We start from the raw sequence: 115,343 nt of genomic DNA, 5'->3' as shown, positions 1-115,343 counted from the left end.
GAAACGCTGGAAAGCCCGCTTTTCTCGTTGCGCAGATTAACCACGGAACCGGCCACGACACTCTCCGGCCCCACGACGGCTAGCGTATCGGTCGCAGCACTGCCCAGAACCGGCGCAACATCGAAACCGCCACGGACGGCGAGATAACAGCGCATGCCCGCAGAAGGATTTCCAAACGTCACGACATCACCACGCTCCAGAGAAATCGGCGCATAGGGTTTTGCCTCGAAGCTGTAGGCTGCCGATTTGACAGCAATGACGCAGGACGCGCCCGCCACGCCGATCACGGCACGGCTGGAACTTCTGAAGGAAAAGCCGCCCAGCGTCAGTTCCAGACAAGGGGTATTGACCGGGTTGCCGACGATACGGTTTGCCGTATTGAAAGCGGAGCGGTCCAGTGCGCCGGAGGCGGAAACGCCCTGCCCCGTCTGCCCGAAACGGCCAAGGTCCTGAAACACCGCGGGCATGGGCGCTGCCAGCACCTCGAAATGAGCAGCGTCACTGTTTGCGACGACTTTCGGAGCAGCAGGTTTTGCGGGCGAAGCCTCGATGCTGCGTCCGGCCTTGTCCATGTCGAAAAATCGGACACGGTAGCCTGGCTGGAAAAGTGCACCGGGTTCGCGGTCGATATCCCACATTTTCAAAGGCGTGGTGCCAAGGATCTGCCAGCCGCCAGGACTGTTTTGCGGATAGACGCCGCTAAAGGCACCGGCAAGTGCGACCGATCCGGCTGGAATGCGGGTGCGTGGGCTTTGACGGCGCGGCACATGCAGTGCGGGATCGCCCCCCACCAGATATCCGAAACCGGGCGCAAAACCGCAGAAGGCAACGGTGAACTCGCTTTCCGTGTGACGGCGAATGACGTCTTCGACGCTGAGGCCCGTCAACTCGGCAACATCGGCCAGATCCTCGCCATCATAACGAACCGGAATTTCGACCAACTTGTCGGATGGCGCGATCTTCGCGGAGAGATCACGCGTGGCGATTTCGGCAGCCAGCGCTTCCGCCTTGATCGCTTCCGGCCGGAAGCGGATCATCAGCGTGCGGGCCGCCGGAACCGTCTCCTCGATACCGTCGATAGGATCGGCCTCAAGCGATGCGAAGAGCGCGAGCGTCTGATCAAGATCAGCAAGTTCAACCAGAATGGTCGTGAGGCTGACGGGTAAAAAACGCATCTTGTCCTCACGCATGATAGGCAGAATCGGGAATGTCGGTGATGAACATATGGCCGGGGGAATGGGTGATCGCGAACGGCACGCCCGATGCCATGACAGCCGCCTGTGGCGTTACTCCGCACGCCCAGAAGACCGGCACTTCGCCGGGCTCGATCCGCACCGCATCCCCGAAATCAGGCTTGGCAAGATCGGCAATGCCGATTTCTGCTGGCGAACCGACATGGACAGGCGACCCGTGAACCGCCGGAAAGCGCCCGGAAATCGTCGCCGCATCTGCCACGCGTGAGGCAGGGATGGGCCGCATGGAAACGACCATATTGCCCTTCAACCGACCTGCCGGACGGCAGGGCTGGTTGGTCAGATACATCGGCACATTGCACTTGTCCGTCATGTGACGGATTTCGATGCCCGCTTCCACCATCGGCGTCTCAAACGTGAAGCTGCATCCGATGAGGAAGGCGACGAGATCGTCTCGCTCGGCCCATGCACTTGTGGCATCCGCCGTTTCCTCGACCAGCTTTCCATCCCGCCAGATGCGGTAGAGCGGCAGATCGGTGCGAAGATCGGCACCGGGGGCAAGCAACGTTGTCGGCACGCCGGGGTCGGACACATCCAGCACCGGGCAAGGCTTCGGGTTACGCTGGGCAAAGAGCAGAAAATCAAAGGCCCAGTCGCGCGGCAGAACGATCATATTGGCCTGTGTGAAACCGGGGGCGATGCCGGATGTGGGCGCGACCAGACCGTTGCGGTAATCGGCGCGCGCCTTACGGGCGGCGGTCGCGTCCGTGTGGTTGAGGTAGGATGTGGGGATCGTCATGGACGCTCCTTATGTGCTGGACGCAAAAGAACGGATATCGATGCCTTCGGCTTCGAACCGTAGACGAATCTGCTGTGCGATAGCGACCGCACCGGGGCTGTCGCCATGGACGCAGATGGATTGCGCCTCGATCTTGATGATGCTGCCATCGATGGCTTCGAGAGTGCCTTCACGGGCAAGCTGAACCATGCGGTCAGCAATTTTTTCCGCATCGTGCAGCACGGCACCGGCCTCACGGCGGGACACGAGCTGGCCTTGCGGGGTGTAGGCCCGGTCGGCGAAGGCTTCCGCCACCACCGAGAGACCAGATTTGCGGGCAAGATCGAGGATCGGCGCGTTGGCAAGTCCCATCAGAACCAGCGACGGGTCGATGGCCTTGATGCCATCGATCACCGCCTGACCCTGCTTCGCATCATTTGCGATGCGGTTATACAGCGCGCCATGCGGCTTAACGTAACGCACCGAGGTTCCGGCAGCGGCGGCAATGCCTTGCAACGCTCCGATCTGATAGATGACATCGGCCATCAGTTCTTCCGACGTGACATCCATGTCGCGCCGACCGAAGCCGACGCGGTCCGGGTAGGAGACATGGGCTCCGACGACGACACCGTTTTCGGCGGCGGCTTTGACCGTGCGGTAAATGCCCGCCGGGTCGCCTGCATGAAAACCGCAGGCGATGTTGGCGCTGGAAACGATTGACAGCATCGCGCCGTCGTCTCCCATGCCCCATGCACCGTAGCTTTCGCCAAGATCGCTGTTCAGATCGATGGATGCCATGTCTCTCTCCCTGTCTTTAGTAGCCGAGCAATGCGAAGATCGCACCGGCCGATTTGTAGGCCATATACCATGTCAGGCAGCAGGTCAGCGCGCCCAACACCAGCAACCAGCGCGGATAGTGGTAACCGTGCATGAGATCGGAACGCTTCCACGCTGCATAAAGCAGAATGGACAGGCCGATGGGCAGGACGAGACCGTTCAGACCACCGACGAAGACCAGCATGGCGGCAGGCGGTGTTGTGATGAGGATATAGGCGATTAACGAGATGCCGATAAAGGCGACCGTAGACAGGTTGCGCTGACGTTCCGTCATCTCGGGCTTGAAAGCCGTGAGGAACGAGACGGAGGTATAGGCTGCGCCAATGATGCTGGTCATGGCCGAGGCCAGGAACACCGCACCGAACAGGCGGAAGCCGATGTCACCGGCTGCGGCATGGAAGGCTTGAGCTGCAGGGTTCGCGCTCTTGCCCGAGAGATCAATCACCGTGCCGCCAGCAACGACGCCGAGGATGGCGAGAAACAGCACGTAACGAAGGACACCTGTGATCGCGATGCCACTCAAGGCCGCACGGTTGACGGCGCGGATGTTTTCGACACCCACCGTTCCGCGGTCAAGCAAACGGTGTGCGCCCGCATAGGTGATGTAACCGCCGACGGTTCCGCCAACGATGGTGGTGATGGTCAGGAAGTCGATCGTGTCAGGCAGAAATGTCTGCTTGAACGCATTGGCAACCGGCGGGCCGGAGACGATGGCCGCGTAGACGATCAACGCAAGTTTGACGAAGGCCGCCACGAAAACCACGCGGTCCATGGCGATGCCTGCACGTCGCGATAAAAAGATGCCGATGGCAACGACTGCGCCGATGATGCCGCCGATCTTCGGGTCGAGGTCGATCATCGCGTTGAAGCCGAGCCCGGCGCCCCCGATGTTGCCGACATTGAAGAACAGACCACCAATGATGACGAGGACGGCCAGAAGATAGCCGGAGCCGGGAATGGCAGCATTGGCGATGGCGGGTGCACGCATGCGGGTGATGGTAACGATGCGCCAGATATTGGCCTGAACCACGAAATCGATCAGGATGGAAATAAGAATGGCAAAGGCGAAGGCCGCGCCGAGCTTGACGGTGAAGGTCGCCGTCTGGGTGATGAAGCCGGGACCCACCGCCGACATCGACATCAGGAACATGGCGGACAGAAGCGCATAACGCTGCTTCTTTGATTTTTGCGCAGCCGTCTCCACGCTCGCCACCTGTGGCTCACTCTCATTCATGGATTTTCTCCTTGTCGCTCCGCCCCTCGCGGATGCTTTGACAGGATCTTGGCTGCATCTACAAAATTGTCAATATTGTTGAACAATTAAATTTTATCGTTCTTTCATTCTGCGCAATATTTGGGATCGTTGCGCTGAAAATAAGCAGGATTTTTGCGTATGCTGCTCATTATTTGTGGTATCCAACCGGCATTCACCCTGCCATCGAACCTGTTTTGCCACTGATGACAAAGAGAACGACATGACTGAACCCCTGCCGCTTGCGGATCGCGTGGCCAAAGACATCCGTGATCTCCTGATCATCGGCGCACTGACGCCAGGGCAAAGACTGTCTGAAACTGCGTTCAGCGAGCGTCTGGACGTGTCGCGCAACTCTTTGCGCGAGGCGTTTCGGCTTTTGACGAAGGATGGCCTGTTGCGGCATGAGGCCAATCGCGGTGTTTTCGTCTCTGTGCCGAGCACGGAGCAGATCATCGATATCTATCGTGTCCGGCGCATGCTGGAATGTGCAGCGCTGCGTCAGGCCTGGTCCAAGCACTCGGCTGTCGGCATCATGCGTGCGGCGGTGGAACACGCCAAAATGCGCCGCGACGAAGGTGACTGGCGTGAAGTGGGCAGCGCCAATATGCGCTTCCACGCTGCCGTGGTCGATCTTTCAGACAGCAGCCGACTGAGCGATTTTTACGCGCGCGTCGCCGCTGAGCTTCGCCTCAGCTTCGGGCTCTTGAACGACCCGGAACAACTGCACTCGCCCTTCGTCGATATGAACGATCAAATCCTGTCGCTGGTGGAAAAGGGTGAGGTGGTCGAGGCTGCCGTGCAGATGGAGCACTACCTGAACCTTTCTGAACGTACCGTGCTCAAGGCATTGGAACGGGCAGCTAAATAGCGGCGCCACATAGCAGTGGAAAGCAGCGCGCCAATATGCCATGAGGGATCGACCACGAAAACGGTTGCTTTCGATCCAAAGTCGCGCCATCGCCAAGCTGAACGAGTACGCCATGCAGGATAACACCAACGGCTCCGTCATCGTTATTTCCAGCCACGTCATGCGCGGCTCCGTCGGCAACCGAGCCGCCGTTTTTGGACTTGAGACACTTGGCTTTCCGGTGTGGGCCGTGCCGACAATCGTCATGCCATGGCATCCCGGCCACGGCCCTTCGACCAGATTGCGCTTCGACAATGGCGAATTCGACAAGACGATGCAGGATCTGGCCGGGTCGAAATGGGCGGGTGAAGTTCGCGCTATCCTGACCGGTTATTTTGGCAGCGCCGATCAGGTGCGCTCCGTGGCAAAGCTCATTCAAACCATGAAAGAGCGCAACCCCGATCTCATCTACCTCTGCGACCCCGTCATGGGTGACAAGGGTGGTCTTTATGTGCCGATCGAAACGGCTCAGGCCATCCGCGATGAACTTGTGCCTCTGGCAACCGTCTGTACGCCGAACCGCTATGAACTGGCGTGGATGAGTGGTGCGGAGCTTGAAACCAACAACGAGATCATGGATGCAGCGCTCGCGCTTGGACCGCCAAAAATGCTGGTGACGTCAGCCGTACCGATGATGGTGGGTGGTATTGGCAATCTGTTCCTCAGCGGTCGCCATGCACTTTTGGCCGAGCATCGCTCGATCGAGAACGTGCCAAACGGGCTCGGTGATCTTCTCGCCGCCCTTTTTCTGGCGCGGATACTACAATGCATGGATGACGAAAAAGCCTTGCAACTGGCCACTGCCAGTGTTTTTGAGGTCCTGGCAAGAACCATGAAACGGGGCATTAACGAGTTGACACTGGAAACGGATGCCTCAAGTCTGTCCACACCCATGGCCATGGTTCAGATGCGTCATCTCTTGCATCCGTCGCGCAGCAAGCGCACATAGCGGAGCGAAAAAAGGCTTTTCAACACGCCACCGTCATTTTACGATGTTGGCCCAAGCATAATGGTCCCGTGATATCATGAAAGATTTCCCCGACTACCTTCTCACTGGCTACAAGAACTTCATGGCCGGTCGTTATACCGACGAGCGCGAGCGCTATCGCGCCCTGGCAGACACTGGCCAGAAGCCACAGACCCTCATTATCGCCTGTTGTGACTCCCGTTCAGCACCGGAAACCATTTTCGACTGTGGACCGGGCGAGCTTTTCGTGATGCGAAACGTCGCCAATATGGTGCCGCCCTTCGAGCCCGATGGTCAGTACCACGCGACGTCTGCGGCGATCGAGTATGCCGTTCAGGTTTTGAAAGTCAAAGATATCGTCGTCATGGGCCACGGTCGCTGCGGCGGCATTCAGGCCGCGCTCGATCCGAATCTGGAGCCCCTATCCCCAGGTGATTTCATCGGCAAATGGATGAATATGGTCAAATCCGCCGCCGAGCAAATCCAAAGCAATGATGTCATGACAGCGTCCGAACGTCAGACCGCTTTGGAGCGCGTATCCATCCGCAACTCGATCAGCAACCTGCGCGCCTTCCCCTTCGTCAAGGCACAGGAAACCGCCGGTAAGGTCAAGCTGCATGGCGCATGGTTCGATATTTCGACTGGCGAATTGTGGGTCATGGATGGCAAAACGGGCGACTTTCGCCGCCCGGATGTGTGATCGATCTTGAATGATGGCGGCCAGTTCTACTGGCCGTCGATGGCCTTGCCGATATAGGCGATGGCCTGCTGGTAAACGCTGGCGGCGTTCCAGCCTTGAATAGCAGAGAAGTTCGTCTGACCCTGCTGATATCCCGCACCGCGCTGCCAGCCATGGCCGACCAGGAAGTTGGCGGTTGATGCCAGAGCGTCCGCACGCGAACCGACCAGGTCGATGCGGCCGTTGCGGTCGAAGTCGACGCCGTAGCGAACGACGTTGAGCGGCAGGAACTGTGTCTGGCCGATTTCGCCGTGCGCAGCGCCCTTGGCGGTCACGCTCAAGTTGCCGCTTGCGACCAGTTTCAACGCCGCATACAACTGCTCGGTGAAGTAGTCAGAGCGACGGCAGTCATAGGACAGTGTAGCGACGGCAGACAATGTGTGCTGGTTGCCCATGAAACCGCCAAAGCCGGTTTCCATGCCCCAGATCGCCAGAAGCGGACCGGCCGGAACGCCGTAAGCGCGCTCGATATTGGCAAACAGGGCGGCATTGTTCTTCTTCATGGCCTTGCCACGAGAAATGATCGCCTGACCGCCACGCTTTTGCATGAACTGGTCGAAGGACAGCTTGAAGCTGTGCTGGCCGCGGTCCGCGCTGATGGTTGGCCGATTGTAGGAAACGTTCGAAAAAGCACGGTCCAGAACGGACGCGCTAACGCCGCGACCTGCGGCCTCCTGCTTGAACGCGCCGACCCAGGCATCAAAGCCCGCCGAGGTATTGCCGCATTGCGCAGCCACCACCGGCGTCGCCGCCAACGCCGAAACAATCACCACGCCAACGGAAAAAGCTTTCATTGCCCGCATCAGAATCTGCCTTCAATATTTTTGGGATTATACCCAGCCCTGTGGCCACGTCACAGAGAATGTGTTGATTTCAAAGTGCCTGCCAACATCATAACCGGCAAATAAACTGCCCGTGATAAGCAACAAACCTGAAAACCCGCCCATTCTCACAGTGGAGTGGACGGGTTATAGTTAATATTTATTAAAAAACCGTATCAAGCGGCGGCCTTGCGCGGCTTAATCAATCCACGATTGACCAAAAGCTCGGCAATCTGAATGGCGTTAAGGGCGGCACCCTTGCGAAGGTTGTCGGAAACGACCCAGATGTTGAGACCATTTTCGACGGTTGCGTCCTCACGAATGCGCGAAATATAGGTTGCGTCTTCACCGGCGCACTCGACCGGCGTGATGTAACCACCGTTTTCGTGCTTATCGATGACGAGGCAACCCGGTGCTTCGCGCAGGATATCGCGGGCCTGATCGGCCGTGATTTCGTTTTCGAATTCGATGTTGACCGATTCCGAATGACCGATGAACACGGGCACGCGTACGGCTGTGCAGGTCACCTTGATCTTCGGATCGAGCATCTTCTTGGTTTCGGCCAGAACTTTCCACTCTTCCTTCGTGTAACCGTCTTCCATGAACACATCGATATGCGGGATGACGTTGAAAGCGATGCGCTTGGTGAACTTCTTGACTTCAATCGAATCGGCCACGAAGACGGCACGGGTCTGCTGGAACAGTTCGTCCATGCCTTCCTTCCCGGCACCGGATACGGACTGGTAGGTCGATACGACGATACGCTTGATCTTGGCAAAGTCATGCAGCGGCTTCAGGGCGACGACCAGCTGCGCCGTAGAGCAATTCGGGTTGGCAATGATGTTGCGCTTCTTGAAACCTTCGATAGCGTCGGCATTCACTTCCGGCACGATCAGCGGAACGTCCTGGTCATAACGCCAGGCGGACGAGTTATCGATAACGACGCAGCCTTGCGCACCGATCTTCGGCGACCACTTCTTGGACACATCGCCACCGGCCGACATCAGGCAGATATCCGTATCGGAGAAATCGTAGTTCTCCAGATTGGAAACCTTCAGCGTGCGATCGCCGTAGGATACTTCCGTGCCCTGGGAACGGGCAGAGGCCAAGGGAACGACTTCGTCGACCGGAAAACCACGCTCGGCGAGGATATTGAGCATTTCACGACCGACATTGCCGGTAGCACCTGCGATTGCAACTTTGAAACCCATGATAAAGCTCTCTTTCTGCCTCTCCTCTTTTTGGTGAGGGGAACCCGCCAAGCGGCGACTTCCTTCTTCCCCGACCAAACCGGGGAGAGAGCGGTGGGCCAGAGACGTCAGACGGTTTTAATCGTCGTTTTGGCCGTAATTCGGATGAAATGAGAAAAGCACGATGGATCACCGGCAAGAACTGCCGGATGCTGCAAGACAACCATGTCGTTGACATGTCTGATCAAGATCGTGCTCCTATTCGTGGCAAAGCTATTATGGTGTTTCCATTGTCTGTCAAGCGCAAACGCCTGGCATTTTCGTTCTGTGACACCTCAATTCCAATATCCGCAGCAACATCTCCAAGGTGCAGCCTTAGACTAAAGTCATAAGCCAAAAGCATCGCTCTTCCTTTTGTTAATTTTCTGTCACTCTCTTCCCAGTGCATCGCGCGCAAAGGGCAGCCTGGGGGAGAAACAGGCTGCCGCGATGTGTCATTTCATTCTGTGGAGGACGTACAATGGCGAATGTAGCAACCGCGACTGCGGAGAAAGCCCGTCCGATGACGGGGGAAGAGAAGAAGGTGATTTTCGCCTCTTCTCTGGGAACAGTGTTCGAGTGGTACGATTTTTATCTCTATGGCTCCCTGGCCATCTATATCGGCGCGAACTTCTTCAGCCAGTATCCAGAAACGACCCGTAACATCTTCGCTCTGCTGGCCTTTGCCGCAGGCTTTCTTGTTCGCCCCTTCGGTGCGCTGGTGTTCGGACGGCTGGGCGATCTCGTGGGCCGCAAATACACCTTTCTCGTGACCATCCTGATCATGGGCTTTTCGACCTTCCTGGTCGGCGTGCTGCCCAACGCATCCCAGATCGGTATTGCTGCTCCTATCATCCTCATCGTGCTTCGCATGGCACAAGGCCTGGCGCTTGGCGGCGAATATGGCGGTGCGGCGACATATGTTGCTGAACACGCGCCCAACGGTCGTCGCGGTTACTACACCTCGTGGATCCAGACGACCGCAACGCTCGGTCTTTTCCTGTCTCTCGTCGTCATTCTCGGCGTGCAGTTTGCCGTTGGCCGTGAGGCTTTTGCCGATTGGGGATGGCGCATTCCGTTCCTGCTCTCCGTCATTCTGCTGGGTGTGTCCGTCTGGATCCGCCTGAAGATGAGCGAATCCCCTGCCTTCAAGAAGATGAAGGAAGAGGGCACGACCTCCAAGGCACCGCTGACCGAAGCCTTTGGCCAGTGGAAAAACGCCAAGATCGCCATCATCGCTTTGGTCGGCGCCGTCATCGGACAGGCCGTTGTCTGGTACACCGGCCAGTTCTACGCCCTCTTCTTCCTGCAAAGCATTCTGAAGGTGGACGGACAGTCGGCCAACATCATGGTCGCATGCGCGCTCCTCCTTGGGACCGGCTTCTTCGTGCTGTTCGGCTGGTTGTCCGACAAGATCGGCCGCAAGCCGATCATCATGGCGGGCCTCATTCTTGCGATGGTGACCTACTTCCCGCTGTTCAAAGCGCTGACATGGGCGGGCAACCCTGCTCTTGCACAGGCGCAGGAATCGGTTCGCGCAACGGTAACGGCTGCTCCTGGCGATTGCCGCTTCCAGTTCAACCCGACGGGTACCGCGAAATTCACCACATCCTGCGATATCGCCACCTCGTTTCTAACCAGAAACTCAGTGCCTTATGACGTGGTGGATGGGCCAGCAGGTCAGCCAGCATCCGTCAAAATTGGCAATGCGACGATTGTCAGCTATGACGCAGTCGCCGCCGGTGCAAACGCTGCCGCAAACGACCGCACCTTCCAAAAGCAGGTCAACATCGCGCTTCACGACAGCGGATACCCCTTGGTTCGTGGTGCCGCACAGGTTCCTGCTGCCAAGCTCGATGCCTTTGTGGCCGCAAATCCGGAACTCGGCCTCAATGCCGATGCGGTTCGTGCAACACCCGCAAAAACCGTGCCCGCCGACAAATTGGTGGCGGACAAGCTGCTGACACCTACGGAAATCAACGGCGTGACCGAAATGGCCGTCTACACGGTCGCCGGCGGCGGGACATTCACCATGTTTGCCGATCCTGCTGCGGTCAACTGGATCGCCATCATCGCCGTTCTGACCGTTTTGGTCATCTATGTGACGATGGTCTACGGGCCGATTGCAGCATTGTTGGTCGAACTCTTCCCGACCCGCATTCGCTACACCGGTATGTCCCTGCCCTATCATATCGGCAATGGCTGGTTCGGCGGTCTTCTACCTGCGACCGCATTCGCCATGAGCGCTGCCAAGGGCGATATCTACTACGGCCTCTGGTATCCAATCATCTTCGCAGGCATCACAGTGGTCGTCGGCCTGCTGTTCCTGCCAGAGACGAAAGATCGCGATATCCACAAGATGGAATAGTCGGCGCTAGAACAGGAAAACCCGGCGATGTATCGCCGGGTTTTTTTGAAATCATTGCCGACATTCACCGGTTCAAAGGTGCCGGTAGGCCCGTTTAAAATAGATCAAGGCCTCTTCGCCAGTGTTGACGACCGTATCGAGCACATCGCAAATCAGGATGTCGTGGGTGCCGCCGTCATGAACCGTTCTGATACGGCAATCGAATGAACACAGTGCACCTGTGAGCACGGGCGCACCGGTCTCGAGCTTACTCCATTCGCCAGCCGCAAAGCGTTCATCGACGGGTGTTTTGCCACCGAACAGGCTGCTCAATTGCTCCTGATCGGCAGCCAGCGTGTTGATGCAGACCACACCGTTCCCGACCACAGACTTGTAGGCGGAAGAGTTGCGATTGAGGCAAACGAGCAATGTCGGCGGACTATCCGAAACACTGCACACTGCGGTGGCTGCGAAACCGGCCCGACCAGCCGATCCATCCGTCGTGACGATGTTGACCGCACCGGCCAGCTGCGACATGGCGTTGCGGTAGCCCAAGCTGCGCTCTTCGGCAGTCTTCGTCTCCATTGCGGCATCCTTTTTGAGAGACAATGTCTGCATCTAACAGAACCCTTCTAACGAGTCATCAAGCTGGCACTCAGGCCAGCACACAGGCGTCTTCGAACGACAAGCGCGGCGAACGGCCAAACAGCTTGGATGGATCGCCATAACCGAGATTGATCAGGAAATTGGATTTCCAGGTCGTGTCGGCAAAAAACGCCTCATCCACTTTCGCCTTGTCGAAACCGGACATCGCACCCGTATCCAGCCCCAGCGACCGTGCCGCCAGAATGAGATAACCGGCCTGAAGTGTGGCATTACGAAACGCGGTTTCTTCGGCCACCGCCGGGCTGGAGGTGAACCAGGATTTGGCATCCGCATGTGGAAACAGGGTCGGCAACTTTTCGTAAAACTCGCTGTCGATGGCGGCGATAACCGTAACCGGTGCCGTCATGGTCTTTTCGAGGTTGCCGGATGACAGAGATGGCTTCAGCTTTTCCTTGGCCTCAGGCGAGCGCACGAAAACGAAACGCGCCGGGCAGCAATTGGCCGATGTCGGTCCCATTTTCGTCAGATCGTACACCTCACGCAGCAGCGCATCGCTCACCGGCTTGTCCAACCAGCCATTATGGGTGCGTGCTTCCGTAAACAAAGTGGCAAGCGCCTGATGATCTAATGTCATAGTAAAATCCTTACTTTATATCGATGCCGGGGAGAGCAGAAATTTCTCCAGCCCCGTGTTAAAACCAGCAACGTCGGTGATATTCACCGCGTGCGCGCCTTCATCGAACACGAAGAGCTGCGCATTTGGCAAGCCCTCCGCAAGCCGCAGCGAGCGTGTATAGGGCACCAGAAGATCGTCTTTTGCGGCGATGACGAGTGTCCTGTTGTTTATCTCGCCTAGCCGCCCGTCCACATCGAAAGCCCTCAGTGCCGCAATCCGGCGCAGCACATTGTCCCTGCCCTGAAAATGCACGACGCCATGCGCATCGTCCTTGGCCAAGCGCTCGGCATTGTCCGACATCCAGACCGCGGGATAGAGAAACAGCGGTTGCGCTTTCACAAAAGCTTCCACGCCAGAGTTTTCCAGAAGCGAGATGCGTGTGTCAAAGCAGCGGCCGGAATGGGCATCCGCTTTGCTCCACGCATTGATGAGAACGAGACGGTCGATCAGGTCGGGCTGGCGAAGCGCAATATCGAGACCGATGAGGCCACCCAGAGCATGGCCCATGAAGTGGAATTTCTGGAGTTTCAGTTCGTTTGCGATCTCCAGCACATCATCCGCCATCGCGGAGATGCCACCATCTTGCGGCACCTCGCCACCCGTTCGGCCCGTGCCGCGATGGTCGTAGGTAACGACGCGAAAATGCGTTTGCAGCATCTCCATCTGCGGCGTCCAATAGGCGCCTGATCCACCGAGACCGGACGACAAAAGGATGGTTTGCGCGTCCGGTTCGCTACGGCCTTCAACTTCGAAATACATTGTCACTGACCAACATGGGCAACGGTTGCGATCTCAATTAGCGCGTCCGGCTTCACCAGTCCGCACTGGATGCAGTAACGCGCCGGTTTGTCACCGGGAAAATACTCCGCATAGACTGCGTTGACGGCCTGATAATTCGCCCAATCCGTGATGAAGATGTGGTTCATGGTGACATCCTCCATCGTCCCGCCAGCGGTCTCGATGACGGACTTAATGGTCTCCAGCACATGCCGCGTCTGCGCAGCCGCGTCACCCACATGCACAACATCGTTGTTCTTATCGAAGGGCAGCGTACCCGACACATAAACGACACCATCGGCAAGCGTGCCAGGCGAAAACGGTGCAATAGGCTTCGATGTGCCTTCGGGGACAATAATTTTTTTCGGCATGGTCAGTTCTCCTCTTTTATCGCGATAGATCAGTCTTCGATCGGGGCGGCCTGCGAGATAACGGCGCAGAAATCATTGACCGTCGCCACCCAGCCAAAAAACTTCTCGACGTTGTAGACCGTCGCCTGCTGGATAAAATCCGGGCCCAGATGGTGGGTCGCATCCTCCAGCATCACCCCGAAATATTCGAGGTGAAAGGCGTCGCGCAGCGAGCTTTCCACACAGACATTGGTGGCGATGCCGACAAAGACGAGGTTTCGAATGCCCCTGGCCCGCAGCACGCTGTCCATATTGGTGTTGAAAAAGCCGCTGTAACGGGTCTTCGGCACCAGAATATCGCCCGGCTGCGGCTGGAGCTCATCGACGATGGCGTAGTCCCAGGTGCCCTTGGCCAGTAGTTTCCCTTGCAGTTCCGGCCGGGCTCGCATGGTCTTCAATGCGTTGGACTTGTGCCAATTGGGAGAGCCAGGACCGCCAGCCTCCACATAATCGCTATCCCAGCCGTTCTGGAAATAGATAACCTGCACACCTGCTGCGCGGGCCGCGTTCACTGTCTTTCCAATATTCGCGATGGTGGATTTTGCGCCAGATATGTCGAAACCGGCCAAATCGACGTAACCGCCTTCGGTGGAATAGGCGTTCTGCATATCCACAACCACGACGGCGGTCTCGCTGGGCTTCAGCGAAATCGGTTCTGGTCTTGCGGGAAGCGTGACGCTTTCTGCTCGGCTTTTGGGTGGGTGATAGCCAGCAACGACGGCATCGGTCATTCTGCGGCCTCCAAAGCAGCCGTCACATGCTGGCGGCTTTTCATCAAGGGTTGCACATACTTGCCGAATTTTTCGATGCCTTCAACGAAGTCGTCAAATGTCAGCATGACGCCGCCGGTGCCGGGCACTTCGCTCATATCGTCCAGCATGGCGGCAACCTCTTCATAGGACCCGATAAGCGTGCCCATATTGATATTGACGGCCGAAACCGGGTTCGACATGTGCCTTACATTCGTATCGGCACCCGACTTGGTATCGACAGAGCTTTGCAGCCCCAACCACTTGATGGCTTCTTGGTCAGCGCCTGCCTTGTAGTGCTCCCATTTTGCCCAGGCGTCCTCGGATTTTTCCTCAGCCAGCACCATGGTCAACACGCAAGAGCGCACATCGCGCCCGGTCTTTTCGGTTGCAGCCAGCAATCGTTCATTGGTCGGCGCAAAGGCCTTGGGCGTATTGACGCCAACGCCGAAGCAGAAGCTGTAATCTGCAAACTGGGCGGAAAACGCCATACCCTTGTCGGACGAGCCAGCGCAGATCAGCTTGACCTTGCCCTCCGGCACCGGCTTCATCCGGCAATCGTCCATGGTGAAATATTTGCCCTTGAGGTCCGATTGCCCGGTCGTCAAAAGCTCCTGCAAGACGGTCGTATATTCGCCGAGATATTCGTATCGATCACCAAAATAGTCGTCGCCCGGCCACATGCCCATCTGGCTATATTCAGGCCGCTGCCATCCGGTGACGAGATTGATTCCAAAGCGACCGCCTGAAATGGAATCGATGGTCGTAGCCATGCGCGCGACAATCGCTGGCGGCATAACCAGCGTTGCCGTGGTACCAAATAGCTTGATTTTCGAGGTGACGGCTGCGAGCCCTGCCATCAGCGTGAAGGATTCCAGATTGTAGTCCCAGAACTCCGTCTTGCCGCCAAAACCCCGCAGCTTGATCATCGACAGCGCGAAATCAAAACCGTATTTCTCGGCCGCCAGAGTTATCTGTTTGTTGAGTTCGAAGCTTGGCTTGTATTGCGGCGCGTTCTCCGAAAGCAGCCAGCCATTGTTACCAATCGGAATAAAAACACCGATTTCCATTTGCATCCTCCAGTTCCTGTTCCCGTGTTCAACGTTTGAAAGAATGAATGCAGGTTCCGTGCCAGTCTCTGATGCCCAGTAAATACAAGGATTTTCAAGGTAACGGATTTACGATCTTTATCAAATGATAAATTTTTTACCGTTTGATAAATTTATTGCTCAATTTTTTGGCACGCGAAGGTGGATCATCAGGAAGTTGCGTCCGAGACGCCAGCGACGGTTTTAACAGGAGAGGAATTGCCGCCTTCGTCGCTTTATTTCAGCACAGTACATCGAGCGGGAAAATGGCAGGCATCAATCGCCTAGCGGTGCGATGTCGATGAACGGCTCTCCGATGTGTTAGATCGAAGAGCCTCAACTCGGTTTGGATAACGTCATTGCGTTGGTTTCCACAACGTAGACCCCACGTTGCCTAGCCTTGCGGCTCATGGATAGGACAGCCATTGAAGCGCTCGCGGTAATCTGCCGAGTGCTGGTATGTCGCCTTGCGGGCTCTGTTGATGTTCCCAAGTGGTTGGTGGGCGGCAAGGCCGGTCCAGATACTGAACCGCATTTGCTCGTCTACTTTCTGGACCATCTCGGGGCTCCAGCTATCCTGAGGAGACGCTGTTACCGTAGCAACCGTTACGAAGGGCGCTTCCTCCTGATCCCACTCAACCGTCGGGTCTTCAATGGGCTGGGCATCGATGTCACGACAGAGTTGAACCTGAAATTCCCACACGCCACGGGTCGTCTGCATTTCTGCCTGAACGGTGTTGCGTATCGCGTCGTCACTGGTGCTGGTATCGATTTCCCGGTCGGTCAGCTCAAGCAGTTCCGGAGAGGCCGGTTTCAGACGAAACTTTGCGACATAGTCGCCGTAGCGAAACGGCGTCACGCTGAAATAGGTCTCGCCAAGTGGGTCGATGTTGGGCGCGCCGCCCATCGATTGCACCGTCGAGCTGGTCACGCCGATGGCCTCGAGCGCCTTGTTCGCAGTCTGCAAAACGCTTGAAATGACCTTCTTTGTTCCTTCCATCTTGTCCGTCGTTTTTGCAAGAAGCTTCAGGCTACCGAGAAACTTTTCGCTGGTCTTCGCCTGAAAAACGGGGCCGTTGACCATGACGAAATCCTGGCTTCGCCCCTCCGCATCGGGGAGCCTCTCACCATCGACACCGACGATTTTCATGGCCAGTCCGCGCGGCAACGAGATTGCATCCGGCAGTATGTCGCCTGCGTTGGTCGAAAGCCGCATGAAGACCGTGTAGGTTCCGGGTTTCGCAAAAAGACCCTGCGCCAACTCCAACGGCAAGCAGTCGCTGACGATGAACTCGCCTTTCAACAGGCCATGGGCCTTAGCATGGACCGAACGCACGGCGTGGCCATAATCTTCTGATGTTTTTTCCAGAATATAATCGAATGTCTCGTTCAAGCCAGAGATGGTTTCATGTTCATCTGGGTCAATAACTTCGAGATCGGGAGAAAAGCGGACAGGTTGGGATAGGTTCATGGTTTGGGCTCCTAGAGTGGCAACCGTAAAACTCTGAAAAAGCTGACAAGTTCCTGTAGAACGCACTTGATTGGCCCTGCCCTTTAATGAATATGTCTGACGATAATAAAAACGTCATAGATTTCAGACGCAACGTTGCGCGTCCTGCGGTTTGGAAAACACATGCTCAAGAAAAACCAGTCACCCGCAGAAACCATTGGAGACGTCGTTTTTCGACAAATCCGCCAAGACATCATCTCTGGCGATCTTCTGCCCGGCTCCAAGATTAAGCTGGAGCAAACCAAAGAGCGGTACGAGATCAGCATTCCCTCCCTTCGTGAAATACTGAGCCGCCTGGCCATGGAAAATCTCGTTGTCGCTGAGGGGCAGCGCGGCTTTGAGGTCAGTCCTGTTTCACGCCAGGAACTCAATGAACTTGCCGATCTACGCATAGTTTTGGAAACGCATGCGCTGGGACTAGCCTTCGTTGAAGGCGATATCGACTGGGAAGGGCGTATCGTTGCCGCTCACTACAAGTTGGCCGCAGCAGAGCGAAAGCTGCTAAGTGGCGACGCGTCACGCACGATCGATTGGGTCAGATATGATTGGGAGTTTCATCATGCCATCGTCTCGGCGTGCAACTCCTCGACGTTGATGGCAACATTGTCATCGGTCTTCGATCGTTTCCTGCGCTATCATCTGCTCGCAAAGACGTTTCGTGGTGCGGCCGTCGTCAACGACCACAAATTGCTTTTCGACGCGGCGCTTAAAAGAGATGTCGAGAGCGCCCGGACAATCGTCCGCAAGCACATCATGAGCGGCGTCGATCACGTTCTGAAAAGCGGTTTCCTGTCCTAATCCGCGACTCGGCACACTCTATAGTCAGAGAACGCTACTGTTTCGACAAGCGGATTGTCTTCGCTCGCTCTTAAACTTCAGTAACTTCACAACTTTGTAAATCAGCATATGATTTTAAAAATCTATGTTGATTTCTTGATCGCTTGCTGCAACTATGCAACCAGCAGTGAAGGGTGAGGAATAGCTGCAAGGCTTACGCCGTTTCAAAAATGGAGGAGGAATTCAATGTTCAGATCAACGTGGACACGACGACACATTTTGCTGGGTACAGCGATGTTGGCAGCAGGTCTGGGCCTTGCCCAAACCGCATCTGCGATTACACCAGATGAGATCAAGGCCCGCGGCAAGCTCATTGTTGGCATCCAGGGAGACAACCCGCCCTGGGGGTTCGTCACCAGCGCTGGCAAGCAAGATGGACTTGATGCGGATATAGCGACACTGTTCGGCAAGGAACTCGGCGTTCCCGTCGAGTTCGTACCGCTTGAAGTCAACAACCGCATTCCCGCACTGACCAGTGGCCGTGTCGACCTTTTGTTTGCAACCATGGCCATGCTGCCGGACCGTGCAAAAGCCGTACAATTCAGCAAGCCTTATGTCGCCAATGCCATCGTTCTGATTGGACCGAAATCGATGTCCATCAAGACCAATGACGACATGGCCAACCTGACGATCTCTGTTGCGAAGGGTGCCGCACAGGATACGCAGGTGACGAAAAATGCGCCTTCAACGGCAACGATCCGCCGGTATGACGGTGACGCCGCAAGCGTTCAGGCGCTGGCTTCCGGTCAGGTGCAGGCCTTGGGCGGCAACATATTCTATATGGACCGCGTCGAAAAAGCCCGCCCGGGTGAGTTTGAAAACAAGCTTGAATTCCAGAAGCTCTATAACGGTGCGTGTACACGTTTGGGCGAAAAGGAAATCAATGCGGCGCTCAACACCTTCATCGACAAGATCAAGACAAATGGCGAGTTGAAGACCATTTACGACAAGTGGATGAAGGTACCCGTGCCGGAGTTCCCAGATAGTCTTGAAGGCATCTCCTTCGTCGCGAAATAGGCTCAGTTCGGTCTGTTGCAACAACGGTGGGCGTCATCGGATGTCCACCGGCACCCTTTCTGTGCGTGCGAGAATATCTCGACGGTAGCCCCAAGAGCACGACCATGAGCAAAAAACTCTTCATCTTGAATGGACCCAATCTCAACCTTTTGGGACAACGCGAGCCATCGATCTACGGCACGACGACGCTGCAGGATATCAAGGACCGCTGTATCGCTAAGGCGGACACCCTGGGTTTTTCTATCGAATTCCGGCAGACGAATTTCGAAGGTGAGTTGGTCGAAAGCGTTCATCAGGCGCGTGAAGACGCCTGCGGTATCATCATAAACCCAGCCGGCTATACCTTTACGTCCATCGCACTTCTCGACGCGCTAAAGACGTTCGATCCGCCAAAAATCGAACTTCACATCTCAAACGTTCATGCACGCGAAAGCATCTATCACAACTCTCTCATTTCCCGTGTCGCAAACGCCGTCCTGATCGGTTTCGGTGCTGCGGGCTATGAGCTGGCCATTCAGGCAATGTCCGGCATGGTGACAGAGGCGCAGAGGTCATGAATTATCAACTGGATTTCACACCCGTCATCGATGGTCTTCCAAGCCTGCTTTCGGCGTGCCTTGGAACGTTTACGCTTGCCCTGTGCGGCATGGTTCTGGCCATCATCATCGGCATCGGTGGCGTCGCATTGCGCACGTCCCGTTTCAAAGCGGTTCGATGGCTCGTCATCGGCTTTGTGGAAATCATCCGCAACACGCCGTTTCTGGTGCAGATTTTCTTTATCTATTTTGCCCTACCGCTTGCCGGTGTCCGCCTCGACCCGACACCCACCGCCATCATCGCGCTTGGCATCAATGGCGGCGCATACGCAATCGAGATTATCCGCGGAGGCGTCCAGTCCATTTCAAAGGGACAGATGGAAGCGGGCTTGGCCCTTGGTCTTCACAAGGCGCAGGTCTTCCGACTGATTATCCTCAAGCCGGCTTTGCGGGCGATCTATCCTTCTCTGACAAGCCAGTTTGTCCTTTTGACCTTGTCCACCAGCATCGCGTCCGCGATCTCTGCCTATGAGTTGACATCCGTGTCCCAACGCATCGAGTCCGAGAGCTTTCGCAGTTTTGAAATCTATTTCACAATCACGCTTTTGTATCTCGTAATGTCCTGGATCATGATGCGCCTCTTCTCTCTGTTTTCGGCGCGCTACTTCGCTTACCCCGTCAAGTAGGAGCCGTCATATGGGTTACGATGAATTTGTCTTCCTGCTGATCGGCCTCAAGTGGACCGTTGCGCTGTCGGCCGTTGGATTTGTCTTCGGCTGCATCGCAGGACTTTTGGTCGCGCTGGCCCGAACATCCGGTATCGCCGTTTTGGAGCGGCTGACCTCAGCCTATCGCCGTCTTCCAAGGCACTCCGCTTCTGATGCAGCTTTTCGTCGTTTATTATGGATTGGCGCTCATCGGCTTCAGATTGGACGCATGGATTGCCGTGGCGATTGGTCTGACACTTCATGCCAGCGCTTATCTGGGCGAGATATGGCGGGGTTCGATCGAAGCCGTGCCGAAAGGACAGATCGAGGCAGCAAAGGCTCTCAGTCTTCGGTATATATCCCGAACGAAGGATGTCGTTCTTCCGCAGGCGATCAGAATCTCGCTTCCGGCAACGGTTGGTTTCCTGGTGCAACTGATCAAAGGAACATCGCTTGCGTCCATCGTGGGCTTCACGGAACTGACGCGCGCGGGCAATATTATCTCGAACCAAATATTCGAGCCGCTGACCGTTTTCAGCATCGTTGGTATTCTTTACTTCGTGATGTGCTGCCCGCTGACGATTTTCGGCGCCCATCTTGAGCGCAAATTCGCCGTCGCAACGCGCTGATGGTGAGATTTTTGGGCTTCAATGGCGTTTAATTTAGCTCAATGGCTTGCAGTTCTAACCTTGGCAGTTGATGGAGGCGCAAACGCGCTATAAAGAGTTTGTCGCGGAGTCACACGGCTACGGAAATCAAAAGGAACTGTCATGCCTACCGGTACTGTGAAATTTTTCAACGACGACAAAGGTTTCGGCTTCATTACACCTGAAAACGGTGGAACTGATGTGTTTGTTCACGTGTCTTCCCTTCAGCAGGGCGGCTCGCTTAGAGAAGGTGACAAGGTCAGCTTCGAAATCGGCCAGGACCGCAAGACGGGCAAGTCGAAGGCAGAAAACGTCAGCGTTCTCTAACGCTTGTCTGCGCTAGCCTGCCGCTCATACCGGCAGGCTAGACCGCTATCATATTTGCCTTACATTGGCAGAGCGATACACATCGCTTAAACCGGCCATTGTTGGCTGGGTATTCTGGGCCGCCTTGATCGCGTCCAACAGGGGGACATAGGCCTGTCGACCATCTAACCCCACCTCAGCCGATAACAACCCATTCTGACATGCCCGCTTGTCGTCCCAACCCGGATGATTGGCTATGGGATAAAGGCAAATGCCTTCGAGCGGAACGCCAGCAGCGATGGCATCACGCGCCTGTGCAGATACATAGTCGAACCAAGACGCCCGCCTGTCGTTTTCGATGCCTGTCTCGGCGATCAGCATCGGCCTGCCATATCGCGCATATGTTTCGATCAGAATTTTGCTGAGGGGCTTGTAGAGCGCGTGGCCAATATCGATGGGTGGACCACCATGTATCCATTGATTATTGAAATAATAATTCACACCGATGATATCGAGATATCGTTCGTTGCCGCCGATTTGCGGCCACATGCGGCCTGACAAAAGCTCCCAGCCTTGAAACTGCGATTGGTGATGACCTTCGGCAACCCCTGCTTCCCAAGGGCGAGATGGCTCCATGATGACATTGATGATGGGGTCGCAATGGACGAAACGTGCGCGCGGATCGATGTTCAGGATCGCGTCCATAGCGGCAATCGCGGCTCGCGCAAGCTGCACTTTGAGCTCGAAGCCACGTCCATGCGCAAACGGATTGAGATAGCCGGCATCGCCCCCGCCCCACGCGAAAAACGAGATTTCATTGACGGGGCAGTAGAACGGCACGTCGTCGCTCTCTTCACGCACCAACCGTGCGCATGCCTGCGCGTAGCGGGCAAATCTGTCAACGAAATCCGGCGACCAGATATCGATATCATCCGGCCACCCATAATGCAGCAGATCCCAGATGACTTGGGTGCCTGTTTCCGTGGCAGCCCGTAACATCGGGCGGATGCTCGACCAGTCGTAGCTGCCTGCCTTGTCGATCAAGTGCCAGCGAAACCCGTCGCGAACCGTGCGGATGCCAAGACCAGCCAGTTGTCGGTAATCCTGCGCCACATGGATGTCGTGGCCGATTGCGTCGATCATATCGAGGCGGCGCCCTTCGACTTCGTTATCTCTTAGCCGCAGCCGGTGTGTCGAACATTCAAAGCCGCCTTGAATGAAGGATCTAAACAGGCCGGTCGGTTTGGCCGGGTTCCGCTCTTGAATAACAGCGTCGAACAATTGCTGCCATTGCGGTATCACCACCTCAACGGAATAGGTCGTTTCGACCTGATGACGCAAAGCCGCGCCAAGGGCCTTACGGCGGGTTGGCGAGGCAATGAGGGACAACATGTGCTCTGCAACGGCGTCCGGGTTGCCAAACGGTACAAACAGACCTGAGACCCCGTCCTCGATTTGTTGAAGAGCACCATTATCCGGTGTGGCAATGACTGGAAGACTGGCCGCGCCCGCTTCGGCGATAACATGCGGCATTCCCTCACCAGATGAGAGCCAGACGAAGATATCGAAGGCCGAAAGTAGCGCCGGGATGTCTTTTCTGTCGCCGAGAAACTGCAAAACGCCATCAAGGCCACGCGTCGTCGCCAGTTTCTTCAACTGCACCGCATAGTCCGGCATGAAGGCGTCGGGACCGCCGACAATGACGAACCGGGCGTTTTCGTTGACGGCGCTGACGCGGGCCACAGCCTCGATGAAATCGCCGACATTCTTTTTGGGATCAAGCCTGCCGACCCAGCCGATCAACACCTGGTCGTCGGCAATGCCGAGCGCAGTGCGGGCGGCGTAGCGGTGGAGCGGATCGAATGTTGCAAGATCGACCATCGATGGAATTTCGATCGCAAGTTGCTCGCGTCCCGGCATCACGGATGCTGCCGCCTCAACGATCGATTGGCACACGCCGACATAGCGGTTGGTAAAATGCTTCGGCCCGGCCAACGCTTCAGAAACGAGACCGCCATGTTCGATCAGCGACGGGCGAAGGTGAAGCCGCTCCAGAGCGGGATAGATGTCTGCAACATTTTGACACGACACCACCACATCATAGCCCGAAATTTTTCGGGCCAAATAGGTGACCGTATCGTCAAACGACAGTTCGTAGGGCGTGATATCGACGTCGACGCCGAGCGCGCGAAGTTGTTCATGGGTCTGCTCCGGCATGCCGGGTTTGCGGAAACAGGCGACAACGTCGATGCGGTATCGTTTTCGGTCGAGATTTTGGGCAAGCAGTCGTACCTCGGTTTCCTCCCCACCGACCACCAGCCAGGCAAAGACGAACAGAATGCGTTTCGGCTCCATAGTCACTCGCCTACCTTGAAAACGACTTGCAGAAAGTCCGGACGGTTCTCCACGAGATCAGCGAGGAAAGATGGCGCGTCATCCAGGGGAACGACGTGGGTGATCATATGCTCCCGGATCGATTTTCCTTCGGCAACAAGGAGATCGACGGTGGCACGCGCCAGGCGCTGTCGGTCCCAAAGCGGAGCCAGACCGCGTGGGACGCGGTTGATTTGCGCGCATCGAATATTCAAACCGTTGTGGTGGAATTCCTCGCCAAGCCGCAAATGGTCAGCACCGTCCTGATAGAAGGCAAGATCGATGACCGTTCCTTGCGGGCGAAGTGCTTTCAACGCGGTGTGGAGACTACCGGCATATGCTCGGGTCTGAAACACCCGGTCGGCACCTCGGCCCATGGCTCCATCATGCCAGCGAGCCTTGGCATGTTGCCAGGCCTGTTCTTCCGGCATCGCCATAAACCCCATCTCTTGTGCCTTCTGGCGCCTGAACTCCGAAGGGTCCGTAATGACGACATCCGACGCGCCAAGCGAACGGGCAAACAATGCTGTCATAAGCCCTACTGTTCCGGCCCCGATGACGAGCACGGGACGACCTTTTACGCCTACACCGAGTGCTGGCACATGCGCGCCATAAGCCTCTGCGTCTGCGTGAAGGATACCATTTGCCGCTATTGGCCCCATCTGCCCGACGAAAATACCGAGGATCGGATCGATCTCTTCAGGCAGCGGCGTGAGCACATCATGATAGGGGTCCGCCGTATGGCCGGACTTGTGACCGAAAGCAGAGGAGATCACCATGCCATCCGAAAAGCCCATCGCACGCGACTGCGTGACACGTGCGACTTCCATATAGCCGAGGAACGGCACCGGGTAGTGCAAATCCGGTTCGTTCTCGATGAAGACACCACGACCGCTGTCGAAGCGGGAACGGAAATAGGGATTGGTATGCTTGAGAAATGTGAGTTCAGTGCCAGCCGAAAGGCCCGTGTAAAGCGTATCGAGACGGACCTGTCCCTCATTCGGCAGACCCTCCTCATACTCGAAGAAATAGGCGCGACCCGGCGCCTCGATACCGAGAGAGCGGATTTTCCGGTGGCCATGCGGCATTCCCTGAGGCTTTTCCGCTCTCGGCTGGAACTGGAGAGGCGCTGGGTCTGGTCGCTTCGTCGTCGGTACATCAAGATGAACCGGCTGGCCAGAGCGTGCAGAGGAAACGACTGCGAGCGCAAGACGGTGCGTCGCCAACGCCTCACTATAGGGGCAACGGATACGGTTCTCGCCACCGCGCACCGCATCGATAAAGTCGCGATCTTCGCGCCAGACCGGATCGCCATCGGCACCGCGCGTGGGACGCCCGCGCCCGACATCGACCATGATATCCCGGTCGGTCAGTTCGATCGCCAACCGGTCGGCAAAGATGTGCAGCCCAACGCGATGGTTCCAACCGAGAAGGCAGGTCGACGCGATATTCGCCACAACACCGTTGTCGAATGTCAGGCTGGCGGTGGTGACGGTTGGCACGTCGAGGCCCGGAAACTCCGGTCGGTCCTTGTGGCCTGCGCGACCATAGACCCCGGTGACCTCGCCAACCAGAAAGCGCGTGAGATCAAGAAGATGGGTGGCTTGCTCGACCATTTGCCCACCGGATTTATCCTCCTTCCACCACCATTCCGGCGGTGGTGTGGAATCCAGCCAATAGCCAGATAAAAGCTGGGCTGGATTGTCTGCCAAAAGGCTGCGGGCCTCATCGACGATATCGAGGTAGCGCCAGTGATAGCCGACAGCCGTTATCAGGCCCTTTGCTTCAACTGCAGCGGAAATCTCTGCTGCGGTCGCGATATCGAGCGATACGGGTTTTTCGACAAAAAATGGAATGTTGCGTTCAATCAGATCACATTCGGGCTCGCCATGAGCAAAAGGTGGGATGCAGACATAAACGGCATCTGGCATAACGGCATCCAGCATATCGCGATGATGCTGAAAGGCCTTGGCTCCAAAACGCATCGCTGCCTGCTCAGCGCGACCAAGATCAGGATCGGCAAATCCGACAAGCTCCACGTCTTCGAAGCCAGCCAGAATGTCGAGATGGCGCTGGGCTATGCCGCCAGCGCCAATGAAAGCGATACGTGTCTTTTGCATGGATGCGTCCTTTTGCATGTCATTCGCCGGACGGGTGATAAATCGGTCGTAGACCGCACCCACCTCGTCCGCCATTCGGTCGGCTGAGAATTTGTCTTGGAAACGTTTTTGGCTGGCTTGGCCCGCCAACAGCCTCTGCTCCCTGTTGGCAAGTGCGTGGATGATCGAAGTCGCAAGCGACGCAGGAATGCCGGGTTCGGCAAAAAACGCGTGATCATCGCCCAATGCCTCTACCGTACCGCCGATTTTTGTAGCGACGACCGGGATACCGAGTGACATTGCCTCCAATACCGCCAAAGGAAGCCCTTCAAACAGGGATGGAAGAACAAAGATATCTGCAATGGCCATGATGTCGGCAACATCCGACCTGTGCCCGAGAAACTGCACGTGATCGCTCAGCCCCAGTTGCGTCGCGAGCGCTTTCACATTCTCCTGTTCGTCGCCGGAGCCTACGAGCAGGAGCGTCAGATCAGGATATGCCTCTATCACAGCCGGCAGGGCGCGCAGGAGTGAAGCGTGGTCTTTCTGCGCCGTAAACCGGGCAACCGTCAGCAGCACCGTTCGTCCAGCCAGGCCCAGTTCGTTCTTCACCGAGTAGGTATCTTTAGCCTGAAGGGGAAATATGCCATTGCGGATGACCGTCATGCGCTCGGATGCGACATGCCTTTCAAAACTCTCGCGCGATGCCTGGGAAACGACGATATGATGCGACAGCGCCTGCGTCGCCTCTTTGTATCGCGCTTGCTGTTCAGACACAGTCAGAAGATAGGGGAGGTGTTCAGTCCGGATGACTGGCAGACCGCTGGCGATCCTTGTCGCAGCCAGTTCGTGCCCTTCCCAGCCAATACCCGCATGGACGTGCAGAAGATCGAAGGTGCGTTTTGAAATCCAGTTCTCAAACTCTGATATGTCAGTGACAAGCTTGATGCCAAGACCATGGCGCGCAGCACGCGGTAAAAGGCCAGCTCGATCCTGCGCCAACAAAGCCAGCGTCACATCGAAACGTTTCGCCAGACCTCGGCCAAGGGCAAGCATGTGCTCGCCCATGCCCGAGGGGTCAAGACTATCGGTTACAAGGAGAATGCGCGGCTTATCAATCACGCTGGGCACCAGCCATGATCCCGTTCACGGTCTGCGCTCTCTTCGGATCAAACTTCGGCGATGCCGAAAGGGTAATGCGGTTCCCATCCACGACATTTTCCACCAGCCGCATCATATTGTGGAACGTGATATCCCAGGACATTTTGCTCAGCGTCTCGTCCACAACATCGAGCCATGTTGCGTTGCTTTTCGGCAAGGCCAATGCAGAGGTGCAAGCCTCGACAAATTCCGCCGTATTATTGGCAATGAAAACGCCCGGCACAGCGCCATATCCGCGCGCGACATCCCGGATATGCGTGCTGACGACGGGGCGGCCAGCCGCGAGATATTCCGGGGTTTTCGTCGGGCTGATGAACTGGGTGGCCTCATTCAACGCGAAGGGCATGAGCGCCGCGTCCCATCCCGACACATAGGCAGGCAGGTCGGCATAGGCTTTCTGCCCGAGATAATGGATATTTGGAGCGCGCGGTAAATCGTCAGGTGAAATCTTGACGACAGGCCCCAGGAAAACAAGCGACAGATCGGGTCGTGCGGTGGCTAACGTGCGGATGAGATCGAGGTCGAGCCTTTCATCGATGACACCATAATAACCGAGCCGCGGATGCGGGATCGCCCGTTGATCGGCAGGTTCCTGAATGCGACCGCGGGCTGTTCGAAAATGCTGACTGTCGACGCCGGAGGGGAAAGGATGGATGTTATCGTGCTGATCCATCTTCGCCTCATAGAGGCTGACACCCCCGGTGAAGACGACATCGGCGCGGGCCATCAAAGCGTTTTCCGCGGCCTTGATCTGCGGCGGCGCGAGCTTGAAGTTCGCCAACTCATCCATGCAATCATAAACCACGGCTGCCGCGTCCACATGTTTGGCAAAGCCAAACATCATCGGCGTATAGAACCAGAGGATGGGCCGCTTCGCGCCGTGGAGCGCGATCAGGTCATCCAGCAGGCGGCGTAGCGCCACCTCGCGGTCTGCTTCGCTCCACCAGTGTGGAATGCGTGGGCGTATTGCCTTGACGCTGGTTCCTACAAAGGGGTGTATTTCCAGATAGGCAAGGTGATGATCTGTCGGAATGAATTCCTCGAAGAAAAACACTTGTCGCTCCCGGGAAAACCGCTCCATGAGATGCTGCGGCCGTTGCAGGACGAAATCCCATCTTAGATGGGAAAAACAGATGATAGGGGCATTTGCGGGTAGGTTTACATCGGTCGACTGCGGAAACGTGTTTAAAATATTCATCGGACACCTCAAGATAGCTGCCACCTAACAATGAGATGAACCTAATGTTCCTGAAGCTAAATAAGATTTATCCGGCTGCATCTGAAGGTAGATAAGACTTAAGCTTTTCAATGGTGTGAGGCCACGTCCAGTTCGCCAGAACGACCTCTCTTGGAGTGAACGTATCCAGCCTGTCCAGCATGGTCCTGATGCCCTCATGGAAATTCTCTGACGAAAAGGCCAGGCCGGTCCTTGGGGTGATGTATTGCAGTCCGCAGCTCAGCTGATCATTCGCGAGAACCGGAATACCGGCCAGCATATATTCAGTGAGAATTGCCGGTGCGCCATCATTGACACCACAGACGACGCCAATCTTCGCCTGGTTCATCAATCGGTTGACCTCATCGAACGGCACGCCGGGCGGACCGACGAAATCGACATCGATGCCGAGTTCCGTCACTTGATCCCGCAATTCATCAATGAGTTCTCCATAGCCGAAGACGCACAGCGTCCTGATTGAGCGTGGCAACTTGGCAAGAGCTTCGAACAAGATGTCATGCCGTTTGTATGACTGCGCAGCAGCGACATAGATGACATCATAAATCTTCTCGAGCCCAAGCGGTTGAAAGGTCTGCTCTGACGCAAACTCCGGACCGATCGGCATGATGGCCGTCACCATATCTGGGTGGCGTGCGCGGACTTCTGCAGACTGCCATTCGGCGCCGGTCAGGACGAGGTCGAAATACCGGCTGGCCTCGAACGGGATGCGCAATGCTGGCGCGTCTATGGAGTTATAAATCTTGTAACTGTCGCGACAGGCTAGAAGAATGTCTTCGCTGACGCCGAGCCCCCAGACACAGAGTATGTCCGGTGGCCCGAAGGCCTCGATATGTCCCAGCATGTCATTGGAGTTGAAAGGTGCGTCCGGGCCATTCATGCGAAACGCTCGGCGTGTCAGGTCGGGACTGTTGGCGGTCCATTGGTGCGGCGGCGTGTCGCCGCGCCAATGCGTCCATATTTCGGCACAATCAACAATCCCACTTTTGATGGAGGCAAGTGGCAGACGCTCGATGTAACCACCGTCGACCTGAACACTCTGCGGCGATAAGGTCGCCACAGGTGGACGGCCCCTCAACCCGGCGAGCCACTGGTCACGGTACGACGACACTGAGTTAACAGCTTCGCCATCCCAGTCCCCATCCTGAAAATCGCTGATGATCACCATACGGCGCAGCTTCGACAGCGTCGTTATCCTCCCTCACAGCGTCATGCTCATTCACAACGGCGTCCTCCAAACTGCAAAGAGATGAATAAGTTCGCGCGTGAGGGAGAAAAAACGTCTCAGCTCCGGGAGTGGTATGATCAGTGCGCCAGCATTTCCTCAGTAATCTGTTTGCCGTCGAGGTTTGCTGGATAATATGTCGGCCAATTGGTGACCTCCTTCAGCAAGGCTGCGCGATCATTGCCCCAATAGAGGTGATAATGACCCGCTTTTTCGGGTGCGATAGCATGATCACTGAACTGGATGAACGCCGGTGCGGCCTCGTCGCCCTGCACTTTCTTGAAGATGAAGCGGACGCCTCTGTTGCCCTTTTTATAGGTCAGGGTCTCGTGACCATCGGTTTCGTAGACGCCTTTGACGGATGTGTCTCCGCGAAAGAATGTTACCGTGTCGTCTGCGATCAGAATGCGGCCGACGTCGGTCTTGTACCCGATTTCATAATAGGCTCGGTAATCTTCAGCACTCGTTGAGCTGTGTTTCGCCTTGTCGTTCATCACCGGGTCCAAGGTGCCATCTAGCAGATAAGGATAGACGGACTGCCAGTCCCCTGCCCAGTCGGACAGCGCCCTCGCCTTCACCTGATCGTCGTCAAAGTACCCCTCCTGAACAGGCGTTTTCTCAGCGTGAGAATGCGCATGGCTGGTCTCTTGGCTTTTTGTTGCATCGGCTTTCGCCGCGCCTGCGATGACGATGGCGGGCAACAAAACGGCAGCATATCCCAATGTCTTGATCAGTTGTCTCATCTCACAATTCTCCTATTCAGCATTAAACATTTGTTTGATATGTAATAACATTACTTTGGTCAAGTGCCGAAAAATGACTTTCTGCGGCAGTTCAAGATTGACGGGCCGGTTACCGTTGTACTCCCGGCAATCATGGGAAAAGAGAAAATGGCAAAGATTTTTTGTTGCGTTAAACGCAACGCAAATACACAATCGTCGTCGTTGAACGGATGATAACCATATCGTCTCATTGCGAAAACGCTCCGCAGAACCGGCGGCAAGGTTTTTCCGACACTCCCCGCAAGGGAGGGCTCGGTAGACGCCACTGGACGCAGATCACCACAGCGCCTGGACGCATAGGGTTTGCATGCGCTGGCGAAGAGTGATGCCAGCATCAGTCATGACGGGGAGAGGGACACAGGAATGTCGGAAACCGGACTGAGGTATTTGCTGGAAGCGCTCAATGCGGGGTCTATGCGTGCGGCTGGAGATCGCCTCAACATCGCAGCCTCGTCCATCAGCCGCCAGATTGCCCAGTTGGAGGAGCAGCACGGGATCGCGCTGATCGTGAAGGGCCGGCGTGGCATCAAGCTGACCCATGCGGGTGAGATGGTCATGGAGCATTATCGCAACCAGATGTCCGACCGCGAGGCGTTGCGCGCCAAGCTGGAAGATTTGCGGTCCGTCAAAACAGGCAGTGTGACCCTATCGGCAGGCGAAGGGTTTCTGGGCGAAACCTTCACCGACCTGATCAATTCTTTCAACCGCGACAACCCAAAGGTCAGGCTGAACATCAATATCGGTGCCAGCCAGGAAATCGCGCGCATGGTTGCAGATGACGAAGCCCATATGGGCCTCGTCTTCCAGACCCCGCACGACATGAAAATTCAGGTCCGTGCCGCGATTGCCCAGCCCCTGATGGTGATCGTACCGCCGGATCATCCGCTGGCGAGCCAGGAGAGCGTCACCATTGCCCAATTGCGCGATTATCCACTCTGCCTGTCGGAGCGCAGCTTTCGCTTGCGCCAGATATTGAGTGAAGCAGAAGCGCATAGCGGCCAGCGGATAGAGCCTGCAATTACGACGAACTCCATCTTCGTCATGCTCGAAGCGGTACGTGCAGGTGTGGCGCTGACCATCCTGCCTCAGCTTTCCGTCTGGTCCGATCTGCAGCGAGGGACGATGGTCAGCGTGCCCATTGCCGAGGACATGATGGAGAAAACCAGTGTCAGCCTCATTCTTCGCGCTGGTCGCAAATTGGAAGGTGCGCCCGCACGGTTCCTGATCGCGCTGGAGCGATTGTTGCGCCAGTGGGCGTAAACGATACCGAGGCAGGTCCGGTAGACGTCCCTTCGGGAGCGTCCTTCCGACCAGAGAACTGAATTGCAAAAGGAAGTGACTGTGTTCGCCAGAGATCTGCCCCCACAAAGTTCCATCAATGCCGCTGCCGACGCCTATGCGGAAACCAGCCTGCTACGCTCCTCCGGCATTCCGCGCTTTGCGGATTTTCCCTATGGGAACGATCCGGCCCAGCGTTTGGACATCTATCTGCCAGATCATGGACTGCGCACTCACACCAACCTGCCTGTCTTTCTGTTCTGGCATGGCGGTGGCTTTACGCATGGCCATAAAGAGTGGTGCGGTTTCATGGCACCGGCGCTGCTCGCCCTCCCGGCAATCTTCATTTCCGCAAATTATCGACTGCTGCCGCAGGTCAACTCCGAAGAGTTGATGGATGATGCCCGCGCAACGGTTCGCTGGGTACTCGACAATATTTCCCGTTACGGCGGCAATCCGAACCGTCTGGTCATTGGCGGACATTCAGCGGGTGCAGTTATCGCTGCGCGTTTGGAACTGGATGCAGACCATCGTCGGGCAGCCGGTATTCCCGACGGCACGATCTCGGGGGTGATAGCGATGAGCGGCAGCTATCACAAGCGGATTGGCGATGCGCATCCAGATCCGGACCGGCGGCTACCTGCGGATCAACCAGACTGCGCGGCCGATTTCAGCGGGCCGACATCAGCCAGATTTACTTTGGCATGGGGCACTTTGGAACGGGAGACGGTTCAGCAATCCGGCTTAGACTTCGCCAACATGCTGGAAAGCAGAGGGATTAACCTTCGTCGCCAGCCATTCGAAAATGCCGACCATTTTTCCGTGCATCTGGCGACAGGTGAGCCCGATAACGCTTACCATCTCGCCGTCGCAGAAGAGCTTATGGCGCTTCCCTGTTAAGTCTCGCGGTCTTAGTGCCCAATATCCAGTGAAAGTCGTCACCATGAATTATCACCATATCGCCGACTACACGGACGCCTATTCCAACGGCGCGCACATTGTTGGCGCGGACCGCTGGCCAGCGGCCTGGGTCGAACCAGCAGAAGAATATCGCAAAACCATGCTGGCGGCCGGACGAGCCAAACTTGGGCTGGCCTATGGTGCGAGTGAACGCAACGCACTCGATCTCTTCCTGCCGGAGGGCACGCCGCGCGGCCTCGTCGTTTTCATCCACGGCGGCTATTGGAAGAGCCTTGACCGCAGCTACTGGTCGCACTTTGCGCAAGGTTGCGTGGCGAGGGGATTTGCCGTGGCCATGCCGTCCTATGACCTGTGTCCCGATGTTCGCATCACCGAGATCATACGCCAGATCGGTGCTGCGGTGACGCGGGCCGCAGAGGAGGTCACGGGGCCGATCATCATCACCGGCCATTCGGCCGGTGGGCATCTGTCGGCGCGTATGGTCAGCGCGGGCACGCCCCTTGCATCCGCTGTGCTGGACCGCGTCGAAATTGCCGCCCCCATTTCCGGTCTGCATGATCTGCGTCCCCTGATGCGCAGTGAACTGAACGAAAGGCTGCACATCGATGAGGCCGAAGCGATTGCGGAAAGCCCCGCGCTGCTGCGTCCGGTTGGTCATGCCCGCCTTTGCGCCTGGGTGGGTGGTGCCGAGCGGCACGAGTTCCTGCGCCAGAACGCGTTGCTGGCCAATATGTGGACTGGTCTGGGTGCGACGACCGCCTGCTACGCGGAGCCGAACCGACATCATTTCGATGTTCTCGATGGCCTGCTGGACCCGGATCATGCGCTGACCCGGACATTGACCGACATCTGAAAAGCGTGGCGGAGCACTCAGACTGCCATCGCCAACTCTTCTCGTGCCTCGCTGCGCATAACCAGATGGCCGGGCGCGACTTCGTCGTAAATCCGCTGCGGGGCAACGAAATCTGCGGGGCGAACGGGCGTCGAAAGTTCTCCGACGACCGCTGCGCCACGCAGACCACGCTGGGATGGGTCCGGCACGGGGACGGCGTCGATCAGGCGGCGTGTATAGGGGTGACGCGGATCGCCGAAGATGGCCGCGCGCGGACCGATCTCGACGATCTCCCCAAGATACATGACGGCAACGCGGTGACTGATGCGCTCCACCACGGCCATGTCGTGGCTGATGAACAGATAGGCGAGCCCCATGCTGGCTTGCAGGTCCAGCATCAGGTTCACCACTTGCGCCTTGATGGAGACATCCAGCGCCGACACCGCTTCATCAGCGATGATCAGCTTCGGCTCCAGCGCCAGCGCTCTGGCAATGCAGATACGCTGGCGTTGCCCGCCGGAAAATTCGTGCGGATAGCGGCTTGCCATTTCGGGAGACAGACCGACGCGGACAAGCAGCTCACTGACCCGCGCCCGGCGCTCGGCAGAGTTGCCGATGCCATGCGCCACCAGCGGAGCCGCCACTGCCGTACCGACACTGAGGCGTGGGTTCAAGCTGGCATAGGGGTCTTGAAAAATCATCTGCGCGGTGCGGCGCATACGCCGCAGGCCGTAGCGGCCAAGACCGCCGACCTCGGCTCCATCGATACGCACGTCCCCACCGCTCGGCTCGGTCAATCGCAGCACAGAGCGACCGGTGGTGGATTTGCCGCAGCCGGATTCGCCGACAAGCGACAATGTTTCGCCGGGCTGGATTTGAAACGAGACATTTTCGACGGCATGAACGCGAAAGGCCGTGGGGCGAAACAGCCCTGAAGGCATGGGGAAGCGCTTCATCAGGCCTTTTACTTCGACCAGCGGCGGTGCGTTGCGATCTACCGTATCAGGCATATCGGGTGCTGGCAGAATTGCGCCGCTGGCAGGGTCGATCAGCGGGAAAGGTTGTGGCAGATCATGGCCCTTCATCGAGCCGAGGACCGGCACTGCCGCCAGTAGGGCGCGGGTATAGGGCTGGCGCGGCGCGGCGAAGATTTGCGACGTTGCACCCTCCTCGACCAGATCGCCGCGCAGCATCACCACGGTGCGATCCGCCATTTGGGCAACCACGCCCATGTCATGGGTGATGAAGAGCACCGACATGCCCTCTTCATCCTGCAAGGTCTTGATGAGGTCCAGCACTTGCCCCTGCACCGTCACGTCCAAGGCCGTCGTCGGTTCGTCCGCGATCAGCAGTTTCGGGCGCGAGGCCAGCGCCATGGCGATCATCACCCGCTGGCGCATGCCACCCGACATCTCATGCGGATACTGCTTCAAACGGGTGCGGGCCGAGGGAATGCGCACCTTCTCCAGAAGTGCCAGCGCACGCGTTTCGATCTCGGCTTGAGAGATATCTGGGTCCTGGCACAGCAGCGCTTCGGCGAGCTGGTTTTCGATGGTGAAGGCCGGATTGAGCGAGGTCATCGGCTCCTGAAAGATCATCGAGATGTCACGACCGCGCACGCGCCGTATCTCGTCTTTGCTCAGCGTCGTCAACTCACGACCCAGCAGCTTGATCGACCCGGAAATCTTCGTGTTGTCAGGGTTGAGCAGACGCATGATCGACAGCGAGGTCACGCTTTTGCCGGACCCGCTCTCACCGACAATGGCAACGGTTTCTTTCGCGCCGATGTCGAAGGAAATCTTCCTGATAACCTCGGTCCAGCCATTTTCCGTGCGGAAGGCCGTCGTGAGATCGCGCACGGACAGCACCGGATTGGTCGCGTCAGACGTTGCCTGCATATTGCCATTCTCCGTCTTGCTTCTGTTATCGTCCATCGTCATCAGCCCTTCACGTCCAGCGCATCCTGCAAGCCATCACCCAACAGGTTGAAGCCCAGAACGGTGAGGAAGATTGCGAGGCCAGGCCAGATCGCAATCCATGGCGCAATCGAGAGTGAGGCACTTGCCGAGTTCAGCATCGAACCCCAGCTGGCATCCGGTGGCTGTTGACCCAAGCCCAGAAACGCGAGCGCTGCTTCAGCAATGATGGCTGTCGCGATGGCCAACGTCGACTGAACGACGAGCTGCGGCGTGATGTTGATGAACACATGCCGGATCAGAATAGCCACATGGCCAGTGCCGATGGCGTGCGCCGCCTCGATATATTCCTCCACCTTCACGGCCATGGTCTGGCCGCGCGCGATACGGGCAAAGACGGGTGCGGTGGAGACGCCGATGGCGATCATCGCGTTGGTCAGGCTCGGCCCGAGAAAAGCGGCCATGGCGATGGCGAGAATGAGGAACGGGATTGCCAGAAACGCATCGATGATGCGCATGATGACGGTGTCAAGCGGGCCACCGAAATAACCCGCCAGCATTCCTACGGGAACGCCGATGACAAAGGCGATGGCAACCGAGACCACACCGGCCAACAGCGAGGCGCGAGCCCCCCAGATAACGCGGGACATCACGTCGCGACCGATCTCATCCGTTCCAAACCAGTGCAGCCATGTCGGCGCCTTGCGAATGGCCGACCAGCTGGATGCATTCGGCTCATAGGGTGCGATAAGGGGGGCAGCGATGGCCATGATCGCAAAGAGAAGCACGATGATCGCACCGATCAACGCCAGCCGGTGCGCCATGAAGCGGCGCAGCACGCGGGACTCGATCAGACGACGGCGAGGTGGTTTGGCAACAGCAACATTCGTCATAGCGAGCGGCTCCTCAGCTTGGGGTTGGCCCAGAAGTACAGGATGTCGGCCAGCAGGTTCAGCATCACGAAAGTGAAGCCCGACAACAGCGTGACCGCCTGAACCGCCGCATATTCACGGTTGAACACGGCATCGACGACCATCTTGCCGAGGCCAGGAATGGAGAAAACCTGCTCGGTCAAAACCGCACCCGCCATCAGCGCGCCGAATTGGAGCGTTGCCAGCGTGATGATCGGCACAAGCGCATTTCGAAAGCCGTGCTTGGTGATGACCTTGCGTTCGGTCAGGCCCTTGGCTCGCGCCGTGCGAATGTAATCATGCTGCATGACGGTCAGCATCGCACCACGCGTGTGGCGCATCATCGCCGCCGCAAGTGCAGCACCCAACACCGTGGCGGGAAGGATGATGGATTTGAGGCCACGGATCGGGTCTTCGAACGGGCTGACATAGCCACCGGCTGGCAACCAGCCCAGCTTTACAGCAAAGATGAGGATCAGCATGATGCCGAGCCAGAAGTTCGGTATCGATATGCCCGTCAGCGAAACCACCGTTACCGCATGGTCCCAGCCCTTGCCGCGCCAGATGGCCGCCATGATTCCGGCTGGAATGCCGATCAGCAACGAGATGAGAAGCGCCGCCGTCGCCAGCGTCAACGTCACCGGGATCTTGTCGAGCAGCATCGGGCCGATCTCATCGCGGGTACGATAGGATATGCCGAAATCGCCTTGGAGAGCCGCAGCACTCCAGCGCAGATATTGCACCGGTAACGGATCATCCAGCCCCTGTTCCTGGCGGATCTGCGCGACCACTTCGGGCGACGCTTCGCCACCGGCAATCACCAGCGCCACATCGCCAGGAAGCAGCATCTGCAAACTGAAGACGAGGACGGAAATGATGAACATCGTCGGTATGGCAACCGACAGTCTCAAAAGAAGAAAACGGATCATCCGCCCAACTCCTCACATGTCGCATCGTGCGAGACAATGCATCGTGGCTGGCAAACATTCGTCATAAACATGCCCGCTCCCCTGTTACTTTGATGTTTGAGCAATTCTTCATCGTCCCGAATTCGTTTTGCCGACAGGAATGAGCAGCGTGGCAATGGCTGCCAGCGCGGCCATGCCTGCGAAAATGTAGAAATTCCATTCGGGTGCGACGTTCGTGCTGGCGATGAAGCCGCCCAGCAACGGGCCGGTTAGAGCCCCGATGCGGGAAAAGCTCAGCGCAAACCCCGTACCGGCAGAGCGTATCGTCGCGTCCAGACGCTGCGCCAGAAAGCCGGTCAGAATGAGTGAGGCCGACACGGTGCCGAAACCGGCAATCGCCACGAAGAAGTAGTTGATCAACAACGAACCCTTGAAGGCCAGAGCGGCAATGCCGAAGGCACCGAGAAGATATGAAAGGGCAACCACCAATCGAGTACCGAAACGGTCGGCCCATGTGCCCAGCACAATGCCGCCGATGGCGGAGCTGAGGCTGAAGACCGCGAGGAACAGCAGGCTGTCGCCAAGATCATAGCCGTTCTTGCGCATGATCTGCGGCAGCCACTGGGCAAGCCCGTAAACGAGCAGAAGCCCCATGAACAGCGCGGCCCAGAAGCAGATGGTCTCAAACGCTTTGTCAGGCGCGAAGATTTGCCGCAGAACTGCCGTCCAGCTTCGGTCCGTCGGCGTCTGTTTGGTGTTGGAAACGATGGGAACGCCCATCTTCCGCGCCGTCTTTTCCGCCGCAGCGCGTTTGCCGCGCAGCACCAGAGACTCGACCGACTCAGGCAGGAAAACCATGAAGAACGGCACGACGAGAACGGGGAGCGCGCCAACCAGAACGATGGTGCGCCAGCCATGTTCGGCCAGAAATGCCCGTGAACACAGGGCAGCAGCCAGAAGACCCATGGAATAACCTGAGTACATCAGGCCGTAATTGAAGCTTTTGCTCTTCTTGGGCGAATACTCGACCGTCAGCGCCGCCGCAACGGGAATGATACCGCCAAGGCCGAGACCCGCCACGAAACGGCTGACGGCAAAAAAGGTCGGTGTCGGCGCGTAGGCTGTCGCCACCATGCACAGGGCAAAAAGCGTGAGGCATCCGATGAAGACGGGCTTGCGACCATAGAGTTCGCTGATCGTGCCAGCGAAGATACCGCCGATCAGCATGCCGATGACGGTGTAGCTTCCCATCGCCCCCAGTTGCAGCGGCGTGAGCTGCCAAACCGGATCGGTGGAGAGGGCGGGAAGGATGGCACCCAGGACGCCCACGTCATAACCTTCTGCAAAAATCGCAAACCAGCAAAGTGCGACGACAAGCAGGCTTTTGGAGCGCGAAACTTCCTTCGTCGCGCTATAATCAGTCGGTATGGCAGTTGTGACTTTGTCCATCAGAACGTTCCCCTGCGAGGATTTTTCCTTCGCTCTTATTGTTCGTCATGTCCGAATAAGGCCGCTCCGGTTCCCTCTGGAGCGGGCCTTTGGTCAGCGCCTCACCCTAGGCGCTACCGAATATTTACAGCGTCGAGACCGTCTTGAGCGCGCCGTCCAGCGCAATGCCCTGCTCATCCAGAAGGGCTGCCTGCCGCAGGCGGCGCATCCAGGCGGCACCATCGTCGCGGTGCTCCAGCAATGGCAGAGCCGACATGACCCGGTCGAACTTCGAAAGGCCGCGGGCGTGGGTATCGGAATAGCCTTTGACCAGACGCCTGTTGTTGAGGACTTCAACCGCCAGATCGTAATTCCGCGATACCAGCGACGCCGCTGTGCCGAGCCATGCGTCGCGGTGTTCGATTTCGCGGAAGTGGCGCAACGTGCTGCGGCGCATGCGGCGGAGCGCGGAGATGAGATAAAGCGAGAGGAACCAGAACATCGTTCCCGTCTGCACACGGCGGCCCTTGTTGATGAGGCGATCGAAGAAGGCAAACACCTTCGGCCTGCCCTCAATCCAGAGGCCCAGCCCCTTGGGCAAGGTGCCACAGACTTCTTCCATGCGCGGATGCATATATTCCGTCATGTAGAGAAGCTGGTCCGGCTTGACGCCCACTTCCTTGCGCACGCGATCGAAACGCGTGCCGCGTGTTTTCAGGTCTGCGACGCGGATGATATCGTCATAGGCCATGGAGATGGCGACATATTTGGCGGCCTGCACCGTAAACGCATAGCCCTTCTCTTCGCCGTCATTCGTCCGGTCAAGCGCATGAAGCTTGGCAACGCGGTCGAGATATTCTCCCGCATAGGCCGGGTCCTGAAATTCCGTCAGCTTCTTCACGCCTGCGAAAAGCAGGGGCCATGCGGCCTCTGGGAATTCGGCGCGCATGCGGTGGACCAGACGATCGAGTTCCGGGTGGCCAGCCGTTTCCGGCATGGTGTCGAAACGCTTGTGCGGCGAGGCGCTGACCTCATCGCGGGGCTTGGCCTTGGCACGATCATAGGATGCGTTGAAGGCACGAAGGCTGGCCTCCACACCTTTGCCGCCGCCACGGATGGTTGCTTCGAAGGCGTCCTTGGCAAACGGCAGCACGTCTGCTGCGGCAAGGGCACCGAACATGGACGACGAGATGACGCTGCCGTTTTTTAGCGCCAGCGTGTCCATGTCGAAGGCAATGGTGCGCTTGGCGGCAAAATCGGTAGCGCCCACCACGACGGTCGGATCGCCGATGCCATCGCCGGGCTTTTCCTTCTCGCCGACGGCAAAGGAACGGTGCGTGGACGCAATCAACGTTGTGCGTTCAGGCGTTACCAGACCGCGCAGCACCGAACGTCCGGCTTCCATCAGTTCGGAAGCCAGCACCACATCGACATCACCCGGTGTCGGCATCAGCGAGAAGATGGGCGAGACACCGTCACGCGCAGGCAGCATCTCGATGTAATAGATGGTCGCGCCCGTGCGCTGGGCAACGCCTGGCACGGATGTCGATTGCGCCATCCAGCCCTGCGCCTCGGCAAGGCCGACGATCCAGTCTGCCAGCACACCGCCGCCCTGCCCGCCCATGGCCATGATGGCCAGCGTCAAAGGCTTGTCGGAGGCGAGCGTCGTCTTGAGGTTTACCGTTTCATTCATGGGTCCACCCTCAATCTGCAAACACGATGCGGCTGGATGCACGGCGGGCCTGAAGCCAGCCGATGACCGAAGCGCGCATTTTTGCGACAAACTTGTCCCAACCGGTGGGGTTGTGAATGATATCGGCGCGGTAGAAGGACGGACAGAGGACCGCAGCTTCGGAAACCTCACCGCAATTGCCACAGCCGACGCAGGAATTGTCGATGGCTGCGACCGGATCATCCTTCAAAGGATCATCCGTATGCTTGACTGAAAGCGATGGACAGCCCGACAGACGGATGCAGGCGTGATCGCCCGTGCAGACATCCTCGTCCACACCGAAGCGTTCCTTCACCATGCGCTTGCCGTCCTTTACCGCTTTGGCAAATTGCGGCTTAATGCGGCGCTGCTTGTTCAGCATGCATTCGGAGGAGGCGACGATGATTTTCGGGCCTTTTTCCTTCGATGTCAGCGCCTCTTTCAAGGTGTCGCGCATTTTGGCGACATCATAGGTGCGGTCGATCTGGCGCACCCATGTCGCGCCGATGCCCTTGACCGCATTGACGATGGAATTGTTGGTCTTGCGGTTCGGATTGGTCGCGCGCGACGACAGAATGTCCTGCCCACCGGTTGCTGCCGAATAGAAGTTATCGACAACCAGAATAACGCCATCCTGCTTGTTGAACACGGCATTGCCGACCGATGTCGCGAGACCATTGTGCCAGAAGCCGCCATCACCCATCACCGAAATCGAGCGCTTGTCGGACTCGACATTAAAGGCAGAGGCCGAGGCAGGACCAAGGCCATAACCCATCGTCGTGCCGCCGATGTTGAAGGGCGGCAGGATCGAAAAGAGGTGACAGCCGATATCCGCCGAAACGTGATGCTCGCCGAGTTCCTTTTCCACCAGTTTCATGGCCGCAAAAATCGGCCTTTCGGGACAGCCCGTGCAGAAACCGGCAGGACGGGCGGGCACGACTTCGGCCAGCGCCTTGACTTTGGGGTCGTTGAGCACATCCGATGGGTCCGGCACCGGCGGCTGATTTCCAAGCAGCAGACGATCATAGGTCTCGATGAAGGCCTTCAGGCCGTTCATCATCACGGGCGCGGTATATTCGCCGCCCAGCGACAGCATGTCCTTGCCATGCAGTTTCGTCTGGATATCGCGACGGCGAAGCAGCGTGTTCAGCGTCTGCTCGATATATTCAGGCGCACCTTCCTCGACGATGATGACGGCTTTCTTGCCGGCGCAGAATTCGACAACCTCGTCATCGATGGTCGGATAGGCAACGTTCATCACGTAGAGCGGCACGGCGGAATTGCCGTAGACATCGGCCAGGCCCAGTTGCTGCAAGCCGCGCATGACGCCGTTGTACATACCGCCCAGCAGGATGATGCCGATGTCACCTTCTTCAGGACCGAAGAACTCGTTGAGTTTACGCTCCTTGATGAAGTTGACGGCAGCCGGCCAGCGGCGCTCCAGCTTGTCTTTCTCATGCGCGAAGTTGGCTGGTGGCAGGACGATGCGGTTGACGTCCCTGACAGGATTTTCCAGCGCCTGCCGCAACGTGTATTCCGGACGCTTGTTGTCCTTGGCGATGAACTGGCCGTGGACGTGACAGGCACGGATGCGGACCTGCAACATGACAGGCGTATTGGACGCTTCAGACAGCTGAAAGCCATCTTCGACCGACTGCACGATGGATGGCAGATTGGGGCGCGGATCGAGAAGCCACATCTGGGATTTCATCGCAAAAGCGTGGCTGCGCTCCTGCATGATGGAGGAGCCTTCGCCGAAATCTTCGCCGAGAATGATGAGGGCACCACCGGTAACGCCGCCGGACGACAGGTTCGATAGGGCATCGGATGCCACATTCGTTCCAGCCGTCGATTTCCATGTCACAGCACCGCGCACCGGATACATGACGGAGGCAGACAGCATAGCAGCCGCAGCAGCCTCAGACGCCGAGGTTTCGAAATGAATGCCGAGGTCTTCCATGACGTCCTTGGCGTCAGCCAAAACGTCCATCAGGTGGGAAATGGGCGAGCCTTGATAGCCGCCGACATAGGACACGCCGGATTGAAGCAATGCCTTGGTGATCGCCAGAATACCCTCGCCCCGGAAGATTTCACCTTCACCGAGCTTGAGATCCTCAACTTCACGCGCGAATGACCGTTCTGCCATGGTCTTCCCCTTTTATGTCACGCATTTATATGCATATTCATAAGTTGAAGCTTATAGCATTGTCAAATGAGAACGTTGAAACAGGCCGAAATCGCAGCGAAAAACTGCGAAATTGCTGCTTTAAAATGCATCTGCATGAAAATTATTGGCGCGACGCTTAACGGCTGAGCATACAAAAATGCAGGTAACGGCAGCGCGTGTTTCAGCGCCACCAGAGGCATCAGCCGACCGCGTGGTAACGGCGGCGGAAATAAACCAGAGCGTTTTCGTCTGATCCTTGCACGAGTTCGATGATACGGCAAAACAGGACCTGATGCGTGCCGCTCTCGACCATCGTCTCTATTTCGCAATCGAAGGACAAGAGCGCCCCCTCTAATCGCGGGGACCCGGTTATCCCCCGCGACCATGCGCCTTCCAGAAACCGCTCTTCCTGAGACGTCGAGCCGCCGAAACGCCGCGACAGAGCTTCCTGGCTATGGCTCAGCGTGTTGACGCAGAGCACGCGATTTCTCTCGAATATGTTCGCAACGGAACTGGACCGGTTAAGGCAGACCAGCAGCGTCGGCGGCTGATCTGTCACGCTACAAACGGCTGATGCGGTGAACCCGGCCATGCCGCCGGGACCGTTGGTGGTGACGATGTTAACGGCGGCGGCCAGTTGCGACATGCCCTCGCGAAAGGCAAGCCGCAAAGCTTCGACCTCATCCGGTGCGGCGTGCGCGTTCATTCGACCCGCAGCCCGGCTTGCTTCAACAGCGGCATCACGCGGTCACAGAAGAACGGCAGCTCGTAAGTGTAGTTGACGAAGGACAGCGCGATGCCGGAATAGCCTTGCTGAGAAATCGCGATCATGTCCTCGACAATTTTTTCCGGCGTGCCGACAAGCGGATATCCACCCGCGCCGCCTGCAAATCGCTTGCGGTAACGCTCATAGCTTTCCTTGTCGTGGGACTGGGAGAACTCCTTCTTTCCGGCCATATGGGCGTCAACGGCCTCATGGTCGGTAAGGGTTACGGCGTAGCGCTCGTAATAATCCTCCGCCTCCTGCTGGGTTTCGCGGCACACGACGTGGCAGACGGTATAGGCCCCGACATCACGGCCCTGCGCATCTGCCCGCGTGCGGATATCCTCGACGTGCTTCCCGGCTTCTTCAATCTCGGTGAAGGTCGTGAAGAGATATTCGCAGTTTTGCGCGGCAAAATCCCGGCCTGGCCCACCGAAGGCGGCATTCATCGTTACGGGTCGTGGCGATTGCAGGCTGGCGGGGCGGCTGACCACGTCTTTCAGTTTGTAGTAGCTGCCATCATAATCGAAGGGCGCTTGCGCACCATAGGCCTTCTCGACAATCTCCAGCCATTCGGCGGCCTGATCGTAACCCTTCTCGACCAGCGGCACGCCGAACATGCCGAATTCCTTCGGGTTCCAGCCGCAGACGATATTGAGACCTGCACGACCGCCACTGATGTGATCGACCGTTGCCAGCGATTTTGCCGCATAAAGCGGATGCACGAGGGGAACATGCACCGTCATGAACAGCGCAATCCGCTCCGTAACGGCAGCAAGGCCCGCCGCCCATGTGAAGGTTTCGTAAGACCATTCCCGCACCCGGTTCTTGCCTCCAAAACCCTTCCAGCGGGCGATTGGCAGCAGAAAATCCAATCCGCCTCGATCGGCGATCTGGGCGGCGTTCAGATTGTCCTGCCACCGCGCCTGCCAGCGTTCCGGTACATCGGTGATGGCAAGACCGCCATCGGCATTGGACGAGAAGACACCGAGCTTGAGCTTGCTTGGACCTTTCAAGGGGTGAGGCTTTATCATGACGTTCCCTTTTTGATGGTTCTGCGGCGCGCGCCGCGCCCTGTTTTGGCCTGTTCCAACTGGCGGCGGCGAATGGTGAGAAAGGCTTCCTCCGCCGCAAACATGTAAAGCGTCATATATTCCGCGATCACAACGGAATCGCGCGCGACGAAGGCCGCGTGAATGCGCGACAAGCCGTCGATATAGTGCTTGACCATCTCGGCATCCGCAAAACTGTCGAGCCGGACCGACTGGAAGTAGTTGATGAAGCGTGCGACCGTCTCGGCCAGATGCCGGTTGCGAACGGCCTTCAGCCACGCATTGCGAAAATCGACATTGGCATCCAGCAGCACCGGCATATTGTTGTCCGCCAGCGCAGACTTGATCCGGCCCATGGCCTCGGTCAGTTCCGCCTCGATCTCGGACGTCATGTCACGCGCAGCATTTGCTGCAGCCCGTGGCTCCAACTGCCGACGCAATTCGAACAGGCCGGAAATATCCTCCAGCGAAAGCTCTCGCAGGGCAAAACCGCGCGTCGTGCCAACCAGATAACCTTCGGCCACCAGTCGCAGCAGCGCCTCACGCGCAGGAACGCGCGAAACGCCATAACGGGTCGCAATCGCCGTATCGACCAGCCGGTCGGACGGCAAAATCGCGCTGCGTTGCAACTGCAAACGCAGGTCCGTGTAAATGGCATCAACGATATTGTCGTTCGACTTTTGCATCGTAAACTCCTGCAAAAATCGTATACGGATTTGCGCTTATTTCAAGCATAAAATAAATATGAGATGGTTTAACATCGATTATCGTATACTGTTTACACGCTTGCAGGCGATATGATTGAGACTTAAACTAATCAAAACACTGCATTACGGCAGACAAAACCCCCGTTCCCAGAGGTCTTTATGAGCGATTTTCGAAAAGCATGTCTTGGACAAAAGCGGTTGATCGGCACATTCGCTGCCATCCCGCATCCGGTCGCCATAGAGGTCGTGGCCGCCGCTGGCCCTGATTTCATCTGCATCGATGCGGAGCATTCGCAGATCGGGCGGGAGCTGATCGAAAACCTGATCCGCGCTGCAGATGTTCACCGTGTGCCCGCCATGGTGCGCGTGCCGGGCCATGCGCCGGAATCGATTGCCGGTGTTCTGGATGCCGGGGCCGCTGGCGTTCTGGTGCCACGTGTCTCGACCGCTGCCCATGCAAAAGCTGCCATCGCTGCCACCCGCTATCCGCCCGCTGGTGAGCGCGGCGTCGGGCCCGGACGCGCTGCCGGTTACGGCTATCGTATTCCCGATTATCTAAAAAGCGCCAATGAAAGCCTCGTTCTGGCCATCCAGATCGAAACCTCAGAAGGTCTCGCCAATGTCGAGGAGATCGTCGCGGTGGAAGGCATCGACGTGATCTTCATCGGCCCCGGCGATCTTTCCGTTTCCATCAATGCACTCGGCCACGAAGGAGCGGCACGGCTTGAAGCAGCCATACTAACAATCACGCAGGCCGCTATCAAAGCCGGAAAAACAGTTGGAATTTTCCGCCCCTCGCCAGATGACGTGGCCAAGTGGTCGCAGGCGGGCATCAGTTTCTATCTGCTGGCCAGCGATACGATGTTTCTGGGCGCAAGCCTTGCCGCTGGCGTCTCCGCTGCGCGAGACGCTTAAGCGTCTTTTGGCGCAACGATCTTTGTGGCCATTGGAAAATGCGAGTTGCCACCTTCGAATGGCGGGAAGGTCTTGAAGTCTTCCCGCATGGCAATGCGCGCCGGGGACTGGAGTGCCGCCGTGAGTGCGGCCTGACTATCGAACATCACGCGGTTTCGCTGCATGTGATGGGCCCGCTCCCAGGGCAGGAAACCGGTCCAGTCCACGCGAGACAGGATTTCAATGCCGCGAATGCCGGGAAACTGGCGCATGACCTGCGGATGGTGAGCGATGGTGCATCCAGATGTTCAGATCCTGCGCCGGGCCGGGATAATGCACGACATAGGAACATGGGTCGCCATTTTTCGCGATGTCGAGCGTCGCGTCATCGACTGGAAAATGCCGGACGTACATCGCCTGCTGCGTTGCCTTGGCACCCTGGATGCTCGCCAGCACGCCGGGATTGGCCAGCGCTTGCAGACGTCCTGATGGCGCCATGGCATCTTCCAGCGCAGACAACTCGTCAAAGTAAAGCTGCATGCCGAAAATCGGCGCTTCCTCCTGCGGATTGAACAGGTCTTGCGCCGTCTCCGGCGTGTAGAGGTTTGCAGACGTCAGCCCCGGCGTGAGCGCGACGATCTCCGCCACCGCCTCGATATCGGCCTTGCTCGCTACAAGCTGGTTGCCCTGCGGGTTCTCGAAAAAGGCGAGGTAGGCGAAACGCATCGGGAGGCTCCAGTGTCAGGAAAATACGGTAGATTACGATCCGCACGTGGACGGCAATCAAAGGCGTCAGATCGTTCAGACGCAAAACATGTCACACCTGCTCGGCAGTGCGCAACCTATTTTAAGCTTAAATCTTTCCACTTGAATCCCGCTGAATTTTGCCTCACCATTCCAGACGATCCTTGCGAAGAGCGATCACCGAGGACCATAAAAATGAATATTCGATCCGGCCCGGAAACGCTGCTGGTTACGAAAACAGAGGGAACTGCTTCATGACCATATCCGTCTTCCGCCGCGCTTTCATGGGTATTGCGGTCACTGCCGCCGTCTCTGTTGCAAGTGCAGGCCTTGCATCTGCGGCCGCACTCGTGGCGGGCGCTTACCCCAGCAATCCGCCGTTCGAATACAAGAATGCCAGCGGCACCTTCGAAGGCTTCGAGGTCGATATCGCAGCCGAAGTCGCAAAGCGCCTCGACATGACGCTGGAAGTCTCCGATTTCGGGTTCCAGGCACTGTTTGCCGCCACCGCCTCGCGGCGCATCGATGTCGCGATATCATCGATCACCATTACCAAGGAACGTCTGGGCAGCCAGTCTTTCACGCAACCCTATTATGATGCCGACATGGGTATCGCGACCCGCAAGGAAAGCAAGATTGCCACTCCCGAGGATTTGAAGGGTGCCGTGGTCGGCGTGCTGGCGGGCTCCACCGGCGATAAGTGGGCAAAGGAAAACAAGGAAAAATATGGCATCAGCGATATCAAGAGCTACAACGCTCAACAGGATATGCTGATGGACATGTCGGCTGGTCGCGCCGACGCTGCCGTCAGTGACATCCCCGGCATGGAATACGCCTTCCTCAAAATGAAGGATCTTGCGGTCAAGGTTCGCATCAAGACCGGCGAGCAATATGGGCTGATGATGGCCAAGAACCATCCGCTTCTGGGAAAGGCCAATGATGCGATTACCGCGATGAAGAAGGACGGGACGCTGGCCGCCATTCACAAGAAGTGGTTCGGTAGCGAGCCTGCTGCTGGTTCGGCCTCTGCCGTCGAAATGCCCATACCGCAGCCTTGAGCATCACGACCCAATCCAGAAACCGTCGATGCCGATCATGATCGGCATCTTGCCGACGTCAATCGTACCATGACGGCTGCCTGACGTTGATCGGGCGCCCATTCCCATGTCTTGACCTCACGCGACAGCGCCTCGGGGTGGCATGTTTCAGAGGCTTACGGATATGACCATCCTCGACACCTTCTTCAACGCCGAAATCCTGGGCAGCGCCTTTCCGGCATTGCTGCGGGGTCTGCTCAACACGTTTCTGCTGGGCCTTGCAGGGATCGGCCTTGGCATACCGGCAGGGCTGATCATCGGTCTCCTGCGGCTCTATGGGCCTAAACCGGTGCGCTATCTGGCGGTGTTCTATATCGACATCTTCCGCGCCGCGCCCATGCTGGTCGTGCTGATGCTGATCTACTTCGCCCTACCATTCATCGGCATTCGCATGTCATCCTGGACCTGCGCAATCCTTGCGTTTGCGCTTGTGATGGCAGCCTATATGGCCGAGGTGTTCCGCTCAGGCATCGAGGGCATTCCATCCGGGCAGTTCGAGGCCGCTGCCGCGCTCGGTCTGCCGTTTCTGGTCACCTTGCGCAAAGTCATCCTGCCGCAGGCGGTGCGGGTCGTCATTCCGCCGGCCACGAACAATTGCGTGTCGATGTTCAAGGATACCTCGCTCGCATCGACGGTGGCGCTGGCGGAACTGATGAAGGAAGGGCTGGATGCGCAGGCCCTTTACGCCAACCCGACGCCGCTCATCGGGGCGGCACTGATCTACATCGCGTTTTTGTGGCCGATGGTGCGTCTGGTCGGCATGCTGGAAAAGAAATTCAGTCGGGAAAAGGTGCGCTAAGCACCACTTGCTAGAAAGTCGGGTTCTCCAGAATCGCGCAGTGGCGGCTGAGCTCCGCCGCCGCCGCCGTTGTGGCAGAAATATATTCAGCCTCACGCTTGTCGATATCCTGCAAGGCGACGACAAGGCAGATCGACGCGATGCAGCGCCCCTGCCGGTCGCGAACGGGTGCCGTGACGCAGGCGACATAGGGATCGACCAGCGCACGTGTCACCCAATAACCCTGCGCGCGCGCAAGCTCGACCTCCCGGTGAAGCTGGGCGGGTGACGAGACGGTGCCGGTCAGCGAGGTAAAATCCTCTGACGGGATAGAACGCTCCAGGTCGGCTGCGCTGTAACCATCCAGCAAAAAGCGGGCGGCGGCGGTGGACGGCAGCGGGAAACGAGAGCCCTCGACCGCTGTACGATACCCATGGCCGCGACCGGAAATGGATATCATAATCAACTGCTTCCAGTCGTGCAGCAGATCGAGCTCGCAGACTTCGCGGGTGCTTTGGGCAAGGTTTCGGATAACCTCTTTAGCCTGACGGGCCAGCGGTGCGCTGCGGTCATAGACCTGCCCTAGAAGTCCGCACTGTCTGCCCGGCACGATCAAACCGTCCTGCTCCGTCTGGTCCAGAAATCCTCGCTCCATCAACGTATCGATGATGCTGTAAACCGTGGATCGCGGTGCGCCGAGCATGGCTGCTATGGCGTTGCGCGTGGCTGGTTGCTGCTGTGCCGCCACCAGTTCCAGCACGTCCAGCAGCCGATCTGTCCCCCGCGCCCTCACATGCATTTGCACATATCTCCCTGTTGACATCGCCGAAATTATAACCCTAAACTATCTTATAGGGATCATATGTCCACTACAAGAGACATAAAAGAATTCCATCAATCAATAAAGGGAACAGACAATGCACGCTTCAGCGAAACTGCCCTATTCATCAATACGCCGCTTTGCCGCCGCTCTCACGCTTTCGGCACTTGTGCCTGCCGCCAATGTGTGGGCCGAAGACCTCAATCTCGCCTACAGCTCGTCGGCGACATCCATGGACCCGCAATTCCACAATGCGAGCCAGAACATTGCCGTCTCGCGCAACATGTTCGAGACCCTGACCCAGATGGACCCCGATAGCCGGATCATCCCCAATCTGGCCGAATCCTGGACGAAGATCGACGACCTGACCTGGGAATTCAAACTGCGCCCCGCCAAGTTTCAGGACGGCAGCGATTTCACCGCCGAAGACGTCGCCTGGTCTCTCCAGCGCCCCAACACGATTGAAAACAGCCCGTCCAGCTTCGCGATCTACACACGCGCCATCACCAAGACCGAAGTGGTGGACCCGCACACCATCCGGCTGATCACCAAGACGCCTTATCCTTTGCTGCCCGCCGACCTCACCTCGGTGTTCATCGTCAGCAAGAAGGCGAGCGAAGGTATTACCAGCGAGAAATTCGCGACGCCTGAGCATATGATCGGCACCGGGCCATACAAGTTTGTGAAATACACACCTGACGACCGCGTCGTCATGACCCGCTTCGATGACTACTGGGGTGGCAAACCGGCCTGGGACAACGTCACCATCCGCTTCATGCCCAATGACGGTAGCCGCATGACGGCTCTGCTGTCTGGCGATGTCAACGCCATCGAAAATGTGCCGACACCTGACATCGAAAAGGTCAAAGCCAATCCCGATCTGGTCTACAGCGCCAAGAAGACACACCGCCTGATCTTCCTTTTCCTCGATAGCGGTCGTGATAGCTCACCGGGCGTAAAGGCTGCGGATGGTTCCGCCATTGCCAAAAACCCGCTGACGGATGTGCGCGTGCGCAAAGCCATCAACATGGCCATCGACCGCAAGGCGATCAGTGACCGTTTGATGATGGGCCTTGCCTATCCGACCAACAATCTCTCCACCGATCAGATGCTGGGCTTTGATCCTGCATTGGAGAATGTACCCTTCGACCAAGCCGCCGCCAAAAAGCTGCTGGCCGATGCCGGTTATCCCGATGGTTTCCGTCTGACGCTCGGCACGCCGAACAACCGCCTTTTGAACGATGAGCGCGTGGCGCAGGCCATTGCCCAGATGCTGACGCGTATCGGTATTCGCACCGATGTCGACGCTGTGCCCTTCTCTGCCATCAATACCAAGGGCAACAAGGGCGAGTTCTCAGCCGTCATGATGGGCTGGGGCGTTCAGACTGCCGAAGCTTCCTCCGGCATCCGAATGATGGTGGCGTGTCCCGACAAGGCCCGCGGCTGGGGTGTGGTGAACTGGAGCCATTATTGCAATCCGGCACTCACCGAACAGCTGGTGGCGCTGACATCGGAGATGGATGACGCCAAGCGCAACGATATGCTGAAGGCGGCAGTCCATACCGTCAATGACGACATGCCGATCGTGCCGCTTTATTTCCAGGGCATGACCTGGGCGGCCAAGAAGGGCACCAAGATCATTCCGCGCATGGATGAACGCACCTCGGCGCTCAGCTTCGAGCCCGCACAGTAAGCTGTATCACGGCGGATCGGCCTTACGCCGGTTCGCCCTCCCCAAATATAATCATGCGGTGCGCCACAGCGCCCTGCGTCAGCTATTTCGGTGGTCGAACAGATGGTAGCATATCTCATACGCAGGTTGGGACAATCCTGCCTGGTGCTTTTCACCATGGCGGTTCTCGTCTTTCTCGCGGTCTTCGCTCTCGGCAGTCCGGTGGACATGCTGGCCAGCCCCGATGCGGATCAGGCCGAGCGCGCAGCTCTTGCCGCCCGCTTCGGCCTCGACCAGCCCTTGCCGGTGCAATTCGTCAGCTTCATCACCAATGCTCTGCATGGTGACCTCGGGTCCTCCTTCGTCTACGGCAAATCGGCGCTGTCGGTAATCGGAGAGCGGTTGCCGGCAACGCTGGAGCTTGCAGTTCTGGCGCTCACCTTCTCGGTCCTCATCGGCGTGCCCCTCGGTGTCATTGCCGGCCTGCGGCCAAAGTCGATTGCGGCGCGCGCCATTATGTCCACCTCGATCTTCGGCTTCTCCCTGCCGAATTTCTGGATCGGCCTGATGATGATCCTGTTCTTCTCGGTCTATCTGGGCTGGTTGCCCGCAGGCGGGCGCGGACCCACCACCACCGTACTTGGAATGCAGCTGTCGATCTTCACCTGGGAAGGTCTGCGCCATCTCATCCTGCCATCGCTCACACTTGCGCTCTACAAGGCGTCGCTCGTCGTCAGGCTGTGTGAGGCTGGAACCCGCGAAGTCGTGACGCAGGAATATATCCGTTTTGCCCGCGCCAAGGGCCTTGGCCGCTTCCGCATCATCCGGCTGCATCTGTTGAAGAACATGATGATCCCGGTCGTGACCATCCTCGGCATGGAGTTCGGCGCGATGATCGCCTTTACCGTCGTCATCGAAACGGTCTTTGCCTTCCCCGGCATGGGCAAGCTGCTGATTGAATCGATCAACCGGCTCGATAGGCCCGTTGTCGTCGCCTACCTCATGGTCACCACGGTGATCTTCGTCGTCATCAATTTCATCGTCGATCTGCTGTATGTCGCGCTTGATCCGCGCGTCCGGCTCGGCGGGACAAGCGAGTAAGCCATGAGCAACATAGACGCCACCACGCCACCTCTCCCGGCAACCACCTCCAAGGGCGAAAAGCTGTTGCTGCGGCAACTGCGCGATCTCGTTTCCAGCACGGAAGCCGTGATCGGGCTGACCATTCTTCTGGTCCTGGCTTTCGTCGCAATCTTCGCACCACTGATCGCGCCGCAGAACCCTTATGATCTCATGCAACTCGACATCATGGACAACATGCTGCCACCGGGTTCGACCCTTGGAACCGGCATGACCGCATGGCTCGGAACCGATGATCAAGGCCGCGACATGCTCTCGGCCATCATGTACGGCATGCGCGTTTCGCTCGGCGTCGGCATCGCTTCGGTGGTCATTGCCAGCATCATCGGGGCACTGGTTGGAGTCCTCTCGGCCTATATTGGCGGACGTTTTGATGCGCTGGTGATGCGCATCGTCGATTTGCAGCTTTCCTTTCCCTCGATCCTGATTGCGCTGGTACTTCTGACGGTCTTCGGGCGCGGTCTGGACAAGGTCATCCTGTCCCTCGTCTTCGTGCAATGGGCCTATTATGCCAGAACGGTGCGCGGTTCGGCCTTGGTCGAAAAGAACAAGGATTACATCGCCGCCGCCCGCTGTCTTGAGATTTCGCAGTGGCGTATCCTCGTTCGCCACATGCTGCCGAACTGCATTCCGCCGCTCATCGTCGTTTCAACGGTTCAGGTGGCCCACGCCATCACGCTGGAATCGACACTGTCCTTCCTCGGCGTTGGCGTCCCTGTGACGCAGCCGTCGCTCGGAATGCTAATCGCCTCCGGCTATGACTTCCTGCTGTCAGGCAATTACTGGGTCTCGACCTATCCGGGCGTCGCCCTCGTCCTCATCGTCGTCGCCATCAATCTGGTCGGTGATCGCCTGCGGGCCGTGCTCAACCCGAGGTTCGTCCAATGATGCAGGTACAAACGAAAATGATGACACCTGCTCTGTCAGTCGAGAACCTCAGCGTCACCTTCCACACCCGCAAGGGCGTGGTGACGGCGGTCAACGATGTCAGTTTCCACGTCAATCCCGGCGAGGTGCTGGGGGTGGTGGGCGAATCCGGCTCCGGCAAATCCGTGACAGGTTTGGCCACTATGGGGCTGATCGATGAGCCCGGCAAGATTTCCGCCGGTGGGGTGATCCTTGAAGGTCGCAGCATTGCCGACATCAGCGATAGTGCCATGCGCGGCCTGCGCGGCAACCGCATCGCGATGATCTTTCAGGACCCGATCTCAACACTGAACCCGGTGTTGCGCATCGATACGCAGATCATCGAAGCGATCAACGCGCATGAGAAAGTCTCGAAAGCGGCGGCCCGCGCGCGTGCCATCGAGGCCTTGAAAGCCGTCGGCATTCCTTCGCCGGAATCTCGACTGGAAGCATACCCGCACCAGTTTTCCGGTGGCATGCGCCAGCGCGTGGCCATTGCCATTGCGCTGTTGCATCGTCCAGCGGTGCTGATTGCCGATGAGCCGACGACGGCGCTTGATGTCACCATTCAGGCTCAAATTCTGGGTGAGGTGCAGCGGCTGGCGGCTGAAAACGGGACTGCACTGGTGTGGATCACCCACGACCTTTCGGTGGTCGCCGGTCTCGCAGACCGCATCGCCGTCATGTATGCCGGTCGCATCGTCGAGACCGGAACGGTGGCCGAGGTGCTGACCGCGCCGCGCCACCATTACACCGCTGGTCTCATCGCATCGGTGCCCAGCCAGAACAAGCGCGGCCAACCGCTGGCGCAAATTCCGGGCTCCACGCCAAGTCTTGGCAATATGCCCACAGGTTGCGCCTTCCACCCGCGCTGTGCCGCCCACACGGAGATCTGTACGACGACACTTCCGCCCGTCGTCACCGATCCCTCCGGCCGCTTTGCACGCTGCCATCATCCGCGACAGGAGGCTTGAGACCATGCAGCCCATCCTTAAACTCGACGCCGTCTCGCGCCAGTTTCGCGGCACGCCGGATTTTGCCCAGCGCATCGTCGATTTCGTGACCCGCAAGAATTCCGAGCAGGTCGTACGCGCCGTCGATTGCATCAATCTCGATGTCAGCCCCGGCGAAATCGTCGGCCTCGTCGGCGAATCCGGCTGTGGCAAATCCACGCTCGCCCGCATCATCTCGGGCATTCTGGCTCCATCCCAGGGGAAAATCCTGCTGGAGGGCCGCGACTTTGCGACCATGTCCGAGGCGGAGCGCCGCAAGGCAAGCCTTTCCGTCCAGATGGTGTTTCAGGACGCGACCGCATCTCTCAACCCACGCAAGCGGGTGATGGAAACGATTGGGGAAGCCGCTGTCTTTCACGGCATCATCCGCGCCAGCGAAATGACGACTTACGTCAGCGACATCATGAAGCGCGTCGGTCTGGACCCCGCCAGCCGCGATCTCTATCCGCACCAGTTTTCCGGTGGCCAGCGGGCCCGTATCGGTATCGCGCGGGCGCTGGCCGTCAAGCCACGCATTCTCGTCTGTGACGAGTCGACCGCTGCACTCGACGTGTCCATTCAGGCCCAAATTCTCAACCTCTTCGTCGAGTTGAAGAAGGATCTGGATCTCACCTATATCTTCGTCAGCCACGATCTCGGCATGATCGAAAACTTCTGCGACCGCATCGCCGTCATGTATCTCGGCCGCATTGTTGAGCTGGCGGAAACCGAAACGCTCTTCGCCAACCCGCACCACCCCTATACGCGCGCGCTGCTGAAGGAAATTCCGACGCTGGAGCCGAAGAAGCGGGTTTTCACAGCCATCAAGGGCGAAATGCCATCCCCGCTCAACCCGCCATCGGGGTGCCATTTCCATCCACGCTGCGTGATTGCGAGGCCTCTTTGCTCGAATGACAGCCCGGCGCTGCGGCAGACCGATACCAATCGGTTTGCGGCTTGCCATTTCGCTGAGGATTTCAAGGCGAAGGAGTTGTCTGATGTTGTCTGATGGGCATTTGTTTTCGGCAATGGATGCTGGAGCGTGGGGTACCCCCCTCTGCCCTGCCGGGCATCTCCCCCACAGGTGGGGAGATCGGCAAGACGCACCGACATCACCGATTTATCGACCTACGAGATGGCCGACAGGCTGCCGCGAGTCGATCTCCCCCCTTGTGGGGGAGATGTCCGGCAGGACAGAGGCGGGTAAGCGGCACATCAAAACGCTCAATCGCGTAAGTTTTTCAGCGAGGGGAACCGATGTCCACCCCCACTGACGTCACCCGCCACCTCGCAGACCTCGTCGCTTTCCCAACCGTCAGCGCCGTTTCCAACCTCGCTTTGCTGGACCATCTCGAAACAGCCGTTGCGCCCTTCGGCGCAAGGCTGCGCCGCTTTCCCAATGCGGAAGGTGACAAGGCAAATCTTTTGGTCTCGATTGGCCCGGACGCCCCCGGCGGCATTGTCTTCAGCGGCCACACCGACGTCGTTCCCGTGGCTGGCCAAGCGTGGAGTGGCGATCCCTGGGTACTACGTCAGACAGGTTCGCGAGTCATCGGACGAGGCGCGACCGATATGAAAGGCTTTCTAGCTTGTTGCCTGACGGCCTTGCCCGCAATCGCTGCGCGACCCTTGAAACGCCCTGTCCATCTAGCTTTCTCCTACGATGAGGAAGTGGGCTGCACCGGCGTGGGCTCCATGGCCGAGTGGATCGGCAAAAGCGGGTTTGCGCCGCAAATGGCCATTATCGGTGAAGCAACGGCCATGGATGTCGTCTCCGCCCACAAAGGCGGCCTCATCGGCTGGGCGCGCTTGCGCGGCAAACCTGGGCACTCCTCGCAGCCGGATCGCTACGTCAATGCGGTGATGGCCGCTGCCGAGTTGATTTCCGAGATCAATAAAATCCACGCCGATATGCGCAGCGGACCGCAATTTGAGGGCCTTGATCCACCCTATTCCACCATTCAGGTCAACCAGATCAAAGGTGGGCTACATGGTAACATTGTGGCCGAGGCCTGCGACTTCTTCTGGGAGATGCGGATCATTCCGGGCGAGGACGATTATGCGGTTCTTGACCGCATCAAGCGTTACGCATCCGATGTCATCGAACCCGCCATGAAAGCGGTGGACCCGGAGTGCGGCATCAGCATCGAGGTTCAGGCCCGGATACCCGGCCTCAAACCCGAAGCCGAAACGTTGACACGCAAGGTGCTCGATCTCCTGAATAAGCCGTCGCCGCGCTACGTCTCCTACGGCACCGAGGCCGGTATCTTCCAGCTGGCAGGCACGCCGTCCTTCGTCGTCGGTCCAGGCGATATTGCCGACGCGCACCAGCCGGATGAAGGCATCGAAATCTCTGAACTGGAACGCTGCGTGGCCTTTCTCGACCGTCTCGGCGAAAGCTGCTGCCATGCGTAATCTCAAAATAAGGACCGAAGCATGAACCAGACCCTGTCATCGCGCGAGAATGCCATTGCCAAGGCACTCGATCAGCTCTCGGACGGCTCTTTCGAGGCCACCATGCGCCGCCGTGTGGCTATCCAGTCGGCCAGCCGTCTCAAGGAGCGCAAGGCCGATCTCGAACGCTATCTGAACGAAGAAATGCAGCCGCATTTCGAGCGCATGGGTTTCACGACGACCCTATTGCTTGATGATGCAGCACCCGGTCCGTTCCTGTTGGCGCAGCGCATCGAAAATCCTGATTTCCTCACGATCCTGCAATATGGCCACGGCGATGTCGTCGCCGGTCTGGATGGGCAGTGGGCGCAGGGCCTCACACCTTTCGAGATGACCGAGCGCGACGGCAACTGGTATGGGCGCGGCACCGCCGACAACAAGGGCCAGCATTCGATCAACATGGCGGCCATCGAGGCCGTGCTTGCGGCTCGTGGCTCCCTTGGCTTCAACCTCAAATACCTCATCGAAATGGGTGAAGAGTCCGGCTCACCGGGTCTTGATACCGTCTGCGAACGCAATCGCGATCTGCTGAAGGCAGATGTGCTGATCGCGTCTGACGGCCCGCGATTGGCACTCAATCAACCGACGATCTTTCTCGGCGCACGCGGTGGCCTATCCTTCCACATGGAGGTCAACGCCCGCGAAGACTTCCAGCATTCCGGCAACTGGGGCGGCCTTCTGGCCAACCCGGGCATCGAGCTTTGCCACGCCATAACCGAACTCGTCAGCCGCACCGGCCAGATCAAGGTGCCGGAAATGACGCCCGGCCATATTCCTGAAAACGTGCGCGCCGCACTCACGCGCTGCCATATCGCGCCGACAGCGGGCGATCCTTCCATCGAGGAATGGTGGGGCGAACCGGGGCTGACGTCTGAAGAAAAAGTCTTCGCCTGGTCGTCCTTCGAGGTGATGGAAATGGAATGCGGCAATCTAGCCCAGCCTCTTTACGCCATTCCGCCAAAGGCGCGCGCGCGCATGCAGCTGCGCTTTCCAGTCAATGTCGATTATGCGGCTGTGGTCCCGGCTGTTCGGCACGTATTGAAGGAAGCGGGCTATGACCGGGTCATCGTCACCGATCCATCCGACGCGATCTTTCCGGCCAGCCGTCTTGACCCGGATCATCCCTGGGTGCGCCGCGTCGCTGCCTCCATCGAAAAGACGGTCGGCACGCCACCCGCCATCCTGCCCAATCTCGGCGGCTCCCTGCCCAACAACATCTTCTCGGATCAGCTTGGCCTGCCGACGGTTTGGATTCCGCATTCCTACCCTGGCTGCCTGCAACACGCTGCCAACGAACATCTGCCCGTCAGCATCGTGCGCGAAGGCCTCGCGATCATGGCCGGGCTTTATCACGATCTGGGACAACCAAACCCATAACCACATTCCCCGATGAAACGGGGACACGTCACGAAAGGGAGAACCAACATGTCTTTCATGGACAGTCAGATTGCGGCGAAGAACCGCGCATTGACCGCTTTCAGCGGCATCCGGGACCAGATCAAGGATCTGCACACCGAAAATATCGCGGCCCTTGCGGTGCGGGCAGCCAAGCTCGAAGACGTCATTGCGCTCTGGTATGGCGAAGGCGATATGGTCACGCCGTCCTTCATCCGTGAAGCCGCCAAGAAGGCGCTGGATGACGGCGAGACCTTTTATGTGCCGGATATGCGCGGTACCAACAAGCTGAAGGCCGCACTCGGCGAGTACCAGTCGAAGCTGCACGGGCGCACTATCGATCTGGCCTGCACCACCGTCGCGCCGGGCGGTATGCAGGCGCTTTACATCGCCCTGGCGCTGATTGCCGAGGTCGGCACGAATGTCGTCTATGTCGCGCCGCAATGGCCCAATATTCACAACGCCATTCATTTGCTGGGTGCCGAGCCGCGCCCTGTCTCACTTGATTATGACAATGGCTGGCATCTGGATCTGGACAAGCTGTTTGCCTCATGCGACGCGCGCACCCGCGCCATCTTCCTTTCCACCCCTGCCAACCCAACGGGCTGGACGGCGACGGCAGAAGAAATGGCGGCGCTCTTAGAATTCAGCCGCCGCACCGGCATCTGGATCATCTCGGACGAGGTCTATGGACGGCTTTATTTCAAGGGCAATGTCGCGCCCTCCATGCTGCCCATCTCCGATGAGGAAGATCGCGTCATCACCATCAACAGCTTCTCCAAGGCCTGGGCCATGACCGGCTGGCGCGTGGGCTGGCTGACCCACCCGAAAAGCGTGGCAGATCAGGTGGCGGCGATGACGCAATATATCAATAGCGGCACGTCTCCCATCATTCAGGCAGGGGCGGTGGCTGCCATCGAGCAAGGTGAGCCACTCGTGGCCGACATTCGCGACCGTGTGAAAACCGGTTTGGATATCGTCTATGATGGCCTGTCGCAGATCAATTCCATCATCCTGCCCGAAAAGCCGCAAGGCGGCATGTATGCCTTCTTCAGCCTTGATGGCGTGCCGGATGCCCGTGAAGCCTGCACCATGATCCTCGAAAAGGCTCGCGTCGGACTCGCCCCCGGCCACCTCTTCGGCGAAACGTCCAATGGCTTCATCCGGCTCTGCGTGTTCCGCGATCATGCGCGCCTGAAGACCGCCGTAGAACGCATGGTCGAAGCATTGCGTTGACGAGACCAAAGGCTTGGCTGCGTTGCGCGTGGCCAAGCCAAGCAGACCGGAGGGAAGAGTGGCCATGGCGAGTGATTTTCTGGAAAACCTGAAAGCCGAACTCGGCTCCGACGTGGCGTTCGGTTCGGACATCCCGGCCCGGTTTCACACGGATTGGTCCGGGATGACGCCCGTTGTGCCATTGGCGCTGGTTCGCCCGCGAACCACGACACAGGTGTCGCAGACGCTCAAACTCTGCAATCAGTTCAAGATTCCCGTCACGCCGCAAGGTGGCCTGACGGGCCTTGCAGGTGGTGCGCGACCCATCGAAGGCGGCGTGGCGTTGTCGCTCGACCGGATGAATGCAATCGAAGAGATCGATATGGTCATGGCAACCATGACCGTCCAGGCGGGAGTGCCACTGGGTGCCGCACAGAAAGCTGCCGAGCATGCTGGCCTTTTCCTCGGTCTCGATCTCGGCGCCCGCGACAGCTGCGTCATCGGCGGCAACCTGGCCACCAATGCCGGGGGCAACCGCGTCATTCGCTTCGGCATGGCGCGGGAGCATGTGCTTGGGTTGGAGGCCGTTCTGCCGGATGGCACCATCGTCACGTCGCTCAACAAGATGCTGAAGAACAATGCGGGCTATGATCTCAAGCACATGTTCATCGGCTCGGAAGGAACACTCGGCATCATCACCCGTGCCGTCCTGCGGCTTCAGGCAAAGCCAGCCGATCTGGCGAGCGCCTTCTGCGGTTGCCCGGATTTTCCCTCGATGCTTGAATTGCTCAAGAGTGCACGCCAGCGGCTCGGTTCTGCGCTGACCTCGTTCGAAGTCATGTGGCCGAGCTTTTACGATTTCATGACCGGCAACCTGCCGCATCTGCGCCGCGCCTTCAACCAACCGCACGGTATCTATGTGCTGATCGAAGCGGCGGGTCGCGATGCCGATGATAATCGCACGTCTCTGGAGGAACTGCTTGGAGAGGCGCTCGAAGCGGGCTGCGTGTCCGACGCTATCCTGCCATCGTCTGAGCGAGAGGCTCAGTCTCTCTGGGCCGTGCGCGAAAGCGTGTCGGAATATGGCAAGTTGATGGGCCCAATGACAGCCTTTGATGTCGGCGTGCCAACCAGTGCAGCAGGCGAACTCGTGGATGAAATCGAAGCTGCGGTCCAGCACCGCTGGCCGGATGTAATCGGTCTGAGCTACGGCCATATCGGCGACAGCAACCTGCATTTCGTCTGCAACATTCCCTCTGCCGGGCAGCAACAGCCATACAAGGAGATTACCGAACTGGTCTTCAATTTCGTTGCGGCCAGAGGCGGCACCATCTCTGCCGAACACGGCATCGGTCTGTTGAAGAAGCCCTATCTGAACCTTTCCCGCACCCCGGAGGAACTGGCCCTAATGGTAACGATCAAGCGTGCGCTCGACCCCAACGGCATCATGAACCCGGGCAAAGTGTTCGACTACCCTCCTCCCTAACGCATCGTCCGTTTAGGCATCTAACCAAATTAGTTTAAACATAAACTATTTAATGAAATCGATTGTGTTTTTGTTGACAAGAGCGAGCGACAAACTTACTTTAACCTTCAAATAAATATCTGCCTCGACGCTTTAGTCGAAAACCGTGGAGGGTCACATGCGTATCGTCTGTGTTGGTGGAGGTCCTGCGGGACTGTATTTCGCACTGTTGATGAAGAAGCTGCATCCCGAGCACCAGGTGACGGTGGTGGAGCGCAACCGTCCCTATGACACGTTCGGCTGGGGCGTCGTCTTTTCCGATCAGACCATGGCGTCGATGCAGGTCTGGGATAAGGACAGTGCTGACGAAATCCAGCAGGCGTTCAACCACTGGGACGACATCGAGGTCCTGTTCAAGGGCACGCGCCAGCGCACCACCGGCCACGGTTTTGTCGGCATCGGTCGCAAGAAGCTGCTCAACATTCTTCAGGCACGCTGCGAAGCGCTGGGTGTCGAGCTTGTGTTTGAGACCGAAGTTCAAAGTGATCTGGATTATCCTGACGCCGATCTGCTGATCGTGTCGGATGGTCTCAACTCCAAAATCCGCAACAAGTATCAAGAGATTTTCGAGCCTGATCTCGTGGTACGGCCAAACCGTTACATCTGGCTTGGCACCAACAAGCTGTTCGACGCCTTCACCTTCGATTTCCGCAAGACGGATCACGGCTGGTTCCAGGCGCATATCTACAAGTTCGATGAGAACACTTCGACCTTCATCATCGAGACGACGGAAGAGTCCTATCAGGCCCACGGCCTCGGTGAGATGGACCAGCAGCAATCCATCGATTTCTGCCAGGACCTGTTTGCCGAGACGCTTGAGGGTTCGGAGCTGATGACCAACGCGCGCCACATGCGCGGCAGCGCGTGGCTCAACTTTACCCGGTTGATCTGCGGCAAGTGGAGCCATTTCAACGGCAACTCCCACGTGGTGCTGATGGGCGACGCCGCTCACACCGCCCATTTTGCCATCGGCTCCGGTACCAAGCTTGCCATCGATGACGCCATCGAACTGGCCAACCAGTTCAACAAGGCCGGTCATGGCAAGGACAGCATTCCGGATGTTCTGAAAACCTATGAGGATATTCGCCGCGTCGATGTGGCCCGTATTCAAAATGCGGCGCGCAATGCGATGGAATGGTTCGAAGTGGTGGGCCAGCGTTATGCCGATACGCTTCCGCCCGAACAGTTCATGTATTCCATGCTGACTCGCTCGCAGCGCATCAGCCACGAAAACCTGCGCCTGCGCGACAAGGATTGGCTGGAAGGCTACGAACATTGGTTTGCCCAGCAATCCGGTCTTCAGGTGAAGGACAATGAGCGGTGCCTGCCGCCGATGTTCACGCCCTATACGCTGCGCGGCACCACCCTTGCCAACCGCATCGTCGTGTCGCCCATGGCGATGTATTCGGCGACCGATGGTTTGATAGACGACTTCCACATGGTGCATCTGGGCGCGCGCGCCATGGGTGGCGCCGGTCTCGTCTTTGCCGAAATGACCTGCGTATCGCCCGATGCCCGCATCACCCCCGGTTGCCTTGGGCTGTGGAACGACGAGCAGATTGCCGGTTGGAAACGCTTCGTGGATTTTGCCCATGCCAACAGCGCCGCCAAGGTCGGCATTCAGCTGGGTCATGCCGGGCGCAAGGGTGCGACGAAACTGGCCTGGGAAGGCATCGACCAGCCGCTGGAAACCGGTGCTTGGCCGCTGTTCTCGGCGTCAGCCATACCCTATCTGAAACACAGTGTCGTTCCCGAGGCGATGGACCGGGCCGATATGGACCGCGTCAAGGCCGATTTCGTTGCCGCAACCAAGCGTGCGGCTGAAACCGGCGCGGACTGGCTGGAACTGCACTGCGCCCACGGTTATCTGCTGTCCAGCTTCCTGTCGCCGCTCACCAATCTGCGTGACGACGAATATGGTGGCAGCCACGAAAACATGGCGCGCTATCCGCTGGAAGTCTTTGCCGCGGTGCGTGCAGCCTGGCCCGAGGACAAGCCGATATCGGTTCGCCTGTCCTGCCATGACTGGGCCGAGGGCGGCAACACACCGGAGGATGCGGCCATCTATGCTCAAATGTTCAAGAATGCGGGTGCGGACCTGATCGACTGCTCGTCCGGTCAGGTGTCCAAGGAAGAAAAGCCCGTCTATGGCCGTCTGTTCCAGACGCCATTCTCGGACAAGATCCGCAACGAAATCGGCATTCCGACAATCGCCGTCGGTGCGATCTCGGAGGCCGACCACGCCAACTCCATCATCTCGGCAGGTCGTGCCGATCTATGTGCGGTGGCTCGTCCGCATCTTGCCGATCCATCCTGGGCTTTGCATGAGGCGGCCAAGATCGGCCTGAAATCCGTGGCGTGGCCGAAGCAATATATGTCGGCGAAAGCGCAATACGAAGCCAACCTCGACCGCGCAGCGGCGGCAAAGTGAGGTCGGCATGGTAACGCAGACCCTCGAAGGTCGCCATGCGCTGGTGACTGGTGCCGGAAGCGGCATCGGTGCGGCGATTGCCATGACGCTGGCCAAGGCCGGAGCGAAAGTCACGTTGGCCGGTCGCCGTCGCCAGCCACTAGAGGATGTGGCTGCTGCCATCGGTGGTAACTTTCTGGTTCTCGATGGTTTCGATGTCACCCAGCCGGACGCGATTGCCAAGGGCATGGAGACGGCGCGAGCAATATTCGGGCCGGTCTCTATTCTCGTCAACAATGCCGGGGAAGCGCCGAGTGCCTCCTTCGAGAAGACCACGCTCGACATGTGGAGCCATGTGCTGTCAGTCGATCTGACCGGCGTTTTCAACGTCACGCAGGCAACGCTTGCCGATCTGAAAACTCATGGCGCAGGCGCGCGCATCATCAACATCGCCTCCACGGCGGGTCTGACGGGTTACGCCTATGTCTCCGCCTATTGCGCCGCCAAGCATGGCGTCATCGGCATGACCCGCGCATTGGCGCTGGAACTGGCCAAAAAGGGCGTGACGGTCAACGCCGTCTGCCCTGGCTTTACCGATACGCCGATCATTCAGCGTTCGCTGGAGACCATCATGGAAAAGACCGGCCGCAGCCGCGATCACGCCTTGGCCGAGTTCACCAAGTCAAACCCGCAAGGACGCCTGATCCAGCCGCAGGAAGTGGCCGATACCGTGTTGTGGCTCGCCTCACCGGGGGCTGGTTCCATCACGGGCCAAGCCATTGCGGTTGCCGGTGGCGAAATCATGGCTGGTTGAGCGAGAAAGAAGCGAGAGGACATATGCCCTATACCCACTCCAAGCCGATGCGTTTTGGCGATTGCGACCTCACCGGGATCGCCTACCATCCGGCCTATCTATCCATGCTGGTCGATGTCAACGAGGCGATGTTCGCTTCCTTTGGCGTGACCTGGAAAGAGATCATGTTCGAGCGCAAGCTGGGCTTGCCGACCGTGACCATGAACCTCGAATTCAAAAAGCCCGCCGTCTACGGCGATGTGCTGGATTTTGCCGTCCATGTGCGCTCCATCGGTCGCGCCTCGCTCGATCTGGAAACCATCGTCACGGTGCGCGGTGACATCATCTGGACGGTGAGCCAGCGCATCGTGATGACGTCGCTTGAAGACCATAAATCCCATCCCTGGCCCGACGACATTCGCGCAGGCCTGACACGTTATCTGGAGCCAAGACATGATGCATGAAATCATCCAACCGGACGGTTGGGCAAAGCCCATCGGCTATTCCAACGGTATCAGCGCCCGTGGCCGCATCGTTCAGGTCGGCGGTCAGATCGGCTGGGATGCGCATTGCCAGTTCCATTCCGATGACTTTGTCGATCAGGTGCGCCAGACGCTTTTGAACATCGTCAGCGTGCTGGAAGCGGCCAATGCCAAGCCTGAGCATCTCATTCAGATGACATGGTATTTCACCGATCGCGAAGCCTACAAATCCCGCATGCGGGAAATCGGTGCGGTCTACCGCGAGATCATCGGTCGTCACTTTCCGCCTATGGCCGCCGTGCAGGTCGTGGCGTTGATGGAAGACCGCGCCAAGATCGAGATCCAGTCGCTTGCCGTCGTGCCGGACTGATTTCAAGTTCAAAGAGGAGGAGAATTCGATGACCAGCAAAGTCATGCCCGTGATTACCCGCAAGGGCGAGGAAGATACCGGCACCGGCCAGTCCGGCGGTTGCGTGCGCATTTCCGGCGTCAGCCCGCAGCATACACCCGCCACCAAAATCTGGTTCGGCAAGGTCTCCAACGACCCCGGCTATCGTTCCTTTCCCCATCACCATGGAGAGGCCGAAACCGGCGGTTACGTGCTAAATGGCAAGGCGCGCATCTATTTCGGCGAGAACTGGCAAGAGTTTCTCGACATGGAAGAGGGCGACTTCATCTTCGTGCCACCGAACTGGCCACATATCGAAGTCAACATGTCCACGACGGAAGAACTGGTCTGGCTGACGACCCGCACGCCCGACAACATCGTCGTCAATCTGCCCGACGTTGACGACAGCGTATTGGTTGGCTTCAGGAGAGCAGAATGAAACTGTTGAGACTAGGCGCGCTTGGCGCTGAAAAGCCAGCCCTTCTGGCTGACGATGGCACATTGCGCGATCTCTCAGGTATCATCACTGATATCGCAGACGAAACGCTGGGTGACGAAGCATTGAACCGCATCCGCACCATCGATCCGGCAAGCCTGCCGGTCGTTTCCGCTGATCGCGTCGGTGCCTGCGTCGGCAATGTCGGCAAGTTCATCTGCGTCGGGCTGAACTATGCCGACCATGCCAAGGAGACCGGCAAGGAGCCGCCCCCCGAGCCGATCCTGTTCATGAAGGCAACGACTGCTGTGGTCGGTCCCAATGACGATGTCGAAATACCCCGCACCTCCGCCAAGACCGACTGGGAGGTCGAGCTTGGCGTGGTCATCGGCAAACGCGCCAAATATGTCAGCGAAGCCGATGCGTTGTCCCATATCGCCGGTTATTGCGTGGTCAACGACGTGTCCGAGCGCGCCTTCCAGTCGGAACGCGGCGGGCAGTGGACCAAGGGCAAGAGCCATGACACCTTTGGTCCCATCGGCCCATGGCTGGTGACCCGTGATGAGGTTGCGGACCCGCAGAACCTGGCGCTGTGGCTCGATGTCGACGGCCAGCGCCGCCAGACCGGCAACACCTCCACCATGATCTTCGGTGTCGCCCATCTCGTCAGCTATATCAGCCAGTTCATGACGCTGATGCCGGGCGACGTCATCGCCACCGGCACGCCACCGGGCGTCGGCATGGGCATCAAGCCAACGCCGGTCTTCCTTCAGCCCGGTCAGGTCATGACGCTCGGCATCGAAGGCCTTGGCGAACAGCGCCAGACCACCATTACGGCGAGGGCTTAATCATGAGCGATCTCAAGGGCCGTCTGGCCATCGTCACCGGCGGTGCGCGCGGACAGGGCGAAGCCGAAGCGCGACTGTTTGCCTCCAAGGGTGCTACCGTCATCATCGCCGATGTGCTGGACGAGGAAGGTCGCGCCCTGGCGCAGGCCTTGCAGGATGACGGGTTTGAAGCCCGTTTCATCCATCTCGATGTCACCGATCCCGAAAGCTGGGCGGGCGTCATCGCTCTGGCCACCGAATGGAAGGGCCGCATCGACATTCTCGTCAACAATGCGGGCATCATCAACCGCTCGACGGTTGCGACGACAGGTCTGGAAGCATGGGAACGGGTGCTGAAGGTCAACCTGACCGGCGCATTTCTCGGCATACAGGCGGTCACCGACCGCATGGCGGAAGGTGGCGGCGGTTCCATCATCAACATCTCCTCCAATAGCGGCTTTTCCGGCCACTACGACCCGGCCTATACCGCCAGCAAATGGGGTCTGCGCGGCCTGACCCGCAGTGCGGCTATGGAGCTGGTTTCCAAGAACATCCGCGTCAACGCCGTCTGCCCCGGTCTCGTCGTCACCGGCCTCAACGCCAGCAGCCCGCATCTAAAGCCGATGATCGAGATGACGCCGATGAAGCGCAGCGGAAAACCGGAAGAGATTGCGGAGCTCGTCCTTTTCCTCGCCTCCGACGCATCCAGCTTCATGACCGGCGAAGACTTTGTCATCGATGGCGGCTTTACCGCAGGCGCCGCCTATCGGCGCGTCGCAGCCCAGACGAATATTTTCCCAAATTGAAATATGGCTGGCGGGAGATGCAAGCTCCCGCCGGTTTACCTCAAATATCGTGCCTGCGAATATTCTTGAGAATTTTGTGAAGCGTGCCGAGGAAGACGCGATATTCGTCGTCGTCGATATCTTTGAACATGCGGCGCAGATCATCATACATGATCGGCCAGACGTCCTCGAACATCGCCCTGCCCTCGTCCGTGATGGTCACATCTCGAACCCGCATATCATCCGGTCTGGGCGTGCGCCTGATAAGTCCCTGCTCTTCGAGAGCGTCAACTGTCCGGCTCATGGTCGACTGTTCGATGACCGTGTAGATAGACAACTCGTTGATCGTCAGCGACGCGGAAACATTCAGCACGGCAAGCGCCCGCATCTTGACGGTGGTAATATCTCGGGCCTTCAAATCTTCCGAAAGATTGGCATTCCACCGGGCCATGATCCGGTTCATGATATAGGGCGCGAAATTGTTCAGGCCGATTTCGCCAAGGCTTGGAATCCGGCTCTCCTGTTTACCGGGGTTTTCGAGAACCGCGCCGGAAAATCCGTTTTCCATACTTGTCGTCCTTACATCATTTCAGAAGGCAGCCTTCGCCAAGGGCGTCTCTGGTTTTCACAGAAGCGGATCGAACTCGCTTCTGTGGAAACGTGGTGCGCCAATGGCCTTGCCCACACGACAAGGCCATTGGCTTTGTATCGTCTCAGACGATCAGAGCAAGAGCGCGCACAGGTGAGCCCGTGCCTTTTACGAGTTTGAGCGGTGCAGCGATCAGAATAGCGCCCTTGGGCGGCAGCTGATCCAGATGGCACAGGCTGGCCAGACCATATTTGTTGGCCTTGTGCATCAGGTTGTGCGCTGGGAACGGCGGGGTCATGCCACCGGCAGAACCGGCATCCGTGCCGATGGTTTCCTGGCCCCAGCCGATGATGCCCTTCGACAGTAGATACTCGATGGCTTCCGCCGTCGGGCCGGGAGAATGAGGACCATTTTCATCGGCATTCAGGAAGGTTTCCGTCGAGCCGTTGCGCTTGTACCAATCGGTGCGCAGCAGCACCCATGTGCCAGCTTCGATCTCGCCGTGTTCGGCTTCCCATTCCTTGATGCTGTCAACGGTCAGCAGATAATCTGGATTTTCAGCCGATTCCTTCGAGCGGTCGATGACGTTCACGGGCGCTACGAAGTTCTGTGGCGCGATGGTATCTGTGGTGTTGGACGGATTGTCCTTGCCGGTGATCCAGTGGCTTGGCGCATCGAAGTGGGTGCCGGTATGCTCGCCCAGTTCCAGCCAGTTCCAGGCCCAGAACGGTCCGTCCTGATCATAGGCGGAAATGGTGTGAACCTTCACATTCGGCGTGTTCTTGCCGAACTGTGGCGGCAGATAAAGCACGGGCGTGTCAGGTCCCAGTGGCGCAGTCAGATCCACGACCTTGATGGAGCCCGTCAGCAGGCCGGTTGCGAGTGCCGAAATGGTGGATGTATCTGTCATTCCATGTTCCCCTTTTTATCGCGCTGTTCGAACACGTTATCGGTGCTGCAACAGGCGGATGCGAATGATGGAAGGGAGCGTATGGGCAAAAAATCGATTGCGCAAGAATTTTGTTGAAGCTTAAATTATTTAAGGTCGTGAGCCTCTTCAAGCCATCCAATGCCCTGTGAAAATTGCTTGCGGATGAGCGGACGACGTACGAGCAAACAGATGATGCCGGTCCCTATGGCTTTTACTGGCCAATTTTCCTTTGTGCTGATATTGGCCTTATTCTTCGAACGTTCAAACATATTGCCGTGATTGCAATGGATAATGTTCGGGACGTGGTGGCTTGCAAGGGATAGGTTTATGTCGGCGATTGATCTCGAAATTATCATGAACGAGACGCAGGAGGGCAAGAAGCAGGAGCTTCGCCTCTGGCTGCGCTTGCTGTCCACCACCAAGCTGATCTCCCAGGAAATCCGCCGCCGTTTGCGCCGCGAATTCGGGGCAACGCTGCCGCAATTCGACCTGCTCTCGCAGCTCTATCGCGAGCCCGAGGGCCTGCGCCTTGGCGAGCTTTCCAAGCGTACCATGGTGACGAATGGCAACATTACCGGCTTGGTAGAGCGACTGGAAATCGACGGCCTCGTGGTCCGCGAAAGACCGGCCGATGACCGCCGCGTCATCGTCGCCTGCCTGACGGAGAAGGGCCGCACGACCTTCGAAGCGATGGCAGAGGCGCATGGCAGCTGGCTTGAGGACATGATGGGTGACGTCGATCCCATCGTCATTTCCGGCCTCCTGACCCACGTCGGTCAGGTCAAGCAGTCTGCACGCAATCACCTTTCTGGCGACGAAAGAGACGAGATCTAGTCGGGCTTAATCCAATCCCAGCTTGGCCAGATGCTTCAATGGCACAGGCCGTATCGGCGCTTGTGCGGTGAATTGACCGACGGACTCGACGGGAAGATTGCATCGGTCCGCCACTCTCATCGCAACGGACAATTGGCAGTAGCGCCCCTGGCACGGTCCCATTCCGGTTCGGCATCCGAGTTTGACCGCATTGACCGATGTCACGAAGGGCGACTGTTTCAGGAATGCATCGACCTCTTTCGATGCCACCTCCTCGCAGCGGCACAGTATCGTCTCATCATCCGCCAGAGATGCCAGGAGTGTGAGGTTCGGCGCGAAACTTTGCGACATCGTCGTCGCAAATGTGTCCGTACTGGAAACTGCCGCTTTGGCGTCCCGTATAGCCTTTGACGCAGGATCGCTGCCTTTGACCGCAGCACCTATCGTCAACCCTGCGAGCTTGCCCTGAAGAAACGCGCGTCTGGCACCGCCGATGCCGGCTGGCTCACCCGCCACATAGATATCGGTTCGGGACGTTTGCATGTCGTCATCATGGCCGACCACCCAGCCGCCGCGATCTGGCGCCCAATGGACTGCGCATCCCGCCTGCCGGGCAAGTTCGGTGCTGGCGAGCAGGCCGTAGCCGATTGCAACACCATCGATACCGTCGATAGTTCGCTCAGTGCCCTTTTCAAGCTTTCCATCCCCATCGACGCTTTGCAGAACCACCCGCGCGACACCCTCTTCCGTTCCCTCCGCACGGCGGACGCTCGTGGAGAAGGAGAGCGGAACTTTATGGCGGCGCAACGCCAACAGACTGCGCATGAGATCAGCCACCACGCGACCCTGCCCCGGCAGCGCGGGGATGGCGCGGAGCATTTCACTGAGCCCGGGGAATGGACGCGCAATCGCCACTTCCGCAATCTCCGCCCCGGCTTTCAAAAGCTGTTCGGCGAGCACGAAAATCAGCGGATGCGAGCCTGCCAGAACATAGCGTTTTGCGGAGAGAACGTGCTGACTTTTGAGCAACGTCTGAACGCCCCCTGCCGCCATGACGCCGGGAAGTGTCCAGCCGGGAAAGGCCACCGGCATATCGTGAGCGCCGGTTGCGATCAGCAATGCCTTGCTGCGCAACATCAAGCCACCGTCCTGCGATGACAGACCAAGCGCGACACCCCGTCCGCCGTCGCGAGGCTCGAACACGCCCCAGGCCGTCGTCCCAAGTTGAAAGCGGATTCGGGAATCGCCGCGCGCTTGCTCTAGAAGCTTGGTGCCAAAGGGATAGCTGCGAAAGGCGCTGCTGGGAGCAGCTTTAAAACTGCGGGGCGGCTGGCGAAATATCTGGCCGCCTATCTCCGGCTGCTCATCGATAACAACGACACTGAGGCCTTGGTCACTGGCTGCGAGTGCCGCCGCAAGACCCGCCGGGCCAGCGCCGACGATTGCCAGATCAATGGTTCGGAGCTCAGACATTTTCCAACTCCACGACCATATCGGCCCGCACGGGGATGAGGCAGCTGCGCTGCCCGCTCTGGCCATCGACCGTTACCAGACAATCGAAGCACACGCCCATATTGCAATAAGGCGCTCTGAGTGCCCCACTTTGCGTGCGGCGAAAGCCGCTATGCCCGCTTGCCATCAGTGCTGCCGCAAGGCTTTCGCCCGGATGGGCAAGAGTTGGTTTGCCGTTGACGGTGATGGAGACCGCGGGCGGGCGGTGCAAATCTTTGCTTTCGGGAAGACGACGCGGGTCAGACAAGGGTGAGACTCCCGAAACGGCCAGGGCTGAACCGGCGAACATCCAGAATGGGTAGCTTGCCGCAAATGGCGTCGGCCAGCAGACGCGCATAGGTCAGGCCCAGCGTAAAAGCGGAGCCGCCCGTCGCGATGAAAAGGCCGGGCGCCTTGGGAATTTCGCCCAGCAGCGGCAATTGATCGGCAATCAGCGAGGTCATGCCCGTCCACACGCGCATCACCTGTAACGCTTCCAGCTTCGGCACGACGGAGGCGGCAGCGGCCATGTTGCCTGCCAGTGATGTGAGTTGCAGCGCGGGCCGTGCGTCGAGATCGATGACACCACCGACATGGCGCAGTTGTGCGGGCCATCCGCCGCCGATCAGCACCTGCCCTTCCGGTGTCTGCTTCAGCGATAAACGTCGCCCAGCATGCTGAACCAGATGCGGAATGAGAGGCTTCGTGCGCATCGTGACCGTCATTGTCAGCCCCACCGGGCTGACAGGCATCTGCATGCCCGCCATTGCCGCCACCCGGCCCGACCATCCGCCTGCGGTAATGGCGACGGTTTTGGCCTGGATCAACCGACCGTCCTTCAGTCTCGCATGCCAAACATCGCCATGCCGCGACAGCTCCAGCACTTCGCAGCCCGTCTCGATCTGCACGCCCGCTTTAATCGCAGCTCTGGCAAAGGCAAGTGTCGTTTGCTTCGGATCGGCCTTTCCCTCGCCCTTGCAATGGGCAGCGGCCACGACGGCTGGTCCCAGATAAGGCGCGAGGCCATCCAGCTCAGACCGGCCCAGCAATTCGACATCGAGTCCCGATGCGCGCTCCAGCGTGGCTTTCTGTTCCAGCACGGCGACCTGCTCCGCCGTCTCGGCAACCATGAGGCCGCCCGTTCGCTTCACGCCAACCGGCGCGCCGAGCTCCGCTTCAACATTGCCCCATCGCGCCATGGCGTCCAGATGCAACGGCATGGCTTCCGCAGCTTTGCGCGCTGCATCCGCACCATTCTCGATCATTCTATATTCGAGCTGAAAATGCAGGCTTCCGGCGTTCTGGCTGGATGCAACGCCGTTGATCTGGCCTTTCTCGACCAGCAGAACCGACAGTCCTTCCGTGGCCAGATTGAATGCCGTGGCCGAACCCAACAGGCCGCCGCCGATGATGAGGCAATCAATCGTCATGGCGCCGGTGAGACCACAGGCATGATGTTCAACCATATTTGGGGCAAGTATTTCACCTTTCGAGATTGTGACGAGTGTGCACTGTGAGTGTGCGTTTTCAAGTCAATTCTCCTGTATATATTGGCACTTACCCTCAACCGGGTCGGATAAACGCGCTGGGATATGATCCAAATTCGCGACTGGGAATGCTAAAGTTCGGGAATCTAAACCACGCAAAACCATTGGAAATTCGCCACAAGACGAGATCGTAGGACACATAGTGACGAGACGCCCCGGTCAAAATTCTGGCTTTAACGTTGCGTAAAACGCAACATAATCTGACAATAAGCGTCATTGAACGAACGCTAGGCATGACGTTTCCTGAGTGAAGAACAAGAGCCGGGCACCGCATCTCGAAATCGCGGCAGTTCGGCCAGCATGTCATGACAGGGGAACGAAATGGTGCCTGAGGCCGCGAGAGTGGCCGGGAAGCTGCGCGTCTGCGCATCCGTCAGGTCGACGCCTTCGTCATGTCCGAAAGATCGAAATTCACCAACGCTTCGCAAGCGTTGCGCTTTTGCATCCTCTCGACGCCGCACAGCTATAAAAAGGAACAGCTATGGAAACGAAATCGATCAATCCCTGGAATTGGCAGGAAGGCTTCGGCTTTGCGCACGCGACCGAAGTCAGTGGAATGTCACGGGTGCTTACCCTGTCTGGTCAATGCGCGACCGGCCCGGACGGCGCACCGCAGCATCTGGGTGACATGAAGGGCCAGCTCAAGCTCGTCCTCGAAAATCTCGGCAAGGTTCTGGCTGATGCTGGCATGACCTACGCCAATGTTGCGGGCATCCGCGTCTACACGACCGATATCGATGCCACCCTGGCCAATTGGGGCGAGGTCGTCGGACCGTTCAATGCCCTCGGTCACAAGCCAGCAAGCACGCTCGTTCAGGTCTCGCGACTATTCACGCCTGATCTTCTAGTCGAAATCGAAGCAACGGCTTACGCGTAAAGGAGATTTCCCATGCTACGTGGCATTCATCACCCCTCCATCACCACTGGTGATCTCGATCGTGCACTGACCTTCTACAAGGACAAGCTCGGTTTTACGGAAGTCTTTTCCTTTGGCTGGGAAGCCGGAACCGACATGGCAGCCTTTGCGGGGCAGATCACGACGATCCCCGATTCCACCGCACGCGCTGCCGTTTTGAAGGCTGGCAATGCGTTTCTGGAAATCTTCGAATACACCCTGCCAGCATCCGAACGCATGGATGACCGTGGCTTGTCGCAGCGTGGATATTCCCACATCTGCTTCGACAGCGACGATGTGATTGCCGATCACGCCCGCCTTTCGGCAGATGGCGTGGTCTTCAATTCCGAACCGATCGATGTCGGCCCGATGCGCGTCTGCTACTGCCGCGACCCGGATGGCAATTTCGTTGAACTGCAGCAGATCACCGACCCATCCAGCGACCTCGTTTTGACCTCGGTCGCGGGTTGACGGCATAGAGACGACACAAGCAGTTTTCAAAAATAATAAAGGGAACGAACTCATGTCACGCAAGATTATGACGGCCTTGATATTGGCCGGGGGCCTGATGGCCGGTTCTGCAAGCGCCGCCGACCTGCGCATTGCGCTCGCCGATGACCCGGATGCACTGGACCCGGTATCCAACGCTGCCTCCACGGGCATTTCGGTTCTGTCGACCATGTGCGAGCGGCTGCTCTATACCGATGCCAAACTCAACATTCTGCCAGGCCTCGCCGAACGCTGGGAGTGGTCGGATGACGCCCTGTCGCTGACGTTGCATCTGGCAAAGGACGTCAAGTTTCAGGACGGAACGCCGTTCGATTCCGCTGCCGTCAAGATCAATCTCGACCGCGCCCGCAAGCCCGGCACGCAGCGTTATTCCGACCTGACCAGCATCTCCTCCATCGAAACGCCCGATCCACAGACGGTCGTCATAAAAGTAGCGCAGCCAGCCGCCCAGCTTTTGGGAACACTGGCCGAGCGTAACGGCATGTATTTCTCGCCCAAAGCCTTGGAGCGTGAAGGCGCCAATGTCGGTCGTGCACCCGTCTGCGTCGGCCCTTACAAGTTCGTCAGCCGCGTTGCGCAGGACCGCATCACTCTGGAGAAAGACCCGAACTATCGCTTTGCCAAGGATTATTCCTTTGATCGCGTGATCTTCCGCATCATTCCGGCTGACAGCGTGCGTTTGGCCAACCTTCAGTCTGGCGATGTCGATATGATCGAAAAGCTCGATCCTGCTTTGGCCGATACAGTCAAGTCAGACGATAGCTTGGCGATGATCCAGAATTTTGCCGCCAATTCCCAAGCGCTGATGTTCAACCTTGAACGCAAGGGCCCGATGCAGGACCCCCGCGTTCGCCACGCGCTGGAACTTTCGCTGGATAAACAGGCCATCGTGGATGCGGTTTTTGCCGGTTACTACAAGGCAGCCAACCAGTTCGCCAGCCCGGATTCGCCGTTCTACAACACGGATTTTCCTATTCCGGCCCGCGATGTTGCCGCAGCCAAGAAACTCTTGGATGAGGCGGGTGTGAAGCAGCCCGTGCCCTTCACCATGCTGGTGCCGAACAGACCGTTGTCCGTGCGCGTCGGTGAACTCATTCAGGCCATGACGGTCGAGGCTGGTTTCGATACCAAACTCAACGTTGTCGATTTCGCGACCACACTGAAGCTGACCGCCGATGGCGATTTCGAATCCTGGGGCCCGATCGGCCAGCAATCCGCCAACGATCTGGACACATTGGCCGTGCCGGTTCTGTCCAGCAAGGGTGGACGAAACGTCGGCAAATACAACGACCCGGAAATGGATCGCCTTCTCGATGCCACCCGTGCAGCCGTCGATCCGAAGGAACGCATCGCGCTGTTCAAGCAGGCTCAGGCCCTCGTCGCAAAGGACCTGCCGGTAATCTACCTCTACCATCAGGCACCGATCTTCGCGTTGAAGGCCAGCCTGAAGGGCGTGACCCTGACGGGCGATGGTTTCCCGATTTTGCGTGGCGCCAAGATCGAAGGGTAATCTACCTCTCACATCTCAAGGGCGGCTAATCGAGGCCGCCCTACCTAACCTACCCACTGCTGGTTTCCACACGGACGTTCCGTAATTTGGGACGCTGGCAGAATGACAGATGGTTCGCTCAGCCACACGAACTGGTTCAAAGCCGGACCATCGACAGACAGGAAGAACAAAATGGTTTCAGTCACATCCAAGATTCCATCCGGCAGCGGCGAGATCGTCTCTGCAACCGATCACCGCGATATCCGCCTGCGCCTGAAGAAAGACCCCGGCGATGTGTTTCTCGGCTGGTACCATTTCCGCGTCAGCGGCGCGCAGGGCAAGGACTGCCGTTTCAGTTTTGAGAATGCCAATGAGACGCTGGGCTGGCGTCTGGCAAACCGCGAAGACTACGAAAATATGTGGCAGAACACCGGGCCGGTCGCCAGTTATGACGGCACGACCTGGTTTCGACTGCGTGGCGATTACGACGGCGAAATCTACAGCTTCAAGCACACGCCGGAACACGACATCTGCTATTACGCCTTCTGGGCACCCTATGAGCCCGCCCGCGAACTTGCCTTCATCTCCAAGGCCCAGACTTCCGATCTCGTTTCACTGACGACCATCGGGGAGAGCGTTCAGGGTCGCCCCATCGATATGCTGACGATCGGCACACCGGGACCGGGCAAGCCCTCCTGCTGGATCATTTCACGCCAGCACTCCTGCGAAACCCAGGGCGGTTACTTCGTCGAGGGCATTGTCGACAGATTGCTCGACGAAACAGATCCGACGGCCCGTGCGCTGCTGTCCTCTGCGGTTTTCTACGTCGTGCACAACTGCAATCCCGATGGCTCGGCTCTTGGTCTGACACGCAGCAACGCAGTGGGCGCCAATCTCAATCGTGAATGGACGTCGCCATCGCTGGAGAAATCCCCGGAGATTTTCCATCTTCGCAACAAGATGGAAGAAATCGGCGTCGATTTCTGCCTCGACTGCCATGCCGACAAGGAACTGCGCTGCAACTTCATCTGGCCATCGGAAAACGTACCGACATGGAAGCCGGAGCGTCGTGATATCTTCACGCAATTCGAAAACGCCTGGGCCGCAGCCTCGCCGGACTACGAGCTTGGTCATCCCTATCCGGGCGGTTGCCCCACCGAGCCGGATCTCGGCATGGGCTGGAACTGGATCGGAAACCGCTTCCCCCACGCGCTCTCCGTCTTGTTGGAGCAGCCCTACAAGGACGTAACGGAGTTTCCGATGCCGGAAACCGGCTGGTCGCCAGAGCGCGCCTATGGCTTTGGCCGTTCCCTGCCTGAAGCGCTGCGCGCCGTTGTCGGAAATCTCAACGTAAGTTCCTGAAAACATCAACGACACGTCGTCTAATCACCATGCGCGTGTCCGTCAAACCAGCACAGATGTTTCGTCCCGCCTTCGGAACACATCTTACGCACGACTATATTTCGGAGAATGACATGATACAAAACAAGAGATCGCGCGTGAACTGGCGGGGTTATCTGCCTGCCATCACCACTCCCTTCAAAGACGACCTTTCTCTTGATGAGGCGGGCCTTGGCGTTCTCCTGGAATGGCTGCATGGCGAGGGCATGCATGGGCTGGTTCTGGCTGGCACCACGGGCGAATGGACCAGCATGTCCAAGATGGAACGCGCGCGCCTGTTCGAAAAAACCGGTGAGCAGATGCGCGGCAAACTTCCTCTGATCGCGGGCTGCTCCAGCTTCACCGCGCAGGAAAGCATCGAATTTGCGGCCTTTGCCAAGAGCGCCGGCTTCGATGGGATCTTGCTCACACCACCGCCTTATGTGCGCCCGAACGCGGATGAAATCGTGGATTTCTACACCACCGTTGGAGCCGCATCCGAACTGCCGATCTGCGTCTACAATTGGCCGCCCGGCACCGGCATCGACATGCCGCTATCGCTGCTGGAACGTCTGGCCGATATCGATGCCGTCGTCGCGATCAAACAATCGACGCCGGACTTTTCACGCTTTGCCGAAACCTTCTTTGCCCTGAAAGACAAAGTCCGCGTCTTCGGCTTCCCGATGAATGAACTCGGCCTCACGATGCTTTCTGTGCATGATGGAGACGGTACGATGGGCGCTGGCGGCGTTCTCGGACGCGCGCAGACTGGTTTCTACGACAATCTCTGGGCAGGCGATTTGGAAGCTGCGCGGGCCTGCGGTTTGAAGGACCGAGTGCTGATGAAGGAATGGTACACACCAGACCTGATCGGGCGCTTCGGCTCCGGCCCTGCCATTCTCAAAGCCGCGCTGAATGCCCGTGGCTTGCCTGGTGGACGCGTCCGCCCGCCTTTGCGCGATGTCAGTGATGTTCATCGTGAACAGATTGCAAAGACTCTCAAAGACCTCGGCATGATGTGACGCAACGCGTGAAGCCACTGCTAAGCGATGGCTTCACGCGTGATTCAGCAGATTACCAAGTCTGACGAAGCGTTGCGTAGATCGCACGGCCTGGATTGTAATAAACCCCGCCAGTGTCCTGACTTGCGACATGTTTTTCGTCGAACAGATTGCTGGCATTGAGCTGAAGCGTTGTGTTCTCCTTGATCTTGTAGGTAAAGGCCGCATCGAACACGACCGCACTATCCGAAGCTATGGTGTTCTGGATGTTGGTGAAGTAGCTGTCGGAATATCGAGCGCCTACGCCAAAGGTCATATCGCCGAGTGCGCCCTCACCTTCCAGCGTGTACGTTGTCCAAATGGAAGCCACGTGCTTTGGGACGCGCATGAGGCGGTTACCATCATTTGCGCCACCCGGCTCTTCGATCTTGGAGTCGATATAGCTGTAGGCCGCGATCAGGTTGATGGTGTTCGTCAGTTCCGCCTTGGCTTCCAGTTCAATACCACGGTGGCGAACCTTTTCGACCGAATCTGGCAGATACGTCACGCTGTCATAGACGGTGATGTTTCCCTTTGTCAGGTCATAGAGCGATGCGGTGAACAAGGCTGGAAAAGCGTCCGGCTGGTACTTTACGCCAACTTCATACTGCTTGCCGGTGGTGGGTTCTGTTCCGACACCGGGAGGGGCTGCGGACTCAGCGTAGCTTGCAAAGGCAGCGAATTCCTGGGTGATTTTATAGCTGAGTCCGACCTTTTTGCTGAATTCGCTGTTGGCACTGGACGTCGAGGCGCCAGACGCCAACTCTGTTTGACTGAGATCGAGCCAATCGTTCCGCAGACCTAAGCTTACAATAAGCCTGTCCTGGTAAGTCACATCCTGCTGAAGGTAAATTGCCCTGGTTGTTTGATCGTTTCCATTCCCAGGGGTAAGCCCAACGTTCGGGCCGCCGGTGTAAACGGGATTTGCGGAGTCAATTGGAGACGGGCCGTTCGGCACATACAGGCTCGCCTCTTCCGACTTGAAGTTATTGTATTCGACGCCAAGAAGCGTGCGGCTTTCGATGTCGTCGAAGTTTCGCTCATAGACGAGGTTCGCATCGATGACGAATTGTTCTGACGATTTGTCGCTGCCAAAAAAGTAACGATCCGTCAGGTTTGGAAAACCCACTGTCGGGTTCTGTAGATATGCACTGCCAAATCCGGTATTCGTTTTGCTGTAGCGTGCTTTGGAACCGAAGCTCAGCCCATCTCCGAAATCATGATCGAACATCAGGCTATAGGTGTTGCGGTTGGTGTTGTTGAAATAATAATCTGGCTCACCGAAGAATTTGCTTCTGTCGAAATCCGTACCGAAAGGCTGTCCGCCGCTCCCCGGTACCCCATCCTTGTTCAGATGATCGAACACAAAAGATAGGCTCGTCACATCCGTGGGCCGCCATGTCAGGCCGCCCATGACGAACTTCTCATTGTCCTTCGAGTAGTCGTATTCGGCATCCGCATCCTGAAACTTCCCGGTGAGGCGATAGGACAGCGTATCGTCTTGCGTGATGTTGTCACCAAAATCCAGTCCAACCTCTTTATGGTCGAACGAACCGCCGGTGACGTAAGCTTCACCAAAGCGCTCGCTTTTCGGCAACTTGGTGACATAATTCACGGCGCCACCGGGCTCAGCGGATCCGAAGCTGCTGGAGCTTGTCCCTTTCAGGACTTCGATACGCTCGAAAGCATAAGGCTCTTCACGAACACCACCGAATGTCCTGCCAATGGCCAGTCCGTCCCGATAGGTATACGGTGTAAAGCCGCGGATATCGAAGAAGTCCCAGCGATCATCCGAACCATAAAAATCAGTAACCACCCCTGCCGTGTACTGCACGACCTGCTCGACGCTTGTGGCTGCACGTTCTTTGATTTCTTTTGCAGTGATGACGGAAACTGAAGCCGGTGTTGTCAGCACTTCACTTGGCATCTTTCCAGCGCCAGTCGTCTGTTTGGCTACGATTGATCTCTCGTTATCATCGCCACCCGATCCATCCACCACGATTGTTTCAAGAACAGTGCCGCCTGCAGCGCCCGCTTCCTGCGCCAGTATCTGCAAAGGCGTCAGCGCTACAAGTGCCGTGCATCCCAACAGGATAGCCTTGTTATAATGGCGCCGTGGCTGGCCCGAATTTGCGCTCTTCGTCTCAATCTTCATGATCACATTCCAGACGTGGTGTTGCTGTCGCTGGCAATCTCGGTAGAACACCGGTGCCCCATGGCGGAGGTGATAACTTGAGGGAGATTATCCGGTATTGTACAATTCCACGGTTTTGGAGAAAACCACGGAAACTTCCACACTCCGTGTGGCGCCACCACCACATCAGCCTTGACCGCATGGCATGAAGCTGAGAAACGAACTCAACTTTAATTTCGGAGAGTGTCGCCCATGCTGCGCTTCATCAGCGCTTTTGCGCCGATCATCGCTATCATCCTGTCGTTTGCCGCATTGTCAGCGGCGCAAGCTGCCGATGAGACGACCTATCCGCTCGTCATCAAACACGCTTTGGGCACAGCAACGATTGAAAGGAAACCTGAACGGATCGCCACCGTCGCATGGGCCAATCACGAGGTGCCGTTGGCTCTCGGCATCGTGCCAGTCGGTTTTGCTGCGGCCAATTTCGGGGACGATGACGGCGATGGCCTCCTGCCATGGGTAGCTGAACGGTTGAAAGCGCTTGGTGCGGAAAAGCCTGTGCTGTTCGACGAAGGCGACGGCATCGATTTCGAAGCCGTCGCCGCTACGAAACCCGACGTTATCCTGGCCGCCTATTCTGGCATGAGCCAGGCGGATTACGACACGCTGAGCCAGATCGCACCCGTCATCGCCTATCCGCAATCGGCATGGGCAACAGACTGGCGTGACATGATCCGCTTCAACAGCGCCGGTCTTGGCATGTCCGCTGAGGGTGAGGCGTTGATCAAGCGCACGGAAGGTGAGATTGCGCAGGTGGTCGCCGGTTACCCCCAATTGAAGGGGAAATCCGCCATGTTCGTCACCCATCTGGATGCGACCAACCTCAGCACCGTCAATTTCTACACCGCCAACGATACTCGCGTGAAGTTTTTCGCAGACCTGGGTCTGACATCGCCCAAAAGCGTCCAGGAAGCCTCAAAGCAGGGACAGTTCGCGTCCAGTCTCAGCGCAGAGCGCGTGGATTCGTTCGATGATGTCGACATCATCGTGACCTATGGCGGCCAGCCATTGCTGGATGCGGTGGAGGCTGATCCGCTCTTGTCCAAAATGCCTGCCGTCCAGAACAAATCAATCGTCATGCTGGGCCGAAACCCGCTTGGCACAGCAGCAAACCCGACGCCGCTGTCCATTTCATGGGTTTTGAAGGATTATGCGGCGTTGCTGGCTAAAGCAGCAGAAAAATCCTCTGGACCGCGCTGATGACGTTCAGACGCCACAGGAACCGGACGCCAACTGGAGTGAGGGTGCGATCCAACGGCGCCCGCTCGCTCTGGCTTCTGGCCGTGATGGCGATGCTTTTCCTGCTGTGTGTGCTATCCGTTGCCATCGGCACAAGAGACGTCGGCTGGAATGATATCCTGGCAGCCGTGGGCGGCCAAACCGATAATATCGGTCAGGCTGCTGTCGTCGTTCGTATTCCCCGCACGCTCCTTGCCGTGGTTGCTGGCGCCGCGCTGGGCTTATCCGGCGCCATCATGCAAGGTGTCACACGCAATCCTCTTGCAGACCCCGGAATATTGGGCGTGAACATGGGCGCGTCGCTTGCGGTGGTGATCGGCGTCGCGTGGTTCAACATCGCCTCGGCCAACGCATTTATCTGGACGGCAATAGCCGGTGCGGGGTGTTCGGCCGTTTTCGTTTATACGATCGGCTCGCTGGGTCGCGGTGGTGCGACGCCGTTGAAACTAGCGCTGGCGGGCGCGGCAACCTCCGTAGCGTTCTCGTCGCTGGTTATCGCGGTCGTTCTGCCGAGAAACGACATTGCCGGGGGCATCCGCTCATGGCAGATCGGCGGCGTTGGTGGCGCGACATTCGATCGTATCTCGCATGTCCTGCCGTTTCTGGCTGTCGGTTTTTTCATCAGCATGCTGTCGGCGCGAAAACTCAACTCTTTGGCTTTGGGGGACGACCTAGCGGCAGGCCTTGGTGAGCGCGTGGCTATAGCCCGTGCGTTCTCCGCACTTGGTGCAATCCTGCTCTGTGGCGCAACGACGGCGGTGTGTGGACCCATCGGCTTTTTAGGGCTTGTCGTGCCGCATCTCTGTCGCTTGCTGGTGGGGGTCGATCACCGCTGGCTCCTGCCGTTTTCGGCGCTGGCGGGTGCTGGCCTGTTGCTCGCGGCAGACATTGTCGGACGCATCATCTCGCGCCCGTCCGAACTCGATGTGGGAATCGTCACCGCGCTCATCGGTGCGCCGTTCTTCATCTGGGTCGTCAGACGCCAGCGGGTGCGCGAGCTATGACGATGCTGGCACCAATTGTTCACTCCATCGTGGAAAGCCGCAACAAGCATGGGCGCAAACGTCTGCGTGTAATGGCCGTTCTTGTTACGTTTCTCGTTGCGATCTTTTCGCTCACGCTTGTGCTCGGCCAATCCTTCACGCGACCGGCAGACGTCATAAGCGTTTTGCTGGGCGAGGATGTTGCCGGCGCAAGCTTTACTGTGGGGCAGTTGCGCTTGCCACGTGCTCTGCTGTCCATTCTGGCGGGCTTAAGCTTTGGGCTTGGCGGCGTCGCCTTTCAGATCATGCTGCGCAATCCACTGGCGAGCCCGGATATTATCGGCATCAGTTCGGGTGCGAGCGCGGCGGCGGTGTTTGCCATCGTCGTGCTATCGCTGAAAGGCCCCATTGTTTCAGTCTTTGCTGTGATTGCTGGCCTTGGCGTCGCTCTGTCGGTCTATGGACTGTCGTCCCGTAATGGCGTTGCCGGAACGCGGCTCATCCTCGTCGGCATCGGCGTTTCTGCCATGCTGGAAAGCATTATCGCCTATATTTTGTCGACAGCCCCTGCCTGGAACCTGCAAGAAGCCATGCGGTGGCTGACGGGCAGCGTCAACGGCGCGCAGCTCTCGCAAGTCCTGCCGCTGCTGCTGGGGCTCATCGTTTTCGGAAGCTTGTTGCTAAGCCGCCAGCGGGACCTCGAAGCATTACGACTTGGGGATGACACGGCTGCCGCGTTGGGCGTGCGCGTTGGCGTTACCCGCGTGCTCGTTATCATTGCTGCCGTCGGCATGATTGCCTTTGCAACGGCCATCACCGGGCCGATTGCCTTCGTTGCGTTTCTCTCAGGGCCGATTGCAGCGCGTATCGTCGGCTCGCACGGCTCACTGCTGGTCCCCGCCGCCTTGGTCGGCGCATTGTTGGTACTCGCAGGAGATTACGCGGGGCAGTTCCTGCTCCCCAGCCGCTACCCCGTGGGTGTGGTCACCGGCGCGCTCGGTGCACCCTATCTCATCTTCCTGATCATACGCGCCAACCGGAGCGGAGGCTCGCTTTGACCGCCCATTCCCTTGAAGTCAGCCAACTGTCCGCCGGTTATGGTGACCGGCTCATTCTGGAAGACCTCGACCTCACCATACCCTCGGGCAAGATCACCGTCATTGTCGGGGCCAATGCATGCGGTAAATCCACGCTGTTGCGCACCATGTCGCGGCTTCTTTCGCCAAAACTCGGCCATGTGTTGCTGGACGGAAAGTCGATCCATAGCATAGCGCCCAAAAAGCTGGCGCGGACACTGGGGCTCCTGCCGCAATCCCCCATCGCGCCCGAGGGCATCACGGTGGCGGACCTCGTCAGCCGCGGCAGGCATCCGCACCAAGGCTTGCTCTCCCGCTGGACACGAGAGGATGACGACGCCGTGGCCGCAGCACTCGAGGCCACAAAGACTTTCGAACTTGCCGAGCGACCGGTGGACGAGCTTTCCGGCGGCCAACGGCAACGCGTCTGGATTGCGATGGCGCTTGCGCAGCAAACAGAACTCTTGCTGTTGGATGAGCCCACGACGTTTCTGGACATCAGCCATCAGGTGGAGGTTCTCGACCTACTGACCGACCTGAACCACAGCCGCGGCACGACCATCGTCATGGTTCTGCACGATCTTAATCTGGCAGCACGTTACGCCGATTATCTCGTCGCCATGGCAGCAGGGCGTCTGCATGTGATGGGCACGCCTGAGGAGGTGTTGACGCAAGACAACATCCGTACCGTCTTCGGCCTGGAAAGCCGGATCATCCCCGACCCGACATCGGGCAGGCCCATGATGCTTCCCATTGGCCGTCACCGCATGACATCGGGCGATCAGGTTTAGTCAGTGCCTCTGTCAAAAAACTGTCATCCATGCCGGGCATTTTGCACACCAGTTTTGCAAAATGAATAGGACGCCTGCCATGGCAAATTTTTCCGTGTATTTCCCGTTGTTTCGCTCGGCCATGCTGGCCTCTGTGGCCGCCATCGGCCTGACGAGCCATGCGCAGGCTTTCGATACCACAGAGCCAACCGGCATCGGTTACAGCGTCTCGATCACAGAGCCCTCGGTTCAATATCCGCTCCCCATTACGGAAAACTATCGCAACCAGACGGGAAAGAACGCCAAGGGCGAAGATGTCAGAGCCTATGACGACCAAGACAATCCGATCATAAAAATCCTGTCCGGCTTCAACCACATCTGGAGCCTTGGTGACGACGCATGGGCTAATGGTGGCGCCAATGGCGACGGCCCGACCAATTTCAGCAAGGCTAAGGCCGTGAATCCGGATATATGGGCGGAAAACATGCGTTACGTGGTTTCCGTCACCGGAAAGAACCGCACCAAAGCGCAAGCGCTGGATGCCTATCTCAACGACAGGCGCTCGCAAGGCTACAGCGTAATCGAGGGTATGGGTCCGCTGGCGCCGTGGTACCGCGAAGGCGCTTGCGCGACGACCACCATCAATCACACGCTTCAGGATTTCGACCCGAACGAGATCATCACCAAGAAGGAAGATGACAAGGGCACCGAAGCGGGCTCCGTGGACTCTCAGCTCAAAAATTTCGTGGCCTTCATAAAACGCATGCGCGGTCCCGAAGCGACGACCAACCCGGCCAAATATTTCTATATGTCGCCGCGACCATGGCGCATGACCGCCAAGGGTGACGTCGTTGAAACCGGCAAAGAGACCATTGGTGACAAGACATTCGAGCAATATGAAACAGAACCGGATGTGACGGTGCCAGCGTTGCGGTATGTTCGGGAAAATCGCGGACGTCAGAAGGATGGCGGTTTTCCGAGCGGCCACACAAATGCTGCCTACCTCTCGGCCATCGCCTATGCCTATGCGGTGCCGGAGCGTTTCTCCGAGTTGCTGACCAGTGCCTCAGCGCTTGGCGAAAGCCGCATCGTGGCTGGCATGCATTCGCCGCTGGATGTGATGGGTGGACGTATCGCAGCAACCGCTATGGCCGCTGCCATGCTGCAAGACCCCGACATGGCCAGCACCAAAAAGGCCGCATTCGATGACGTGCAGGCCTATTTCAAAAGCCGCCTGCCGCAAGGACAAACACTGCAAGCCTTTGCCCACGGCACTGATCTATCCTCTGACCAATTTGCCGATGAGACCGCCAACAAAGCTGCGTATCGTCAACGGATGACTTATTCGTTCAGCCGCGACCCTGCTGCACCAACCTCCGCAATGGTCGTGCCCAAAGGTGCGGAAGTCTTGTTGGAAACACGCCTGCCTTATCTCAGCGCTGCGCAGCGACGCGCCGTTCTGTTTTCGACCGGCATCGAATCTGGCTATCCCTTGCTGGATGACAGCAATGGGTGGGGTCGCATCAACCTCGTGGCAGCTGCGGCAGGTTACGGATCGTTTGATGGTGACGTAGAAGTGGCTATGGATGCGTCGGCTGGCGGGTTCAGTGCGCAAGACCGCTGGACAAACGATATTGCGGGACCTGGTCGCCTGGTGAAAACCGGAACCGGCGCCTTGGAGCTCAACGGTGCAAACAGCTATTCTGGCGGCACCGTTGTCAATGATGGAACGCTCAACGTCTCCTCCAAGACAGCCCTTGGAACCGGTAGCGTGCTGGTTTCAGGCGGTACACTTCAGCTTTCAGCAGTTGGCGGCGTGGACGTTGGTGGAAACTACAGCCAGACAGGCGGGACACTGTCTCTTGGCGCGAAAAATGGTCCATTGCACATCAATGGCAAAGCCGTGCTCGACAAGGCGGCTCTTCAGCTAACCTTCGGGGACAAAGCACCCGAAGCGGGCTCGAAATTCGAGGTCTTGACGGCAGATGGTCTCAATGGCTCATTTGCGGCGATCGAAGCCAACGGCGTGAAGGTAAGGCCAGTCTACACCGGCACTACGCTTTCCGTGATCATCGAATAATCAAACTTAACCCTCCAGGTCGGCGCGGGCTCTAAAAAGCCTGCGCCCCTTCACAACGATCCCGACTTGCGCTAGAAGCCGCAACCAATCCGGTCGCAGCCCACCCGGTCAAAACAAGGGATCTCATCTATGAAGACTATCGTCATCTGCTCTGGCGGATTGGACTCCGTTTCGCTTGCGCACAAAATTGCAAGCGAACATGAACTGCTCGCACTCGTGTCCTTCGACTACGGGCAGCGTCATAAGAAAGAACTGGACTTCGCAGCCCGTTGCGCAACCCGCCTTGGCGTTCCCCATCACATCATCGATATCCGCACAATCGGTGCCCATCTGACCGGCTCGGCTTTGACGGATAATGTCGAGGTGCCGGATGGCCATTATGCGGAAGAAACGATGCGCTCCACCGTCGTTCCCAACCGCAATGCCATCATGCTCACCATCGCGTTCGGCCTGGCCGCAGCCCAGCAGGCCGATGCCGTTGCGATTGCCGTGCATGGCGGCGACCATTTCATCTACCCGGATTGCCGTCCCGGCTTCATCGACAGTTTCAACGACATGCAGCGCCACGCCCTGGAAGGTTACGCCAGCGTCAAGCTCTACGCACCTTATGTCACCGGTTCCAAAGCGGACATCGTCACGGATGGCGCCAAGCACGAAACGCCGTTTGCAGAGACATGGTCCTGCTACAAGGGCGGCATGCGCCACTGCGGGCGCTGTGGTACCTGCGTAGAACGTCGTGAAGCGTTTCAACTGGCCGGGGTCGATGACCTCACCGATTACGAGGACCCGGATTTCTGGATCGCGGCCACCAGTGCCTATGCGGCGCAGGCGGTGAAGTAATGTACCGTATTACCAAGGAATTCCATTTTTCGGCGTCCCATCAGCTGAAAAGCCTGCCCGCAGACCATCAATGCGCGCGGCTGCACGGCCACAATTACATCGTTGAAGTCGAGCTTTCAGGGCAAGAGCTGAACGAGCACGGCTTCGTGCGCGACTATCAGGAACTCGCACCGCTGAAGCATTATATCGATGACCGTTTCGACCACCGTCATCTCAATGATGTTATGGGACATGACAGAGTAACGGCCGAGTGTCTTGCCAAGCACTTTTATGACTGGTGCAAAGAGCGCCTGCCGGAAACGAGCGCCGTCCGCGTCAGCGAAACTTCCAAGACCTGGGCCGAGTACCGCCCGCAGCCAAAGCCATGAACACGCAAAAAGAAGCGCCTGTTCGCATCAGTGAGATTTTCGGCCCGACCATTCAGGGCGAAGGCCTTCTGATCGGCCTTCCCACCGTCTTCGTACGCACTGGCGGATGCGATTATCGCTGCTCATGGTGCGACACGCTACATGCTGTCGAAAGCAAGTACCGGGAGGACTGGACGCCGATGTCGGCCGAAGAAATCTGGCAGGAGGTCAAACGCCTATCCGGTGGAAAGCCGCTCACCGTCTCTCTATCGGGTGGAAATCCGGCCATCCAGCCACTTGGGCCTCTCATCGCGAAAGGTCACGGCGAAGGATATCGCTTTGCGCTCGAGACTCAGGGCAGCCTTGCGAAAGACTGGTTTGCGGATCTCGACTATCTGGTTCTAAGCCCCAAGCCACCTTCAAGCGGTATGCAGACGGACTGGCCAGCCTTTGAAAGCTGTCTCACAGCGGCAGGAAGTGGACCACAACTCGCGCTCAAAATCGTGGTTTTTGACGATGTGGACTATGCCTATGCCAAGGACGCGCATCGGCGTTATCCGCAGCTGCCGGTCTATCTTCAACCCGGCAACCACACACCACCACCGCCCGAGGACGACGATGCCGTGGTTGATATCGATGGTGTGATGGAGCGCATGTTGTGGCTGGTGGAAAAGGTGAACGCGGATCGATGGTTCGACGTGCGGGTTCTTCCGCAATTGCATGTTCTCTTGTGGGGAAACAAACGCGGCGTGTAGAGACCCTTTCAGTATTTCAGGCCTACCCTTTGCGGATGAGGAACCGATGACCGTTGGACGTCGGCACGGTCTCCAGCAAATCGTGGCCGTCCTCCCTGCACATATGGGCAATATCGATCACGGCGAGATCATCGGTGGTTTCCACCCAAAGCGTATCGCCTGCACCCATCATCGATAGTTTTTTACGGCTTTTCAAAACAGGAAGGGGGCATTTCAGCCCCCTTAGATCGTAGATAACAGGATTGCTACCCGTCATTCCTTGGACCAGAATTTCCAGAATGGCTTCTTCTGGGCATCCTCAGCTGGCGATGGTGCGGAGAAGGCCAGTGGGTTGACGGCCGGAACAGGCACGCTTTGCGCAACAGCAGTCGACTGGGCAGGAGCCGCAGGTGCCGCCGCCACCATGACGGTCGGTGCGACGCGGTCGGCATTGGGCTGTTGTGTTCCACGCGTTGCAGCCGTGGTCGCGCCCGGGTTGGATGCAGACGCCATGGCCGTCGCGGCCTGGCCAGAAATTCCCTTGGCCGCCTTCTTTTCCATCAGCGCGACGAATTCGGTTTCCTTCATCAGCCTGCCGGCTTTGAGAGCAGAACCCGTTGGTGCGTAAGCAGGCTCACGGCCCTTACGCTTTGCCGCCACGATCGCCTTGCGCTCCGCTTCACTCGGATCGTACCAGACCATACCGTCGAGCTTTTTCGTCGCCTTGGAATAGGCGACATCATAGGTCTTGGCATAGCTTTGAAGAGCGCTGGCGAGAGCAGGCGGCGTGCTCATCTTCGGGCAGGCAGCGGATGCGTTGAACTGTCCACCTTCTGCCTGCTGGTTGAACACATACTTCTTTTCGCAGACATTGACGTCCGGTGGGCGCTTGGTGACTTCGAAGTTGTCGTAGCCAACCTTCAGCATCTTCCAGAATTCGTAATGCTCGCTGTTGCGATGACGCGCCATGTTTTCCGCGTTCATGCGGAACGGCAACGCCTGAAGCTGCACCGTTTTCTGGCCACCCTTGAAGGCATCACGCGCAAAACCGTAAATTTCCAGCACCTGCGCGTCGGTCATGGAATAACAACCCGACGACGAGCAGGCACCGTGGATCATCAGATTGGTGCCGTTGCGGCCATTCGCTTGGTCATAGCGGTTGGGGAAACCGGTATTGATCGCGAGGTAATAATTGGAATTCGGGTTGAGATGCCCCGGCGTCAGATTATAGAAACCTTCAGGCGCCTGACGGTCGCCTTCCTTGACCTTGGGGCCGAGCTTTCCAGACCATGCACAAATGTCGTAGGACGCGATGACCTCGAAGCGATTGTCGCGACGGGCTTTCCAGATTTCGAGCTTACCTTCTTCCTTGAAAATACGGATCATGATCGGCGCATTGCGATCCATATTTTTCTTGTCCATCTCAGCGAGAATGGACGGAGAAAGCGGGTAATCAACCTTGTTCTTGACATGCGAGACGTCCCGCTCGACGGTCTCGAGCGTTTCGTTACAGCCTGTAAGCATCAGAGCCGTACAGGCGAGAAGCAAAATATGTCTCAAACGCATGGCGTTTCACCGATTTGCAGAAGGTGAAAAGGTGGTAAAATAAATCCGGCGTGAATACAAGTCCGCGGGCTTGTGATCGCCCCTCTCATTGCGGCAGAGATATCTGTATCAGCACTCATGATGTCATCGGATTTATTGATTAAACTTCGAACTTTATAGCTTACAAAGCCTTAAAATATCCCTACTTGGCTTTCGAGGGATGCGCCTTGCGGCAAAGCCGAACTCCTCTATATTCGCCGGTATGATTGATCTCGTTACGACCTATTGGCCGCACATTCTGGCAACCTTGTCTGTCATCATGGGCGCCACCGCAGCCATCCACGCAACCATGACGAAGCAGGAAGTCCGAACCGCCTTGGGCTGGGTCGGTGTTATCGTGCTGTCACCGGTGGTGGGTGCCGTGATCTATGCGATTGCCGGGATCAATCGTATCCGTCGCAGTTCACTCGGTCAGCAGCGTTCCCTGATGCACGGCACGATCATGGATCGTGTCGCCCGTTTCGATGCGAGCGACGATGTCGTCATTGCACGGTTCGGGCGGCGTTTTGCAGCCATGAAGACCGTGGGGGACCGGGTCACTCGTAACGCGCTGACCACCGGTAACACGATCGAGCCGCTCGCAAATGGCGACATTGCATACGCCGCGATGCTGGAAGCAATCGACAATGCACGGCGCTCAATCATCCTCGAAACCTATATTTTCGATCAGGATCGAATTGGGAGCCGATTTGTCGACGCCTTGACACAGGCGCAAAATCGGGGCGTCGAGGTCCGGGTGTTGATCGATGCGGTGGGCGCACGTTACTCTGTGCCGAGCATTCTGCCGGGCCTCAAGGAAGCGGGCATCAACGCCAGTGTCTTTAACGGCAATGTCATCATGGGACTGCGTTTGCCCTATGCGAATTTGAGAACGCACCGCAAAATTCTTGTGGTCGATGGGCGTACGGCATTCACCGGTGGCATGAATATTCGCGAAGGATTCGCTGCGGAATTTTCCGGCGATCATCAATCGCGTGATACGCACTTCAAGGTCAAAGGCCCGCTGGTTGCTGATCTTTTCACCGTTGCTGCCGAAGACTGGCGTTTCACCACCGGCGAATTGCTGGATGGACCAATGTGGGACGTGACGCTGCCGCAAGGCAAACCCGGCTCTCCGGTGCTGGCGCGCGTGGTGGCGTCCGGTCCCGACAACAGCATCGAGACCAGTCACAAACTGCTGATGGGGGCTTTTTCCATCGCGCGCTCGTCCATCCGCATCGTGTCACCTTATTTTCTTCCCGACCGAGAGCTCATATCGGCGTTGACCACGGCGGCAAGGCGTGGGGTGCAGGTCGATATCATTGTGCCTGCCAACAACAATCTGATGTTGGTCGACAGAGCGATGACGGCACAGTTCGATCAGATGTTGAAAAGCTATTGCCGCATCTGGCGTGCGACCGGTCCCTTCAACCATTCCAAACTGCTGGTGATCGATGACCGCTGGTCCTATGTCGGCTCATCCAATCTCGATCCACGCTCATTAAGATTGAACTTTGAGGTGGACATAGAAGTTATCGATGAGGGCTTCGCAAAAGCGGTCTCGTCGCGCATACATGACGCCATGCAAAATGCCGAACCGGTAGAGCTCGAAGCATTGCGGGCAAGACCCTTTGCATTGCGGCTTGTCGAACGCATTTTGTGGTTGGCGTCTCCCTATCTATGAGGGGCACAATAGAAGCATTGCAGGGCGTTCTTTTGAGATTGAGGAAGTGAATGTCACTGGTGCCAGATAAAAAGTCGAGACGGACCAAACAGGAAAGCCTCCCCTCTTTCATCGTCACGTCCTTTCGCAATCGCAAGAATGGCGGCAGCAAAACCGATCCCTGCGGTGAAGCCAAGCTGCCGATCATCGCCTCCTACAATGTCCACAAATGCGTCGGACGAGACCGTAGATTCGACCCTGATCGCATCAGCCACGTCATCCAGGAAATCGGCGCTGACATCATCGCCTTACAAGAAGCCGACAGCCGGTTTGGTGAGCGCACGGGGCTGCTCGACCTTCTCAGGCTGGAGCGGGAGTGCGGGCTGTCGCCGGTTCCGATCACCGCTGGCGCCAAGGCGCATGGCTGGCATGGCAATGTCGTGCTTTTCAAGGAAGGGGCTGTGCGCGATGTCCACCCCTTGAAACTGCCTGGACTGGAGCCCCGCGGGGCGCTGGTGGTGGAACTGGACCTAAAGCAGGGCGGAACGCTGCGCGTCATTGCAGCCCATTTCGGCCTTTTACGACATTCCCGCGCGCAACAGGCAAGAGCATTGGTCGATCTGCTAAACACACGAGACGAACAGCCAACCGTGCTGTTAGGCGACCTCAACGAATGGCGGCTCGGCAACGGCTCGTCGCTGAACACCTTCCGCGACGCCTTTGGAACTCTGCCACCCGCCGTTCCGAGCTTTCCCTCTGGCCTGCCGGTGCTGGCGCTGGACCGTATCATCTCAAATCGCGAGGGCTTGATCGATAATGTGACAGCGCATGAGAGTGCATTGTCACGCATTGCATCTGATCACCTGCCATTGAAGGCGACGATCCGCACCGACATACTCACCGCCTAAATTAGGGAGGCGGATGCGAAACGCACCCGCCTTGATCCCATCATCGCAGCAAGGCCTGCGCTTCCTCAATACCCAGAGCGGCTGGCTGGGCGCACGTGGTCGTCAGCTCGATGAAGCGGCCTTCCTCACCGGATTTCAGAATCGATGTCATAACATCGATCCCGTGCAGCGAACGGTCCAGCGAGCAACGCGCGTCGCGTCCCTCTGTTAACGCAATGGCCATGTCAGCGAGGCCCGCAGTTCGGTAATTGGCGCGCGCACCATTCGGACTTTCCTGATTGGCAATGCCGAAAGGATGATCCCAATTTTCGAGCGGCTTAATGTCCTTATCGCGACCACTGGCCTCGACCACACCGCCGAAGAAATTCGGGTCCGGCACGTAGATCGAGCCTTCCGTGCCGTATAGCTCCATATTGGCATGGCGGTGTGACCACACATCCCAGCTTGCTGACAGGGTGATCGTCGCGCCGTTCACGAACTCCAGAAGAGCGTGGATATTGGTGGGCGTTTCCACAGGAATGACCTGACCGTTCAGAGGCTGGCTGGTCACAGTCCGGGTGGGATTTGCCATCGACGTCAGGGCACCGACACGTTTGACCGGGCCGATGAGGTTGATGAGGTTGGCGATGTAGTAAGGACCGAGATCGAGGATTGGGCCACCGCCTTCTAAGAAGAAGAAGCCGGGATTGGGGTGCCACATTTCCATGCCGGGGCTCATGACATGGCATGTGCCCGAGGTAATGCGACCGACGCCGCCTTCATCGATATATTTGCGCGCCAGCTGATGCGCGCCGCCTAGAAACGTATCGGGCGCACAACCGACAGCGAGGTTCTTTTCAGTCGCCAGACGCCGCAGTTCCTCGCCCTCCTCCAGTGTCAGCACCAGAGGCTTTTCCGAATAGACGTGCTTGCCGGCTTCGAGGATGGATTTCGAAACGGAAAAATGTGCCGCAGGAATGGTGAGGTTGACCACCACATCGATGTCATCGTTTTGCAGCAGTTCTTCGATGGACTGCGCTTTGACACCATATTCTTCGGCTCGCAGTTCGGCGGCACTGCGGTTAAGGTCGGCGCAGGCCAGAACTTTCAGGCCTCTAAAGAGAGGCGAGAGCGAAAAATAGGTGGTTGAAATATTGCCGCATCCGATGATGCCGACGCCAAGGTCATTGGCCATATCTGTAACTCCAGCTGTCGCTATTAATAGGTGTTGAAGGCTGCGATGGAACGCGTGATGAGACGATCAGCATCCTTGGCATTATCGTGCTCAACGACATAATATTTGACGGCCGTCTTCTTCAGCACATCAACCAGTCCCTTCCAATCCACCGTGCCGTGGCCGACATCTGCCCAGCCGTCCTCATCGGTATTTTCACCCGTCGGCGCGATATCCTTCACATGCACCGCAGTGATACGGCTGGCATAGCGCTCGATCCATTCGAAGGGATCGGCCTTGCCGCGGATGATCCATGCGATATCCGCTTCCCATTCCAGCTCCGGCCCACCGGCAAAGATTTGCTCTTGCGGTGTGGAGCCGTCATCGAGCTTTACGAACTCGAAATCATGGTTGTGCCAGCCAAACGACAGTCCGGCATCGCGGAACGGCTTGGCGATCTCCTGAAGCCGCTTGCCGAATGCCAGCCAACCGGCTGCATCGCTTGGGCGCTGATCGGGCATGAGATGCGGGCAATAGATCGCTTCAACGCCGAGAATTTTGGCGATGTTCAACGCTGTCTGAGGTTCTTTCTCCAGCATATCGAGACCGAAATGGCCGGTCGGCATGGTCAGATTGTTGGCATCGAGATCGCTGCGCAAAGCCTTCAAGGCTACGTCATCCATGCTGCCGTAGATGCCACCGAAACCTTCGACATGCGCGTAGCCTGCCGCCGAAAGTTTCTTGAAGATATCGGACAGCGGCGGGAAATTGCGGGCGCTGTAAAGCTGAAAACCAAGTTTCGTCATATGTCTCTCCTGACATTGGGCCTGACATTGGGATTGTGGCCGGTGGAATGGTGTGTGTTCAGATGCGATCTTCGCTTGCCGCATCAAAAAGCGAAGCCATGGACATATCGAAGGCCAGCTTGACCTTCGTTCCGGGCGCAAAACGGCGGTGCCCGCCAACACGCACGGAGAGCGTGTGACCGGCAAGCTTGAGCCAGATGAGGTTATCGGCACCCATTGGCTCTTCGATATCCACAACGGCATCATGGATTTCACCACCGGTGATATCGCTATCAACCCGCACATGTTCCGGGCGCACACCCAGAACTGCTGGGGTGCCTGGTGTCAACGTCGATGAGGCTTCGTATCCGTCCAGCGTGAAGCTGACGCCATGGGTGGTAAATGCGACCTTGCCGTCTTTTGCTTCCAACTCCCCATGCAGGAAGTTCATGGACGGCGAACCGATGAAGCCCGCGACAAACAGGTTCTTCGGTTTGTTGTAGATCGAGACAGGATCATCCAATTGCTGGATGACACCGCTTTTCATGATCGCGATGCGGTCCGCCAGCGTCAGAGCCTCGATCTGGTCATGCGTCACGTAGATCATTGTGTTTTTCAGCGACTGGTGAAGCCGCTTGATTTCCACACGCAGTTCCGAGCGCAGTTTCGCATCGAGGTTGGACAGCGGCTCATCGAACAGAAAGACATCTACATCACGCACCAGTGCGCGCCCGATGGCCACACGTTGACGCTGACCGCCGGACAGTTCTGCCGGTTTGCGCTTTAAAAGCGGTTCGATCTGAAGAATACCGGCGGCACGTTTCACGCGCTTGTCGATTTCATCCTTCGGTATCTTGGCAACCTGCAAACCGAAGGAAAGGTTCTTTTCCACCGTCATCTGCGGGTAGAGCGCGTAGGATTGAAACACCATACCGATGCCGCGATCTTTCGGCTCTTCCCAGGTGACGTTGCGGTCCTTGATGAAGATCTGCCCTTCCGTCGGTTCCAGAAGCCCGGCGATGCAGTTGAGCAATGTGGATTTTCCGCAGCCGGACGACCCGAGAAGAACCAGAAACTCGCCTTCGTAAATATCAAGATTGAGGTCAGAGAGTACGTTGACTGCACCGAAGGACAGAGACAGGTCGCGAATGGAGACGCTTTTATTCATGAAGCTTAACCTTTGACTGCGCCTGCGGCGATGCCGCGGACAAAAAGTCTGCCTGAAACGAAATAGACGAAAAGCGGAACGGCACCGGTCAGAAGGGTCGCCGCCATGTTGACGTTGTATTCCTTCACGCCTTGAACCGAGTTGACGATATTGTTGAGCTGAACCGTCATCGGGTAATATTCCGGTCTGGTGAAGACGACGCCGAACAGGAAGTCGTTCCAAATGCCGGTAACCTGCAAGATCATGGCGACCACGAAAATCGGTAGCGACATGGGCGCCATGATGCGGAAATAGATTTGCCAGAAATTCGCACCATCGATGCGCGCTGCCTTGAACAATTCTTCCGGCAGACCGGCAAAGTAGTTGCGAAACAGCAAAGTGAGGATGGGCATGCCGAAAATCGTATGCACGATGACAAGACCCGTCAGCGTTCCGTAGACACCGATCTCCCGCAACACAATCACGATCGGATAAATCATGACCTGATAGGGAATGAACGCACCGATGATGAGGATGGAGAAGAAGAACTCCGAACCTTTGAACTTCCAGTTCGCCAGCGCATAACCACTGACGGACGCAATCACGATGGATACGATCGTGGACGGGATCATGATCCGGATAGAATTCCAGAACCCGCGAGACAGTCCATCACAGTTCAGGCCTGTGCATGCGTTGGACCAGGCCTTGACCCAGGGCTCGAAGGTGATTTCAAGCGGCGGGGCGAAGATGTTGCCCATGCGGATTTCCGGCATGCCTTTCAGCGATGTCACGATCATCACGTAAAGCGGCAGCAGATAATAAAGGGCCGCAACGAACAGGCTGCCATAGAGAATGATATTGCGCCGGGACAACCGCTTCTTTGGCTTGCGACCGCTTGGACCATCCAGTTTGGCCGAGACAGGGTCGATCCCTGCTGCGACCGTATTGAGTGTAGAGATATCAGCCACGCTTGCGCCCTCCAAATTCGAGATAGGCCCATGGAACGACGATGATGGCGACCGTGAGCAGCATCATGGTCGAGGCGGCAAAGCCCTGGCCCAGGTTCTGCGCCTGGAACATATAGTCGTAGACGTATTTCGCAGGCACTTCGGACGCGATGCCGGGTCCGCCGCTGGTCTGCGCCACCACAAGGTCGTAAACCTTGACGATGCCACTGGCGATAATGACGAGGGTGGTGATGAAAACCGGGCGCATCATGGGAATGACGATAAGAATATAGGTCTTCCACATGGGAATACCGTCTACACGAGAGGCCTTCCATATGTCCTCATCAATGCCCCGCAGGCCAGCCAGCATGAGGCACATGACGAGGCCCGTGCCTTGCCAAAGGGCGGCGATCAGGATGCCGTAAATGACGAAATCTGAATTGTAGAGCGGATCGAACGTAAAACTTTGCCAACCAAGAGATCGCACCACAGCCTGAATGCCGAACTCCGGGTTCAACAACCATTGCCACACAAGACCGGTGACGATGAAGGAAAGGGCGAAGGGATAGAGAAAGATGGTTCGAAATGTATTTTCGAAACGTATTTTCTGATCCATCAGCGCGGCCAGCACAAAGCCAATTACGAGGCTGAAAATCAGCGAAAGAATGCCGTAGATCGCAAGGTTCTGGATCGAGATGATCCAGCGAGGTGCCGCCCATAGGCGCTCATATTGCTCAAAGCCAATAAAAGTCGCGCGTGGCAGCAATTTCGAGTTCGTAAAGGAATAAACGACTGTCCAGATCGTTCCGCCCAGGAAGATGACCATCGCGGTCAAGATCATGGGTATCGACGCAATCTTTGAATTCAGATTGCGGAATAGCTGGTTGGGACGACCAGAATGGCTTTTGACTGCCATGTACCACTCCTCATCAATCATAAAGGTTGATCATGCAGCGGGTCGCTTCACAGCAAATCCCGCCGCACAGTTTTCCAGACGCGAAAAATCACGGGCGTCCGGTCAGGAGGTGTCTGTAACCGCAAGCGTTATCGTGACCGGTTACAGACGACTAAGGTCAGTCCGCTGAGGAAATGATGTCAGCAAAACGCTTCTGTGCGGCCTCGGCAGTCAGGGACGCATTGGCAAAAAACTCGGACATCAAGTCCTCTTTTTGCTTTTGCGTATCGGCGGAGATCAGCTGATCCGTGCTTGCCAGCACATTGCCCTTCGCCAAGATATCCAGACCCTTTTTCATGCAGTCGTTCGCAACACCCAGGTCAACGTCAGACCGTATGGGAAGCGAGCCCTTCTTCAGGTTGAAGGCCAACTGCGTTTTGGGATCGACGATCACTTCAGCCAGAACTTCCTGGGCCTTGGATTTCGCTTCGTCTTTTAACAGCGGGAAATAAAAGGCGTCGCCATTGGCTGTAAGATATTCATTCAGACCAAGGCCTGGAAGGCAGGTGTAGTCGGTTCCGGCTTTCATATTGGCCAGCTGGAATTCACCCTGTGCCCAGTCGCCCATGACCTGTCCACCGGCCTTGCCGGTGATGACCATGTTCGTTGCCTGGTTCCAGTCTTGAACATTAGAACCTTTTGTCAGCTTGCGAGCTTCGTCGGCAGCAGCAAAAATCTTCTGCATGTCCGGCCCGGCGGCAACCTCGGCGTCCTTATCCTTATAGACCTTTTCGTAAAGGTCCTTGCCGCCCATCGCAATCAACAGCGTATCGAACAGACCATTGGCCTGCCAGGCCTGACCACCCAAGGCGAGCGGCTGAATGCCCGCTTTTTGCAGCGCAGGGGCTGCAGCAATGAATTCGGTCCAGTTCTTGGGAACCTCTACGCCGGCTTTTTTAAAGGCCTCATTGGAAAGCCATAGCCACTGCCATGAGTGAATGTTGACGGGGGCACAATAAATCTTGCCATCGATGGTGCAGCTTTCGAGCAGGCTGGCTGGCTTGATGATCTCTTTCCAATTGCCCTTTTCAGCGACATCGTTGAGATCACGCATCAATCCAGACTGGGCCAGCTCTTCCGCCTGACGACCGTGATTGAATTGCGTCGCGCCCATCGGGTCACCGCCGGTGATCCGACTGATCATGATCGGGCGCGCTGTGCCGCCTGATCCAGCGATGGCGCCATCCACCCACTTATTTCCGGTTGCATCAAACGCCTTGGCTAGCTCCCCCACCGCAGCAGCTTCACTGCCCGATGTCCACCAGTGCGTCACCTCCAAGTCAGTGGCCCCAGCAATCCCTGCTGGCAACATGACACCAGCCGCCAAGGCGGCCAAAATAGAACGTATGCGCATGAGTCTCCTCCCTCACTGAAACGTTGCCGTAAAAACCTATGCGAAACATCCGACTTCCGCAACAGCAAGTATAATAAAAAAATATTTTAGTAAAAAACCATAAAAAACAATATCTTGAAATGAAAATCTGTCCCGCCATGTCGATGAGAGCAACTGCATGGCGCGAGCTCTCCAACGGTGGAGCCGAAATCCGGTGGAGCGTCGAGAGAGAGGTTGCGCGGTGTCGCGTTCTTCGAAGATCGGACTCCCTTTGTCGAGCCGAGACGTTCACCTGACCTGGCATCGCAGAAGTCTCGGCGACGGAACAGCAAGAATTTCCTCAGATGGAAATATGTATATTTCTGGTAGCAAAAAGTTGATTTGACCATCCGTATAATAGAAAAACGCAATTTTGCCGCAACCATTAAGCGACAGGCCATTAATCGCAACCCCGATTAACTGCTAATTAACCAGCGTCGAATAGAAATTAGCTAATATGCAAAGCGAATAAATCACATGCCGACTATTGTCGCTTGTGACGCTTTTTTACGGGCTGCATGACGCCAGTTCGCAATCCAAAATGTACATGTTTGGACGCTTTACCCCTTCGCTGGGGATCGCGAAGTCGCGCCTTTTTGCAAGTGATTTCGGAGTGCATCGTGAAAATCTTACCGGTGGAAGAACGCCAGTCGCCTTTGGTCGCTCTCAAACTGTGCCGTGTTCATACGCATAGCAATTTCTCGGTGACGAGCTCTCGGCCTTCTTCGTCCCGAAAATCTCGGGCTGAAACGACTGGCGCCGCCCATTTTGGCATAGATGCTCGCAGAGCATTCTCTGCCGCTTCCACCAACATTTAAAGCAATAGAGAAATCCAGGAAAACCGAGATGGTACCAGAAACACTGACATTGCCTTCTTCCCTTTCCATCCGTGGCGCAGCAACAATTCATGAAAGCCTGCTCGACGCCTTGAAGGCGAACAAAGCGGTTACCGTTGAGATACCCGCAGACGCAAATGCCGATTTGAGCTTCATTCAGCTCATCGAAGCGTCGCGGCTCTATGCCCGTGCAGAGGGCAAGTACATCACACTTACAAAACCGGCGTCACAAGGTGTTCTCGATACGCTTCGACGCGGAGGTTTTCTCACCGATATGGACGAGGCTTCGCGCCTCTTCTGGCTGCATGGAAAGGAAATGCAATGAGCGCCAATATTCTTACCGTCGACGATTCTGCCAGCATCAGAATGACGACGAAAATTGCACTAACGAATGCGGGATATCAGATAACGGAAGCCGTTGATGGCGCAGACGGCTTGGCGAAGGCCAAGGGTGGCTCTTTCGACCTGATCGTGACCGATCTGAACATGCCGAACATGAACGGCCTGGAAATGATCGAGGCGCTGCGCCAATCGCCAGCGCATACCGGTGTTCCGATCATCTTCCTCACGACCGAGTCAGACGCAGACATGAAGACACGGGCGAAAGCAGCAGGGGCGACAGGTTGGGTTACCAAACCTTTCGACCCTGAAAATCTCGTCAAGATTGTCAGGAAGGTTCTTGGTAGATGACCATACTGGACCCCATTCAGGTTTTCAGAACGGAAGCAGGCGAGCTATTCGAACAGATCGAAAGCGGCCTTCTCGACCTGTTGCATGACCTGTCCAACCAAGGGCAGATCGACGCCGTGTTTCGCGGCCTGCATACCCTCAAGGGGTCCGGCGCCATGTTTGGCTTCGAGGCACTGGCTGCGTTTACGCACCATTGCGAAACAGCCTTCGACCGCGTTCGCAAAGGAGAAGTGCCCGCCACCAGCGAATTGATCGCTGCCGTTCTGGAAGCCCAGGACCATATGCGCCAGCTGGTCGACAATCCGGCCATAGCTCTGCCGGAAACGGGCGACCGTCTGCTGGCCAAATTGCAGGCAGCTGTCGGTGACGACGCGGCAGCTGCGCCTCACCAGCAGGCGCAGACCGCAGCACCCAAGAAAGCCGACAAGCCCGGCAAAGCGACATGGCAGATCAATTTCAGCCTGCCGGCAAATGCGATGGCAAACGGGACCAACCCACTGGGTCTTCTCGACGAACTGGCGGACCTTGGCGACTGCACCATCGTTGCGAAGACGACAGCCATTCCCACGCTCGACGTCATTGATCCAACCAATCTGTATCTGTCCTGGTCGGTCACACTGACGACGGACAAGCCACGCTCCGACATTGATGACGTGTTCATTTTCGTGATGGACGATATGGCGCTCGAAGTCAGGGAAATCGCAGCCGCGCCTGCACCAGTGCTCGACATCGTCCCGCCACCGGCCCCGGTTGAAGAGGCAGCCAAAGCCAATCCGGCAGCAGCGCAGGCCAATGATGGCAAGCAGAACAAGAGTGCCGAAAACGTCCGCGTTCCCGCCGAGCGTCTGGACGAGCTGATGGATCGTGTCGGCGAACTCGTGATTGCGCAATCGCGGCTTTCGCAGCTGGCCAACACCAGCGTCGATATTCAGCTTCGCTCCGTATCCGAAGATGTCGAGCGCCTGTCCGGTGAACTCCGTGACACGATGATGGTATTGCGCATGGTGCCGATCGCCCAGCTTTTCGGTCGCTTCCGTCGCCTCATCCATGATCTGGCACGTGAGACGGGCAAGCAGATCGAACTCGTGACGGAAGGTGAAAGCACCGAAGTCGACAAGGCCGTCATCGAACGGCTCGCGGATCCCCTCGTCCACCTGGTTCGCAACTCGTGCGATCACGGCCTCGAAACACCGGACGAACGTATCGCAGCTGGCAAATCTCCTATCGGTCGCATTACGCTCGTTGCACGCCAGTCAGGCGGCGAAGTAACCATTACAATTCGTGATGACGGGCGCGGCATCGACCGTCAGCGCGTGCGCGCCAAGGCTGAATCCTCTGGTATCATCGCGGCCAATGCAACGCTGTCCGATCAGGACTTGTTGCAGCTGATCTTCGAACCGGGATTTTCCACCGCCGCTCAGATCACCAATCTTTCCGGCCGTGGCGTTGGCATGGATGTGGTCAAAAAATCCGTGGAAGCCCTGCGTGGCCTCATCAACATCACCAGCACACCCGGTGCCGGATCGGAAGTCTCTCTTGCCATCCCGTTGACGCTTGCGATCATCGATGGGTTGCTGGTGCGGGTTGGCTCCGGTTGCTACGTCATCCCGTTGTCAGCGGTGGAGGAATGCCTTGAGCTTTCTCCCGATGCGGATGTCAAATCACGTGGCCGCTCGTTCATCTCGCTGCGTGAGAGCCTCGTGCCCTTCATCCGTCTTCGCGAACTTTTCAACACGGGCACCACGCCGGATCAGTTCCAAAAGGTCGTCGTCATCTCCACCGGCTCCGAGCGCGTCGGCCTCGTCGTCGATCAGATCATCGGTGATCACCAGACGGTCATCAAGGCCATGTCGAAGCTTCACCATGATGTCGCGACGTTCTCTGGTGCGACCATTCTCGGCGATGGCAGCGTCGCCCTCATTCTCGATGTCGGCCACCTCGTGACCGCAGGCCAGCAGCAGGAGGCGCAGATGCGTATCGCCGGATGAACCAGCCTCTCATGAAACAGACCGAAGACCTTTGGGCCAACAGCGACGATCTGGAGGTCCTAACCTTCAGCATCGAGGGCGAAACCTTCGCCATCGAAGCCATCAAGGTTCAGGAAATACTCGACCTTCTGCCAGAAACTGCCGTACCCGGTGGCAAGCCGTATGTTGCCAGCGTCATTAATTTTCGGGGCAAGGTCATTCCCCTGGCAGATATTCGTCTGGCATTCGGCATGGGTGCCGCTGAAAAAACCATCGACAGCCGCATCATCGTCATCGAACTTCCAATCGAAGGCGAGCGCACGCTAGTCGGTTTGCGAACCGACAAGGTCTATGAGGTCACCACCTTTTCCAAGACGGCGAGCGAACAACCGCCGAGCGTGGGCATGCGGTGGCGTCCAGATTACATCAACTGCCTGATCAGACGCGGCAGCGAATTCGTTATCATTCCAAACCTTACCGCCATCTTCACCTCACAGCCCGACGCGTCGCTAAAGGGCGCGTCTCGCAACAACGTCATCGAACTCTCGAAGGAATTCTAGGATGCGATTTACCATTAAAATGAAGCTTGCTGTCGCGTTCGGATTCTTGATCTTGATGCTGGCAGGAACAGCCGGATACGGCATTTATAGCCTTGGTACCGCCAAGGATGCGATGGACGATGTTGTCGACGGCACTGTTGTGCGCCTTGATAAGACACACCAGATCAACGCTCTTTCTCTCTCCACGGTTCGTGCGCAGAAGAACCTTATCTTGGCGACATCACCGCAGGAAGCGCAGAAACACATTACCACAGGTAACGAAACCCGCGCCGAGATGGACAAGATGATCGCCGACATGGCGGCCACCGCCAGCGCAGAGACACGCGATTACTGGACCGATCTACAAGCGATCACCAAGGCATTTGAAACTGCAGATGATCGCGTTCGTGAGTATATTACCGAAGGTAATGTATCTGCCGCATCCGCCTACTCTTCGGGCGATGGACGGGTCGCCGCGGGCGCGATGACGCAAAAACTGAACGAGGGTGTGCAGATGAACCGCACACGTCTCAACGAAGCCAAGCAGTCCGCCGCTTCCGAATATGAACAAACACGCATGATGCTGATTGCCGCGTCCGTCGCCGCCGTTATCATCGCCATCGTTACCGCACTTTGGATTGCCCTTGGCATCAGCAGCGGCCTGCGAAAGATCATGACTGTCGCAGAGGCCGTTTCGGTTGGCGATCTGGATCAGGAAGTCGAGATCAAGACCAACGACGAAATCCGCGATCTGGTCAATCGTATCAACGTCATGACCGGCAATCTGCGCAACACCGCAAGTGTGGCCAATGAAATTGCCGACGGAAACCTGACGATCACACCGCGCCCACTTTCGGACAAGGACACGCTCGGCATTTCTCTTCAGCGCATGGTGGAGCGTCTTCGTGGCGTGGTTGCCGATGCTTTGGCGGCAGCCGACAACGTCTCGTCCGGCAGCCAGGAACTGTCTGCAAGCTCCGAGCAGCTTTCGCAGGGTGCAACTGAACAGGCGTCGTCTGCCGAAGAAGCATCCGCTTCCATGGAGCAGATGGCAGCCAACATCAAGCAGAACGCCGACAACGCAGCCCAGACCGAAAAGATCGCCCGCCAGTCTTCCAAGGATGCCGAAGCCAGCGGCGAGGCTGTAGGCCGCGCCGTAACCGCGATGCGCACCATTGCCGAAAAGATTTCCATCGTTCAGGAAATCGCGCGCCAGACGGACCTTCTTGCGCTCAACGCAGCCGTTGAAGCAGCCCGCGCTGGCGAACATGGAAAAGGCTTTGCCGTCGTCGCTTCCGAAGTCCGCAAGCTTGCGGAACGCAGCCAGGCCGCAGCCGCTGAAATCAGCTCCCTTTCGGGCACTACGGTTCAGGTTGCCACCGAAGCCGGCGACATGCTGAACCGCCTGGTACCGGATATCCGCAAGACGGCAGAACTGGTCTCCGAAATCTCGGCAGCCTGCCGCGAGCAGGATATCGGTGCCAGCCAGATCAACGAAGCCATCCAGCAGCTCGACAAGGTTACGCAGCTCAATTCCGGTGCGTCCGAAGAAATGTCTGCAACGTCAGAAGAGCTTGCCGCACAGGCAGAAGAGCTTCAGGCCAGCATCGCATTCTTCAAGGTTGACCGCTCGGATGCAGGCCACGCATCGGCAAATCTTCGTGCACCGGCTCGTCCATCACAGGCGCCTGCCGCTCGCGTCGCACCGAAGGCTGCCCCTATGCGCAGACCTGACAATTCGATTGCAAGCCAACAGGCACGTGCCAAGGGGTTTGCACTGGATATGTCGATGGGCGGCCCCGACTCTGGCGACGCCGACTTCCGCGAAAGCGCGTAACTCTCAATAACGTTGCTCCGAAAATCCTCGTTTTCGGAGCAACCACGCAAGCGACCATGATCGTCGTTCCTAGAGTGTCTGGATGAATGTCCCACCCGTCGCAGCACCCTACATCAGAAAAGATAATTCCATCTTCTGACACTCCCTATCTTTCCAAGGAATGAACGATGCGTTTCACCATTAAACTCAAACTAGCGTTAGCCTTTGCGTTTATCATCACCATGTCCGCTGGCATGGCAACGATGGCAATCTTCAACCTTTCGTCCCTGAATTCCGCGATTACGGAGATCATCCAGGGTCCGGCCGAAAACCTTCAGGATCTGACCGTTCTGACCGAAGGCGTTTCATCCTCCATTCGCGCGGAAAAGAACGCCATTTTGAATACGGACCCGCAAAAAATCTCCTCCTATCGTGAGACCGTGAACGAGCAGCGCCGGAAGATCGAGGGCAAGGTCGCGGAGTTCGACAAGGTGGATAACGCCGATATCCGCGCAAGCATCGCGACGTTCAGGACGACGTATGCCGACTGGATCGTCGTGCAGGACCAGATTCTTAATCTAGCCACCGAAAACACCACGGAAAGCAATACACGCGCTGGAGCCATGTCCATGGACCAAAGCGCGAAATTCACAGAAACCCTTCTGCGCAATCTTGATGCCCTGACAGGGATCATCACCGCCGATCTTCGCCAGACGGATGAAACGACGAATGCTCAGTATATCGAATCCCGCAATATTCTGGTGGGCATATCAATTGGTCTCGTCATCGTTTCCATCGTTGTCGCTCTCTGGATCGCAATCGGCATCAGCCGCGGCCTGACCAAGGCTATCAACGTCGTTCGCAATGTTTCCGACGGCGATTTGACGGAAACGGCTGTTATCACAACACGCGATGAAATCGGCACACTTCTCGAACACGTCAACACGATGATCGAGCGTCTGCGTGGCGTCGTTGCGGATTCGATCTCTGCTGCCGAAAACGTCTCGTCGGGAAGCCAGGAGCTTTCTGCGAGCTCCGAGCAGGTGTCTCAGGGCGCGACAGAACAGGCATCCTCGACCGAAGAAGCATCCGCTTCGATGGAAGAAATGGCTGCCAATATCCGCCAGAACGCTGAAAACGCGGCCCAGACGGAAAAGATTGCACGCCAGTCTTCCACTGACGCAGAAGCAAGCGGTGCAGCCGTCGGTCGTGCTGTTGTCGCCATGCGCACGATTGCCGAAAAGATTTCCATCGTCCAGGAAATCGCTCGCCAGACCGACCTGCTTGCTCTCAACGCTGCTGTTGAAGCCGCACGCGCTGGCGAGCATGGCAAGGGCTTTGCCGTCGTTGCTTCGGAAGTTCGCAAGCTTGCAGAACGCAGCCAGTCTGCGGCGGCTGAAATCAGTGCCATGTCCAGCGACACGGTCAAGGCTGCAGCCGATGCCGGTGAAATGCTGAACCGTCTTGTGCCTGATATCCGCAAGACAGCGGAACTGGTGGCTGAGATTTCGGCAGCCTGTCGCGAGCAGGACATCGGTGCCAACCAGATCAACGAAGCCATCCAGCAGCTGGACAAGGTCACGCAGCAAAACACCAGTGCCTCAGAAGAAATGTCTGCCACTTCAGAAGAACTGGCAGCACAGGCCGAAGAGCTTCAGACCAGCATCGCCTTCTTCAAGGTCGATAATGGCAATGCGAAGCGTGCTCAGCCTGCGCCAAAACAGGCGCCTTACCAACAGCAAAAGTCTCACCAGCCAATGCCTGCTCGCAAGTCTGCACCCGATCACTCGGTCAGAACCCAACAGGCACGCGCAAAAGGTTTCGCCCTGGATATGTCCGTCGGCGGTCCAGATGCCAACGATGCGGATTTCCGGGAAAGCGCTTAAACCATGGCCAGCACATCATCTGATACCCAGTATGTAACGTTCAGTCTCGGCGAGGAGGTCTTCGCCGTTCCCGTCGATGTCGTTCGCGAAATTCTCGATCATGAGGACGCCTTCAAGATTCCCCATGGCCCGGATTATCTGCTGGGGCTCAGGGATGTGCGTGGCCAAGGCGTTCCGGTCATCGATCTGCGCTTGCGTTTGGGCATGAGCAGAACGGTCAAGACCCAGCACACCCGCATCCTTGTGCTGGATATTCCGATCGGGGAGAAACTTCTGGCCCTGGGTCTGGTGGCAGACAAGGTGTTCGAAGTGACACCTTTCAGCCGCGATGCCGTCGAGACGGCTCCCGACATCGGGATCCGCTGGAACTCGAACTATATTGCTGGTGTCGTTCGACGCGAGGGCGATTTCGTCGTTATCATCGACCTCGCCCAGCTTTTCTCCGGTGAGGCTGGCAGCCTCACTCAGGTCACAAACGGACCTGTCCGCGCCGCATAATGGAGTCGAAACGTTGAATGCACCTGCCCACACCTCTTTCGACGACAGTTTGAACAGCCGAGACTTCCGCGAACTTTCAGAATTCATCTACAGCTACTGCGGCATCAAGATGCCCGATACGAAGCGCTCGATGCTGGAAGGACGGTTGCGCAAACGCTTGAGAGCAACCGGTCACTCGACCTTCAAGGATTATTGCGACTTCCTGTTTCGTGATGGCGGAATGGAAGCCGAGAGCGTTTTTCTGATCGATGTCGTCACGACCAACAAGACGGATTTCTTTCGGGAGCCCAACCACTTCGAATTTATGGAAAAAATCGCCCTGCCAGCATTGTCTGCCAAGGGTCACAAACGCATCCGTACCTGGAGTTCGGCCTGCTCGACCGGTGCCGAGCCCTATACAATGGCCATGGTTCTGGCAGAGGCTGTCGAGAAACGGGTAATCGGGGATTTCAGTGTTCTGGCCACGGACCTCTCAACCGAGGTCCTTCAGAAAGCGCATTCCGGCATTTATACGAAAGACCTGGTTGCGCCCGTACCACCCGATATGGCACGAAAATACGTCATGCAACCCCGCGAAAAGCAGCGCAATGAGGTGCGCATCACGCCGAGGCTTCGGGCAAAGGTCGGTTATGCCAGGCTCAATCTGATGAACCCGACATATGAGGTCGGTGATGCCTATCAGATCATTTTCTGTCGCAACGTGCTGATCTACTTCGACAAGAAAACGCAGGCGCATGTACTGACACAATTGTGCCGCTGCCTCTCACCGGGCGGATATCTTCTGATCGGGCACTCGGAAAGCATTACGGGTATCGACCTTCCCGTCAAACAGGTTGCCAACACAGTGTTCATAAAGCAGTAGCAGCCAGCCATGGTAAAAAAGACGCGCGTCCTGATCGTCGATGATTCCGCTAGTGTCCGTCAGACACTGACCGCGGTGCTACAGTCAGACCCTGACATCGAAGTGATCGGGGCGGCCTCCGATCCCTTCGCGGCCGCAAAGAAGATACAGGAAGACCTCCCTGACGTGATAACGTTGGATGTCGAAATGCCGCGCATGGACGGCATCACCTTTCTGCGAAAGATCATGTCGCAACACCCCATTCCCGTGGTGATGTGTTCGTCTCTCACCGAAGCCGGATCTGAAACCCTGTTGCAAGCGCTTGAGGCCGGTGCGGTCGACATCATCTTGAAGCCGCGCATCGGGGCCGCCGACCATCTGGCGGATTCCGCGTTGCGCATCTGCGAAGTTGTCAAAAGTGCTGCACACGCCCGCGTCAGAGGGGTAAAGGCAGCGCCACGCCAAGCCTCCGCCCATGGCATCCAGGCAAAACTCACAGCTGATGCCGTGCTGCCGCCACCATCCGGAAAGGCCATGGCACGAACAACCGAAATGGTCGTCTGCGTTGGCGCGTCCACTGGCGGCACAGAGGCCTTGCGTGAAATGCTGGAGCGGCTGCCAGCAAACGCGCCCGGCATCGTAATCGTGCAACATATGCCGGAGAAATTTACCGCTGCCTTCGCCAGACGCCTGAACTCGCTGTGCGAAATGGAAATCAAGGAGGCAGAAGACGGTGACGCTGTCTTGCGCGGTCATGTGCTGATCGCACCCGGCGACAAGCATATGCTGTTGGAGCGGCAGGGCGCGCGTTATCACGTCTCGGTCCGCAACGGTCCGCTCGTATCGCGGCACCGGCCATCGGTGGACGTGCTGTTCCGGTCCGCTGCGCGCTCGGCAGGTGGAAACGCCATGGGCGTCATCATGACCGGAATGGGCGATGACGGCGCGCGCGGCATGCTCGAGATGCATCAGGCCGGTGCCCACACATTGGCTCAGGACGAAGCATCCTCCGTCGTGTTCGGCATGCCGAAGGAAGCCATTGCGCATGGTGGTGTGGATAAGATCGTGCCGCTGGACCAGATTGCACGTGAAATTCTCTCGGAAGATCGGCGTCGCTAGACGCGTTTCCGTGTTAAATGGAAACGCTTTAGATGAAATGCTTAACGGCTCTTCAGCTGCTGTTAACCATAATGCTGAATGATCTGGGAGCACCATGATTCTGGTGCTTGAAGTGAGCGATGATCGCCCGCGCACAATACCGGATCTGGTCATGGCGGTCATTACTTTCGCGAACACAAAAGGCGGCGCTGGCAAAACAACAGCGGTGTTGCTGCTTGCTTCACAACTCGCGCGGCGCGGTCTAAAGGTCTGCGTCATCGATACGGATCCGCAGCGTTGGCTTTCCAAATGGCGGGAGGCGGCTGATTACCGCGTCGATCTCTCCGTCATCACCTATGTCTCCGCATCCAGTCTTCAACAGCACGTGCTGGATAATCGCAGAAAATTCGACCACGTCATCATCGACCTTCCCGGCGCTCAGTCACCCCTTCTGGCCACCGCTGTGGGTCTTTCCAACCATGTGCTCATCCCCGTGCAAGGTAGCACCATGGATGCGCAGGGCGGCGCGCAGGTTCTCGAATTGCTTCGTTATCTCGATGACCGGGCATCGATCAAAATACCGCATTCGGTCGTGCTGTCTCGCGTCAACTCCATGGTCACCACGCGCGCACTTCTTTCTGCCAAGGCACTTCTGGCAAAGCGCAACGTTCACGTGCTGGACACACCGATCATCGAACGTGCGGCCTTCCGCGATATGTTCGATTTCGGCGGCTACCTGCATATGATGAACCCTTCGCAGGTCAGCAATCTCGATAAGGCCCTGCAAAATGCGCAGGCCTTTGCCGATGAGGTCATGCGGCTTTTGCCTGCGCAATCAGCAGCACGTATGGTGTCTGCGGCATAGGGTGTTTGTTTCAGGCGGGTGGTCTGTCCTTATTGACGAGGCTGCCCAAGACCAAATCCAAGTGCGCTTCGATATAAGCGGGAATATCCAGTTCCCGTCTTCCGTCATGGATCAGCGTCTCGAAAATCATCGCAAGAATGGGCGCAAAGATGACTTGCGCTTCGGCCCTGGGGCCTGCGATGAATTCTCCACAAGCTATGCCATCGTTCAGGATGGTTTGGACGCGCAGCAGTAGCGGATCCAAAAGCTCATCCCGATGGGAATCGATGACTTTCGGAAACCGTCGTCCTTCGGAGACGACAAATTTCAAAAGTTCTCGAACACGCCGCTGATCGACACTGAGCTCATAGAACAGCCTTATCATAGCTGTCAGCCGGTCTGTATTGCTGCCGGTCAGCGTTCGCGTCTGCGCAATTGTTTCTTGAATGGGCGCAGATATGTGATCGATCATCCCCGCAAACAGGTCTTCCTTCGTCGGGAAATATACATAGACGGTCCCCTTGGTGACACCGACACGCTCGGCGATGTCCTCCACCCGTGCCGCTGTAAATCCGTGCTCTACAAATTCCTCGAAGGCCGCATCGAGAATTTGGGTGGGCCTAAGCGCCTTCTGTTCAGCGCGTGTCAGCCTTTTCATTCATCATCCTAACTTGTCGCGTTTGCAAAAAGATGCGCCGCAAAACAATTTCATTGACTGTCGGGTAAGTCAAATGTATCACGTATTCATCATGGTTCAAGAGGCAATGTATCAGACGCGTAGCTACGATCACCGTTATGGCGATATCTCTGGTAAGTCTTGTCGGTTGCGGTCCCAAGGACGATCAACAGCAAAAGCCCATCCGCAACGTTCAAGTGGTTACGGTCAAAGCGCTTGACGTCGCCGCTCCGATTGCGACGACTGGCCAGATCAGCGCACGCGTCCAGTCAGATCTTTCCTTTCGTGTCAGCGGTCAAATCACCCAACGCCTCGTGGATGTCGGCCAACGCGTCAAGGCAGGCCAGGTTCTTGCGCGCATAGACCCGCAGGAACAACAGGCCGATCTTCAGGTCGCCATCGCTGGACTGGAATCGGCACAGGCGCAGCAGACACAAGCGCAGCAGGCTTTCGACCGCCAACAAAATCTTTTGGCCACCGGTGTCACGACGCGCGCAGCGCTCGATTCGGCTCAAGAATCGCTTTTGACAGCCCGTGGTTCGGCAGATTCTGCACAGGCACAGGTTGATACCGCGCGCGATAGCCTGGGACAGACCGAACTCAAGGCGGACGCCGATGGCGTTATCACAGCCCGCAACGCGGAAGTCGGTCAAGTCGCTCAGGCGGCACAAACCGTTTTCACCCTCGCACATGATGGTCCGCGTGATGCCGTCATCAATGCCGACGAGTCTCTTCTGCTGGGCGGCGAAATTCAAAATGACGTCGAGGTTCGGATGCTGTCTGGCGGGGCGCCGATCAAGGCGACAGTGCGTGAAGTGTCCCCGACGATCGACACAACCACTGGCACCATTCGGGTGAAACTTTCGCTGGATCCGTCCGCGGATGTCCGTCTCGGAAGCCCGGTGGTCGCAACTGCACATTACAAGCCGGTGAAAACAATAGAGCTGCCCTGGTCGACAATCGCATCAGCATCGGGGAAGCCGGCCGTGTGGATCGTTGATCCAAAGGATCGCACCGTCTCGCTGCGTCAGATCGAGGTGGCCACCTATGCAAATGAACGTCTTTCTGTTCGGTCTGGCCTATTAGAAGGCGAAATCGTCGTTTCCAACGGCACCAAGTTTCTGACCGCTGGCGAAGTCGTGGCATACGAAGGAGCCGCACAATGACATATCCAAAGACGATCGTGGCACTCATGCTCGCCACGACATTTCTGGTGTCCTGCGGAAAGGAAGACGAGGCGGCCCCTGAAAAGCCGCGTCCTGTTCTTTCCATCGTGGTTCAACCCGCAACCCAGATGACGCTCACACTCCCCGGCACGGTGAACGCGCGTATCGAAACAGAATTCGGTTTTCGTATTCTCGGTCGCATCGTTGCTCGTAACGTCCAGGTCGGAGACATTGTTAAAAAGGGTGACATCCTGTCTGCCATCGATCCGATCGCTCTGGAGCTTGCGGTCAGAAGCGCGCAGTCGGACCTCGCCAACGCGCAAGCGCAACTGACCAACGCGACCAGCAATGAATTGCGCCAGCAAACTCTGTTCGAGCGTCAGTCTGCTGCCAAAGCAACATTTGAAAGCGCCCAGTTGGAACGACGCACGGATGCGGCCAATCTCAACAAGGCACAGGCCAATCTGGACAAGGCAAAAGAGCAACTGGACTATGCGCAGCTTCGTGCCGAATTCGACGGTGTCGTGACCGCGACATCTGCCGAAGTCGGCCAGGTCGTGTCCGCAGGTCAAAGCGTCGTAACGGTCGCACGCCCGGAAGAACGCGATGCCGTCATCGACGTTCCGGAAACCGCAAGCGCTCTGTTGAATCCCGGTGCGGAGTTCAACGTCTCGCTTCAACTCGATCCAGAGATCACAGCAAAGGGTGTCGTCAGAGAAATAACGCCGCTGGCCGATGAGGCGACCCGGACGCGGCGCACGAAACTGACCCTCGTCAATCCGCCAGAGGCCTTGCGACTTGGTTCTGTCATCACGGCAACGGCTTCGGTCAGTTCCGACCCTGCGATTCAACTGCCATCGTCAGCCATCAAACGTGACGGTGCAAAAACGACGGTCTGGGTTGTCGATAACACGGCAGGCAAGGTTTCGTCTCGCGACGTCACGCTAGACCAGGCGACTGCGAACAGCGCAACCGTTGTCGTTGCCCAAGGCATCAACCCCGGTGACCGCATCGTGGTCGCAGGCGTCAACCAACTTCAAGACGGCCAGGCCGTTCGCATCGATCAGGAGACTGCCCAGTGAAGCCGTTCAATCTTTCCGACTGGGCACTGGAGCACCGGTCGCTGGTCTGGTACTTCATGATCATCTTCGTGGTGGCAGGAACATTCTCCTACATCAATCTGGGTCGAGAAGAAGACCCTTCGTTCACGATCAAAACCATGATCGTCACCGCGCAATGGCCGGGTGCGTCCGCCGAAGAGGTCACCAAACAGGTCACCGACAGGATCGAGAAGAAACTGGAGGAGTTGGACGCTCTCGACTATACGAGAAGCGAAACCACAGCGGGCCAGACGACGATTTACGTCGAATTGCTGCCAACGACCAAGGCCAGAGATGTCACGGCGAACTGGATCAAGGTTCGCAATATGGTCAACGATATCAAGGGGAACTTCCCAAGCGGAGTAGCCGGGCCATTCTTCAACGACACCTTTGGCGATGTCTACGGCAACATCTATGCTTTCACCTCTGACGGCCTGTCACAAAGGCAATTGCGCGATCTCGTCGAAGACGCACGCGCCAAGCTTTTGACGGTTGAAAATGTCGGCAAGATCGATGTTGTCGGTGAACAGGACGAAGCGATCTACCTGGAGTTTTCGACACGCAAGATCGCGGCACTGGGGCTCGACCGCCAGACCGTCATCAACACGCTCCAGGCACAAAACGCCGTCACGCAATCTGGCTTCGTGGATGCCGGACCTGAGCGTATCGCGATCCGGGTCGGTGGTGGTTTCTCCTCGGAAGAAAGCCTGAAGGCGATCAATCTTCGGGTCAACGACCGCTATTTCCCCCTGACCGATGTTGCGACAATCAAGCGTGGCTATGTCGATCCACCGACATCCCTGTTCCGCTTCAAGGGGAAGCCTGCGATTGGTCTTGCCATTGGCATGATCAATGGCTCGAACCTTCTGACCTTCGGCGAACATCTCGATGCCGAGATGAAGCGCGTGGTTGCCGATCTGCCGATCGGGGTGACCGTCGAACGCGTCTCTGATCAGCCTGCCGTGGTTGAAGAGGCGGTCTCCGGCTTCACCACAGCCCTGTTCGAAGCGGTCGTTATCGTTCTGGCCATCAGCTTCATCAGCCTGGGCGTACGGGCAGGACTGGTCGTTGCCGTGTCCATTCCACTCGTTCTGGCCATCACATTCGTGTTCATGGAATATTCGGGCATATCGCTGCAGCGTATTTCTCTGGGCGCGCTCATCATCGCTCTGGGCCTTCTCGTGGATGACGCCATGATCGCTGTCGAGATGATGGTCGCGCGGCTGGAAGTGGGCGACAACCTTCGCCAAGCCGCGACGTATGTTTATACATCAACCGCGTTTCCCATGCTGACGGGCACCCTCGTGACCGTGGCCGGCTTCATACCGATCGGTCTCAACAGCAGTGCGGCGGGCGAATTCACCTTTACGCTTTTCGTCGTTATCGCCGTATCCCTCGTCGTCTCCTGGGTGGTGGCCGTGGTCTTTACCCCCCTGCTGGGTGTGATGATCTTGCCGAAAACCATGAAGTCGCATCACGACAAAAAGGGACGTATGGCGAGCGCTTTTGCTTGGCTGCTTGGCCTTGCCATGCGGTTTCGCTGGGTTACCATCATCGCCACCGTCGCCGTTTTCGCGCTATCGATCGGCGGACTTGGCCTGGTTCAGCAGCAATTCTTCCCATCGTCCGATCGCCCTGAACTGATCGTTGATTGGAGCATGCCGCAAAACAGCACCATTGCGGAAACCAATCGCCAGATGACCCAGTTCGAGACCGAGAAACTGGCTGGTAATGCGGACATCGATCACTGGTCGACCTATGTCGGCGAAGGCGCGCCGCGTTTCATCTTGTCCTATGACGTTCAGAGCCCTGCGGCGTGGTTTGGCCAGGTCGTAATCGTCGCAAAAGACCTTGAGGCACGCGATCGCCTCAAGGCCGAGCTTCAATCCTACCTATCGAAGACCTTTCCTGGGACCGATGCATTCGTGAAGCTGCTCGATATCGGCCCACCGGTCGGCAAACCCGTTCAGTATCGTGTCAGCGGGCCTGATGTTCAGAAACTGCGCCAATACGCGCAGGAATTCGGCGCAATCGTCAACGCCAACCCGCTTTTGTCCAACATGACGTTTGACTGGAACGAACCATCGCGCGTCGTCAAGGTCGATGTTCTCCAGGACAAGGCACGACAACTTGGCGTCTCGTCCCAGGATATAGCAACCGTTCTCAATGACGTTGTGGAAGGATCTTCCAGCACGCAGGTCAGGGATGGTATCTATCTCATAGACGTCATCGGTCGAGCAGAAGACGTCGAACGCGGCTCTATCGAGACATTGAGAAACCTGCAATTGCCGGGTTCCAATGGCCAGTCCGTTCCGCTCTCGGCAGTCGCGAAGTTCCGCTACGAACTCGAGCAGCCGATGATTGGCCGCAGAGACCGAATTCCCACGATCACCGTCAAGGCAGCTGTCGTCGGCCCGACTCAACCGGCCACAATCGTCGAGGCGCTCAAGCCCGCCGTCGAGAAGTTTGCGGCTGGCCTTCCAGCCGGATACAAGGTGGAAATCGGTGGATCGGTCGAGTCCAGCGCGGATTCGCAAGGGCCGATTGCCGCGGTTGCGCCGATGATGCTGTTTGCCATGGCGACGATCCTGATGCTTCAGCTCCAGAGTTTCAGCCGCCTGTTCCTGGTGTTTGCGGTCGCTCCGCTCGCATTGATCGGCGTGGTTGCCGCTCTCCTCTTGAGCAATGCACCCATGGGCTTCGTGGCGATCCTTGGCGTTCTCGCACTGATCGGTATCCTCATACGAAACTCGGTCATCCTCGTCGTGCAAATCGAACATCTGCGTGAAGAGGGTGTGTCGCCCTGGCGGGCAGTCATCGAAGCGACCGAGCACCGTATGCGACCGATCATGCTGACGGCGGCAGCGGCGACCCTTGCCCTGATACCGATCTCGCGCGAGGTTTTCTGGGGTCCCATGGCCTATGCCATGATGGGCGGTATCGTGGTGGGCACGGTCCTGACTCTTCTGTTCCTTCCAGCACTGTATGTGGCATGGTTCAGAATTCCACGCGAAGAGACCAATACAAATCCTGAGCAACCGCCAGCAACAGCTTGAACAAAAGCGAGGGCGCTCATCAAGCGCCCTGCTCTGCCGCCCTAAGCAAGAAACGAGTTTATTATGTCACTTTTCATGACAGAGGGCGGTAAGCTCTTGCCCAATAGTATGTTCATCGTCGCAATCGTCGTTGCGTTGACTGGTTGCGTCTCGCGCCCAACCGCAGATGTTCTCAAGCCGGTGACGCTTAAAACCGACCAGCAAAAGAAAGTCAGCATCCTGGCGGTGACAAACCGTGACTTGGTGGCAAAGGACGCATCTTTCGGAAACCGTTGGGCGGGAAGCACCAGTTACGACCAGTTCTCATTTTCCGTACCGGCCAAACGGGATGGACCCAATATTCAGTATGCGTCGAAAAACCCGGACCCCAATCGCCAATATATCGTGACCGGGCGAGAAAGGCTGACCAAAACATCGCTCGTGCAAATGGCAACCAGCACGGCGCAGTTCGATGGCACGGCGGCGGTCTTTGTCCACGGCTACAACTACTCCTACCAGGAAGCGCTGTTTCGCACGGCGCAGATGGCAGCTGATTCAGGCTCGTTCGGTGCACCCATCATGTTCTCCTGGCCATCGGCGGCAAGCGTAACCGGATATGTGGCAGATCGTGATGCGGTGCTCTATTCCCGCACGGAACTCGGATCATTGCTTGAAACGTTAGCGGCTGCCCCCAAGGTCAAACGCATCATCCTGTTTGGCCATAGCATG

Annotated in this window: 105 protein-coding genes and 2 pseudogenes (2 of these 107 cut by a window edge); 62 read left to right on the top strand and 45 right to left on the bottom strand. The window is 57.5% G+C overall.

Annotation, left to right across the window (positions count from 1 at the left end; translation table 11 throughout):
* The 4 genes in view from RRU01S_RS05360 to RRU01S_RS05345 are tightly spaced (at most 16 nt apart) and all read right to left on the bottom strand, a layout consistent with a single transcriptional unit that may run on beyond the window.
* A protein-coding gene (locus RRU01S_RS05360) for a 5-oxoprolinase subunit B/C family protein (protein WP_045229618.1) crosses the window boundary here: on the bottom strand, positions 1-1,175 show its 5' portion. The gene continues 445 nt to the left of window position 1, outside the view; the window shows 1,175 of its 1,620 coding nt (coding positions 1-1,175); it begins with the start codon at positions 1,173-1,175; its stop codon lies off the left edge, out of view.
* Between the two features lie 7 nt (positions 1,176-1,182).
* Positions 1,183-1,992, bottom strand: a complete 810-nt coding sequence (locus RRU01S_RS05355) for a putative hydro-lyase (RefSeq protein WP_045229212.1) — start codon at positions 1,990-1,992, stop codon at positions 1,183-1,185.
* Positions 1,993-2,001: 9 nt separating this feature from the next.
* A complete protein-coding gene (locus RRU01S_RS05350) occupies positions 2,002-2,769 on the bottom strand; it encodes a LamB/YcsF family protein (protein WP_045229211.1) in 768 nt (255 codons plus the stop codon).
* 16 nt (positions 2,770-2,785) lie between these two features.
* Positions 2,786-4,042 carry an NRAMP family divalent metal transporter gene (locus tag RRU01S_RS05345; protein ID WP_045229210.1) on the bottom strand — a complete coding sequence of 419 codons (1,257 nt, stop codon included), beginning with the start codon at positions 4,040-4,042 and terminating at the stop codon, positions 2,786-2,788.
* Between the two features lie 241 nt (positions 4,043-4,283).
* Between RRU01S_RS05345 and RRU01S_RS05340 the strand changes: the two genes are divergently transcribed.
* The 3 genes from RRU01S_RS05340 (at position 4,284) to RRU01S_RS05330 (ending at position 6,637) form a co-directional block, all read left to right on the top strand.
* Positions 4,284-4,931, top strand: a complete 648-nt coding sequence (locus RRU01S_RS05340; RefSeq protein WP_045229209.1) for a GntR family transcriptional regulator — start codon at positions 4,284-4,286, stop codon at positions 4,929-4,931.
* 112 nt (positions 4,932-5,043) lie between these two features.
* Entirely contained in the window at positions 5,044-5,919 is an 876-nt protein-coding gene (pdxY, locus tag RRU01S_RS05335; protein ID WP_045229617.1) for a pyridoxal kinase PdxY, read from the top strand.
* A 76-nt stretch (positions 5,920-5,995) separates the two neighbouring features.
* Positions 5,996-6,637, top strand: a complete 642-nt coding sequence (locus RRU01S_RS05330; RefSeq protein WP_045229208.1) for a carbonic anhydrase — start codon at positions 5,996-5,998, stop codon at positions 6,635-6,637.
* A 26-nt stretch (positions 6,638-6,663) separates the two neighbouring features.
* On the opposite strand, the gene RRU01S_RS05325 is transcribed toward RRU01S_RS05330, so the two are convergent.
* Both RRU01S_RS05325 and RRU01S_RS05320 read right to left on the bottom strand, forming a co-directional pair.
* The gene (locus tag RRU01S_RS05325) at positions 6,664-7,479 is read right to left on the bottom strand and encodes a lytic murein transglycosylase (protein ID WP_081880000.1); all 816 of its coding nucleotides are present in this window, start codon (positions 7,477-7,479) and stop codon (positions 6,664-6,666) included.
* Between the two features lie 194 nt (positions 7,480-7,673).
* The gene (locus RRU01S_RS05320; RefSeq protein WP_045229206.1) at positions 7,674-8,708 is read right to left on the bottom strand and encodes an aspartate-semialdehyde dehydrogenase; all 1,035 of its coding nucleotides are present in this window, start codon (positions 8,706-8,708) and stop codon (positions 7,674-7,676) included.
* 499 nt (positions 8,709-9,207) lie between these two features.
* On the opposite strand from RRU01S_RS05320, the gene RRU01S_RS05315 reads away from it, so the two are divergent.
* Positions 9,208-11,094: an MFS transporter gene (locus RRU01S_RS05315; protein ID WP_045229205.1), complete on the top strand. Its 1,887-nt coding sequence runs from the start codon at positions 9,208-9,210 to the stop codon at positions 11,092-11,094.
* Between the two features lie 72 nt (positions 11,095-11,166).
* Here RRU01S_RS05315 and RRU01S_RS05310 read toward each other — a convergent pair whose 3' ends face one another.
* The 7 genes from RRU01S_RS05310 to RRU01S_RS05280 form a co-directional block, all read right to left on the bottom strand.
* The gene (locus RRU01S_RS05310; protein WP_045229204.1) at positions 11,167-11,691 is read right to left on the bottom strand and encodes a flavin reductase; all 525 of its coding nucleotides are present in this window, start codon (positions 11,689-11,691) and stop codon (positions 11,167-11,169) included.
* A 37-nt stretch (positions 11,692-11,728) separates the two neighbouring features.
* Positions 11,729-12,313 carry a malonic semialdehyde reductase gene (locus RRU01S_RS05305; protein ID WP_045229203.1) on the bottom strand — a complete coding sequence of 195 codons (585 nt, stop codon included), beginning with the start codon at positions 12,311-12,313 and terminating at the stop codon, positions 11,729-11,731.
* Positions 12,314-12,328: 15 nt separating this feature from the next.
* Positions 12,329-13,114 carry a pyrimidine utilization protein D gene (gene rutD / locus RRU01S_RS05300; RefSeq protein ID WP_045229202.1) on the bottom strand — a complete coding sequence of 262 codons (786 nt, stop codon included), beginning with the start codon at positions 13,112-13,114 and terminating at the stop codon, positions 12,329-12,331.
* Positions 13,115-13,116: 2 nt separating this feature from the next.
* Entirely contained in the window at positions 13,117-13,503 is a 387-nt protein-coding gene (rutC, locus tag RRU01S_RS05295; RefSeq protein WP_045229201.1) for a pyrimidine utilization protein C, read from the bottom strand.
* Between the two features lie 29 nt (positions 13,504-13,532).
* On the bottom strand, positions 13,533-14,273 hold the full coding sequence (rutB, locus tag RRU01S_RS05290) for a pyrimidine utilization protein B (RefSeq protein ID WP_045229200.1): 741 nt from the start codon (positions 14,271-14,273) through the stop codon (positions 13,533-13,535).
* On the bottom strand, positions 14,270-15,361 hold the full coding sequence (gene rutA / locus RRU01S_RS05285) for a pyrimidine utilization protein A (RefSeq protein ID WP_045229616.1): 1,092 nt from the start codon (positions 15,359-15,361) through the stop codon (positions 14,270-14,272). The genes rutB and rutA overlap by 4 nt, the downstream gene beginning before the upstream one ends.
* A gap of 412 nt (positions 15,362-15,773) precedes the next feature.
* On the bottom strand, positions 15,774-16,850 hold the full coding sequence (locus tag RRU01S_RS05280) for a catalase family protein (protein WP_045229199.1): 1,077 nt from the start codon (positions 16,848-16,850) through the stop codon (positions 15,774-15,776).
* A 162-nt stretch (positions 16,851-17,012) separates the two neighbouring features.
* Here RRU01S_RS05280 and RRU01S_RS05275 point away from each other — a divergent pair, with 162 nt between their 5' ends.
* From RRU01S_RS05275 to RRU01S_RS05250, 6 genes and pseudogenes are all read left to right on the top strand, one after another.
* Positions 17,013-17,687 carry a GntR family transcriptional regulator gene (locus tag RRU01S_RS05275; RefSeq protein ID WP_045229198.1) on the top strand — a complete coding sequence of 225 codons (675 nt, stop codon included), beginning with the start codon at positions 17,013-17,015 and terminating at the stop codon, positions 17,685-17,687.
* Positions 17,688-17,912: 225 nt separating this feature from the next.
* On the top strand, positions 17,913-18,743 hold the full coding sequence (locus RRU01S_RS05270) for a transporter substrate-binding domain-containing protein (protein ID WP_045229197.1): 831 nt from the start codon (positions 17,913-17,915) through the stop codon (positions 18,741-18,743).
* A gap of 104 nt (positions 18,744-18,847) precedes the next feature.
* Positions 18,848-19,300, top strand: coding sequence for a type II 3-dehydroquinate dehydratase (locus RRU01S_RS05265; protein ID WP_045229196.1), 453 nt, complete (start codon positions 18,848-18,850; stop codon positions 19,298-19,300).
* On the top strand, positions 19,297-19,965 hold the full coding sequence (locus RRU01S_RS05260; protein WP_045229195.1) for an amino acid ABC transporter permease: 669 nt from the start codon (positions 19,297-19,299) through the stop codon (positions 19,963-19,965). The genes RRU01S_RS05265 and RRU01S_RS05260 overlap by 4 nt, the downstream gene beginning before the upstream one ends.
* A gap of 10 nt (positions 19,966-19,975) precedes the next feature.
* A pseudogene (locus RRU01S_RS05255) lies at positions 19,976-20,615 on the top strand (amino acid ABC transporter permease).
* A gap of 141 nt (positions 20,616-20,756) precedes the next feature.
* Complete coding sequence (locus RRU01S_RS05250) at positions 20,757-20,960, top strand: cold-shock protein (protein WP_045229194.1); 204 nt, start codon at positions 20,757-20,759, stop codon at positions 20,958-20,960.
* Between the two features lie 48 nt (positions 20,961-21,008).
* Here RRU01S_RS05250 and RRU01S_RS05245 read toward each other — a convergent pair whose 3' ends face one another.
* The 5 genes and pseudogenes from RRU01S_RS05245 to RRU01S_RS05225 all read right to left on the bottom strand — a co-directional run bounded on the left by RRU01S_RS05245 (position 21,009) and on the right by RRU01S_RS05225 (position 29,774).
* The gene (locus RRU01S_RS05245; protein WP_045229193.1) at positions 21,009-23,294 is read right to left on the bottom strand and encodes a glycosyltransferase family 4 protein; all 2,286 of its coding nucleotides are present in this window, start codon (positions 23,292-23,294) and stop codon (positions 21,009-21,011) included.
* A 2-nt stretch (positions 23,295-23,296) separates the two neighbouring features.
* Positions 23,297-26,479, bottom strand: coding sequence for a glycosyltransferase (locus RRU01S_RS05240; RefSeq protein WP_045229192.1), 3,183 nt, complete (start codon positions 26,477-26,479; stop codon positions 23,297-23,299).
* A 106-nt stretch (positions 26,480-26,585) separates the two neighbouring features.
* A pseudogene (locus tag RRU01S_RS05235) lies at positions 26,586-27,770 on the bottom strand (glycosyltransferase family 1 protein); the annotation flags it as partial.
* Positions 27,771-27,837: 67 nt separating this feature from the next.
* Positions 27,838-28,974 carry a glycosyltransferase gene (locus RRU01S_RS05230; RefSeq protein WP_081879998.1) on the bottom strand — a complete coding sequence of 379 codons (1,137 nt, stop codon included), beginning with the start codon at positions 28,972-28,974 and terminating at the stop codon, positions 27,838-27,840.
* Positions 28,975-29,111: 137 nt separating this feature from the next.
* Entirely contained in the window at positions 29,112-29,774 is a 663-nt protein-coding gene (locus RRU01S_RS05225; RefSeq protein WP_045229191.1) for a ZinT family metal-binding protein, read from the bottom strand.
* Positions 29,775-30,176: 402 nt separating this feature from the next.
* Here RRU01S_RS05225 and RRU01S_RS05220 point away from each other — a divergent pair, with 402 nt between their 5' ends.
* The 3 genes from RRU01S_RS05220 to RRU01S_RS05210 all read left to right on the top strand — a co-directional run bounded on the left by RRU01S_RS05220 (position 30,177) and on the right by RRU01S_RS05210 (position 32,865).
* A complete protein-coding gene (locus tag RRU01S_RS05220; RefSeq protein WP_045229190.1) occupies positions 30,177-31,073 on the top strand; it encodes a LysR family transcriptional regulator in 897 nt (298 codons plus the stop codon).
* Positions 31,074-31,154: 81 nt separating this feature from the next.
* Entirely contained in the window at positions 31,155-31,991 is an 837-nt protein-coding gene (locus tag RRU01S_RS24995) for an alpha/beta hydrolase (RefSeq protein ID WP_052815980.1), read from the top strand.
* A 43-nt stretch (positions 31,992-32,034) separates the two neighbouring features.
* The gene (locus RRU01S_RS05210) at positions 32,035-32,865 is read left to right on the top strand and encodes a hormone-sensitive lipase (protein ID WP_045229189.1); all 831 of its coding nucleotides are present in this window, start codon (positions 32,035-32,037) and stop codon (positions 32,863-32,865) included.
* 17 nt (positions 32,866-32,882) lie between these two features.
* Here the strand turns inward: RRU01S_RS05210 and RRU01S_RS05205 are convergent, their stop codons facing one another.
* The 9 genes from RRU01S_RS05205 to RRU01S_RS24990 all read right to left on the bottom strand — a co-directional run bounded on the left by RRU01S_RS05205 (position 32,883) and on the right by RRU01S_RS24990 (position 44,386).
* Positions 32,883-34,778 (bottom strand): ABC transporter ATP-binding protein, encoded by a 1,896-nt coding sequence (locus RRU01S_RS05205; RefSeq protein WP_412674276.1) that lies wholly within the window; start codon positions 34,776-34,778, stop codon positions 32,883-32,885.
* A 5-nt stretch (positions 34,779-34,783) separates the two neighbouring features.
* Positions 34,784-35,653 carry an ABC transporter permease gene (locus RRU01S_RS05200; protein WP_045229188.1) on the bottom strand — a complete coding sequence of 290 codons (870 nt, stop codon included), beginning with the start codon at positions 35,651-35,653 and terminating at the stop codon, positions 34,784-34,786.
* Positions 35,650-36,600, bottom strand: a complete 951-nt coding sequence (locus RRU01S_RS05195) for an ABC transporter permease (protein WP_045229187.1) — start codon at positions 36,598-36,600, stop codon at positions 35,650-35,652. The genes RRU01S_RS05200 and RRU01S_RS05195 overlap by 4 nt, the downstream gene beginning before the upstream one ends.
* A gap of 108 nt (positions 36,601-36,708) precedes the next feature.
* Entirely contained in the window at positions 36,709-38,028 is a 1,320-nt protein-coding gene (locus RRU01S_RS05190) for an MFS transporter (protein WP_081879996.1), read from the bottom strand.
* A 124-nt stretch (positions 38,029-38,152) separates the two neighbouring features.
* Positions 38,153-39,700 carry an indolepyruvate oxidoreductase subunit beta family protein gene (locus RRU01S_RS05185; protein WP_045229186.1) on the bottom strand — a complete coding sequence of 516 codons (1,548 nt, stop codon included), beginning with the start codon at positions 39,698-39,700 and terminating at the stop codon, positions 38,153-38,155.
* A gap of 10 nt (positions 39,701-39,710) precedes the next feature.
* Positions 39,711-41,864 carry a ferredoxin family protein gene (locus RRU01S_RS05180; protein ID WP_045229185.1) on the bottom strand — a complete coding sequence of 718 codons (2,154 nt, stop codon included), beginning with the start codon at positions 41,862-41,864 and terminating at the stop codon, positions 39,711-39,713.
* A gap of 220 nt (positions 41,865-42,084) precedes the next feature.
* Positions 42,085-42,591 carry a flavin reductase gene (locus tag RRU01S_RS05175; protein ID WP_045229184.1) on the bottom strand — a complete coding sequence of 169 codons (507 nt, stop codon included), beginning with the start codon at positions 42,589-42,591 and terminating at the stop codon, positions 42,085-42,087.
* Positions 42,588-43,682, bottom strand: a complete 1,095-nt coding sequence (locus RRU01S_RS05170) for an LLM class flavin-dependent oxidoreductase (RefSeq protein ID WP_045229183.1) — start codon at positions 43,680-43,682, stop codon at positions 42,588-42,590. Before RRU01S_RS05170 ends, RRU01S_RS05175 begins: the two co-directional genes overlap by 4 nt.
* Positions 43,679-44,386, bottom strand: coding sequence for a GntR family transcriptional regulator (locus RRU01S_RS24990; RefSeq protein ID WP_052815978.1), 708 nt, complete (start codon positions 44,384-44,386; stop codon positions 43,679-43,681). The genes RRU01S_RS05170 and RRU01S_RS24990 overlap by 4 nt, the downstream gene beginning before the upstream one ends.
* A 180-nt stretch (positions 44,387-44,566) precedes the next feature.
* Here RRU01S_RS24990 and RRU01S_RS05160 point away from each other — a divergent pair, with 180 nt between their 5' ends.
* Positions 44,567-45,322, top strand: a complete 756-nt coding sequence (locus RRU01S_RS05160) for an HpcH/HpaI aldolase family protein (RefSeq protein ID WP_045229182.1) — start codon at positions 44,567-44,569, stop codon at positions 45,320-45,322.
* Here RRU01S_RS05160 and RRU01S_RS24985 read toward each other — a convergent pair.
* Together RRU01S_RS24985 and RRU01S_RS05155 are read right to left on the bottom strand one after the other, a co-directional pair.
* The gene (locus RRU01S_RS24985; protein WP_052815976.1) at positions 45,319-45,573 is read right to left on the bottom strand and encodes a hypothetical protein; all 255 of its coding nucleotides are present in this window, start codon (positions 45,571-45,573) and stop codon (positions 45,319-45,321) included. The two genes, RRU01S_RS05160 and RRU01S_RS24985, sit on opposite strands and share 4 nt — an antisense overlap.
* The gene (locus tag RRU01S_RS05155; RefSeq protein WP_052815974.1) at positions 45,542-46,027 is read right to left on the bottom strand and encodes a hypothetical protein; all 486 of its coding nucleotides are present in this window, start codon (positions 46,025-46,027) and stop codon (positions 45,542-45,544) included. Before RRU01S_RS05155 ends, RRU01S_RS24985 begins: the two co-directional genes overlap by 32 nt.
* 278 nt (positions 46,028-46,305) lie before the next feature.
* On the opposite strand from RRU01S_RS05155, the gene RRU01S_RS05150 reads away from it, so the two are divergent.
* Positions 46,306-47,103 (top strand): ABC transporter substrate-binding protein, encoded by a 798-nt coding sequence (locus RRU01S_RS05150; protein WP_045229609.1) that lies wholly within the window; start codon positions 46,306-46,308, stop codon positions 47,101-47,103.
* Positions 47,104-47,266: 163 nt separating this feature from the next.
* Positions 47,267-47,941, top strand: a complete 675-nt coding sequence (locus tag RRU01S_RS05145; RefSeq protein ID WP_045229181.1) for an amino acid ABC transporter permease — start codon at positions 47,267-47,269, stop codon at positions 47,939-47,941.
* A gap of 10 nt (positions 47,942-47,951) precedes the next feature.
* On the opposite strand, the gene RRU01S_RS05140 is transcribed toward RRU01S_RS05145, so the two are convergent.
* Positions 47,952-48,719: an IclR family transcriptional regulator gene (locus tag RRU01S_RS05140; RefSeq protein ID WP_045229180.1), complete on the bottom strand. Its 768-nt coding sequence runs from the start codon at positions 48,717-48,719 to the stop codon at positions 47,952-47,954.
* Positions 48,720-48,837: 118 nt separating this feature from the next.
* Here RRU01S_RS05140 and RRU01S_RS05135 point away from each other — a divergent pair, with 118 nt between their 5' ends.
* From RRU01S_RS05135 to RRU01S_RS05060, 16 genes are all read left to right on the top strand, one after another.
* The gene (locus RRU01S_RS05135) at positions 48,838-50,433 is read left to right on the top strand and encodes an ABC transporter substrate-binding protein (RefSeq protein WP_045229179.1); all 1,596 of its coding nucleotides are present in this window, start codon (positions 48,838-48,840) and stop codon (positions 50,431-50,433) included.
* A 102-nt stretch (positions 50,434-50,535) separates the two neighbouring features.
* Positions 50,536-51,513: an ABC transporter permease gene (locus tag RRU01S_RS05130; protein WP_045229178.1), complete on the top strand. Its 978-nt coding sequence runs from the start codon at positions 50,536-50,538 to the stop codon at positions 51,511-51,513.
* 3 nt (positions 51,514-51,516) lie between these two features.
* A complete protein-coding gene (locus tag RRU01S_RS05125) occupies positions 51,517-52,440 on the top strand; it encodes an ABC transporter permease (RefSeq protein WP_045229177.1) in 924 nt (307 codons plus the stop codon).
* Between the two features lie 20 nt (positions 52,441-52,460).
* Entirely contained in the window at positions 52,461-53,432 is a 972-nt protein-coding gene (locus RRU01S_RS05120; protein WP_209806546.1) for an ABC transporter ATP-binding protein, read from the top strand.
* 4 nt (positions 53,433-53,436) lie between these two features.
* Complete coding sequence (locus RRU01S_RS05115) at positions 53,437-54,459, top strand: ABC transporter ATP-binding protein (protein WP_052815972.1); 1,023 nt, start codon at positions 53,437-53,439, stop codon at positions 54,457-54,459.
* Between the two features lie 248 nt (positions 54,460-54,707).
* Entirely contained in the window at positions 54,708-55,865 is a 1,158-nt protein-coding gene (argE, locus tag RRU01S_RS05110; RefSeq protein WP_045229175.1) for an acetylornithine deacetylase, read from the top strand.
* Between the two features lie 21 nt (positions 55,866-55,886).
* Positions 55,887-57,281, top strand: a complete 1,395-nt coding sequence (locus RRU01S_RS05105; RefSeq protein ID WP_045229174.1) for a M20 family metallopeptidase — start codon at positions 55,887-55,889, stop codon at positions 57,279-57,281.
* A 48-nt stretch (positions 57,282-57,329) separates the two neighbouring features.
* Entirely contained in the window at positions 57,330-58,535 is a 1,206-nt protein-coding gene (locus RRU01S_RS05100) for a pyridoxal phosphate-dependent aminotransferase (protein WP_045229173.1), read from the top strand.
* Between the two features lie 64 nt (positions 58,536-58,599).
* Positions 58,600-60,000, top strand: coding sequence for an FAD-binding oxidoreductase (locus RRU01S_RS05095; protein WP_045229607.1), 1,401 nt, complete (start codon positions 58,600-58,602; stop codon positions 59,998-60,000).
* 157 nt (positions 60,001-60,157) lie between these two features.
* Positions 60,158-62,470: a bifunctional salicylyl-CoA 5-hydroxylase/oxidoreductase gene (locus tag RRU01S_RS05090; protein WP_045229172.1), complete on the top strand. Its 2,313-nt coding sequence runs from the start codon at positions 60,158-60,160 to the stop codon at positions 62,468-62,470.
* A gap of 7 nt (positions 62,471-62,477) precedes the next feature.
* Entirely contained in the window at positions 62,478-63,263 is a 786-nt protein-coding gene (locus RRU01S_RS05085) for an SDR family NAD(P)-dependent oxidoreductase (RefSeq protein WP_045229171.1), read from the top strand.
* 23 nt (positions 63,264-63,286) lie between these two features.
* Positions 63,287-63,706 (top strand): acyl-CoA thioesterase, encoded by a 420-nt coding sequence (locus tag RRU01S_RS05080; RefSeq protein ID WP_045229170.1) that lies wholly within the window; start codon positions 63,287-63,289, stop codon positions 63,704-63,706.
* On the top strand, positions 63,699-64,094 hold the full coding sequence (locus RRU01S_RS05075; protein WP_045229606.1) for a RidA family protein: 396 nt from the start codon (positions 63,699-63,701) through the stop codon (positions 64,092-64,094). Before RRU01S_RS05080 ends, RRU01S_RS05075 begins: the two co-directional genes overlap by 8 nt.
* 28 nt (positions 64,095-64,122) lie before the next feature.
* Entirely contained in the window at positions 64,123-64,551 is a 429-nt protein-coding gene (locus RRU01S_RS05070) for a cupin domain-containing protein (protein WP_045229169.1), read from the top strand.
* Positions 64,548-65,396, top strand: coding sequence for a fumarylacetoacetate hydrolase family protein (locus RRU01S_RS05065; protein ID WP_045229168.1), 849 nt, complete (start codon positions 64,548-64,550; stop codon positions 65,394-65,396). The genes RRU01S_RS05070 and RRU01S_RS05065 overlap by 4 nt, the downstream gene beginning before the upstream one ends.
* Positions 65,397-65,398: 2 nt before the next feature.
* On the top strand, positions 65,399-66,181 hold the full coding sequence (locus tag RRU01S_RS05060; protein WP_045229167.1) for an SDR family NAD(P)-dependent oxidoreductase: 783 nt from the start codon (positions 65,399-65,401) through the stop codon (positions 66,179-66,181).
* A 40-nt stretch (positions 66,182-66,221) separates the two neighbouring features.
* Here RRU01S_RS05060 and RRU01S_RS05055 read toward each other — a convergent pair whose 3' ends face one another.
* Positions 66,222-66,728 (bottom strand): MarR family winged helix-turn-helix transcriptional regulator, encoded by a 507-nt coding sequence (locus RRU01S_RS05055; RefSeq protein ID WP_045229166.1) that lies wholly within the window; start codon positions 66,726-66,728, stop codon positions 66,222-66,224.
* Positions 66,729-66,873: 145 nt separating this feature from the next.
* The gene (locus tag RRU01S_RS05050; protein ID WP_045229165.1) at positions 66,874-67,659 is read right to left on the bottom strand and encodes a cyclase family protein; all 786 of its coding nucleotides are present in this window, start codon (positions 67,657-67,659) and stop codon (positions 66,874-66,876) included.
* Between the two features lie 348 nt (positions 67,660-68,007).
* Here RRU01S_RS05050 and RRU01S_RS05045 point away from each other — a divergent pair, with 348 nt between their 5' ends.
* On the top strand, positions 68,008-68,514 hold the full coding sequence (locus RRU01S_RS05045; protein WP_045229164.1) for a MarR family winged helix-turn-helix transcriptional regulator: 507 nt from the start codon (positions 68,008-68,010) through the stop codon (positions 68,512-68,514).
* Between the two features lie 6 nt (positions 68,515-68,520).
* Here RRU01S_RS05045 and RRU01S_RS05040 read toward each other — a convergent pair whose 3' ends face one another.
* From RRU01S_RS05040 to RRU01S_RS05030, 3 genes are read right to left on the bottom strand one after another with little or no spacing between them, the layout of a single operon-like run.
* Entirely contained in the window at positions 68,521-69,966 is a 1,446-nt protein-coding gene (locus RRU01S_RS05040) for an FAD/NAD(P)-dependent oxidoreductase (protein ID WP_045229163.1), read from the bottom strand.
* Entirely contained in the window at positions 69,959-70,252 is a 294-nt protein-coding gene (locus RRU01S_RS05035; RefSeq protein ID WP_052815970.1) for a (2Fe-2S)-binding protein, read from the bottom strand. The genes RRU01S_RS05040 and RRU01S_RS05035 overlap by 8 nt, the downstream gene beginning before the upstream one ends.
* Complete coding sequence (locus RRU01S_RS05030) at positions 70,245-71,450, bottom strand: NAD(P)/FAD-dependent oxidoreductase (RefSeq protein ID WP_234936098.1); 1,206 nt, start codon at positions 71,448-71,450, stop codon at positions 70,245-70,247. The genes RRU01S_RS05035 and RRU01S_RS05030 overlap by 8 nt, the downstream gene beginning before the upstream one ends.
* A 562-nt stretch (positions 71,451-72,012) precedes the next feature.
* On the opposite strand from RRU01S_RS05030, the gene RRU01S_RS05025 reads away from it, so the two are divergent.
* The 5 genes from RRU01S_RS05025 (at position 72,013) to RRU01S_RS05005 (ending at position 76,827) form a co-directional block, all read left to right on the top strand.
* On the top strand, positions 72,013-72,408 hold the full coding sequence (locus tag RRU01S_RS05025; RefSeq protein WP_045229161.1) for a RidA family protein: 396 nt from the start codon (positions 72,013-72,015) through the stop codon (positions 72,406-72,408).
* A 12-nt stretch (positions 72,409-72,420) separates the two neighbouring features.
* Entirely contained in the window at positions 72,421-72,897 is a 477-nt protein-coding gene (locus RRU01S_RS05020; RefSeq protein ID WP_045229160.1) for a VOC family protein, read from the top strand.
* Positions 72,898-72,949: 52 nt separating this feature from the next.
* Positions 72,950-74,446: an ABC transporter substrate-binding protein gene (locus RRU01S_RS05015; RefSeq protein WP_045229159.1), complete on the top strand. Its 1,497-nt coding sequence runs from the start codon at positions 72,950-72,952 to the stop codon at positions 74,444-74,446.
* Between the two features lie 171 nt (positions 74,447-74,617).
* Positions 74,618-75,787: a M14 family metallopeptidase gene (locus RRU01S_RS05010; RefSeq protein WP_045229604.1), complete on the top strand. Its 1,170-nt coding sequence runs from the start codon at positions 74,618-74,620 to the stop codon at positions 75,785-75,787.
* Between the two features lie 113 nt (positions 75,788-75,900).
* A complete protein-coding gene (locus tag RRU01S_RS05005; RefSeq protein ID WP_045229603.1) occupies positions 75,901-76,827 on the top strand; it encodes a dihydrodipicolinate synthase family protein in 927 nt (308 codons plus the stop codon).
* Between the two features lie 52 nt (positions 76,828-76,879).
* Here the strand turns inward: RRU01S_RS05005 and RRU01S_RS05000 are convergent, their stop codons facing one another.
* Entirely contained in the window at positions 76,880-79,000 is a 2,121-nt protein-coding gene (locus RRU01S_RS05000; protein ID WP_045229158.1) for a TonB-dependent siderophore receptor, read from the bottom strand.
* 231 nt (positions 79,001-79,231) lie between these two features.
* On the opposite strand from RRU01S_RS05000, the gene RRU01S_RS04995 reads away from it, so the two are divergent.
* The 8 genes from RRU01S_RS04995 to queE all read left to right on the top strand — a co-directional run bounded on the left by RRU01S_RS04995 (position 79,232) and on the right by queE (position 87,129).
* Positions 79,232-80,239 carry an iron-siderophore ABC transporter substrate-binding protein gene (locus RRU01S_RS04995; RefSeq protein ID WP_045229157.1) on the top strand — a complete coding sequence of 336 codons (1,008 nt, stop codon included), beginning with the start codon at positions 79,232-79,234 and terminating at the stop codon, positions 80,237-80,239.
* Entirely contained in the window at positions 80,239-81,282 is a 1,044-nt protein-coding gene (locus tag RRU01S_RS04990; RefSeq protein WP_045229156.1) for a FecCD family ABC transporter permease, read from the top strand. The genes RRU01S_RS04995 and RRU01S_RS04990 overlap by 1 nt, the downstream gene beginning before the upstream one ends.
* A gap of 2 nt (positions 81,283-81,284) precedes the next feature.
* Positions 81,285-82,319 (top strand): FecCD family ABC transporter permease, encoded by a 1,035-nt coding sequence (locus tag RRU01S_RS04985; protein WP_412674277.1) that lies wholly within the window; start codon positions 81,285-81,287, stop codon positions 82,317-82,319.
* The gene (locus RRU01S_RS04980; RefSeq protein WP_045229154.1) at positions 82,316-83,128 is read left to right on the top strand and encodes an ABC transporter ATP-binding protein; all 813 of its coding nucleotides are present in this window, start codon (positions 82,316-82,318) and stop codon (positions 83,126-83,128) included. The genes RRU01S_RS04985 and RRU01S_RS04980 overlap by 4 nt, the downstream gene beginning before the upstream one ends.
* A gap of 79 nt (positions 83,129-83,207) precedes the next feature.
* Positions 83,208-85,187 (top strand): acid phosphatase, encoded by a 1,980-nt coding sequence (locus RRU01S_RS04975; protein WP_045229153.1) that lies wholly within the window; start codon positions 83,208-83,210, stop codon positions 85,185-85,187.
* 129 nt (positions 85,188-85,316) lie between these two features.
* Complete coding sequence (queC, locus tag RRU01S_RS04970; protein ID WP_045229152.1) at positions 85,317-86,027, top strand: 7-cyano-7-deazaguanine synthase QueC; 711 nt, start codon at positions 85,317-85,319, stop codon at positions 86,025-86,027.
* The gene (gene queD / locus RRU01S_RS04965; protein ID WP_045229151.1) at positions 86,027-86,395 is read left to right on the top strand and encodes a 6-carboxytetrahydropterin synthase QueD; all 369 of its coding nucleotides are present in this window, start codon (positions 86,027-86,029) and stop codon (positions 86,393-86,395) included. Before queC ends, queD begins: the two co-directional genes overlap by 1 nt.
* The gene (gene queE, locus RRU01S_RS04960; RefSeq protein WP_045229150.1) at positions 86,392-87,129 is read left to right on the top strand and encodes a 7-carboxy-7-deazaguanine synthase QueE; all 738 of its coding nucleotides are present in this window, start codon (positions 86,392-86,394) and stop codon (positions 87,127-87,129) included. Before queD ends, queE begins: the two co-directional genes overlap by 4 nt.
* A 22-nt stretch (positions 87,130-87,151) precedes the next feature.
* Here queE and RRU01S_RS04955 read toward each other — a convergent pair whose 3' ends face one another.
* On the bottom strand, positions 87,152-87,385 hold the full coding sequence (locus RRU01S_RS04955; protein WP_045229149.1) for a sulfurtransferase TusA family protein: 234 nt from the start codon (positions 87,383-87,385) through the stop codon (positions 87,152-87,154).
* Positions 87,382-88,674, bottom strand: a complete 1,293-nt coding sequence (locus RRU01S_RS04950) for a L,D-transpeptidase family protein (RefSeq protein WP_045229148.1) — start codon at positions 88,672-88,674, stop codon at positions 87,382-87,384. The genes RRU01S_RS04955 and RRU01S_RS04950 overlap by 4 nt, the downstream gene beginning before the upstream one ends.
* Before the next feature lie 241 nt (positions 88,675-88,915).
* Here RRU01S_RS04950 and cls point away from each other — a divergent pair, with 241 nt between their 5' ends.
* Together cls and RRU01S_RS04940 are read left to right on the top strand one after the other, a co-directional pair.
* A complete protein-coding gene (cls, locus tag RRU01S_RS04945; protein ID WP_045229602.1) occupies positions 88,916-90,376 on the top strand; it encodes a cardiolipin synthase in 1,461 nt (486 codons plus the stop codon).
* Between the two features lie 50 nt (positions 90,377-90,426).
* Entirely contained in the window at positions 90,427-91,263 is an 837-nt protein-coding gene (locus RRU01S_RS04940) for an endonuclease/exonuclease/phosphatase family protein (protein ID WP_045229147.1), read from the top strand.
* Between the two features lie 40 nt (positions 91,264-91,303).
* On the opposite strand, the gene RRU01S_RS04935 is transcribed toward RRU01S_RS04940, so the two are convergent.
* From RRU01S_RS04935 to RRU01S_RS04910, 6 genes are all read right to left on the bottom strand, one after another.
* Positions 91,304-92,437: a Gfo/Idh/MocA family protein gene (locus tag RRU01S_RS04935; RefSeq protein ID WP_045229146.1), complete on the bottom strand. Its 1,134-nt coding sequence runs from the start codon at positions 92,435-92,437 to the stop codon at positions 91,304-91,306.
* A 23-nt stretch (positions 92,438-92,460) separates the two neighbouring features.
* Positions 92,461-93,222, bottom strand: coding sequence for a sugar phosphate isomerase/epimerase family protein (locus RRU01S_RS04930; RefSeq protein WP_045229145.1), 762 nt, complete (start codon positions 93,220-93,222; stop codon positions 92,461-92,463).
* Positions 93,223-93,280: 58 nt separating this feature from the next.
* The gene (locus RRU01S_RS04925; protein WP_045229144.1) at positions 93,281-94,369 is read right to left on the bottom strand and encodes an ABC transporter ATP-binding protein; all 1,089 of its coding nucleotides are present in this window, start codon (positions 94,367-94,369) and stop codon (positions 93,281-93,283) included.
* Between the two features lie 5 nt (positions 94,370-94,374).
* Entirely contained in the window at positions 94,375-95,316 is a 942-nt protein-coding gene (locus tag RRU01S_RS04920; protein WP_045229143.1) for a carbohydrate ABC transporter permease, read from the bottom strand.
* Positions 95,309-96,211 (bottom strand): carbohydrate ABC transporter permease, encoded by a 903-nt coding sequence (locus RRU01S_RS04915; protein ID WP_045229601.1) that lies wholly within the window; start codon positions 96,209-96,211, stop codon positions 95,309-95,311. Before RRU01S_RS04915 ends, RRU01S_RS04920 begins: the two co-directional genes overlap by 8 nt.
* A gap of 157 nt (positions 96,212-96,368) precedes the next feature.
* Complete coding sequence (locus tag RRU01S_RS04910) at positions 96,369-97,604, bottom strand: ABC transporter substrate-binding protein (protein ID WP_045229142.1); 1,236 nt, start codon at positions 97,602-97,604, stop codon at positions 96,369-96,371.
* An 864-nt stretch (positions 97,605-98,468) separates the two neighbouring features.
* On the opposite strand from RRU01S_RS04910, the gene RRU01S_RS04905 reads away from it, so the two are divergent.
* From RRU01S_RS04905 to RRU01S_RS04860, 10 genes are all read left to right on the top strand, one after another.
* The gene (locus RRU01S_RS04905; RefSeq protein WP_045229141.1) at positions 98,469-98,783 is read left to right on the top strand and encodes an STAS domain-containing protein; all 315 of its coding nucleotides are present in this window, start codon (positions 98,469-98,471) and stop codon (positions 98,781-98,783) included.
* Positions 98,780-99,148 carry a response regulator gene (locus RRU01S_RS04900; protein ID WP_045229140.1) on the top strand — a complete coding sequence of 123 codons (369 nt, stop codon included), beginning with the start codon at positions 98,780-98,782 and terminating at the stop codon, positions 99,146-99,148. Before RRU01S_RS04905 ends, RRU01S_RS04900 begins: the two co-directional genes overlap by 4 nt.
* On the top strand, positions 99,145-101,136 hold the full coding sequence (locus RRU01S_RS04895; protein ID WP_045229139.1) for a chemotaxis protein CheA: 1,992 nt from the start codon (positions 99,145-99,147) through the stop codon (positions 101,134-101,136). The genes RRU01S_RS04900 and RRU01S_RS04895 overlap by 4 nt, the downstream gene beginning before the upstream one ends.
* A complete protein-coding gene (locus RRU01S_RS04890) occupies positions 101,133-101,675 on the top strand; it encodes a chemotaxis protein CheW (RefSeq protein ID WP_045229138.1) in 543 nt (180 codons plus the stop codon). The genes RRU01S_RS04895 and RRU01S_RS04890 overlap by 4 nt, the downstream gene beginning before the upstream one ends.
* A gap of 1 nt (position 101,676) precedes the next feature.
* A complete protein-coding gene (locus tag RRU01S_RS04885; protein WP_045229137.1) occupies positions 101,677-103,491 on the top strand; it encodes a methyl-accepting chemotaxis protein in 1,815 nt (604 codons plus the stop codon).
* A gap of 167 nt (positions 103,492-103,658) precedes the next feature.
* Positions 103,659-105,356 carry a methyl-accepting chemotaxis protein gene (locus tag RRU01S_RS04880; RefSeq protein WP_045229136.1) on the top strand — a complete coding sequence of 566 codons (1,698 nt, stop codon included), beginning with the start codon at positions 103,659-103,661 and terminating at the stop codon, positions 105,354-105,356.
* A 3-nt stretch (positions 105,357-105,359) separates the two neighbouring features.
* Positions 105,360-105,854 (top strand): chemotaxis protein CheW, encoded by a 495-nt coding sequence (locus RRU01S_RS04875; RefSeq protein ID WP_045229135.1) that lies wholly within the window; start codon positions 105,360-105,362, stop codon positions 105,852-105,854.
* Between the two features lie 13 nt (positions 105,855-105,867).
* A complete protein-coding gene (locus RRU01S_RS04870) occupies positions 105,868-106,716 on the top strand; it encodes a CheR family methyltransferase (RefSeq protein WP_045229134.1) in 849 nt (282 codons plus the stop codon).
* 9 nt (positions 106,717-106,725) lie between these two features.
* Positions 106,726-107,814 (top strand): protein-glutamate methylesterase/protein-glutamine glutaminase, encoded by a 1,089-nt coding sequence (locus tag RRU01S_RS04865; protein ID WP_045229133.1) that lies wholly within the window; start codon positions 106,726-106,728, stop codon positions 107,812-107,814.
* 151 nt (positions 107,815-107,965) lie between these two features.
* A complete protein-coding gene (locus tag RRU01S_RS04860) occupies positions 107,966-108,658 on the top strand; it encodes a ParA family protein (protein WP_045229600.1) in 693 nt (230 codons plus the stop codon).
* A 10-nt stretch (positions 108,659-108,668) separates the two neighbouring features.
* On the opposite strand, the gene RRU01S_RS04855 is transcribed toward RRU01S_RS04860, so the two are convergent.
* On the bottom strand, positions 108,669-109,295 hold the full coding sequence (locus RRU01S_RS04855; RefSeq protein WP_045229132.1) for a TetR/AcrR family transcriptional regulator: 627 nt from the start codon (positions 109,293-109,295) through the stop codon (positions 108,669-108,671).
* A gap of 110 nt (positions 109,296-109,405) precedes the next feature.
* Here RRU01S_RS04855 and RRU01S_RS04850 point away from each other — a divergent pair, with 110 nt between their 5' ends.
* The 4 genes from RRU01S_RS04850 to RRU01S_RS04835 form a co-directional block, all read left to right on the top strand.
* On the top strand, positions 109,406-110,479 hold the full coding sequence (locus RRU01S_RS04850) for an efflux RND transporter periplasmic adaptor subunit (RefSeq protein ID WP_234902027.1): 1,074 nt from the start codon (positions 109,406-109,408) through the stop codon (positions 110,477-110,479).
* Positions 110,476-111,561, top strand: coding sequence for an efflux RND transporter periplasmic adaptor subunit (locus RRU01S_RS04845; protein ID WP_045229130.1), 1,086 nt, complete (start codon positions 110,476-110,478; stop codon positions 111,559-111,561). The genes RRU01S_RS04850 and RRU01S_RS04845 overlap by 4 nt, the downstream gene beginning before the upstream one ends.
* On the top strand, positions 111,558-114,635 hold the full coding sequence (locus tag RRU01S_RS04840) for an efflux RND transporter permease subunit (protein ID WP_045229129.1): 3,078 nt from the start codon (positions 111,558-111,560) through the stop codon (positions 114,633-114,635). Before RRU01S_RS04845 ends, RRU01S_RS04840 begins: the two co-directional genes overlap by 4 nt.
* Before the next feature lie 63 nt (positions 114,636-114,698).
* A protein-coding gene (locus tag RRU01S_RS04835) for an alpha/beta hydrolase (RefSeq protein ID WP_234936099.1) crosses the window boundary here: on the top strand, positions 114,699-115,343 show its 5' portion. 492 nt of this gene lie beyond the right edge of the window; only the first 645 of its 1,137 coding nucleotides appear in the window; the start codon lies at positions 114,699-114,701; the stop codon falls past the right edge of the window.

The sequence above is a fragment of the Agrobacterium rubi TR3 = NBRC 13261 genome, from assembly GCF_000739935.1.
In the GTDB taxonomy this organism is placed as follows: domain Bacteria; phylum Pseudomonadota; class Alphaproteobacteria; order Rhizobiales; family Rhizobiaceae; genus Agrobacterium; species Agrobacterium rubi.
The sequence above is the reverse complement of the archived record's forward strand: the minus strand, read 5'-3'. Positions and strand labels throughout refer to the sequence as shown.

What these genes read in the sequence shown, in the direction of transcription:
- RRU01S_RS05355 (WP_045229212.1), bottom strand. Translation starts at nt 1,992, where the DNA reads ATGACGATCCCCACATCCTACCTCAACCACACGGACGCGACCGCCGCC.
- RRU01S_RS05350 (WP_045229211.1), bottom strand. Translation starts at nt 2,769, where the DNA reads ATGGCATCCATCGATCTGAACAGCGATCTTGGCGAAAGCTACGGTGCA.
- RRU01S_RS05345 (WP_045229210.1), bottom strand. Translation starts at nt 4,042, where the DNA reads ATGAATGAGAGTGAGCCACAGGTGGCGAGCGTGGAGACGGCTGCGCAA.
- RRU01S_RS05340 (WP_045229209.1), top strand. Translation starts at nt 4,284, where the DNA reads ATGACTGAACCCCTGCCGCTTGCGGATCGCGTGGCCAAAGACATCCGT.
- pdxY (WP_045229617.1), top strand. Translation starts at nt 5,044, where the DNA reads ATGCAGGATAACACCAACGGCTCCGTCATCGTTATTTCCAGCCACGTC.
- RRU01S_RS05330 (WP_045229208.1), top strand. Translation starts at nt 5,996, where the DNA reads ATGAAAGATTTCCCCGACTACCTTCTCACTGGCTACAAGAACTTCATG.
- RRU01S_RS05325 (WP_081880000.1), bottom strand. Translation starts at nt 7,479, where the DNA reads ATGCGGGCAATGAAAGCTTTTTCCGTTGGCGTGGTGATTGTTTCGGCG.
- RRU01S_RS05320 (WP_045229206.1), bottom strand. Translation starts at nt 8,708, where the DNA reads ATGGGTTTCAAAGTTGCAATCGCAGGTGCTACCGGCAATGTCGGTCGT.
- RRU01S_RS05315 (WP_045229205.1), top strand. Translation starts at nt 9,208, where the DNA reads ATGGCGAATGTAGCAACCGCGACTGCGGAGAAAGCCCGTCCGATGACG.
- RRU01S_RS05310 (WP_045229204.1), bottom strand. Translation starts at nt 11,691, where the DNA reads ATGCAGACATTGTCTCTCAAAAAGGATGCCGCAATGGAGACGAAGACT.
- RRU01S_RS05305 (WP_045229203.1), bottom strand. Translation starts at nt 12,313, where the DNA reads ATGACATTAGATCATCAGGCGCTTGCCACTTTGTTTACGGAAGCACGC.
- rutD (WP_045229202.1), bottom strand. Translation starts at nt 13,114, where the DNA reads ATGTATTTCGAAGTTGAAGGCCGTAGCGAACCGGACGCGCAAACCATC.
- rutC (WP_045229201.1), bottom strand. Translation starts at nt 13,503, where the DNA reads ATGCCGAAAAAAATTATTGTCCCCGAAGGCACATCGAAGCCTATTGCA.
- rutB (WP_045229200.1), bottom strand. Translation starts at nt 14,273, where the DNA reads ATGACCGATGCCGTCGTTGCTGGCTATCACCCACCCAAAAGCCGAGCA.
- rutA (WP_045229616.1), bottom strand. Translation starts at nt 15,361, where the DNA reads ATGGAAATCGGTGTTTTTATTCCGATTGGTAACAATGGCTGGCTGCTT.
- RRU01S_RS05280 (WP_045229199.1), bottom strand. Translation starts at nt 16,850, where the DNA reads ATGAACCTATCCCAACCTGTCCGCTTTTCTCCCGATCTCGAAGTTATT.
- RRU01S_RS05275 (WP_045229198.1), top strand. Translation starts at nt 17,013, where the DNA reads ATGCTCAAGAAAAACCAGTCACCCGCAGAAACCATTGGAGACGTCGTT.
- RRU01S_RS05270 (WP_045229197.1), top strand. Translation starts at nt 17,913, where the DNA reads ATGTTCAGATCAACGTGGACACGACGACACATTTTGCTGGGTACAGCG.
- RRU01S_RS05265 (WP_045229196.1), top strand. Translation starts at nt 18,848, where the DNA reads ATGAGCAAAAAACTCTTCATCTTGAATGGACCCAATCTCAACCTTTTG.
- RRU01S_RS05260 (WP_045229195.1), top strand. Translation starts at nt 19,297, where the DNA reads ATGAATTATCAACTGGATTTCACACCCGTCATCGATGGTCTTCCAAGC.
- RRU01S_RS05250 (WP_045229194.1), top strand. Translation starts at nt 20,757, where the DNA reads ATGCCTACCGGTACTGTGAAATTTTTCAACGACGACAAAGGTTTCGGC.
- RRU01S_RS05245 (WP_045229193.1), bottom strand. Translation starts at nt 23,294, where the DNA reads ATGGAGCCGAAACGCATTCTGTTCGTCTTTGCCTGGCTGGTGGTCGGT.
- RRU01S_RS05240 (WP_045229192.1), bottom strand. Translation starts at nt 26,479, where the DNA reads ATGGGCGAGCACATGCTTGCCCTTGGCCGAGGTCTGGCGAAACGTTTC.
- RRU01S_RS05230 (WP_081879998.1), bottom strand. Translation starts at nt 28,974, where the DNA reads ATGGTGATCATCAGCGATTTTCAGGATGGGGACTGGGATGGCGAAGCT.
- RRU01S_RS05225 (WP_045229191.1), bottom strand. Translation starts at nt 29,774, where the DNA reads ATGAGACAACTGATCAAGACATTGGGATATGCTGCCGTTTTGTTGCCC.
- RRU01S_RS05220 (WP_045229190.1), top strand. Translation starts at nt 30,177, where the DNA reads ATGTCGGAAACCGGACTGAGGTATTTGCTGGAAGCGCTCAATGCGGGG.
- RRU01S_RS05210 (WP_045229189.1), top strand. Translation starts at nt 32,035, where the DNA reads ATGAATTATCACCATATCGCCGACTACACGGACGCCTATTCCAACGGC.
- RRU01S_RS05205 (WP_412674276.1), bottom strand. Translation starts at nt 34,778, where the DNA reads ATGGACGATAACAGAAGCAAGACGGAGAATGGCAATATGCAGGCAACG.
- RRU01S_RS05200 (WP_045229188.1), bottom strand. Translation starts at nt 35,653, where the DNA reads ATGACGAATGTTGCTGTTGCCAAACCACCTCGCCGTCGTCTGATCGAG.
- RRU01S_RS05195 (WP_045229187.1), bottom strand. Translation starts at nt 36,600, where the DNA reads ATGATCCGTTTTCTTCTTTTGAGACTGTCGGTTGCCATACCGACGATG.
- RRU01S_RS05190 (WP_081879996.1), bottom strand. Translation starts at nt 38,028, where the DNA reads ATGGACAAAGTCACAACTGCCATACCGACTGATTATAGCGCGACGAAG.
- RRU01S_RS05185 (WP_045229186.1), bottom strand. Translation starts at nt 39,700, where the DNA reads ATGAATGAAACGGTAAACCTCAAGACGACGCTCGCCTCCGACAAGCCT.
- RRU01S_RS05180 (WP_045229185.1), bottom strand. Translation starts at nt 41,864, where the DNA reads ATGGCAGAACGGTCATTCGCGCGTGAAGTTGAGGATCTCAAGCTCGGT.
- RRU01S_RS05175 (WP_045229184.1), bottom strand. Translation starts at nt 42,591, where the DNA reads ATGAACGCGCACGCCGCACCGGATGAGGTCGAAGCTTTGCGGCTTGCC.
- RRU01S_RS05170 (WP_045229183.1), bottom strand. Translation starts at nt 43,682, where the DNA reads ATGATAAAGCCTCACCCCTTGAAAGGTCCAAGCAAGCTCAAGCTCGGT.
- RRU01S_RS24990 (WP_052815978.1), bottom strand. Translation starts at nt 44,386, where the DNA reads ATGCAAAAGTCGAACGACAATATCGTTGATGCCATTTACACGGACCTG.
- RRU01S_RS05160 (WP_045229182.1), top strand. Translation starts at nt 44,567, where the DNA reads ATGAGCGATTTTCGAAAAGCATGTCTTGGACAAAAGCGGTTGATCGGC.
- RRU01S_RS24985 (WP_052815976.1), bottom strand. Translation starts at nt 45,573, where the DNA reads ATGCGCCAGTTTCCCGGCATTCGCGGCATTGAAATCCTGTCTCGCGTG.
- RRU01S_RS05155 (WP_052815974.1), bottom strand. Translation starts at nt 46,027, where the DNA reads ATGCGTTTCGCCTACCTCGCCTTTTTCGAGAACCCGCAGGGCAACCAG.
- RRU01S_RS05145 (WP_045229181.1), top strand. Translation starts at nt 47,267, where the DNA reads ATGACCATCCTCGACACCTTCTTCAACGCCGAAATCCTGGGCAGCGCC.
- RRU01S_RS05140 (WP_045229180.1), bottom strand. Translation starts at nt 48,719, where the DNA reads ATGCATGTGAGGGCGCGGGGGACAGATCGGCTGCTGGACGTGCTGGAA.
- RRU01S_RS05135 (WP_045229179.1), top strand. Translation starts at nt 48,838, where the DNA reads ATGCACGCTTCAGCGAAACTGCCCTATTCATCAATACGCCGCTTTGCC.
- RRU01S_RS05130 (WP_045229178.1), top strand. Translation starts at nt 50,536, where the DNA reads ATGGTAGCATATCTCATACGCAGGTTGGGACAATCCTGCCTGGTGCTT.
- RRU01S_RS05125 (WP_045229177.1), top strand. Translation starts at nt 51,517, where the DNA reads ATGAGCAACATAGACGCCACCACGCCACCTCTCCCGGCAACCACCTCC.
- RRU01S_RS05120 (WP_209806546.1), top strand. Translation starts at nt 52,461, where the DNA reads ATGACACCTGCTCTGTCAGTCGAGAACCTCAGCGTCACCTTCCACACC.
- RRU01S_RS05115 (WP_052815972.1), top strand. Translation starts at nt 53,437, where the DNA reads ATGCAGCCCATCCTTAAACTCGACGCCGTCTCGCGCCAGTTTCGCGGC.
- argE (WP_045229175.1), top strand. Translation starts at nt 54,708, where the DNA reads ATGTCCACCCCCACTGACGTCACCCGCCACCTCGCAGACCTCGTCGCT.
- RRU01S_RS05105 (WP_045229174.1), top strand. Translation starts at nt 55,887, where the DNA reads ATGAACCAGACCCTGTCATCGCGCGAGAATGCCATTGCCAAGGCACTC.
- RRU01S_RS05100 (WP_045229173.1), top strand. Translation starts at nt 57,330, where the DNA reads ATGTCTTTCATGGACAGTCAGATTGCGGCGAAGAACCGCGCATTGACC.
- RRU01S_RS05095 (WP_045229607.1), top strand. Translation starts at nt 58,600, where the DNA reads ATGGCGAGTGATTTTCTGGAAAACCTGAAAGCCGAACTCGGCTCCGAC.
- RRU01S_RS05090 (WP_045229172.1), top strand. Translation starts at nt 60,158, where the DNA reads ATGCGTATCGTCTGTGTTGGTGGAGGTCCTGCGGGACTGTATTTCGCA.
- RRU01S_RS05085 (WP_045229171.1), top strand. Translation starts at nt 62,478, where the DNA reads ATGGTAACGCAGACCCTCGAAGGTCGCCATGCGCTGGTGACTGGTGCC.
- RRU01S_RS05080 (WP_045229170.1), top strand. Translation starts at nt 63,287, where the DNA reads ATGCCCTATACCCACTCCAAGCCGATGCGTTTTGGCGATTGCGACCTC.
- RRU01S_RS05075 (WP_045229606.1), top strand. Translation starts at nt 63,699, where the DNA reads ATGCATGAAATCATCCAACCGGACGGTTGGGCAAAGCCCATCGGCTAT.
- RRU01S_RS05070 (WP_045229169.1), top strand. Translation starts at nt 64,123, where the DNA reads ATGACCAGCAAAGTCATGCCCGTGATTACCCGCAAGGGCGAGGAAGAT.
- RRU01S_RS05065 (WP_045229168.1), top strand. Translation starts at nt 64,548, where the DNA reads ATGAAACTGTTGAGACTAGGCGCGCTTGGCGCTGAAAAGCCAGCCCTT.
- RRU01S_RS05060 (WP_045229167.1), top strand. Translation starts at nt 65,399, where the DNA reads ATGAGCGATCTCAAGGGCCGTCTGGCCATCGTCACCGGCGGTGCGCGC.
- RRU01S_RS05055 (WP_045229166.1), bottom strand. Translation starts at nt 66,728, where the DNA reads ATGGAAAACGGATTTTCCGGCGCGGTTCTCGAAAACCCCGGTAAACAG.
- RRU01S_RS05050 (WP_045229165.1), bottom strand. Translation starts at nt 67,659, where the DNA reads ATGACAGATACATCCACCATTTCGGCACTCGCAACCGGCCTGCTGACG.
- RRU01S_RS05045 (WP_045229164.1), top strand. Translation starts at nt 68,008, where the DNA reads ATGTCGGCGATTGATCTCGAAATTATCATGAACGAGACGCAGGAGGGC.
- RRU01S_RS05040 (WP_045229163.1), bottom strand. Translation starts at nt 69,966, where the DNA reads ATGTCTGAGCTCCGAACCATTGATCTGGCAATCGTCGGCGCTGGCCCG.
- RRU01S_RS05030 (WP_234936098.1), bottom strand. Translation starts at nt 71,450, where the DNA reads ATGGTTGAACATCATGCCTGTGGTCTCACCGGCGCCATGACGATTGAT.
- RRU01S_RS05025 (WP_045229161.1), top strand. Translation starts at nt 72,013, where the DNA reads ATGGAAACGAAATCGATCAATCCCTGGAATTGGCAGGAAGGCTTCGGC.
- RRU01S_RS05020 (WP_045229160.1), top strand. Translation starts at nt 72,421, where the DNA reads ATGCTACGTGGCATTCATCACCCCTCCATCACCACTGGTGATCTCGAT.
- RRU01S_RS05015 (WP_045229159.1), top strand. Translation starts at nt 72,950, where the DNA reads ATGTCACGCAAGATTATGACGGCCTTGATATTGGCCGGGGGCCTGATG.
- RRU01S_RS05010 (WP_045229604.1), top strand. Translation starts at nt 74,618, where the DNA reads ATGGTTTCAGTCACATCCAAGATTCCATCCGGCAGCGGCGAGATCGTC.
- RRU01S_RS05005 (WP_045229603.1), top strand. Translation starts at nt 75,901, where the DNA reads ATGATACAAAACAAGAGATCGCGCGTGAACTGGCGGGGTTATCTGCCT.
- RRU01S_RS05000 (WP_045229158.1), bottom strand. Translation starts at nt 79,000, where the DNA reads ATGAAGATTGAGACGAAGAGCGCAAATTCGGGCCAGCCACGGCGCCAT.
- RRU01S_RS04995 (WP_045229157.1), top strand. Translation starts at nt 79,232, where the DNA reads ATGCTGCGCTTCATCAGCGCTTTTGCGCCGATCATCGCTATCATCCTG.
- RRU01S_RS04990 (WP_045229156.1), top strand. Translation starts at nt 80,239, where the DNA reads ATGACGTTCAGACGCCACAGGAACCGGACGCCAACTGGAGTGAGGGTG.
- RRU01S_RS04985 (WP_412674277.1), top strand. Translation starts at nt 81,285, where the DNA reads ATGCTGGCACCAATTGTTCACTCCATCGTGGAAAGCCGCAACAAGCAT.
- RRU01S_RS04975 (WP_045229153.1), top strand. Translation starts at nt 83,208, where the DNA reads ATGGCAAATTTTTCCGTGTATTTCCCGTTGTTTCGCTCGGCCATGCTG.
- queC (WP_045229152.1), top strand. Translation starts at nt 85,317, where the DNA reads ATGAAGACTATCGTCATCTGCTCTGGCGGATTGGACTCCGTTTCGCTT.
- queD (WP_045229151.1), top strand. Translation starts at nt 86,027, where the DNA reads ATGTACCGTATTACCAAGGAATTCCATTTTTCGGCGTCCCATCAGCTG.
- queE (WP_045229150.1), top strand. Translation starts at nt 86,392, where the DNA reads ATGAACACGCAAAAAGAAGCGCCTGTTCGCATCAGTGAGATTTTCGGC.
- RRU01S_RS04955 (WP_045229149.1), bottom strand. Translation starts at nt 87,385, where the DNA reads ATGACGGGTAGCAATCCTGTTATCTACGATCTAAGGGGGCTGAAATGC.
- RRU01S_RS04950 (WP_045229148.1), bottom strand. Translation starts at nt 88,674, where the DNA reads ATGCGTTTGAGACATATTTTGCTTCTCGCCTGTACGGCTCTGATGCTT.
- cls (WP_045229602.1), top strand. Translation starts at nt 88,916, where the DNA reads ATGATTGATCTCGTTACGACCTATTGGCCGCACATTCTGGCAACCTTG.
- RRU01S_RS04940 (WP_045229147.1), top strand. Translation starts at nt 90,427, where the DNA reads ATGTCACTGGTGCCAGATAAAAAGTCGAGACGGACCAAACAGGAAAGC.
- RRU01S_RS04935 (WP_045229146.1), bottom strand. Translation starts at nt 92,437, where the DNA reads ATGGCCAATGACCTTGGCGTCGGCATCATCGGATGCGGCAATATTTCA.
- RRU01S_RS04930 (WP_045229145.1), bottom strand. Translation starts at nt 93,222, where the DNA reads ATGACGAAACTTGGTTTTCAGCTTTACAGCGCCCGCAATTTCCCGCCG.
- RRU01S_RS04925 (WP_045229144.1), bottom strand. Translation starts at nt 94,369, where the DNA reads ATGAATAAAAGCGTCTCCATTCGCGACCTGTCTCTGTCCTTCGGTGCA.
- RRU01S_RS04915 (WP_045229601.1), bottom strand. Translation starts at nt 96,211, where the DNA reads ATGGCAGTCAAAAGCCATTCTGGTCGTCCCAACCAGCTATTCCGCAAT.
- RRU01S_RS04910 (WP_045229142.1), bottom strand. Translation starts at nt 97,604, where the DNA reads ATGCGCATACGTTCTATTTTGGCCGCCTTGGCGGCTGGTGTCATGTTG.
- RRU01S_RS04905 (WP_045229141.1), top strand. Translation starts at nt 98,469, where the DNA reads ATGGTACCAGAAACACTGACATTGCCTTCTTCCCTTTCCATCCGTGGC.
- RRU01S_RS04900 (WP_045229140.1), top strand. Translation starts at nt 98,780, where the DNA reads ATGAGCGCCAATATTCTTACCGTCGACGATTCTGCCAGCATCAGAATG.
- RRU01S_RS04895 (WP_045229139.1), top strand. Translation starts at nt 99,145, where the DNA reads ATGACCATACTGGACCCCATTCAGGTTTTCAGAACGGAAGCAGGCGAG.
- RRU01S_RS04890 (WP_045229138.1), top strand. Translation starts at nt 101,133, where the DNA reads ATGAACCAGCCTCTCATGAAACAGACCGAAGACCTTTGGGCCAACAGC.
- RRU01S_RS04885 (WP_045229137.1), top strand. Translation starts at nt 101,677, where the DNA reads ATGCGATTTACCATTAAAATGAAGCTTGCTGTCGCGTTCGGATTCTTG.
- RRU01S_RS04880 (WP_045229136.1), top strand. Translation starts at nt 103,659, where the DNA reads ATGCGTTTCACCATTAAACTCAAACTAGCGTTAGCCTTTGCGTTTATC.
- RRU01S_RS04875 (WP_045229135.1), top strand. Translation starts at nt 105,360, where the DNA reads ATGGCCAGCACATCATCTGATACCCAGTATGTAACGTTCAGTCTCGGC.
- RRU01S_RS04865 (WP_045229133.1), top strand. Translation starts at nt 106,726, where the DNA reads ATGGTAAAAAAGACGCGCGTCCTGATCGTCGATGATTCCGCTAGTGTC.
- RRU01S_RS04860 (WP_045229600.1), top strand. Translation starts at nt 107,966, where the DNA reads ATGGCGGTCATTACTTTCGCGAACACAAAAGGCGGCGCTGGCAAAACA.
- RRU01S_RS04855 (WP_045229132.1), bottom strand. Translation starts at nt 109,295, where the DNA reads ATGAAAAGGCTGACACGCGCTGAACAGAAGGCGCTTAGGCCCACCCAA.
- RRU01S_RS04845 (WP_045229130.1), top strand. Translation starts at nt 110,476, where the DNA reads ATGACATATCCAAAGACGATCGTGGCACTCATGCTCGCCACGACATTT.